The sequence below is a fragment of the Pantoea sp. SGAir0183 genome (genome assembly GCF_043545505.1).
Genome location: NZ_CP028053.1, coordinates 2,526,035 through 2,641,377 on the forward strand (window position 1 = coordinate 2,526,035; position 115,343 = coordinate 2,641,377).

General features: G+C 54.3%; 98 protein-coding genes and 5 pseudogenes (1 of these 103 cut by a window edge). 51 read left to right on the forward strand and 52 right to left on the reverse strand.

Features of this window, described 5'->3' with window-relative positions:
- Positions 1-147: the 5' end (the start) of a GolD/DthD family dehydrogenase gene (locus C1N59_RS11755; RefSeq protein WP_033741092.1), read on the reverse strand. It extends 651 nt beyond the left edge of the window; only the first 147 of its 798 coding nucleotides appear in the window; it begins with the start codon at positions 145-147; its stop codon lies off the left edge, out of view.
- Between the two features lie 343 nt (positions 148-490).
- On the opposite strand from C1N59_RS11755, the gene C1N59_RS11760 reads away from it, so the two are divergent.
- On the forward strand, positions 491-1,303 hold the full coding sequence (locus C1N59_RS11760) for a DeoR/GlpR family DNA-binding transcription regulator (protein ID WP_162285619.1): 813 nt from the start codon (positions 491-493) through the stop codon (positions 1,301-1,303).
- A 34-nt stretch (positions 1,304-1,337) separates the two neighbouring features.
- On the opposite strand, the gene cobA is transcribed toward C1N59_RS11760, so the two are convergent.
- The 8 genes from cobA to C1N59_RS11800 form a co-directional block, all read right to left on the reverse strand.
- Positions 1,338-2,168: a uroporphyrinogen-III C-methyltransferase gene (cobA, locus tag C1N59_RS11765; RefSeq protein ID WP_394549553.1), complete on the reverse strand. Its 831-nt coding sequence runs from the start codon at positions 2,166-2,168 to the stop codon at positions 1,338-1,340.
- The gene (locus tag C1N59_RS11770; protein WP_394549554.1) at positions 2,165-4,786 is read right to left on the reverse strand and encodes a nitrate reductase; all 2,622 of its coding nucleotides are present in this window, start codon (positions 4,784-4,786) and stop codon (positions 2,165-2,167) included. The genes cobA and C1N59_RS11770 overlap by 4 nt, the downstream gene beginning before the upstream one ends.
- Positions 4,783-8,856: a nitrite reductase large subunit NirB gene (gene nirB, locus C1N59_RS11775; RefSeq protein ID WP_394549556.1), complete on the reverse strand. Its 4,074-nt coding sequence runs from the start codon at positions 8,854-8,856 to the stop codon at positions 4,783-4,785. The genes C1N59_RS11770 and nirB overlap by 4 nt, the downstream gene beginning before the upstream one ends.
- A gap of 10 nt (positions 8,857-8,866) precedes the next feature.
- Positions 8,867-9,655 carry an ABC transporter ATP-binding protein gene (locus C1N59_RS11780; protein WP_033741085.1) on the reverse strand — a complete coding sequence of 263 codons (789 nt, stop codon included), beginning with the start codon at positions 9,653-9,655 and terminating at the stop codon, positions 8,867-8,869.
- A 10-nt stretch (positions 9,656-9,665) separates the two neighbouring features.
- Positions 9,666-10,538, reverse strand: coding sequence for a nitrate ABC transporter permease (ntrB, locus tag C1N59_RS11785; RefSeq protein ID WP_006118920.1), 873 nt, complete (start codon positions 10,536-10,538; stop codon positions 9,666-9,668).
- Complete coding sequence (locus C1N59_RS11790) at positions 10,538-11,800, reverse strand: CmpA/NrtA family ABC transporter substrate-binding protein (protein WP_033741083.1); 1,263 nt, start codon at positions 11,798-11,800, stop codon at positions 10,538-10,540. The genes ntrB and C1N59_RS11790 overlap by 1 nt, the downstream gene beginning before the upstream one ends.
- A 260-nt stretch (positions 11,801-12,060) precedes the next feature.
- Complete coding sequence (locus tag C1N59_RS11795) at positions 12,061-13,284, reverse strand: nitrate regulatory protein (RefSeq protein WP_039340692.1); 1,224 nt, start codon at positions 13,282-13,284, stop codon at positions 12,061-12,063.
- Positions 13,285-13,929: 645 nt separating this feature from the next.
- On the reverse strand, positions 13,930-14,127 hold the full coding sequence (locus C1N59_RS11800) for a hypothetical protein (protein WP_394549558.1): 198 nt from the start codon (positions 14,125-14,127) through the stop codon (positions 13,930-13,932).
- Positions 14,128-14,236: 109 nt separating this feature from the next.
- On the opposite strand from C1N59_RS11800, the gene icmH reads away from it, so the two are divergent.
- From icmH to C1N59_RS11835, 7 genes are read left to right on the forward strand one after another with little or no spacing between them, the layout of a single operon-like run.
- Positions 14,237-15,454 (forward strand): type IVB secretion system protein IcmH/DotU, encoded by a 1,218-nt coding sequence (icmH, locus tag C1N59_RS11805; protein WP_033741082.1) that lies wholly within the window; start codon positions 14,237-14,239, stop codon positions 15,452-15,454.
- Positions 15,454-17,562 carry a type VI secretion system membrane subunit TssM gene (gene tssM, locus C1N59_RS11810; protein WP_033741079.1) on the forward strand — a complete coding sequence of 703 codons (2,109 nt, stop codon included), beginning with the start codon at positions 15,454-15,456 and terminating at the stop codon, positions 17,560-17,562. Before icmH ends, tssM begins: the two co-directional genes overlap by 1 nt.
- A gap of 13 nt (positions 17,563-17,575) precedes the next feature.
- Positions 17,576-18,274, forward strand: a complete 699-nt coding sequence (gene tagF / locus C1N59_RS11815) for a type VI secretion system-associated protein TagF (protein ID WP_394549559.1) — start codon at positions 17,576-17,578, stop codon at positions 18,272-18,274.
- Positions 18,275-18,308: 34 nt separating this feature from the next.
- Positions 18,309-19,436, forward strand: a complete 1,128-nt coding sequence (gene tagH, locus C1N59_RS11820) for a type VI secretion system-associated FHA domain protein TagH (RefSeq protein ID WP_205951792.1) — start codon at positions 18,309-18,311, stop codon at positions 19,434-19,436.
- Complete coding sequence (locus tag C1N59_RS11825) at positions 19,433-20,212, forward strand: PP2C family protein-serine/threonine phosphatase (protein WP_058701706.1); 780 nt, start codon at positions 19,433-19,435, stop codon at positions 20,210-20,212. Before tagH ends, C1N59_RS11825 begins: the two co-directional genes overlap by 4 nt.
- Positions 20,213-20,222: 10 nt before the next feature.
- On the forward strand, positions 20,223-21,164 hold the full coding sequence (locus C1N59_RS11830) for a hypothetical protein (RefSeq protein ID WP_394549560.1): 942 nt from the start codon (positions 20,223-20,225) through the stop codon (positions 21,162-21,164).
- A gap of 44 nt (positions 21,165-21,208) precedes the next feature.
- Positions 21,209-22,615 (forward strand): serine/threonine protein kinase, encoded by a 1,407-nt coding sequence (locus C1N59_RS11835; protein WP_394549562.1) that lies wholly within the window; start codon positions 21,209-21,211, stop codon positions 22,613-22,615.
- A gap of 29 nt (positions 22,616-22,644) precedes the next feature.
- On the opposite strand, the gene C1N59_RS11840 is transcribed toward C1N59_RS11835, so the two are convergent.
- Both C1N59_RS11840 and chaB read right to left on the reverse strand, forming a co-directional pair.
- The gene (locus tag C1N59_RS11840) at positions 22,645-23,319 is read right to left on the reverse strand and encodes a gamma-glutamylcyclotransferase (protein ID WP_162835475.1); all 675 of its coding nucleotides are present in this window, start codon (positions 23,317-23,319) and stop codon (positions 22,645-22,647) included.
- A 427-nt stretch (positions 23,320-23,746) separates the two neighbouring features.
- Entirely contained in the window at positions 23,747-23,977 is a 231-nt protein-coding gene (chaB, locus tag C1N59_RS11845; protein ID WP_394549563.1) for a putative cation transport regulator ChaB, read from the reverse strand.
- A gap of 365 nt (positions 23,978-24,342) precedes the next feature.
- Here chaB and chaA point away from each other — a divergent pair, with 365 nt between their 5' ends.
- Positions 24,343-25,434 (forward strand): sodium-potassium/proton antiporter ChaA, encoded by a 1,092-nt coding sequence (gene chaA, locus C1N59_RS11850; RefSeq protein ID WP_054633925.1) that lies wholly within the window; start codon positions 24,343-24,345, stop codon positions 25,432-25,434.
- Positions 25,435-25,497: 63 nt separating this feature from the next.
- Here the strand turns inward: chaA and kdsA are convergent, their stop codons facing one another.
- The 6 genes from kdsA to hemA are packed head-to-tail and all read right to left on the reverse strand — an operon-like array spanning position 25,498 to position 30,836.
- The gene (kdsA, locus tag C1N59_RS11855) at positions 25,498-26,352 is read right to left on the reverse strand and encodes a 3-deoxy-8-phosphooctulonate synthase (RefSeq protein WP_006118907.1); all 855 of its coding nucleotides are present in this window, start codon (positions 26,350-26,352) and stop codon (positions 25,498-25,500) included.
- 25 nt (positions 26,353-26,377) lie between these two features.
- The gene (gene sirB1, locus C1N59_RS11860) at positions 26,378-27,187 is read right to left on the reverse strand and encodes an invasion regulator SirB1 (protein ID WP_033741062.1); all 810 of its coding nucleotides are present in this window, start codon (positions 27,185-27,187) and stop codon (positions 26,378-26,380) included.
- Positions 27,184-27,582: a SirB2 family protein gene (locus C1N59_RS11865; RefSeq protein ID WP_039340706.1), complete on the reverse strand. Its 399-nt coding sequence runs from the start codon at positions 27,580-27,582 to the stop codon at positions 27,184-27,186. The genes sirB1 and C1N59_RS11865 overlap by 4 nt, the downstream gene beginning before the upstream one ends.
- Before the next feature lie 30 nt (positions 27,583-27,612).
- Positions 27,613-28,455 carry a peptide chain release factor N(5)-glutamine methyltransferase gene (gene prmC / locus C1N59_RS11870; protein ID WP_006118904.1) on the reverse strand — a complete coding sequence of 281 codons (843 nt, stop codon included), beginning with the start codon at positions 28,453-28,455 and terminating at the stop codon, positions 27,613-27,615.
- Entirely contained in the window at positions 28,455-29,537 is a 1,083-nt protein-coding gene (gene prfA, locus C1N59_RS11875) for a peptide chain release factor 1 (RefSeq protein ID WP_006118903.1), read from the reverse strand. The genes prmC and prfA overlap by 1 nt, the downstream gene beginning before the upstream one ends.
- Before the next feature lie 42 nt (positions 29,538-29,579).
- Positions 29,580-30,836, reverse strand: coding sequence for a glutamyl-tRNA reductase (gene hemA, locus C1N59_RS11880; protein WP_033741057.1), 1,257 nt, complete (start codon positions 30,834-30,836; stop codon positions 29,580-29,582).
- A gap of 216 nt (positions 30,837-31,052) precedes the next feature.
- Between hemA and lolB the strand changes: the two genes are divergently transcribed.
- From lolB to C1N59_RS11900, 4 genes are all read left to right on the forward strand, one after another.
- The gene (gene lolB, locus C1N59_RS11885; protein WP_006118901.1) at positions 31,053-31,679 is read left to right on the forward strand and encodes a lipoprotein insertase outer membrane protein LolB; all 627 of its coding nucleotides are present in this window, start codon (positions 31,053-31,055) and stop codon (positions 31,677-31,679) included.
- Positions 31,676-32,533: a 4-(cytidine 5'-diphospho)-2-C-methyl-D-erythritol kinase gene (gene ispE / locus C1N59_RS11890; protein WP_324019882.1), complete on the forward strand. Its 858-nt coding sequence runs from the start codon at positions 31,676-31,678 to the stop codon at positions 32,531-32,533. Before lolB ends, ispE begins: the two co-directional genes overlap by 4 nt.
- A gap of 136 nt (positions 32,534-32,669) precedes the next feature.
- On the forward strand, positions 32,670-33,617 hold the full coding sequence (gene prs, locus C1N59_RS11895; RefSeq protein WP_006118899.1) for a ribose-phosphate diphosphokinase: 948 nt from the start codon (positions 32,670-32,672) through the stop codon (positions 33,615-33,617).
- A 220-nt stretch (positions 33,618-33,837) separates the two neighbouring features.
- Positions 33,838-34,986: a GGDEF domain-containing protein gene (locus C1N59_RS11900; protein WP_394549564.1), complete on the forward strand. Its 1,149-nt coding sequence runs from the start codon at positions 33,838-33,840 to the stop codon at positions 34,984-34,986.
- Here C1N59_RS11900 and ychH read toward each other — a convergent pair whose 3' ends face one another.
- Positions 34,987-35,262, reverse strand: a complete 276-nt coding sequence (ychH, locus tag C1N59_RS11905; protein ID WP_394549566.1) for a stress-induced protein YchH — start codon at positions 35,260-35,262, stop codon at positions 34,987-34,989.
- A gap of 258 nt (positions 35,263-35,520) precedes the next feature.
- Here ychH and pth point away from each other — a divergent pair, with 258 nt between their 5' ends.
- Complete coding sequence (gene pth, locus C1N59_RS11910) at positions 35,521-36,108, forward strand: aminoacyl-tRNA hydrolase (protein ID WP_033741051.1); 588 nt, start codon at positions 35,521-35,523, stop codon at positions 36,106-36,108.
- A 107-nt stretch (positions 36,109-36,215) separates the two neighbouring features.
- Positions 36,216-37,307: a redox-regulated ATPase YchF gene (gene ychF / locus C1N59_RS11915; protein ID WP_033741049.1), complete on the forward strand. Its 1,092-nt coding sequence runs from the start codon at positions 36,216-36,218 to the stop codon at positions 37,305-37,307.
- A 301-nt stretch (positions 37,308-37,608) separates the two neighbouring features.
- On the opposite strand, the gene C1N59_RS11920 is transcribed toward ychF, so the two are convergent.
- Positions 37,609-39,573 (reverse strand): methyl-accepting chemotaxis protein, encoded by a 1,965-nt coding sequence (locus tag C1N59_RS11920; RefSeq protein WP_394549568.1) that lies wholly within the window; start codon positions 39,571-39,573, stop codon positions 37,609-37,611.
- A 586-nt stretch (positions 39,574-40,159) separates the two neighbouring features.
- Here C1N59_RS11920 and C1N59_RS11925 point away from each other — a divergent pair.
- Positions 40,160-41,704, forward strand: coding sequence for a methyl-accepting chemotaxis protein (locus C1N59_RS11925; protein WP_039340722.1), 1,545 nt, complete (start codon positions 40,160-40,162; stop codon positions 41,702-41,704).
- Between the two features lie 308 nt (positions 41,705-42,012).
- On the opposite strand, the gene C1N59_RS11930 is transcribed toward C1N59_RS11925, so the two are convergent.
- Positions 42,013-42,327, reverse strand: a complete 315-nt coding sequence (locus tag C1N59_RS11930; RefSeq protein ID WP_006119667.1) for an ArsR/SmtB family transcription factor — start codon at positions 42,325-42,327, stop codon at positions 42,013-42,015.
- Positions 42,328-42,341: 14 nt separating this feature from the next.
- Positions 42,342-43,460, reverse strand: a complete 1,119-nt coding sequence (locus C1N59_RS11935) for an alkene reductase (RefSeq protein ID WP_283787080.1) — start codon at positions 43,458-43,460, stop codon at positions 42,342-42,344.
- Positions 43,461-44,144: 684 nt separating this feature from the next.
- On the opposite strand from C1N59_RS11935, the gene C1N59_RS11940 reads away from it, so the two are divergent.
- Both C1N59_RS11940 and C1N59_RS11945 read left to right on the forward strand, forming a co-directional pair.
- A complete protein-coding gene (locus C1N59_RS11940) occupies positions 44,145-44,696 on the forward strand; it encodes a GNAT family N-acetyltransferase (RefSeq protein WP_394549571.1) in 552 nt (183 codons plus the stop codon).
- A gap of 118 nt (positions 44,697-44,814) precedes the next feature.
- Positions 44,815-46,239 (forward strand): alpha,alpha-trehalose-phosphate synthase (UDP-forming), encoded by a 1,425-nt coding sequence (locus C1N59_RS11945; RefSeq protein ID WP_394550842.1) that lies wholly within the window; start codon positions 44,815-44,817, stop codon positions 46,237-46,239.
- A 103-nt stretch (positions 46,240-46,342) separates the two neighbouring features.
- Here C1N59_RS11945 and C1N59_RS11950 read toward each other — a convergent pair whose 3' ends face one another.
- Positions 46,343-46,840, reverse strand: coding sequence for a glutathione peroxidase (locus tag C1N59_RS11950; RefSeq protein ID WP_058701696.1), 498 nt, complete (start codon positions 46,838-46,840; stop codon positions 46,343-46,345).
- Positions 46,841-47,339: 499 nt separating this feature from the next.
- On the opposite strand from C1N59_RS11950, the gene ycgZ reads away from it, so the two are divergent.
- Together ycgZ and C1N59_RS11960 are read left to right on the forward strand one after the other, a co-directional pair.
- Positions 47,340-47,573 (forward strand): regulatory protein YcgZ, encoded by a 234-nt coding sequence (gene ycgZ / locus C1N59_RS11955; protein WP_006119672.1) that lies wholly within the window; start codon positions 47,340-47,342, stop codon positions 47,571-47,573.
- Positions 47,574-47,663: 90 nt separating this feature from the next.
- Positions 47,664-47,939 (forward strand): hypothetical protein, encoded by a 276-nt coding sequence (locus C1N59_RS11960; protein ID WP_033741039.1) that lies wholly within the window; start codon positions 47,664-47,666, stop codon positions 47,937-47,939.
- A 257-nt stretch (positions 47,940-48,196) separates the two neighbouring features.
- On the opposite strand, the gene C1N59_RS11965 is transcribed toward C1N59_RS11960, so the two are convergent.
- Positions 48,197-48,400: a hypothetical protein gene (locus C1N59_RS11965; RefSeq protein ID WP_080752806.1), complete on the reverse strand. Its 204-nt coding sequence runs from the start codon at positions 48,398-48,400 to the stop codon at positions 48,197-48,199.
- Positions 48,401-48,755: 355 nt separating this feature from the next.
- Here C1N59_RS11965 and C1N59_RS11970 point away from each other — a divergent pair, with 355 nt between their 5' ends.
- From C1N59_RS11970 to C1N59_RS11985, 4 genes are all read left to right on the forward strand, one after another.
- The gene (locus tag C1N59_RS11970; RefSeq protein ID WP_006119675.1) at positions 48,756-49,016 is read left to right on the forward strand and encodes a hypothetical protein; all 261 of its coding nucleotides are present in this window, start codon (positions 48,756-48,758) and stop codon (positions 49,014-49,016) included.
- Between the two features lie 641 nt (positions 49,017-49,657).
- Entirely contained in the window at positions 49,658-51,136 is a 1,479-nt protein-coding gene (locus C1N59_RS11975) for a SulP family inorganic anion transporter (protein WP_394549573.1), read from the forward strand.
- 160 nt (positions 51,137-51,296) lie between these two features.
- Complete coding sequence (locus C1N59_RS11980) at positions 51,297-51,989, forward strand: haloacid dehalogenase type II (protein WP_394549574.1); 693 nt, start codon at positions 51,297-51,299, stop codon at positions 51,987-51,989.
- A gap of 107 nt (positions 51,990-52,096) precedes the next feature.
- On the forward strand, positions 52,097-52,345 hold the full coding sequence (locus C1N59_RS11985) for a DUF2543 family protein (RefSeq protein WP_006119678.1): 249 nt from the start codon (positions 52,097-52,099) through the stop codon (positions 52,343-52,345).
- Positions 52,346-52,566: 221 nt separating this feature from the next.
- Here the strand turns inward: C1N59_RS11985 and C1N59_RS11990 are convergent.
- The 5 genes and pseudogenes from C1N59_RS11990 to C1N59_RS12010 all read right to left on the reverse strand — a co-directional run bounded on the left by C1N59_RS11990 (position 52,567) and on the right by C1N59_RS12010 (position 62,437).
- Positions 52,567-54,150 (reverse strand): annotated as a pseudogene (locus C1N59_RS11990) (APC family permease).
- Positions 54,151-54,962: 812 nt separating this feature from the next.
- Positions 54,963-55,445: a DUF1641 domain-containing protein gene (locus C1N59_RS11995; protein WP_039340755.1), complete on the reverse strand. Its 483-nt coding sequence runs from the start codon at positions 55,443-55,445 to the stop codon at positions 54,963-54,965.
- Positions 55,445-58,411 carry a formate dehydrogenase subunit alpha gene (fdhF, locus tag C1N59_RS12000; RefSeq protein ID WP_058708742.1) on the reverse strand — a complete coding sequence of 989 codons (2,967 nt, stop codon included), beginning with the start codon at positions 58,409-58,411 and terminating at the stop codon, positions 55,445-55,447. Before fdhF ends, C1N59_RS11995 begins: the two co-directional genes overlap by 1 nt.
- A 715-nt stretch (positions 58,412-59,126) precedes the next feature.
- A complete protein-coding gene (locus C1N59_RS12005) occupies positions 59,127-60,260 on the reverse strand; it encodes a glutathione-independent formaldehyde dehydrogenase (RefSeq protein WP_394549576.1) in 1,134 nt (377 codons plus the stop codon).
- Between the two features lie 932 nt (positions 60,261-61,192).
- Positions 61,193-62,437, reverse strand: a complete 1,245-nt coding sequence (locus tag C1N59_RS12010; protein WP_394549577.1) for a sensor domain-containing phosphodiesterase — start codon at positions 62,435-62,437, stop codon at positions 61,193-61,195.
- A gap of 659 nt (positions 62,438-63,096) precedes the next feature.
- Between C1N59_RS12010 and C1N59_RS12015 the strand changes: the two genes are divergently transcribed.
- A complete protein-coding gene (locus C1N59_RS12015) occupies positions 63,097-64,671 on the forward strand; it encodes a methyl-accepting chemotaxis protein (RefSeq protein WP_205950067.1) in 1,575 nt (524 codons plus the stop codon).
- A gap of 152 nt (positions 64,672-64,823) precedes the next feature.
- Here C1N59_RS12015 and C1N59_RS12020 read toward each other — a convergent pair whose 3' ends face one another.
- Positions 64,824-65,399, reverse strand: coding sequence for a histidine phosphatase family protein (locus tag C1N59_RS12020; protein ID WP_054633940.1), 576 nt, complete (start codon positions 65,397-65,399; stop codon positions 64,824-64,826).
- A 391-nt stretch (positions 65,400-65,790) separates the two neighbouring features.
- On the opposite strand from C1N59_RS12020, the gene C1N59_RS12025 reads away from it, so the two are divergent.
- Complete coding sequence (locus C1N59_RS12025; protein ID WP_394549578.1) at positions 65,791-66,957, forward strand: methyl-accepting chemotaxis protein; 1,167 nt, start codon at positions 65,791-65,793, stop codon at positions 66,955-66,957.
- A 319-nt stretch (positions 66,958-67,276) separates the two neighbouring features.
- Here C1N59_RS12025 and C1N59_RS12030 read toward each other — a convergent pair whose 3' ends face one another.
- Together C1N59_RS12030 and C1N59_RS12035 are read right to left on the reverse strand one after the other, a co-directional pair.
- Positions 67,277-68,206, reverse strand: a complete 930-nt coding sequence (locus C1N59_RS12030; protein ID WP_039340776.1) for a flagellin N-terminal helical domain-containing protein — start codon at positions 68,204-68,206, stop codon at positions 67,277-67,279.
- Between the two features lie 174 nt (positions 68,207-68,380).
- On the reverse strand, positions 68,381-69,031 hold the full coding sequence (locus tag C1N59_RS12035; RefSeq protein WP_394549579.1) for a substrate binding domain-containing protein: 651 nt from the start codon (positions 69,029-69,031) through the stop codon (positions 68,381-68,383).
- Between the two features lie 518 nt (positions 69,032-69,549).
- Here C1N59_RS12035 and C1N59_RS12040 point away from each other — a divergent pair.
- The 7 genes and pseudogenes from C1N59_RS12040 (at position 69,550) to C1N59_RS12070 (ending at position 76,162) form a co-directional block, all read left to right on the forward strand.
- Positions 69,550-70,047 (forward strand): PAAR domain-containing protein, encoded by a 498-nt coding sequence (locus tag C1N59_RS12040; RefSeq protein WP_394515094.1) that lies wholly within the window; start codon positions 69,550-69,552, stop codon positions 70,045-70,047.
- Positions 70,037-71,902 (forward strand): PAAR domain-containing protein, encoded by a 1,866-nt coding sequence (locus C1N59_RS12045; RefSeq protein WP_394549580.1) that lies wholly within the window; start codon positions 70,037-70,039, stop codon positions 71,900-71,902. The genes C1N59_RS12040 and C1N59_RS12045 overlap by 11 nt, the downstream gene beginning before the upstream one ends.
- The gene (locus C1N59_RS12050; RefSeq protein ID WP_185199864.1) at positions 71,899-72,573 is read left to right on the forward strand and encodes a DUF2931 family protein; all 675 of its coding nucleotides are present in this window, start codon (positions 71,899-71,901) and stop codon (positions 72,571-72,573) included. Before C1N59_RS12045 ends, C1N59_RS12050 begins: the two co-directional genes overlap by 4 nt.
- A gap of 77 nt (positions 72,574-72,650) precedes the next feature.
- On the forward strand, positions 72,651-73,700 hold the full coding sequence (locus C1N59_RS12055) for a tyrosine-type recombinase/integrase (protein ID WP_394549582.1): 1,050 nt from the start codon (positions 72,651-72,653) through the stop codon (positions 73,698-73,700).
- A 137-nt stretch (positions 73,701-73,837) separates the two neighbouring features.
- The gene (locus C1N59_RS12060) at positions 73,838-74,287 is read left to right on the forward strand and encodes a hypothetical protein (protein WP_185199862.1); all 450 of its coding nucleotides are present in this window, start codon (positions 73,838-73,840) and stop codon (positions 74,285-74,287) included.
- A 224-nt stretch (positions 74,288-74,511) separates the two neighbouring features.
- A pseudogene (locus tag C1N59_RS12065) lies at positions 74,512-75,003 on the forward strand (methyl-accepting chemotaxis protein); the annotation flags it as partial.
- Positions 75,004-75,754: 751 nt separating this feature from the next.
- Positions 75,755-76,162, forward strand: a complete 408-nt coding sequence (locus C1N59_RS12070; protein ID WP_033737925.1) for a hypothetical protein — start codon at positions 75,755-75,757, stop codon at positions 76,160-76,162.
- Between the two features lie 407 nt (positions 76,163-76,569).
- On the opposite strand, the gene C1N59_RS12075 is transcribed toward C1N59_RS12070, so the two are convergent.
- From C1N59_RS12075 to C1N59_RS12085, 3 genes are all read right to left on the reverse strand, one after another.
- A complete protein-coding gene (locus C1N59_RS12075; protein WP_052133161.1) occupies positions 76,570-76,905 on the reverse strand; it encodes a hypothetical protein in 336 nt (111 codons plus the stop codon).
- A 355-nt stretch (positions 76,906-77,260) separates the two neighbouring features.
- Positions 77,261-77,539, reverse strand: a complete 279-nt coding sequence (locus tag C1N59_RS12080) for a hypothetical protein (protein WP_394549583.1) — start codon at positions 77,537-77,539, stop codon at positions 77,261-77,263.
- Positions 77,540-78,094: 555 nt separating this feature from the next.
- On the reverse strand, positions 78,095-79,030 hold the full coding sequence (locus tag C1N59_RS12085) for a LysR substrate-binding domain-containing protein (RefSeq protein ID WP_394549584.1): 936 nt from the start codon (positions 79,028-79,030) through the stop codon (positions 78,095-78,097).
- A gap of 101 nt (positions 79,031-79,131) precedes the next feature.
- Here C1N59_RS12085 and C1N59_RS12090 point away from each other — a divergent pair, with 101 nt between their 5' ends.
- From C1N59_RS12090 to C1N59_RS12105, 4 genes are all read left to right on the forward strand, one after another.
- Positions 79,132-80,262, forward strand: a complete 1,131-nt coding sequence (locus C1N59_RS12090) for a trans-sulfuration enzyme family protein (RefSeq protein WP_394549586.1) — start codon at positions 79,132-79,134, stop codon at positions 80,260-80,262.
- 36 nt (positions 80,263-80,298) lie between these two features.
- Positions 80,299-81,585 carry an aromatic amino acid transport family protein gene (locus C1N59_RS12095; protein WP_394549587.1) on the forward strand — a complete coding sequence of 429 codons (1,287 nt, stop codon included), beginning with the start codon at positions 80,299-80,301 and terminating at the stop codon, positions 81,583-81,585.
- A gap of 859 nt (positions 81,586-82,444) precedes the next feature.
- A complete protein-coding gene (locus C1N59_RS12100; RefSeq protein WP_394549589.1) occupies positions 82,445-83,989 on the forward strand; it encodes a methyl-accepting chemotaxis protein in 1,545 nt (514 codons plus the stop codon).
- A 19-nt stretch (positions 83,990-84,008) separates the two neighbouring features.
- Complete coding sequence (locus C1N59_RS12105; protein WP_133745163.1) at positions 84,009-84,314, forward strand: hypothetical protein; 306 nt, start codon at positions 84,009-84,011, stop codon at positions 84,312-84,314.
- A 777-nt stretch (positions 84,315-85,091) separates the two neighbouring features.
- Here the strand turns inward: C1N59_RS12105 and C1N59_RS12110 are convergent.
- The 4 genes from C1N59_RS12110 to C1N59_RS12125 form a co-directional block, all read right to left on the reverse strand.
- Positions 85,092-85,658: a hypothetical protein gene (locus C1N59_RS12110; RefSeq protein WP_054633972.1), complete on the reverse strand. Its 567-nt coding sequence runs from the start codon at positions 85,656-85,658 to the stop codon at positions 85,092-85,094.
- 392 nt (positions 85,659-86,050) lie between these two features.
- Positions 86,051-86,506, reverse strand: coding sequence for a GNAT family N-acetyltransferase (locus tag C1N59_RS12115; protein WP_394549591.1), 456 nt, complete (start codon positions 86,504-86,506; stop codon positions 86,051-86,053).
- Between the two features lie 225 nt (positions 86,507-86,731).
- Positions 86,732-87,061, reverse strand: a complete 330-nt coding sequence (locus tag C1N59_RS12120) for a DHCW motif cupin fold protein (RefSeq protein WP_283787112.1) — start codon at positions 87,059-87,061, stop codon at positions 86,732-86,734.
- A 318-nt stretch (positions 87,062-87,379) separates the two neighbouring features.
- Complete coding sequence (locus C1N59_RS12125) at positions 87,380-88,348, reverse strand: D-2-hydroxyacid dehydrogenase family protein (protein ID WP_394549593.1); 969 nt, start codon at positions 88,346-88,348, stop codon at positions 87,380-87,382.
- A 220-nt stretch (positions 88,349-88,568) separates the two neighbouring features.
- Between C1N59_RS12125 and C1N59_RS12130 the strand changes: the two are divergent.
- From C1N59_RS12130 to C1N59_RS12145, 4 genes and pseudogenes are all read left to right on the forward strand, one after another.
- Positions 88,569-89,137, forward strand: a pseudogene (locus C1N59_RS12130) (cytochrome b); the annotation flags it as partial.
- 30 nt (positions 89,138-89,167) lie between these two features.
- Entirely contained in the window at positions 89,168-89,719 is a 552-nt protein-coding gene (locus C1N59_RS12135) for a tetratricopeptide repeat protein (RefSeq protein WP_054633976.1), read from the forward strand.
- Positions 89,700-90,257 carry a sigma-70 family RNA polymerase sigma factor gene (locus tag C1N59_RS12140; RefSeq protein WP_394550846.1) on the forward strand — a complete coding sequence of 186 codons (558 nt, stop codon included), beginning with the start codon at positions 89,700-89,702 and terminating at the stop codon, positions 90,255-90,257. The genes C1N59_RS12135 and C1N59_RS12140 overlap by 20 nt, the downstream gene beginning before the upstream one ends.
- Positions 90,254-91,060 (forward strand): anti-sigma factor family protein, encoded by an 807-nt coding sequence (locus C1N59_RS12145; protein WP_394549594.1) that lies wholly within the window; start codon positions 90,254-90,256, stop codon positions 91,058-91,060. Before C1N59_RS12140 ends, C1N59_RS12145 begins: the two co-directional genes overlap by 4 nt.
- Before the next feature lie 28 nt (positions 91,061-91,088).
- Here C1N59_RS12145 and C1N59_RS12150 read toward each other — a convergent pair whose 3' ends face one another.
- Positions 91,089-91,664, reverse strand: a complete 576-nt coding sequence (locus C1N59_RS12150) for a YceI family protein (RefSeq protein WP_054633978.1) — start codon at positions 91,662-91,664, stop codon at positions 91,089-91,091.
- Between the two features lie 309 nt (positions 91,665-91,973).
- Here C1N59_RS12150 and C1N59_RS12155 point away from each other — a divergent pair, with 309 nt between their 5' ends.
- Positions 91,974-92,525, forward strand: coding sequence for a GNAT family N-acetyltransferase (locus tag C1N59_RS12155; protein ID WP_033738408.1), 552 nt, complete (start codon positions 91,974-91,976; stop codon positions 92,523-92,525).
- A gap of 86 nt (positions 92,526-92,611) precedes the next feature.
- Here C1N59_RS12155 and C1N59_RS12160 read toward each other — a convergent pair whose 3' ends face one another.
- A complete protein-coding gene (locus C1N59_RS12160; RefSeq protein ID WP_394549595.1) occupies positions 92,612-93,532 on the reverse strand; it encodes an AraC family transcriptional regulator in 921 nt (306 codons plus the stop codon).
- 102 nt (positions 93,533-93,634) lie between these two features.
- On the opposite strand from C1N59_RS12160, the gene C1N59_RS12165 reads away from it, so the two are divergent.
- Positions 93,635-94,468: an oxidoreductase gene (locus C1N59_RS12165; protein ID WP_394549596.1), complete on the forward strand. Its 834-nt coding sequence runs from the start codon at positions 93,635-93,637 to the stop codon at positions 94,466-94,468.
- A gap of 193 nt (positions 94,469-94,661) precedes the next feature.
- On the opposite strand, the gene C1N59_RS12170 is transcribed toward C1N59_RS12165, so the two are convergent.
- A complete protein-coding gene (locus C1N59_RS12170; RefSeq protein ID WP_394549598.1) occupies positions 94,662-95,558 on the reverse strand; it encodes a DMT family transporter in 897 nt (298 codons plus the stop codon).
- A gap of 53 nt (positions 95,559-95,611) precedes the next feature.
- Here C1N59_RS12170 and C1N59_RS12175 point away from each other — a divergent pair, with 53 nt between their 5' ends.
- Positions 95,612-96,208 carry a TetR/AcrR family transcriptional regulator gene (locus tag C1N59_RS12175; RefSeq protein WP_394549599.1) on the forward strand — a complete coding sequence of 199 codons (597 nt, stop codon included), beginning with the start codon at positions 95,612-95,614 and terminating at the stop codon, positions 96,206-96,208.
- A 151-nt stretch (positions 96,209-96,359) separates the two neighbouring features.
- On the opposite strand, the gene C1N59_RS12180 is transcribed toward C1N59_RS12175, so the two are convergent.
- The 7 genes from C1N59_RS12180 to C1N59_RS12210 all read right to left on the reverse strand — a co-directional run bounded on the left by C1N59_RS12180 (position 96,360) and on the right by C1N59_RS12210 (position 104,032).
- Positions 96,360-97,256: a DMT family transporter gene (locus tag C1N59_RS12180; RefSeq protein WP_394549600.1), complete on the reverse strand. Its 897-nt coding sequence runs from the start codon at positions 97,254-97,256 to the stop codon at positions 96,360-96,362.
- A 37-nt stretch (positions 97,257-97,293) separates the two neighbouring features.
- Positions 97,294-97,764: a DUF1203 domain-containing protein gene (locus tag C1N59_RS12185; RefSeq protein WP_110267633.1), complete on the reverse strand. Its 471-nt coding sequence runs from the start codon at positions 97,762-97,764 to the stop codon at positions 97,294-97,296.
- 497 nt (positions 97,765-98,261) lie between these two features.
- Positions 98,262-98,534 carry a hypothetical protein gene (locus tag C1N59_RS12190; RefSeq protein WP_394549601.1) on the reverse strand — a complete coding sequence of 91 codons (273 nt, stop codon included), beginning with the start codon at positions 98,532-98,534 and terminating at the stop codon, positions 98,262-98,264.
- A gap of 867 nt (positions 98,535-99,401) precedes the next feature.
- Positions 99,402-100,925 carry a diguanylate cyclase gene (locus C1N59_RS12195; protein ID WP_394550848.1) on the reverse strand — a complete coding sequence of 508 codons (1,524 nt, stop codon included), beginning with the start codon at positions 100,923-100,925 and terminating at the stop codon, positions 99,402-99,404.
- 845 nt (positions 100,926-101,770) lie between these two features.
- Positions 101,771-101,998 carry a non-oxidative hydroxyarylic acid decarboxylases subunit D gene (locus C1N59_RS12200; RefSeq protein WP_375096212.1) on the reverse strand — a complete coding sequence of 76 codons (228 nt, stop codon included), beginning with the start codon at positions 101,996-101,998 and terminating at the stop codon, positions 101,771-101,773.
- Between the two features lie 9 nt (positions 101,999-102,007).
- Entirely contained in the window at positions 102,008-103,435 is a 1,428-nt protein-coding gene (locus C1N59_RS12205; RefSeq protein ID WP_058709221.1) for a non-oxidative hydroxyarylic acid decarboxylases subunit C, read from the reverse strand.
- Between the two features lie 33 nt (positions 103,436-103,468).
- On the reverse strand, positions 103,469-104,032 hold the full coding sequence (locus C1N59_RS12210; RefSeq protein ID WP_394549602.1) for a non-oxidative hydroxyarylic acid decarboxylases subunit B: 564 nt from the start codon (positions 104,030-104,032) through the stop codon (positions 103,469-103,471).
- 198 nt (positions 104,033-104,230) lie between these two features.
- On the opposite strand from C1N59_RS12210, the gene C1N59_RS12215 reads away from it, so the two are divergent.
- Positions 104,231-104,653, forward strand: a complete 423-nt coding sequence (locus C1N59_RS12215; RefSeq protein ID WP_394549603.1) for a MarR family winged helix-turn-helix transcriptional regulator — start codon at positions 104,231-104,233, stop codon at positions 104,651-104,653.
- 106 nt (positions 104,654-104,759) lie between these two features.
- Here C1N59_RS12215 and C1N59_RS12220 read toward each other — a convergent pair.
- Positions 104,760-105,380, reverse strand: a pseudogene (locus C1N59_RS12220) (GNAT family N-acetyltransferase); the annotation flags it as partial.
- Positions 105,381-105,398: 18 nt separating this feature from the next.
- Positions 105,399-106,289 carry a LysR family transcriptional regulator gene (locus tag C1N59_RS12225; RefSeq protein ID WP_394549605.1) on the reverse strand — a complete coding sequence of 297 codons (891 nt, stop codon included), beginning with the start codon at positions 106,287-106,289 and terminating at the stop codon, positions 105,399-105,401.
- 98 nt (positions 106,290-106,387) lie between these two features.
- Here C1N59_RS12225 and C1N59_RS12230 point away from each other — a divergent pair, with 98 nt between their 5' ends.
- The 4 genes from C1N59_RS12230 (at position 106,388) to C1N59_RS12245 (ending at position 111,614) form a co-directional block, all read left to right on the forward strand.
- Positions 106,388-107,446 carry an SDR family oxidoreductase gene (locus C1N59_RS12230; protein ID WP_394549606.1) on the forward strand — a complete coding sequence of 353 codons (1,059 nt, stop codon included), beginning with the start codon at positions 106,388-106,390 and terminating at the stop codon, positions 107,444-107,446.
- A gap of 327 nt (positions 107,447-107,773) precedes the next feature.
- Complete coding sequence (locus tag C1N59_RS12235; RefSeq protein ID WP_205954473.1) at positions 107,774-108,100, forward strand: four-helix bundle copper-binding protein; 327 nt, start codon at positions 107,774-107,776, stop codon at positions 108,098-108,100.
- A 1,211-nt stretch (positions 108,101-109,311) separates the two neighbouring features.
- Positions 109,312-110,673, forward strand: coding sequence for a cytochrome ubiquinol oxidase subunit I (locus tag C1N59_RS12240; RefSeq protein WP_394549608.1), 1,362 nt, complete (start codon positions 109,312-109,314; stop codon positions 110,671-110,673).
- Positions 110,670-111,614: a cytochrome d ubiquinol oxidase subunit II gene (locus C1N59_RS12245; RefSeq protein ID WP_394549609.1), complete on the forward strand. Its 945-nt coding sequence runs from the start codon at positions 110,670-110,672 to the stop codon at positions 111,612-111,614. Before C1N59_RS12240 ends, C1N59_RS12245 begins: the two co-directional genes overlap by 4 nt.
- Positions 111,615-111,621: 7 nt before the next feature.
- On the opposite strand, the pseudogene C1N59_RS12250 reads toward C1N59_RS12245, so the two are convergent.
- Positions 111,622-111,751, reverse strand: a pseudogene (locus C1N59_RS12250) (chorismate mutase); the annotation flags it as partial.
- 468 nt (positions 111,752-112,219) lie between these two features.
- Here C1N59_RS12250 and C1N59_RS12255 point away from each other — a divergent pair.
- On the forward strand, positions 112,220-113,290 hold the full coding sequence (locus C1N59_RS12255) for an amidohydrolase family protein (protein WP_394549610.1): 1,071 nt from the start codon (positions 112,220-112,222) through the stop codon (positions 113,288-113,290).
- A complete protein-coding gene (locus tag C1N59_RS12260; RefSeq protein ID WP_394549611.1) occupies positions 113,265-114,539 on the forward strand; it encodes an MFS transporter in 1,275 nt (424 codons plus the stop codon). The genes C1N59_RS12255 and C1N59_RS12260 overlap by 26 nt, the downstream gene beginning before the upstream one ends.
- Positions 114,540-114,732: 193 nt before the next feature.
- Here the strand turns inward: C1N59_RS12260 and C1N59_RS12265 are convergent, their stop codons facing one another.
- Positions 114,733-115,326 carry a DUF3916 domain-containing protein gene (locus C1N59_RS12265; RefSeq protein WP_394549613.1) on the reverse strand — a complete coding sequence of 198 codons (594 nt, stop codon included), beginning with the start codon at positions 115,324-115,326 and terminating at the stop codon, positions 114,733-114,735.
- Positions 115,327-115,343: the final 17 nt, after the last annotated feature.

Genomic DNA, 115,343 nt, shown 5'->3' on the forward strand with positions numbered 1-115,343 from the left:
CGCCAGGCGAGCCCCTTTCTTCAACAGCATCTCGTTACTGGCCATGGCAATGCCGCCCAGGCCGCCCGTCACCACGGCTACTTTGCCGCTGAGATCCATGTTGTTGTCTACGCCATAACGCAGGTTAACGTCATATTCACTGCTCATCCGACTGTCCTCTCAGGTTTTTAATTCCCTACAATCATTTTCGAACAAAAATATATGCTATCGAATTGATGGTTAATGTGGCTAAGATCAAATTTCGCGAAAATGCCCTTCAGGCAGCTACGGCCCGTTAAAATCCCGTGATCCAGATTACAGATCCAGTGAAACAGGCGGTGCAAACGGTGACAGGGTGAGAGACAGGAGGCGACAATAAATCATATTCATTTTCGTTCGAAAACACACAGAGAGTCGGGGCTCACTCGCCAACGCGAAACCGGCAAGGTAAACTCTTTCACAGCGCGTGAATGCACGAAGCCCGATGCAAGTAAAAGAGGGAGCATTTCGATTGAAAAGCAAAACTGAGCAGTTAGCTGAAATGCAGCAGCGGCGTGAAAAGATTTTAGAGATGATTCGGGAAGACGGCACGGTAACGGTTAAAGCGTTAACCCAAACCTTTGGGCTTACCGAGGCCACGCTGCGGACCGACCTGCGCATGCTGCAAAAACAGGGGTTTGTACAACGCTATCATGGTGGCGCAACGCTGGTGACCGGCAAGCAGAACACCGGCCTGTTGCAGCTTGAACGTCAGACGCATCTGGAAGAGAAAGACGCCATTGGTCGTTTGGCCGCGCAGCACATCGAAAATGGTGATACGGTGATTTTCGATTCCGGTACGACAACGACGGCGATTGCCGATGCCATCAGCCACATTCGCCGTCTGTCCGTGGTGACCACCGCCGTCAACATCGCCCTGAAACTGGGCGGTGAGCCGGGCATTAATGTGTTGCTGACAGGCGGCACCTTTAAGTTTCCGACGCTGTCAACGTCGGGCGATAAAGCGGCCAGCTTTTTTGAAAATGTGCTGGCGGAAAAGCTGTTTCTCGCCACCGCCTGTATTTCGCCGCGGCTGGGCCTGAGCTTTCCCAGTGAAACCGATATTAAAGTGAAAATGGCGATGATTAACTCCGCCAGTACCGTTTATGTTGTGGCGGACTCCAGCAAAATCGACAAGGTCTCGATGTTTGCCCTGCCCTGCGACTGGAGCCACATCCACTATCTGATCACCGACAGTGGGATCAGCCCGTCGCATATTGCGGCCTTTGAAGCGCTGGGCGTCAGGGTGCTGGTTGCGCCCACTCCGACCCGCCGGTCAGGATAGTCTGTCCCTTGTCTTTACCCCGACGCCGTTATCGTCAGTGCGGTGCCATCACGCTCATCGCCGTCTCGCGCGGTTGGGCAGCCATAAGATCGGCACGGTAATAGCGCACCACGTCGCCCACAATCAGTAACGACGGTGACACCGGTTTTTGCTGTTCGACCGTATCAGGCAACCCGGCCAGCGTGGTGATCAGCACCCGCTGGTCCCGGCGCGTACCGTTTTCAATGATTGCCACCGGCGTCGCCTCACTGCGGCCATATTCCCGTAACCGGGCGCTAATCACGCTGCTCCAGCTTAACCCCATGTAAAACACCAGCGTCTGATTGGTGGCGGTCAGCGCCGCCGCATCCAGCTGCGGTTCGCCGCTGCGCCCGTGCCCGGTGATAAAGCGCAATGACTGGGCGCAGTCACGGTGCGTCAGCGGAATGCCGCTGGCAGCCGCACAGCCCACGGCGGCGGTAATGCCGGGTACCACCTCGCAGACAATATTCGCCTGCTGCAGGCTGACCATCTCTTCGCCGCCACGGCCAAAGATAAAGGGATCGCCGCCTTTTAACCGCACGACATTGCGCCCGCTGGCGGCCAGATCCACCAGCAGTTGATTGATCTGTGCCTGCTTCAGGCCGTGATGACCCGGCTGTTTACCGACGTCGATACAGAGCGCGCTGCTGGCGACTTCCGCCATCACCGCTTCGCTGACCAGGCGATCATAAACCACGACGTCCGCGCGTTGCAGCAAACGCAGCGCCTTGACTGTCAGTAGCTCCACATCCCCCGGCCCAGCCCCGACCAGCCAGACCTTGCCCGGGCTGGACGCGTTTTCCGGCGCCAGCAGTTTATCTAAAGCGTTGATCGCGATCGTCATTCTTCCTCCGGTACAGCAACGGAAAGCAAAAGGTGTTTTAGCTCCGGCAGACAGGAGCCGCAGTTAGTACCACAGTTGAGTGCGTTACCCAGTGCCTGGGTGCTGTGACAGCCCTGTTTAATCGCCTGTAAGATCGTGTTTTCTCCGACGCCAAAGCAGCTACAGATCGTCCGGCCAGCCACGGCACGTTGTGCCGATTGTCCTGCCAGCAGAGCATGCCGTTCCGCCGCATTCGCCGGCGCCTGGCGAAAAGCCTGCGCAACCCAGTCATGATCGATCGCGGGTAACGACGCGCCGGCATAAAAAGCCAGCTGCAGCTCACCGTTGCGCCAGGCCAGCAGGCGGTAATGCGGTTCCGCCGCGTGGGCGGTTTGCCGTTGCAGCCCGTCCAGCGGGATCGTTGCCGTGAGCCACTGTTCTGGCGAACCGTCTCCGGCCAGGCTAAAACGTTGCGCGCCCTCATAGGGTGTACGCGCCCAGTAGCGCAGCCCGTCAGGCGGGCTTACGTCGCGCTGCCAGAGCCAGCCCTGCCAGCGGGTGTGGAGCGGCTGGATACGTACGGCGGTTTGTTTAAAGGCAGGCTGTGCCGAGACCGGACAGCGGGTTGAGGCCACCAGCCCACCGACCGTGCCCTGCAGGCTGAACTGTCGGTTCCAGTGCATAGGGACAAAGATCTCACCGCGTCGCAGACCGCTGTCCAGCGTCACGCGCACCGTCATCCAGCCCGCGTCGGACTGCACCCGTGCCAGTGCCCCCGCGCACAGGCCATAGCGTTGTGCGTCCTGCGGATGCAGTGCTGCAAACGGCTCATCACAATGCTGCATGAGCCGGGGAACCAGACCGGTGCGTGTCATGGTGTGCCACTGATCGCGGATCCGTCCGCTGTTCATCAATAACGGATACGCCGCCCTGCACGCGACGGGCTGCGGCGTGGCCGGTGGCAACAGGCGGGCTTTACCATCAGGATGGTAAAAGTGCCGGTCGCTAAACAGCCGCGCGCAACCCTGGGGATAGCGGGCGTTGACCGGCCACTGCACCGGCGTCAGCGCATCCCACTGTGCGTCGCTCATCCCGGCCAGACCGCTGATATCAAACGCGCGCTGGCCGTTGTTCTCAAATCCCGACAACGCCGCGTGTTCTCGGAAGATGGCTGCCGGATGCGTCCAGGCAAAACCTTCATGAAAGCCCAGACGCTGGGCGACCTGGGCGAGTAACCACCAGTCCGGTTTCGCTTCTCCGGCCGGGGGCATAAACGCGCGCTGGCGGGAAATCCGGCGTTCAGAATTGGTCACGGTGCCGTTCTTTTCCCCCCAGCCCTGCGCGGGTAGCAAAATATGCGCAAAGGCGGTGGTATCCGTTTGCGCCAGTACGTCTGACACTATCACCAGCGGACAGGCAGCCAGCGCCCGGGCAATGCGATTGCATTCTGGCATCGAAACCGCCGGATTGGTGCCCATAATCCATACGGCTTTGACCGCCCCGCGATCAATGGCGTCGAACAGATCGACCGCCGTCAGGCCGGGCTGACGCGCCATACGCGGACTGCGCCAGAAACGCTGTAAACGGTCGCAGTCTTCCGCAGTGAAACTCATATGAGCCGCCAGTTGGTTGGCCAGTCCGCCAACCTCCCGCCCGCCCATCGCATTCGGCTGTCCGGTCAGCGAAAACGGGCCGCAGCCGGGTCGGCCTATCTTGCCGCTGAGCAGATGCGCATTGAGAATGGCATTGTTGTTGTCACTGCCGCTTTGTGACTGGTTGATGCCCATACACCATAAGGTCAGTACGCGCTCATGCCGGGTAAACAACCGGTAGAACGCGGCGATCATGTCGTGGCTGATATCACAATGGGCTGCCACCGTCGCACAATCCCACTGCCGCGCGGCCTGTAAGGTTGTGTCTACACCGTCCAGATGCGGCAGCATCGTGGCGTCAATGCCGCCATGCTGTTCCAGCCAGTGCAACAGGCCCGAAAACAGGGCCGGATCGCTGCCCGGCCGGAGCGGTAAGTGCAGATCGGCGAATTCACAACTGGCCGTTCGGCGCGGATCGATCACCACAACCTGCATCTCAGGGCGCTGCGTTTTTGCCTGCTTCAGGCGCTGAAACAGCACCGGATGAGCCCAGGCGGCGTTCGAGCCGACCAGGATAACCACCTCGGCCTGATCCAGATCCTCGTAACAGCACGGCACGGCATCCGCGCCAAACGCCCGTTTATAGCCCGTCACCGCTGAGGCCATGCACAGGCGTGAATTGGTATCGATATTGGCGACGCCGAGAAAACCTTTCATCAGCTTGTTCGCCACATAGTAATCCTCGGTCAGTAACTGGCCGGAACCGTAAAAAGCCACCGCCTCCGGGCCGTACGTATCGATAATCCTGCGCAGTCCGTCAGCCGCGGCATCCAGCGCCGTCTCCATGCTGACGCGCTGGTGATGAAGCTGAGGATGCAGCAACCGTCCGGCCTGTGTCAGGGTTTCGCCCAGCGCCGCGCCCTTCACGCACAGCCGCCCGGCATTCGCCGGATGACTGGCATCGCCCCGGACCTGAGCCGACGCGCTCTGCGACTGCGTGACCTCGACGCCGCAGCCCACACCGCAATAAGCGCAGGTGGTTTTCATGATGCCTGCGCCATCAGGTTAAGCGGACGGTTGGCGACCCACACCTGGCCGTCCTCCAGTTTGACCGGCCAGCAGCGCAGTTGATGCTGAGGGTTATCCAGGCTCTGTCCGTCCCGCAGGCGCACCCGCTGTTTGTAAAGCGGAGAGATCACCACCGGCTCCCCGGCAACATCGCCAAGGATGCCGCGTGACAGCACGCTGGCTTCGCTGCCTGGCTCACGATCCTCCAGCGCATAACAGTCATCACCCAGACGGAATAAAGCAATACGGACGCTGCCAAGACGGGCCCCAATGCCGGCCTCTGGCGGGATGGCCTCCAGCGGACAGATTTCGCTCCAGGGTTCGGCGGGCAGATGCATCAGGGGAATACCGCTGGCCTTGTGGGGCTGGCGCTGTCCGCGCACGCGCGCATAGTGCAGCGTTTCATCCGGGTGATCGCTGTTCACTGTGGCGGTAAACAGCGCACGTCGCGAAGGATCGGCCAGCGTGGTCTGCCATTCACACTGCCAGGTGTCCACCACCTGTTGCATGTCCTGTTCCAGCGTGGCGGCGATCCCCAGGCTGTCATGAATCACCACCTCACGCAGGTAGTCCAGCCCGCCCTCCATGTTATCCATCCAGACGCTGGTACGCTGCAGGCGATCCGCCGTGCGCACGTAGAACATCAGAATCCGGTCGACGTACCGGATCAACGTGTCATCGTCCAGATCGCTGGCAAACAGTTCCGCATGGCGTGGCTTCATGCCGCCATTGCCGCAGACATACAGGTTCCAGCCGTTTTCCGTGGCGATGACCCCGATATCTTTACTTTGCGCTTCCGCACATTCGCGGGTACAGCCGGACACGGCCATCTTGATCTTATGTGGTGCGCGCAGGCCCTTATACCGGTTCTCCAGCGCGATGGCGAAGGCGGTAGAATCCTGCACGCCATAACGACACCAGGTCGAGCCAACGCAGGATTTCACTGTACGCAGGGATTTTCCGTAGGCATGACCGGTTTCAAAGCCGGCTTCCAGCAGGGTTTCCCAGATAGCAGGCAACTGGTCCAGTCGCGCACCGAACAGATCGATACGCTGGCCGCCGGTGATTTTGGTATAGAGATCGTAACGCGCGGCCACTTCGCCGATGGCGATCAGGCCCTGTGGCGTGATCTCGCCCCCTGGCACGCGCGGCACTACCGAATAGGTGCCATCTTTCTGGATATTGGCAAAGTAACGGTCGTTCGTGTCCTGTAAGGGTAAATGGGCCGGTTTCAGCAGGTAATCGTTCCAGCACGAGGCCAGCAGCGAACCCACCAGCGGTTTACATACCTCGCAACCACAGCCCCGTCCGTGGCTGGCCAGCAGCTCGTCAAAGGTTTTGATGCCATTGATACGGATCAGGTCATACAGCGCCTGGCGGGAATAGGCGAAGTGCTCACAGATGTCTTTTTTAACGGCGACGCCCTGGTTTTCCAGCTGAAACTCCATTACCTGTTTTACCAGCGCAGCGCAGCCGCCACAGCCGGTTGCCGCTTTGGTGCAGCTTTTAATACTGGCCATCTCGCCACAGCCGCTCTGCACCGCCTGGCAGATATCGCCTTTACTGACGTTATGACAGGAGCACACCTGGGCGCTGTCCGGCAGCGCAGCGACGCCCAACCCTTTGGCCGGCGCGCCATTTAATACAGGCAAAATCAGCGCTTCCGGTACTGCCGGCAGCGGCATGTCATTTAACATCGTTTGCAGGAGGGTGGCATAGTCGCTGCTGTCTCCCACCAGCACGCCGCCCAGCAGTCGTGTATTGTCGGCGCTCACGACGATCTTCTTGTAAATGCCTTTTGGTCCATTGGCCCAGTGGTAGCTCAGGCTGCCCGGCGTTTTGCCGTGCGCATCGCCAAAGGAGGCGACGTCTACGCCCAGCAGCTTCAGTTTGGTGCTCATGTCGGCACCAGTGAACTGCGCGGGTTCGGCCGCCAGATGCCCGGCCAGCACTCGCGCCATCTGGTAGCCCGGCGCTACCAGGCCAAAAATCTGCCCGTTCCACAGCGCGCATTCGCCGATGGCATAAATGTCGCTGTCACTGGTCTGGCAATGGTCATTGATGGTAATGCCGCCGCGCGGCCCCACGCTGATGTCGGCACTGCGGGCCAGCTCATCACGCGGACGGATACCGGCAGAGAACAGCACCAGGTCGGTGGCCAGCTCGCCGCCATCGGCAAAGTGCAGCACCAGACTGCCGTCAGGCTGGCTGGCAATTTGTTCGGTCTGCTTCGCGGTATGTACCGTCACGCCCAGCGCGTCGATCTTTTGCCGCAGCATCAGCGCCCCGCCTTCGTCCAGTTGCACGGCCATCAGGCGCGGCGCAAACTCAACCACGTGGGTCTCCAGCCCAAGCTGCTTCAGCGCGTTGGCGGCCTCCAGGCCCAGCAGCCCGCCGCCGATCACCACGCCGCGCTGACTCTGGCGGGCACAGGCTGCGATGGCATCCAGATCGTCCAGCGTACGGTAGACAAAGCAGCGCTCGCCGTCATGGCCGGGTACCGGGGGGACAAAGGCGCGCGAGCCGGTGGCCAGCACCAGCTTATCCCAGGCCAGCTCACGGCCCGCGCTGTCGCGCAGGCTGCGCTGCTGGCGATCGATCGCCTCTACCCGGCAACCGCTACGCAGTTCAATCGCGTTTTGGGCAAAAAATTCTTCGCTTACCAGCGACAACTGCGTGGCCGTTTTACCGGTGAAATACTCGGAAAGGTGAACCCGGTCGTAAGCCTGATAGCGCTCTTCGCCGTAAACCACCACGTGATAATGTTGATGCAGGTTACGATCGACCAGTTGCTCCAGAAAATGGTGGCTGACCATGCCGTGACCCACCACGGCTAATACAGGTTTCGTTTGGCTCATCACAGGGTTTCCTGCAGCCAGCGGCTGCGTTTCAGGTTCATCAAGGCCGAACAGCGTATTCACAGAAACCGGTCCGGCATTATGGAGTTGGTTCAGCAGCGCACCACTTTGCTGGCAGTCGCCATACAGCAGCACGCCGTTCAGCCGGCCGTCTTTGAGGAACAGGCGGCGATAGTGCCCGGCGATCGGGTCAAAACTAGTGACAGACGGGGCTTCGCGAACGTCACCGGCGCTAAACAGGGAAATGCCGCTGACTTTGAGACGGGTGCCCGTGGCCGCGCTGTAGAAATCCGCCTGAGGCCGATCGGCCAGTTGCGCCGCCAGAATCTTCGCCTGGGCCAGACAGGGCGCGACCAGACCGAAGGTCTCGCCGCTGATTTCACAACATTCGCCTACGGCATAAATTCCCGCGTGCGCACTGCGCAACTGGCGATCCACCAGAATGCCGCGCTGGCAGGGAATCCCGGCGGCCTGCGCCAGGGCGATTGCCGGCTGGACACCAATGGCCATCACCACCTGCTGCGCCGCCAGCACCCGGCCATCGTGGAGGATCACGCTATCCGTCCGGATCGCCGCAAGGCTGGTATTCAGTTCACAGCGAATGCCGCGCGCCCGGAGCTGGGCCAGCAGTAATTCCCCTGCCCTGGCGTCCAGCTGTCTGTCCAGCAAACACGACTGACGATGAATCAGCGTAACCTGACGCCCCTGCGCCTGAAGGCCGGCGGCCGCTTCAATACCCAGAAAGCCCCCGCCGACCACCACAACCGGACCCTGCCCCGCCAGCAAAGTGTCCACATCCTGCAGCGTGCGAAAGGTGCTGACATGCGGCAGGTCGCTGCCTGGGACAGACGGCCGGCAGGGCTGCGATCCGGTCGCCAGTACCAGGCGGTCCCAGTGCAGCAGGCGCTGGTCGGTGCGTAAGGTCCGCTCAGCGACATTCACCTGTTCCACCGTCTCTCCCGCCAGCAAGGTCATGCCGTGACGGTGATACCAGTCACGATCGTGGATCAGCGTTTGCGCAACGGTGGTTTCTCCGGCCAGCAGTGGCGACAACAGCACACGGTTATAGTTGCCGTGCGGCTCACTGCCAATCACGGTGATGTCGTAACGCGTCGGCGCCAGCTGCAACAGGGTTTCCACCATGTGCATGCCCGCCATCCCGTTACCCACAACCAGCAACCGTTGTCTCATGGTGTCGTCCTTATGCCGCCGAGGTTTGTTTTTCGTAGAGAAAATGCAGCACTTTCTGGCGCAGATGGTGATAACGCACGTCATCCGCCAGCGCCACGCGTGAACGCGGCCGGGCCAGGTCAATCGTCAGGATGTCGCCCACCTGCGCCGCCGGGCCATTGGTCATCATCAGCACCCGATCGGACAGCAACACGGCTTCATCCACATCATGGGTAATCAGGACGATGGTGGTGTTCAGCGCCTGCTGGATGCGCATGACGCTGTCCTGCAGATGCGCGCGCGTTAAGGCATCCAGCGCACCGAAGGGTTCGTCCAGCAGCAGCACGCGAGGTTTCATTGCCAGCGCGCGGGCGATGCCGACGCGCTGCTTCATGCCGCCGGAGATCTCGCCGGGGCGCTTATGCATGGCATGACTCATTTGCACCTGGTTGAGGTTGTGCTCGATCCAGTCACGCCTTTCGGCCTTGTTCATCTTGCCTTTGAACACCTGCTCGACCGCCAGCTCAACGTTTTGATACGCCGTCAGCCAGGGCAACAGCGAGTGGTTTTGAAACACAACGGCGCGCTCAGGGCCGGGGCCGGTAACTTCGCGGTTATCGCACAACAGGACACCGCTGGTAGGCCGGGTTAAACCGGCGATCAGGTTGAGCAGCGTGGATTTACCACAGCCAGAGTGACCGATCAGGCTCAGCGTTTCCCCCTGATGAAGATCAAAACTGACATTATCGAGCGCCAGAAAATCGCCGCCGGAGGTGGTAAAACGCTGGCTGACCTGCTGTACACGAATGATAGGTTGCATAGTGTTCCCCTTATTTATCCCAGCTAAAGCGACGCGCCAGCAGCATCAGTCCCTGCTCCAGTAGCAGGCCGACGACGCCAATCAGCAAAATGGCAATCAGGATGTTTTCAACATTGAGGTTGTTCCACTCGTTCCAGATCCAGAAGCCGATCCCCAGGCCGCCCGTCAGCATTTCGGCGGCCACGATCACCAGCCAGGCGATGCCAATCGACAGGCGGACCCCGGTCAGCACCGCTGGCAGAACGGCGGGAAAGAGGATGCGGCGCAGGATGGTCCATTCCGACAGTTGCAGCACGCGCGCCACGTTGAGGTAATCCTGGGGAATGCGCTGTACGCCTTCTGCGGTATTGATAATCATCGGCCAGATGGAACAGATAAAAATGGTCCAGCTGGAGGCCGGTTCGGCGCGCTGAAACAGCAGCAGGCCGATAGGCAGCCAGGCCAGCGGGCTGACCGGGCGCAGTAGCGCGATAACCGGATTGAACATGCGTGCCACAAAGGTAAAACGCCCCAGCAGAAAGCCTGCGGGAATCCCCACCAGCGCGGCCAGACCAAAGCCGACAGCCACGCGCTGCAGCGAGGCCAGCACATTCCAGCCGATGCCCTGATCGTTGGGACCGTTGTTATAGAACGGATCGGCGAACAGGACTTTCGCCGCCTCCCAGGTGGCGTACGGGCCGGGAAAGCCTTTGCTGGAAAGCGCCGCGATCTGCCAGATCAGGAGCAGAAGCAGCACACCGCACAGCGCGGGAATGGCACGCTGCAAAAACGGACGCAGGCGCGCAGGTGAACGCATCTTTTTTGGCGTCACCTGAAGGGGCACCACGGTGGCGTGGGTGGGCAGCGTCTCAGGCTGCGCCAGCGAGCGAGTCTGGGTTTTCATCACGACCTCTCTTTATGGTTAATGGCAAAGCTGGCGGCGTAAGCGGCAGGATTCGTGCCATCCCATACCTTGCCGTCCATCAGGGTGCTGCTGCGCATCTCACTGCCGGGCAACGTGACGTTGCCGACAGCGCTGGCAGCCTGTTTGTAGATATCGATCTGGTTGATCTGCTTTGCGACAGCCAGGTAGTCCGGATCCTGGGTCAGCATTCCCCAGCGCTTAAGCTGGGTAAGGAACCACATACCATCGGACAGATACGGGAAACTGACGCTGCCGTCATGGAAGAAGCGCATCGCATGCGGATCCTGCCATTTCTGTCCCAGCCCGTTTTCGTACTGGCCGAGCATGCGGCCTTGCAGAATCTCAGGTTTGGTGTTGATCCAGGCGCGCCCGGCCAGCACCTGCGCCGTTTCGCGGCGGTTATCATCGGAGGCATCGATCCAGCGTGCCGTCTCAAGGACAGCCGCCGTCAGCGCGCGCGCCGTATTGGGGTTCTCTTTCACCCACGCGGCGCGGGTGCCGAGAATTTTTTCGGGATGATCGGGCCAAATCTGCTGACTGGTGGCGACGGTAAAACCAATATCGTCGCTGATGGCGCGCTGGTTCCACGGCTCGCCCACACAGAAGCCGCTCATATTGCCAATCTTCATATTCATCACCATCTGCGGCGGCGGCACGACGACGGTGCGCACGTCATCAAACGGATTGATACCGGCATTCGCCAGCCAGTAGTACAGCCACATTGCGTGGGTGCTGGTCGGAAAGGTATGGGCAAAGGTGAGACTGCCTTTGGCCTGGCTGTCGATGGTCTTTTTCAGGCTGGCGGCATCGGTAACCTTCTGCGCTTTCAGCTGGTTCGACAGGGAGATCGCCTGGCCATTGTTATTAAGCGTCATCAGGTTCGCCATCGCATGCTGCGGGCCGGCAACGCCCAGTTGCAGGCCATAGATCAGGCTGTACAAAACGTGTGCCGCATCGAGCTCACCGGAGATCAGCTTGTCGCGGACGGCTGCCCAACTGGCTTCTTTACTGGGCTGTAGCGTCAGACCATATTTTTTGTCAAAGCCTTTCACCGAGGCCATGACGACCGGCGCACAGTCGGTCAGCGGAATAAATCCCACCCGCACGGTGGCTTTTTCTGGCGCATCGGAACCCGCCGCCCATACGGCGTTGCGCAATCCCGGCAACAGCCACAGCCCGCCAACGGCGGCGCTGGATAACAGCAGTTGACGACGAGACAGTGAAACTGGCGATTTGCTCATTTTTTGCCACCCTCAGGAAATAAAAAAAGGCGTCCTCTCCACTGCTTTCACAGGGAGATGGACGCCTTTATCCAAAGCACTCGCTTTACCGCCGTTGGCAAAGCAAATGCACACACTCAGTAAGGTAAAGCAAACCGCGTGCCAGCTTTGAAACGGTCCTGCGCGTGGCGCTTCAGGGTTTTCTCTGGTGAGTTTTTAACCGATTTTGCACATTGGTGACGCAGATCACGCACAAGCATTGTGCAGCTAACGCTTTCGAGTTACCTCTTCATCGTGGCGGCCACCGTGACGATCGCCTGAGCGATTTCCGGCAGCCGTTTGTTCTGATCCATCGCGCTTTTACGCAGCCGTTGCCAGGCGTGCTCTTCACTCAACCCATGCTGCTGCATCAGCCAGTTTTTAGCCTGGTCGAGCAGTTTGCGCTCTTCCAGCGTGGCGCGCAGAGTGGCCAGCTCATTGGCCTGATGCTGCAAACGCTGGGACTGCTCCGCGATCAACGACAGCAGCGAGCGACCGAGCTGGGGCGCCAGCCCGTCGCTGTTCAGCGCACCGGACTCGGCAGCCAGCCAGTCCGCCCCCGAGACATATAACGTAAAATTGCAGCCCGACTGTGCCACATGCAGGGGTTCAGCGGCCTGATGCTGTGCCAGTGCGATCGCCTCGCGGCAGCGCGACATCAGCGTGGCTGACAGCTGATCCTCCAGCAGTTTCATTTGATCGATACGCTGTGACAGCAGTGAAAACCAGTGCGGTGCGCCGCTGTCATCCCGCCGCCCGTCGGTACAGGCAATGCGCCGCAGTCGTTCAATCTCGCGACTGGCCTGCGCCAGCGGCTGCCAGTGGTGCAAAACCGCCTCATCGGCAAACTGCTGGAACGTCGAAAAACTTTGTTCCTGTGCTTCAATTAAGGCCACCATGGCGCTGCGCTGCTCTGCGCTGAACTGGCCGGCGGCAAAGCCGGCCGCTCCCAGAGCGCGTTCCTGTCCCGCCAGCTCTTTGCCCTGCATAAAGCTGAACAGCGCAATGAGCGCGCGGGTAATGTCAGGATGGCTGGCGGTGTCGGCGGCTTCAAAGACCAGGTTCAGTAAGCTACGGATAATTGTGTTGAATGCCGCAACGGCCTGCGCGTGCGCAATCTGTTGTTGCGTAATCTGCTGGCGCAACGCCGGTAACCCGGCCAGGGCCTGCAGCGCGGCGGCGATCAGGTTACAGAACCGGCTGTATCCCGGCTGGGCTTCGGCTTTGGGTAAGGCCTGGCAAAAATCCCGTTGGCAGCGCGTCACATCCTGCTCACTGGCGAGCCGCTGCTCACCGTAAAGCCGGCCTTCAGAACAAATCCACAGAGTGCTCGCCCCCCGCTCACGCTGAAGCTGATGCACCAGTTCGCTGACGGTGGTAATGAGTTTACCGGTCTGGCGAAGGCGTTGCAGGCTGGCAATATCGCTTTGCCGTGAGGCCTGCACCCAGCTCAGTGCGTCATCCATTGCTCATCCCCTTTTCGTACAAAAAAGGAGTCAAGCAAAAGCCGTGCCGTTTCCGCCCCGTCTTTTCTTAGCCTGACGGCTTGTGCCGCACGTTCCGCCCTTTCCGTTTCTCACTGCGGTGTAAAGTGGTTAACGCGGCTTATTCTTTTACCCAGGCCGCCGGGCCGTGGCAGGGATGGGATCACCCGCTTTTTTGAGGCGAAATGTCGCGAGTAATGCGCCCGATAATGCCCCGGAGGCGCCATCCCTGAAGCCCCTGCACAAGGAACGGGCTAAACGGCCATTACCATGCTATATCATTGGGTGCAATGGTTTGAATTCTCAAAAGTCTTAGGTAGACTGAGCGCTGTAAAGAGTGACCATGAGCGGCCTTGTCTCTGAACAGATCACCTGCCCGGCTGTGCGCCTCCCGATGAGGAGGCGCGATACGTGTGATAAACATCGTGCAGGCAGAGACACTGACGTGAGGAAAAGGGTGAAAAATCATTTAGCGTTTTGCCCGTTAGCTGCACATTTTTTGTCCGGCAGCAAAACGCCCCCCTCCTCGGTCAATGCCGATTCGCCGGTGACGTGCAGTGGAACGTGCGCGCCCTGTTCGGGACATGCCCACCGCCCTTGCCTGAGTCAGGCCGCGCGGGCAAAGGCTCAACACAGCCCCGGTCCACCCCGACGTTGCCGATACGGATATGCCATTGCGGTGATGTCCGCGGGCAGGCTCCCGGCGAGGTTGAGCTGACCACAGGTGTGAACCATCGTCCTGACGGTGACACGCGAGGCAGCACGCATTTGCATGGCCAGATAACTTAACCCCTGTGCGTTGACGTGGGTGGCGACAGCAGACACTGCGGTCCTGTCACGACGGCAACCTGGATCATGAACTGATGAAATTTAACCCCTGCCGTCCTGCGCATGCTGCCGGACGCGCAACGCAACGCGGGAAGTACACACAGCCATGAGCGTGGAATCTTCACCGCGTGAGGTGACGACCTCTGGTCGCGAAAATTTGTTACTTAAAGCGGCCGCGCCTCTGCTGAATGCGGTGGTGCAAATTCGTCAGGCTGCTACCCACGATGACCCGGCAGGTTTACGTCAGTCTCTGATTGATGAAATCCGCCTGTTTGAACAACGCTGCAAGCAGGCAGGCCTGCCGTTTGAGATGATCATCGGTGCACGGTACTGTGTGTGCAGTGCCCTGGATGAAGCCGCCGCGCAAACGCCATGGGGCACGCGCGGCGTCTGGTCCGGCAACGGCATGCTGGTGACCTTCCATAATGAAAGCTGGGGCGGCGAAAAGTTCTTCCAGCTGCTTTCACGCATTTCACAAAGCCCTCAGCAGCACCTTTGGCTGCTGGAAATTATTCATTACTGCCTGCTGCTGGGTTATGAAGGGCGTTACCGGGGCAGTGAAAAAGGCCGGGCGCAGTGCGACAGCCTGCGGGCAAGGTTAAAAGCGCTGATCGACGAAACCCGTGCGCAGCAAACCACGGAGTCCACGCCGCTGGTGCAGGTACATCCGCTGGTTAATACGCTGGCCCGTCCGATGGTGCCACTCTGGGCCTGTGCCATGCTGGTGGCCCTGATCGGCTGCCTGATTTACAGCGGACTCAACTGGCGGCTCGGCAACGCGGCTGAGCCTCTGCTGCGCAGTCTGTATAATATGCCGTTGCCACAAATCATGATGAATCGTCGCCCTTCGTCGCCACAGGCGCTGCTCGACTTACGTCAGCGGTTAAATGACGTGATCGCCGCCGGCCAGCTCGAAGTCAGCGACGGTGCGTTTGGCAGCAAAGTGATTATCCCGGCAGACAAGCTGTTTGCCGAACAGGGCACGGTGATTAATCCGGTGGGCCGGGCGCTTCTGGCGCGGGTCTCCGCAGCGATGAAAGACGTCAAAGGCACCATTCTGGTGTCGGTGTTTACCGACGATCAGCCTGTTGACGGCAGTCGGTTTGCCTCAAACTATGAATTCTCTTTCGCCCGTGCCCGGGCGATTAGCCAGTTACTGCAGGTGCAACTGGCCGATTCACACGTGCTGCGGTCAGAAGGCCGCGGCGACAGCGATCCGCTGCTGCCCAACGACAGCAGCGAGAACCGTACCCGTAATCGCCGTGTTGAAATTACGCTGTTTGCCGCACCTGAAACACTGAGTACTCACCAAGGAACACCCTGATGCGCGCTTCTTTCCGCTTATTCTTAACGCATCGGCTGCTGTGGAGCTTTATTGGCGTCACGGCACTGAGTTGCCTGCTGTGGATGCTGGGACCGCTTATCGCGTGGAATGAAACCCGCCCGCTTGAACCCGCGCTACACCGCAAGATTGTGGTCAGTCTGCTTTATCTTCTCTGGATTGGTTTCCAGCTAATTCCTGCGCTGTACCGTGCCTGGTTCAACAGTCGCCTGCTTGACCGGTTGCAGGTCGCAGAGAGCGACGATCCGGCGGAACGGCAGGCCACTGAGGCGCTGCTCAGCCAGCGCTTTAGTGAGGCGGCCATGCGCCTCAAGCGCACCCATTTTGGCCGACGCCAGGGCAGCCTGTGGGCACGGATTAACGCCAATTACCTCTATCAGCTTCCCTGGTATCTGATGATTGGTGCGCCGGGTGCCGGTAAAACCACCGCTCTGCTCAATGCCGGCCTGAAATTTCCCCTGACCGATACGTTCGGCAACGAGGCCGTTCGCGGCGTCGGCGGTACCCGGCACTGCGACTGGTGGTTCACCGACAGCGCCGTGCTGATCGATACTGCCGGGCGCTATGCGTTACAGGAAAGCCAGCGGGCACGCGATGCCAGCGAGTGGCAGAGTTTTATCAATCTGCTGAAGCGCTATCGGGCGCGGCAGCCGATCAACGGCGTCATCCTGACCATCAGCGTCGCGGATTTACTCAGCGATTCGGCTGAGGCGCGTTACGAACAGGCGAACGCCCTGCGCGAACGGCTGAACGAACTGCATCAGCACACCGGTATTCATTTTCCCGTCTATGTCATGGTGACCAAAACCGACCTGCTGAAAGGCTTTATGAGTTATTTCGGCAGCATGGAGAAGGCCCGCCGCGATGCTATCTGGGGCTTCACGTTTCCCTGGGAAGCCGGTAAGCCACACAAGCAGGACTGGCATCTTCACTTCGAGGGGCAGTTTACGCAGTTAGAACAGCAACTGCAGCAGCAACTGGCCGGGCAAATGACCCATGAGCGCGACCTCAATGAGCGGGCAGAATGTTTTCTGTTTCCGCAGGAGTTTGCTTCGCTGCGTCCCCTGCTCAGCGAATACCTGGACAGCATTTTTTCCCCGCGTTCTGAGACCGTGGCCTGGAATCCTCGTGGGCTGTTCTTTACCAGCGGTACACAGGAAGGTTTGCCTTTTGACCGCGTGATGGGCGAGCTGAGCCGCAAACTGCAACTGCGTCAGGCGGGGGCTCACTCGATTGCCGCCTGGGATCGGGTCAACCGCAACAGCCCTATTCCCGGCAATAAAGGCCAGAGCTTTTTTATTCGTGATTTGCTGAGCAATCTGGTGTTTAAAGAAAGTGGTCTGGCGGGCAGCAATCGCCGCTGGGAATACCGTAATCAGCTCCTGCACTGGATTGGCTATGGCATGCTGGCCGGGGCGCTGGTGATCATGAGCGGACTGTGGTTGATCAGCTACTATCAGAACCAGCATTATCTGCAGCAGGTTACCGCGCGCGTACCGGCAATTTCTGCACAAAGTCAGCAAGTGATACATCAGCCCGCTGATAATATTTTCGATCTGCTACCCTTTCTGAATAACCTGGTGAAGTTACCGGTGTCCGACCAGTTTTCTCTCGATAATCCGCCGCTTACTATGCGGGCAGGCTTATATCGTGGCAATCAGGTCAGCGATGCCGCCTGGGCGCTTTATCAAAATGCGCTTAAGTCTTTACTGCTGCCCCGGGTCGCTCAGCAGATCACCAACCTGCTGCGTAACGATCCCGGTGATGACAATGAATACAGTCGTAATGCGCTCCGCGCTTATCAGATGCTGTATCAGCCCAGAAACTACGATGGGGAATTTCTACGGGCCTGGCTACTGCAAAATCTGCAGCGTTCGTTACCTGAAAAGGTCAGCGCGCGGGATTTGCAGCAGCTTGACTGGCACTTAAGCCAGCTACTCGATCAGCAAATTCAGTCTTCACCTTATGCGCGTGACAATGCGCTGATGATGCGCAAGCTGGCTGATAATTTGAACAATGCGGGGCGCGGCGGCGCGGTACTGGCGATTGCCCCCGCGAAGGCACAGCGCCCGACAACGCATAATCCATAATGGCGAGGTGAACATGTCTGTATCTCTGGCCCCTGGCTGGTTTGGCAAACTGCCCTCAACAGGGGACTTTATACATCATCGGCTCACTGAACAGGTCATCACGCCGTGGAATCACTGGTTTCAGCAGGGCCTCATTCACTGGCATCAGCTGGACGCGGCCGTGAGCGCCGATTTTCTGCGCGCGCCGGTGTGGAATTTTGTCTTACCGATCACGCCAACGCGTCAGCAGGTACAGATGGGCTGCCTGTTACCGTCATGCGATCGTGTGGGGCGCGCCTGGCCGCTGCTGGCCTTGCTGAGCTTTCCGCTCAGTCAGTGGCATCCGGCACAGTTAACGATCTCGGGGGACTGGTATCAGGATTTGGGGGCCACGCTGCTGAATGCCGTGACTCACGGTCTGAGCCCGGACCAGCTCGATCAGCACATCCAGGCCCTGGCTCCGCTGATGGTCCCGGTCCAGCAGCCGTCAGATATTATGGATGTAATCGGTTTCGCGGATTTGCCTTGCACGCTGAGCTGGCAGGACGTCGCCGAACATTTCGACCCGCAGCAACACATAAGTTACTGGTGGAGCAACCGCAGTGACGGTTTCGTACATGCGACACACAAGCATAGCGGTACCCTCACGGCAGAACTGTTCTCATTACTGTTTAATCCGGCAGCAGGTGCACAGCCGGGACGCAACGGCCTCTATCCACCGATGTTCGAGTGAGACGTTGCCTTTGTCCTTCATAACGGGATAGCTCATGCAATTTACCATCGTTCAATGCACGTCTGATGTGCCGGTGAAAACCGTCACGTTTCATCCGCCGGGCGGCACGATCGGCCGCAGTCAGGATAACGATTTGGTGTTACCGGATGAAGCCCGTTCTATTTCTCGTCTGCAGGCGCTGGTGCACCTGTCCTGTAACGGAGAGTGCCGCCTGACTAATCAGGGCAGCGTGACACCGGTCGAACACAACGGTGTGCCGCTCAGCCGGGGGATGCAGGTGAGCCTGAAACACGGGGATGCTCTGCGCATCGGCGACTATGCCATCGACGTACGTGACCCTGCGGTACAGGGCATCAACAGCGATCCGTTGGCGTTTTTTAGCCATACGGGCCCGCAGACGAATCCGCTGGATATCCCCGAATTTACTGAAGTCGAAGAGGTCGCTCAGGAACCTGTCGCCAGACGCCACGACCACCGGGGCGATGCCAGGCTGGCCATCGATCCCCAGGCCGGTGAGTCCCGATATGCGCCCTCGCCCGCCGCACACGATCACGACAACCTGGTCGCGGCGCTGCTTGACGGTATGGGACTAAGCAACGGCCACAATACGGTGATTAACGAAGAACAGATGCGGACCACTGGCCGCATGTTAAGTCTGTTTTCGCAGGGCACGGTGGCATTGCTGTCGTCGCGCTCTATCCTTAAACGGGGCGTCAAAGCGGAAATGACGATGATCCTGAACGAAGCAAATAACCCGTTCAAGATTCTGCCCTCGGGCAAAACCGTATTGATGCAGATGTACCAGAGCCAGATGCCGGGCTTTATGCAGCCTGAACAGGCGGTACGGGATGCGCTGGTGGATCTGCAGGCACATCAGTTGGGCATGATCGCCGGGATCCGCGCCATCATCGCCGCCATGTTGCAGTCGTTTAATCCGCAGGGGCTGGAGGAGCAGGCGAAGTCAGACGGTGCCGTGTCAAAAGTCCCGTTTACGCCTTATCAAAAAGCCGCACTGTGGGACTATTTCACTCGCCGCTATCAGCGCACTGCGGGTGAAATCGAAGACGATTTCCATACGCTGTTTGGTGAAGCTTTCCTTCATGCTTACGACATGGAGGTGAATCAGTACAAAGATTCCCAGACGCGTACGGATGATGCATGAATATCGCGTTTGCCCAGCGAAGTCAGCAAGGTCAGCGTGATGAACATGCGGATCGCACCGGTGTGGTACTGAATGCCCATCAGGCCAGCTTCGTGGTATGCGACGGCGTAGCGGGACTGCCCGGTGGGGAACAGGCGGCACAACTGGTATGCGACAGCCTGCTGACTCAGTTGCACACCTGTCCGCACCTTACCCTCGCCTTCACACAGCAGGCGATAGAAACGTGCCGCTCTGTGCTTGAAATCGCACAGGGTAATAATCCGAATTTTGCCACGATGTGCACCACGCTGGCGGGCCTGTTTATCGACCGCACCCGACAGCGCGCATGGTGGGCGCACGCGGGCGACAGCCGGGTTTACCACTTTCGGCATGGCGTGCTCAATGCGGTCACCCGCGACCACAGTCTTGTGCAAAAACTGAGCGAGGCAGGCTATGAAAATACCGGAATTAACAGTAATTTACTTTATAATGCGCTCGGCACAGAACCTGCCCATCCTGTGAGCTTTTCTGACGAAATACTGCTGGAAGACGGCGATGCGTTTTTAGTCTGTAGCGACGGGTTTTGGCTCAATCTGACCACCCGGGAAATGGAGCAGACCTTGCGCATGGTGAATGCCTGTGAAGAGTGGCTGACGTTGATGGAACATGCCGTGAGCCGTGAAGTAAAGAAAGATAATCTGAGTGCGCTGGCCGTGTGGATCGGCGAACCGCAGGAGGCCACGCTGCTTTATTCGCTGGCTGACTCAACCCGTTTTCTGCCCTCTCGTGATGGATGAAAGAAACGCTATGAAAGTGTGGTTGCCCGCTCTGGCTACCTTGTTGATGGCCTTTACTGCGCAGGCGGAAAATTATCGCGTGGTGTACTCACCCAGCCTCGAACTGGAAGTGTATATCGACAACGTTGAAGGCAAAACGCCCGACGACTGGTGCCAGGAGACACTGCCACTGCGTATTGTCTCGGGTAAGAGCCAGAATGCAGAGATCCTTAAATCGTTCCTGCCGCGCGTCGGGACACTGTTAGCGAATCAGTGCAATGAACTAGACGTTCTGCCCTGGCAAATGACCAACAGCCAGGGTAGCGTGCTGGCTTCCGGCAGCGCCAGTAAATTGCAGAACTGGCGTCTGATTGTGAACGCCGATGCCGCCACAAGCAGTAACGTTCCGGTTGTCGCGTCGCGGCCAGCAGACAGCACCCCGTTACAGCATTTTGCGTTACCTGATGGCTGCCGCTTTCGCACCGCATGGGACGAAAACGGATTGTCGATCTTTGTCCCGCAAGGCGGTCGGTTGCGCTGCTCGTCGGAAGGCTGGCTCGAAGGCAACAGTGATATTACCGTCAGTGGACACGGCCAACCGCAGACGCTTGCCGTCACGTTTTACCAGGGTTACCCGATCGCCAGTCTGGCCATTGCCGGTAACGCCCTGCAAATCGTTAGCGTCAATAAACAGCGCATGATTGTGACCCGTGCTGATGCGCCTGACAGCTGGCTGGTGCTGCCTTTCGACGATACGCAACATCTGTGGCGCTTTGAGGGCACCCTTCTGGTCAGAGCGGATAAAGCCACTGCGCAGCAGAATGCCAGCGCCCTGTCTGCACGGCTCGGCACGCTGCGTAGCCGGTGGGCAGGCAGTTTACCGTCACAACAGAAAGTGAATGTGTTACTTGTGGACACCTTGCGCGCGGATCAGGTTGATCCCGGCGCAGGTGCCTGGCGTAACATCCATTAATTATCGCGTTGCCTGGCAAGCAGGCCCAGTTCAGAGAGTCCACTATGTCGGCTAATGACAATCAGAAAGCAGTACCGAATGCCTTGCCTGACGGATATCGCTTTAACGAGTTCGAAATCAAAGAAGTGATTGGCGGCGGCGGTTTCGGCATTGTCTATCGCGCATGGGACCATCAACTTGAACGCACCATTGCCATTAAAGAATACATGCCTGTTTCGCTGGCGTTCAGGACGGCGGATATGTCGCTGGAATTGCGCGGTGAACGTTTTCAGAAGCTGTTTAATGCCGGTCTGAACAGCTTTATTCAGGAAGCCCGACTGCTGGCACGCTTCAATCATCCGGGCCTGTTGCATGTCCTGCGCTTCTGGGAACAAAACGGCACCGCCTATATGGGCACACTTTACTACAACGGCATGACGTTGAAAGAGTGGCAGTTAACCAGCCATGAGTCTATCACCGAAGACTGGATTCGCCGCTTACTGCCGCCCTTGCTGGGGGCTATCAATACCATTCATCAGGCTGGCTATCTGCATCGTGATATTTCGCTGGATAATATTCAGATTCAGGAAAATCAACTGCCGGTGCTGCTCGACTTTGGCTCTGCCCGCAAAGAGATAGGCAATCTCTCTGATGAAACCGAAATCATGCTGAAACCGGGTTTTGCCCCCATTGAGCAGTACAGCGAAGAAGGCGAAGGTGAACAAGGCCCGTGGACAGATATCTATGCGCTGGGCGCGGTACTGCACACGCTGATTACCGGCTCCCCGCCGCCGGTCAGCGTGGTGCGCTGCATTGAAGACAACTATCAACCGCTGGTAGTGCGTAAGCCTTCAGGCTATTCGCTGCCGCTGCTGCATGCCATTGACTGTGCGCTATTGATGAAACCGCACGATCGTCCGCAGAGCATCGACGTGTTTGCTGCCCTCATTGCCTTACCGGTCAGCGATGTGGAGGCGGTCGTTAACAGTCTGCAACAGCGCAATGACGCGCAAAACCAACTGGACGCAGCCGCGGCCGACACGGTCCCACCGGTGGTCCTGGCGATGAATCACGGGGCGACGATGGCGGAACCGCTGACCGGACGCACAGTGCGTCGTCTGTCACCGGGGCTTCTGGCGCTGGCCGCCGTTGCCGTTATTGCCGTCGGCGCGGTGGTGTGGGTTGAAAACTCGCAAACCGCTTCGGTGCCACAGGTGGCGAAACGCAGTGCTGCACCAGCGACCGGCACGGTGCCCGCGGGCCTGGCGATGGTTTACCTGAAACTGGCCGGTGATGAACAGGTGGTCCTGAACGGTCAGCCCGTGGCCTTGCACGCCAGCAGCAACGGTTTTGCCGTGCTGAACCTGGCGGCAGGCCAGTACCGCATTGATGTGCATGCCGGGAATACGACGCGCAGTCAGTCCGTGGTGATTGACAGACCGGGCACCTGGCTGATTAACCCAACTCAGTGACCGGATGCTGCTGGCCTGGCGGGCGCGGATTACGCCTGTCTTGGCCAGTGCTGCTGCAGTTCACGCACCTGGTGCGCCAGGCGGATCAAATCGTCCTCCTGCATCCCGCGCTTAGTCAGTTCTTCTTCCAGCGAAAACAGGTACTGGGCGTTCGAGCCTAACGGTCCACTGGCCGCTGCGATCAGGGGCGCAACCGCCTGAGGACAGGTATCCGGTTCATAAAGCGGATGACGCGGATCCATAATAAAAACCAGCGCCGTCACGCGGCGTTGATCGTCCAGCACCAGCTCACACCAGGTCGGCAAATAGCAGCCGGTGATCATTTCACGCTTCCACAGTAATGCCAGTTCGTCGTGCAGCCGTGATTCCGGCAGGCGAAATGCCAGTCCCTGCGTGATGCCGCCCTCTTTCAGCGCCAGCATGCGCCCCGGATGGGAAGCCGTGCCGCGCCCGGCTGTGAGGCGCAAGCAAAAGGCACGGTGCCAGCCGTGCAGCGAGGCCGATGCCACTTCATCGGCTTCAAATACCGGGTTCCACATCAGAGAACCGTAGCCGAAGATCCATACCGGGCTGTGATCGGGCCGACATGCCAGGGTTGCCGCCAGCGACGCCGCGCGCTGTTCACAACTCCACAGTAATGTCTCCTCAATATCACCAAATGATGTTTTACAATCCGCTTTTAATAAAAATTCCCGGGTAAGCAATGCGACCTCCTCGACTTTCACCACGTCCTGTGTAAGACACTCCTCGGTTCTGTTGCGTGAACATTCACAAATTTACGCTGTATTCATTAAACTGACATTAATTATTAACAAAATCAGTTTCAAGTAAGAGTGGGAATATCCGCTAAAAAATAGCCTTTATTTAACTATTAAAAGCGGCAGCTATAACACCGCAAAAAGGTGTTTTACAGCGCGTAAAACGGTAAGGGCTGATGAGTTTCTTCACGGCATCCTGGCGTTCAGGATAACCCCTGCTCGCGCAACGTGAAGTAAACATGCGTAACGTGGGCGCGAAAAGAAGCCTGAAACGTGGGCGATCAGAGGGAAGAAATGCGCGTGAGAACGGACATGATGCTGGCGGGACGGGACATATAAACGGGCCTGCTGTTCAGGCCCACAACGCAACACACTATTTTTTGTGATGCCATTTATCGTCATCCCCTTTTTCATAGTCATGTTTCACCGCTGACCAGGCCACTTTGTGGGCCACTTCCTCGCGTGATTCATTGCCTCGCCGGTCATCGGGATCCTTATATTGTGACCAGGCATTGTTAAAGGCCTGTTGATAGATATCCTGGGCATGCGCTGGCAGGACGTGCTTAACGCTTTCTGGCAGGTCGCTTCGCTTAGCATAAGGCATCGTTTATCCTCCTCTAACATGATGGTTTATAAGTCTGGCGCAGATAAGCCAAAATGCAAACTGTGGTTTCTGCGCCTCTCCGCTTGTTATTTCTCTGTTCCGGCATTAACGATCACCTTATTGGGATGTATTTTGCAATAATGCGGAAGATTATCGCGAAAGAGGATTTGCTTTATGACTGATTTATCGGACAAAAGCGGGAATAAATTTTTATAAACCCCTTTTCAGGCTGAATGTGTGTGAAAGTAAAAAGCGGTAAATTTTCACCTGCTGTTCGATTGAAAAGTTACACTGCCTGACTTATATATTTCCCTGTCAGGGTGGGTAAATGAATTGCCCCTTTTATTCAGCAGCGAGGAGAGTGAATGCCTTTACATGAAAAAACACGTCACAAAGAGTTTTCACTGATACTTCCCCTTATTGCCCTGGGTGTACTCTATTTTTTTGGTGCACAAACCTCACTCCCGCTCGTCGTCGGCATTAATTTACTGGCGCTGGTTGCTATTCTCAGCAGCGCGTTCAGCGTGGTGCGTCATGCGGATGTGCTGGCTCACCGCCTGGGCGAACCCTATGGTTCCCTGATCCTCAGCCTGTCTGTCGTGATTCTGGAAGTCAGCCTGATTTCGGCACTGATGGCCACCGGCGATGCGGCACCTGCGCTGATGCGCGATACGCTCTACTCGATCATTATGATCGTGACCGGCGGGCTGGTGGGCTTTGCCTTACTGCTGGGCGGCAGAAAGTTTGCGACGCAATACGTGAATCTGGCCGGGGTAAAGCAATACCTGATCGCTATTTTTCCGTTAGCCATCCTGGTGCTGGTGTTTCCGAATGCCTTGCCGGACGGAAATTTCACCGCTGCGCAAAGTTTACTGATTGCCGCTATTTCTGCCGCGATGTATGGCGTTTTCCTGTTGATTCAGACCAAAACGCACCAGAGCCTGTTTGTCTATGAGCACGAAGATGACAGTGATGATGGCGATCCTCACCACGGTAAACCTTCTGCGCACAGTAGCCTCTGGCACGCCATCTGGCTGATCGTGCATCTTATTGCGGTGATTGCCGTCACCAAGATGAATGCTAACCCGCTGGAGCATCTGCTGACCGACCTCAACGCACCGAAGCAGTTCACCGGCTTCCTGGTGGCGTTACTGATCCTCTCACCGGAAGGTCTGGGTGCCATCCGGGCCGTCCTGATGAACCAGGTACAGCGCGCGATGAACCTGTTCTTTGGCTCAGTGCTGGCCACGATTTCGCTGACCGTACCGGCGGTCTCTATTATTGCGACGCTGACAGGCCAGGAATTGATATTCGGCCTGGAACCGCCGCAGATGGTCATTATGATTGCCTCTCTGATCCTGTGTCAGATTAGCTTCTCAACCGGCAGAACGAATGTGCTGAATGGTGCCGCGCACCTGGCCTTATTTGTCGGCTATCTGATGACCATCATGCTGTAATCTCACAAACCTGAGACGAAAAAAAAGAGCGAGAATTCGCTCTTTTTTCGTCTGCACTGCGGCTTATTTGCTGGTGTCCAGTGCCGGGAAGCTTTTCACCAGATCGTCAATCGCCTTCATCTGCACCAGGAACGGTTCCAGTTTATCCAGCGGTAACGCCGACGGACCGTCGCATTTGGCGTTGTCCGGCTCCGGATGGGCTTCAATAAACAGGCCCGCAATGCCCACCGCCATACCGGCACGCGCCAGTTCGGCCACCTGAGCACGGCGTCCGCCTGAGGCTGCACCGAACGGATCGCGGGTTTGCAGCGCGTGCGTCACGTCGAAAATCACCGGCGAGTTATTCGTCACCTTTTTCATGACGTTGAAACCCAGCATATCCACTACCAGGTTGTCGTAGCCAAAGTTACTGCCGCGGTCGCAAAGAATAACCTTGTCGTTTCCGCCTTCGGCAAACTTGTCCACGATGTTGCCCATCTGACCGGGGCTGACAAACTGGGGCTTCTTGACGTTAATCACCGCGCCCGTTTTCGCCATCGCCTCAACCAGATCGGTCTGACGCGCCAGGAAGGCCGGCAGCTGAATCACGTCAACAACATCCGCCACAGGCTGAGCCTGCGCCGCTTCGTGCACATCGGTGATGATTTTCACGCCAAAGGCCTGCTTCAGCGCCTGGAAAATCTTCATGCCCTCTTCCAGGCCGGGGCCACGGTAAGAGTGGATGGAGGAGCGGTTGGCTTTGTCAAAAGACGCTTTGAAAACGTAAGGAATGCCGAGTTTGTCGGTCACGTTTACATAGTGCTCGCAGATGCGCATCGCGAGGTCGTAGGATTCCAGCACGTTCATGCCGCCAAAGAGAACAAATGGCAGATCGTTTGCGACCCTGATATCACCAATACTGACAACTTTCTGTGTCATGCCCTTTCCTTATCTGGGGTGACGCTTAATGCAGCGTCACGCGTTTTTGTTCGATTGCGTGAATCTGGACTTTAATCATTTCGCTGACCGGATCCTCAGGACACTGTTCAACGAAGTAGGTTAAGTCCGTTAACGCGATATGATCGCACTCAAGCTGTGCATAGATTAATCCCCGATCGCGAATTTCATAGGGATCGTCCGGGTCAATGCGCAACAACACCTGGCTGACGTTCAGGGCCAGCTCCATCTGCTTCTCTTCCATCAGCGCCGCTTTCAGCGTATCCAGCATTTTGCGCATTACGCTGACGGTTTTGGCTTCGTCGAGATCGTCATCATACAGACGCGCCAGCGGGCTGATATTGCCTTTCAGCCATACTTCGAGCGTGTGCGTATCCAGGGTTTCCCCGTTGAACGGATTAATCAGCCACTTGTCGCCATCCAGCCAGTCGGCGCGCAGAATCAACTGCGTCGGGAAAATCACCGGCATCAGGGGCAGTTCCAGTTCCGCCGCAATATGCAGCAGAATCACGCCCAGTGACACGGCGGTTCCCTGACGGGTTTTCAGCACTTTATCCAGCCAGAGTGCATCAGACAGATTATACACGCCGCTGGCACCGCCAAATTTCCACTGCTTGTAAAACAGCTCCAGCAGCTTTTCGAGCTTTAAATCCGCATCCTGTTGGTCGCTGACGTAATCCCGGGCTTCAGCCACTAACGCCGCTAACTGTTGTTCGACCGACAGGGTCGGAAAATCGGTGCGAATGGCTTTGGTTGCACCCATCACCGCCTCACAGAGCGGTGTTTCACTGTAATCAAGTTGTTCGGTGGAGCTCATACTATCCCCAATAACGGCATTTTACTCAGTGCCAGCTTAATGATCGTCACCAGCGCGATTAAGGCGACCACAAAGGCCATCCAGCGGGTGCGATCAGAACGAGGGCGGCGGCTCAGCGCCACGGACCCAAGGGCAATATAGATAATAACGCCTAACAGCTTCTCCGTCAGCCAGCTTCCCTGAGGTGAAAACGGATAGAAGTGGGTCAGCATTACCAGCGCTGCGCCGCTCAGCAGCAGCAACGTGTCGTTGACATGTGGAAGGATGCGGACCCAGCGGCGTTGCAGTATGGCTGCGCCAACGCGCTGCCAGTAGAAGCGCAGCAGAAACAGCGAAACCGTGATCGCCACGGTCAGCAGATGCAGATTTTTTAGCAGTGGGTAATAAGTAAACATCATTCATCCCTGTGATTTTACGTTGCGGCACTATACCGGTATCGGCGCGGTCTGCCCAAATGTGACCCGGGGATTGCCACCGTAATCCTTCACCGTGTCCACCGCCTGATAGTGGTGCTGGCACATCAGTTGACGCACCGCCTCATCCTGCTGCCAGCCATGTTCCAGTAGCAGCCAGCCACCCGGCTGTAACCAGGCGGGTGACTGTGCGATCAGCCACCGGAGATCGGCCATGCCCGCCTCATCTGCCACCAGTGCGCTGCGCGGTTCAAAACGCACATCGCCCTCCTCCAGATGGTGATCGCTGGCATCAATGTAAGGCGGATTACTCACGATAAGATCAAATCGGGTCGGGGTGAGCTGTGCAAACCAGTGGCTGTGCACAAACGTCGCGTTAGCTATCGCCAGATGCGCAGCGTTATCCTGCGCCAGCGCAACGGCAGCAGGGACACGATCAACGCCGATCACGGTGCAATCGGGCCGTTCGCTGGCAATCGCCAGGGCAATGGCGCCGGTGCCCGTGCCGAGATCCAGCACGCGCGCAGGTGCGGCAGGCAATCGGGCCAGCGCCTGTTCAACCAGGATCTCGGTATCCGGCCGCGGGATAAGTGTGGCGTCGCTAACCCTCAGCGGGAGCGACCAGAATTCGCGCTCGCCAACTAAATGGGCAATCGGTTCTCCCCGTGCGCGCCGTGCCAGCAACGCCGTCAACTGTTGTAACTGCGCGTCACTGAGCAGGGTTTCATCAAAAGCCACCAGCCAGCTGCGGGGTTTGCCTGTGACATAACCCAGCAGGATTTCCGCATCACGCTTCGGGCTGTCGCCCCCACACAGCGTGGCAACCGCCTGTTTGAGCCAGTGGCGAATATCCATTAATCCTGACCGGCCAGCGCCGCCAGTTGGTCAGCCTGGTATTCCTGAACGATGGGTTCGATCAGGCTGTCCAGTTTACCTTCCATGGTTTCATCCAGACGATAAAGCGTCAGGTTGATGCGATGGTCGGTCACACGGCCCTGCGGGAAGTTATAGGTGCGGATACGATCGGAACGGTCACCGCTGCCCAGCAGGTTACGGCGGGTGCTGGCTTCAGCTTCGTGACGTTTTGCCATTTCGGCCGCATGGATACGCGCGCCCAACACCGATAAGGCTTTTGCCTTGTTCTTGTGCTGAGAGCGTTCATCCTGACATTCCACCACAATACCGGTCGGCAAGTGGGTAATACGGATCGCGGAGTCGGTGGTGTTAACGTGCTGCCCACCGGCACCGGAGGAGCGGAAAGTATCGATTTTTAAATCTGACGGGTTGATCTCGGGCAGCTCCGCTTCCGGCAGTTCAGGCATCACCGCCACCGTACAGGCAGAGGTATGAATACGGCCCTGGGATTCCGTCTCGGGTACGCGTTGTACGCGATGGCCGCCGGATTCAAATTTCAGTCGGCCATAGGCACCGTCACCCATAATACGGGCAATCACCTCTTTATAGCCACCGTGCTCACCGTCGTTAGCGCTGACGATTTCCACCCGCCAGCGACGTGACTCGGCGTAACGGCTGTACATACGGAACAGGTCACCCGCAAAAATGGCCGCTTCGTCGCCGCCGGTACCGGCACGGACTTCGACAAAACAGTCGCGCTCATCGTCCGGATCTTTCGGCAGCAGTAACAGCTGCAACTGTTGCTCCAGCGCGTCGGTTTTCTCACGCGCCGCCTGCAGCTCTTCCTGCGCCATATCGCGCATTTCAGGATCGTCGAGTAACATTTTAGCCGTCTCGATATCATCCTGGTTCTGCTGCCAGTCGCGGAAGCAGCGCGTGACATCGGTCAACTGAGCATATTCACGCGACAAAGCACGAAAGCGTTCCTGATCGGCAATGACGCCTGCATCGCCCAGCATCGCTTCCACTTCTTCGTGGCGCTCCTGCAGCGCTTCCAGTTTCGCAACAATAGAGGTTTTCATTTAACTGTGGGATTCCCGTAACAGAAGACGACAGCAGTGTGCCTAATCGAGACCCAGGCTGTCGCGTAAAATCTGCAGGCGTTCGCTGTCGCCGTCGCGCGCGGCCTGCTGAAGAGATTTGGTCGGTGCATGAATCAAACGGTTGGTCAGCTTGTGGGCCAGTTCCTGCATCACTTTTTGCGGATCGGCACCCTGCTGCAGCGCCTGCAGCGCACGGCCTTCCAGTTCAGCGCGGATATCATCCGCCTGAGCACGGTATTCACGAATAGAGTTGACCGCGCCCTGGGAACGCAGCCAGGCCATGAAATCGCTGCATTCCTGCACCACGATACTTTCGGCCTGCACCGCAGCGGCTTTGCGCTGGGCAAGGTTCTGCTCAATGATGGCCTGCAGGTCGTCAACGCTGTAGAGATAGGCATTCGCTAACTTGCCCACTTCCGGCTCTACGTCGCGCGGCACCGCAATATCCACCAGCAGCATTGGCTGGTTACGGCGCGCTTTGAGCGCCCGTTCCATCATGCCTTTACCAATGATGGGCAAGGGACTGGAGGTGGAAGTAATGACGATGTCGGCATCGGCCAGGCGCGCGTCGATGTCCGCAAGGCCAATCACTTCCGCGCCCACTTCTTTCGCCAGCGCGTCCGCGCGTTCGCGGGTACGGTTGGCAATAATCAGTTTTTTGACCTGATGTTCACTCAGATGACGCGCCACCAGCTCGATGGTTTCCCCCGCGCCAACCAGTAACACGTTGACGGTAGAAAGGGACTCAAAGATCTGCCGCGCCAGCGTACAGGCGGCAAAGGCAACGGAAACGGCGTTCGCGCCGATCTCCGTTTCCGTGCGCACGCGCTTGGCAACCGAGAAGGTTTTCTGAAACATACGTTCCAGTTCACTGCTCAGTGCATGACCGCGCTGCGAATCGGCAAAGGCTTTTTTCACCTGCCCTAAAATCTGCGGCTCGCCCAGCACCAGCGAATCCAGCCCGCTGGCGACGCGCATAAGATGACTGACCGCCTCATTGTCCTGATGCCAGTAGAGGCTGTTACGTACATCCTCTTCATCAAGCTGGTGATAGTCACACAGCCAGCGCACAAGACGTTCCTGCAGATCGACCTGTTGCTCTACACTCAGGTAGAGTTCGGTTCGGTTACAGGTGGAGAGCACGACGCCACTCTGCACCATGGGCTGGGATAACAGGCTGTCTAAGGCCTGTTCCAGCGACTCCGGCCCGAACGCAACGCGTTCGCGCAGAGCAATGGGTGCAGTTTTGTGATTGATTCCGAGAGCGAGCAGCGTCATGGCGATTTAGGTTGGGTTGTCCCAATAATGTCAGGGTTTTGTGAAGCGCATTCTACAAGATGCAGCAGATCAAGAAAAGCCATACAAAGGCTATGACTGTAATAAGATTAAGCCGATCATAGCGATTTTGCCGTATAACAGCATTGACGGTTAAAATGCGGATGGTTAGCGTTACCTGTTACCAATGAAAAATGAGTCCGAGGAGATGACCACTTGATGCTTACTTCCCCACGCAATCTGTTGCGCCTTTTACCCCTGGCCGGTGCTGTTCTGCTGGCTGCCTGTAGCATCAATAAACCACAAGGTCCCGGCCCGAGCGCCACTGCACCCCAATGGCAACATCATCAGCAAGCGGTCAGTAAAGTGACGCAGTACCAGACGCGCGGCGCGTTCGCCTATCTGTCGGACAAACAAAAAGTCTATGCCCGCTTCAACTGGCAGCAGACCGCACCTGACCGTTATCGTCTGCTGTTAACCAACCCGTTAGGCAGCACAGAACTGCAGCTTGATGCGCAGGGTTCTGTGGTGCAGATCGTGGATAGCCAGGGCAAACGCTATGTCAGCAACGATGCGCAGAAGATGATCTCGCAGCTGACCGGCATGGATATTCCGCTGACCAACCTGCGCCAGTGGATGATGGGCCTGCCGGGCGATGCGACCGACTACCAGCTTAACGATCAGTATCAGTTGCGCAGCCTGAACTATCAGCATGATGGCCAGACCTGGCAGGTGACCATCGCCGGCTACGACAGCAACGTCACCCCTGCGCTGCCCGCCAGCCTGGAGCTGAAAGAAGGCGATCAGCGCATCAAGTTACGTATGGATAGCTGGACGCTGAAATGATCACCACCTGGCCTGCTCCGGCAAAACTGAACCTTTTTTTGTACATCACCGGGCGCCGGGCGGACGGTTACCATAACCTGCAAACCCTGTTTCAGTTTCTGGATTATGGCGACAGTCTGGAGATTGTTCCCGATCAGAGCGATGCCATTACCCTTCTCACGCCCGTGTCCGGCGTGCCGGATGCTGAAAACCTGATCGTGCGTGCCGCCGACATGCTTAAGGCGGCTGCCCGCGAGAAGGGAACGCTGCCGGCGCAGGCGGGTGCGCGGATCGCCATTGAAAAGCGTTTGCCAATGGGCGGTGGACTGGGTGGCGGTTCTTCTGACGCCGCTACGGTTCTGGTGGCGCTTAATCATCTCTGGAAAACCGGTTTTTCGCCGACGGAACTGGCACAGATGGGCGTGAAACTGGGTGCGGATGTCCCGGTGTTCGTTAAAGGGCACGCCGCCTTCGCCGAAGGGGTCGGCGAGGTGCTTTCTCCCGCATCGCCTGCCGAAAAATGGTATCTTGTTGCCCATCCCGGCGTCAGCGTGGCCACGCCGGTGGTCTTTAACGATCCGGCACTCCCCCGTGACACGCCCGTGCGCACTTTATCAGCACTTTTACAGGCCCCCTTTCTTAACGATTGCGAATCAGTAGTAAGAAAACGTTTTCGTGAGGTTGATGAGCTTGTTTCATGGCTGCTAGAATACGCGCCGTCGCGCCTGACAGGGACAGGTGCTTGTGTGTTTGCTGAATTTGACACCGAGTACGCTGCTCGCCAGGTGCTGGAACTTGCCCCGTCATGGGTGCGCGGTTTTGTAGCCCGAGGCGTTAACGTCTCGCCGTTACAGCGCACTCTGCAAGGCGATTAGCGATAGCGTGACTGTGTCACCCTGTTCCAGATACAGCACGTTTCGCACTCACATACCCGTGTGAACGATCACGACAGTATTCGCCGGTTACTGTCATGACGTTCATTCTCTGGACGCAAAGCCTGAGGTTCTTCTCGTGCCTGATATGAAGCTTTTTGCTGGTAACGCCACCCCGGAACTAGCACAACGTATTGCCAACCGCCTTTACACCAGCCTGGGCGACGCCGCTGTCGGTCGTTTCAGTGATGGCGAAGTAAGCGTACAAATTAATGAAAATGTACGCGGTGGTGATATTTTCATCATCCAGTCCACCTGTGCTCCCACCAATGATAATTTGATGGAACTGGTCGTGATGGTCGACGCGCTGCGTCGTGCTTCAGCTGGTCGTATTACCGCTGTTATCCCCTACTTTGGTTATGCCCGTCAGGACCGCCGCGTGCGTTCTGCGCGTGTGCCTATTACCGCCAAAGTCGTGGCTGACTTTCTTTCCAGCGTCGGCGTTGACCGTGTTTTAACGGTTGACCTGCACGCTGAGCAGATCCAGGGCTTCTTCGACGTCCCGGTTGATAACGTCTTCGGCAGTCCCATTCTGCTGGAGGATATGTTACAGATTGGCCTGGAAAACCCGATTGTTGTTTCGCCTGACATTGGCGGCGTGGTTCGTGCCCGTGCTATTGCGAAACTGCTGAACGACACCGATATGGCCATCATCGACAAACGTCGCCCGCGTGCGAACGTTTCTCAGGTTATGCATATCATTGGTGACGTTGCGGGCCGTGACTGTGTGCTGGTCGATGACATGATCGACACCGGCGGCACACTGTGCAAAGCCGCGGAAGCGCTGAAAGAGCGCGGTGCCAAGCGCGTGTTCGCGTACGCGACGCACCCTATCTTCTCCGGTAACGCGGTGGAAAACTTACGTAAATCTGTCATCGATCAGGTTATCGTGTGTGACACCATTCCGTTATCCGAAGAGATGAAGTCGCTGCCAAACGTCCGTACCCTGACGCTGTCAGGCATGCTGGCCGAAGCCATTCGCCGCATCAGTAACGAAGAGTCCATTTCGGCAATGTTCGAACACTAATCTTCGCAGGCCGGACACGCTGTCCGGCCTTTTCTTTTGTCTGTGCCGTTCCCCTTCCGACAAAGCTGCTTGATTCACAGAAATTTTCGTTATGAGTCACCGCCGTTATTGTCACGCTTACTACGAAAAACTCTTTCGCTGAAATTATCTTATCTGCTCTTTTGCCATTCTGCGTTGAGTGGTACTTTGCCCGCACTTTTTATTGCGATCGTTTTCCACTATGAACCTCGACGTCTATACGTTATTTATTTGCGAACTCTACGTACTGGGGTTTATGAGTCTGATCCTGGCATTTGCCTGGGTCGGTTCGCATTACGATCGCACGCTGGGCTATGTTTGCGTGGCCATTTTACTGACGCTGGTCGCCTTTATTCTCAGTAGCCTGCGCAGCCAGGGCTATCAGTTTTTACCGGTGGCCATGAGCAACGTGTTGCTTATGCTGGCTTACGGGGGATTGTTCAGCGCGTTTCGCACCTTTTGCGGTAAGCAGCCGGGGATGAGTGGTCTGGTCGGGGCGCTGATCTGGTCACTGCTCTGCCTGATTCCGGGATTTTATTACAGCTTATCGCTGCGCGTACTGGTGCTCTGCCTGCTCTGCATCGGGTATACCGGAGCGCTTATCTATTTTCTCTGGCTGGCGCGGCGCAATATGGATGCAACGTTCTGGCCTGCCCAGCTCCTGCTCTGGATTCACCTGATATTCCATGTGGCTCGCATATTTCTGGATAATTCCCGCCCGGTCGGCGTTCAGGGCGCGATAAGCGGATCGAATTTCTCCGTCTATGTGATTATGGAATCCATGCTGTTTGTCATTGGGTTTACCGTGACGATTCTGGCGATGGTCAATGAGCGGACGCGCAATGCGCTGAAAGCGGCTTCACTGCACGATCCTCTGACCAATATCTGGAACCGTCGTGCGCTGTTTACCGGGGCCGAGGTGATGATTGAAGCCTGTCAGAAGCAGAATAAAGCGCTGACGGTGGTGTTATTCGATCTGGACCATTTTAAAGGTATTAATGACCGCTACGGGCATCATCAGGGCGACCAGGTTCTGATTGATTTCAGTCACCGTGTGTCCGGCATGCTGCCTGAAGGGGCGCGCTTTGCGCGACTGGGCGGCGAAGAATTTGCCGCCCTTCTGCCGATGATGTCAGCGCAGGCTAACGTCTGGTGCGAGCAGGTGCGCCAGGCGATCCACCTTTCCCGACCGGGACAGATTCCCTATTCCGTCAGCATTGGCTTCTCTACCGCCGACAATCGCCACATTGATTTTAGCGAACTGATGGCGCTGGCTGACAAAGCGCTCTATCAGGCAAAAGCCAAAGGCAGAAACCGAACCCAACCCTGCCTGACGTTGCCGGGAACGTGATTATGACGAGTGATGGCTGCGGCGGCAGCGTTTATCGCCATAATGCCGCTCCCAGTAATAGCGATCTTCGACTTTTTCACGACCGCTAATGCAGGCACCGGCCAGCCATAACAGTGCGCCAAAGAAAATCCCAAACATCGCGCCCTGCGCCAGTATCTGCGGCAGATTTAAAGAGGGAAGTTGGTTAATAATCGAAAAACCAACGCCGAGTACCATGGTCACTAAGCCCAGTGCCATTAAGGCATTTCCTGCCATACTTGAGTGATGACGTTTCATCTTTCACCTCCTGACGGTGCGGTCCGATGAGCGCACACAATGTTAACCTGTCAGTAGTTTAGGCAATGACAGCAGGCTAATTTGTGCACTTCGTCACACTCAGAACAGGATAAGTGTGACCAAAGCATAATTACAGCTTATTGATTTAGATGAAAAACAATTAATCACCGACACTAATAATTCGTGGCTCACACTTTGTGATCCGCAGCCTGGCACAGTAAACTACTGCCCTTTGGTGATAACAGCAGGATATTCCTTGTGAGCAGCATTAAACTGATTGTCGGCCTGGCGAATCCCGGTGCGGAATATGCCGCCACGCGCCATAACGCGGGGGCGTGGTATCTGGATTTGCTGGCTGAGCGGCACAATCAGTCGTTAAAAGAAGAAGCCAAATTTTTCGGTTATACGGCGCGACTGGCGCTGGCGGGCGAAGATGTCCGACTGCTGGTGCCCACCACCTTTATGAACCTCAGCGGCAAAGCGGTCGCGGCGATGGCGACCTTCTACCGTATTGCGCCCGAAGAAATTTTAGTGGCGCACGATGAACTCGATCTGCCACCGGGCATTGCGAAATTCAAACAAGGCGGCGGTCACGGCGGTCATAACGGCCTGAAAGACATCATCAGCAAGCTGGGCAATAATAATAACTTTCATCGCCTGCGCATCGGTATCGGCCATCCCGGTGACCGCAACAAAGTGACCGGATTTGTGTTAGGCAAACCGCCCGCCAGTGAGCAAAAGCTGATCGATGACGCCATTGATGAAGCAGCGCGCTGCACCGAACTGTGGCTGAAGGAAGATCGCATTAAGGCAATGAACCGCCTGCATGCCTTTAAGCCTGTCTAATCGCCCCGATTGTCGCGAATCTGTGTATAATGCGCGAAAATTATCTTACGTTTCCGGCGGCGCCTGCGTCCAGGCGTTGCCCATCCAGCTATAAAGGGTATTAAACCATGGGATTCAAATGCGGTATCGTGGGCCTGCCAAATGTCGGTAAATCCACTCTGTTTAACGCGCTGACAAAAGCGGGTATTGAAGCGGCGAACTTCCCCTTCTGCACCATTGAACCCAACACGGGCGTTGTACCTATGCCTGACCTGCGTCTGGATCAGCTGTCCGAGATCGTCAAGCCACAGCGCGTGGTTCCGACTACCATGGAATTCGTCGATATCGCCGGTCTGGTAAAAGGTGCATCGAAAGGTGAGGGCCTGGGCAACCAGTTCCTGACCAATATCCGTGAAACCGAAGCGATCGGCCACGTGGTTCGCTGCTTTGAAAACGACAATATTATCCACGTGAATAATAAAGTCGATCCGGCTGATGATATCGAAACCATCAACACCGAGCTGGCGCTGGCGGATCTGGACACCTGTGAACGTGCACTGCAGCGCGTGCAGAAAAAAGCCAAAGGTGGCGATAAAGACGCGAAAGCGGAACAGGCGGCGCTGGAGAAATGTCTGCCTCATCTGGAAAACGCGGGCATGCTGCGCGCGCTGGATCTGACCGATGAGGACAAAGCCGCTCTGCGCTATCTGAGCTTCCTGACGCTCAAGCCCACGATGTACATTGCTAACGTCAACGAAGATGGCTTTGAAAACAACCCGTACCTGGATAAAGTGCGCGAAATCGCCGCCAAAGAAGGTTCTGTCGTTGTGCCAGTCTGTGCCTCTGTCGAATCTGATATCGCCGAACTGGAAGACGAAGATCGTGACGAGTTTATGGCCGAGCTGGGCATCGAAGAGCCAGGCCTGAACCGCGTGATTCGTGCCGGTTACGCACTGCTGAATCTGCAGACCTATTTCACCGCCGGCGTCAAAGAAGTACGCGCATGGACTATCCCTGTTGGCGCCACCGCCCCACAGGCCGCCGGTAAAATCCACACCGACTTCGAGAAAGGCTTTATTCGCGCACAAACGATCGCGTTTGAAGACTTTATTACCTATAAGGGTGAGCAAGGCGCGAAAGAAGCGGGCAAGATGCGTTCAGAAGGCAAAGAGTACATCGTTAAAGATGGCGATGTGATGAATTTCTTGTTTAACGTCTAATCCCTGTAGTTAAAACAAACTGCACGTGAGTGAACAAGGTTGTGAAAGCCACGCGAATGCGTGGCTTTTTCGTTTTAAAGCTTCACAGAACAGGTTTGAAAAAAGCCACTAAGACATTGAGGATCAAACGCAACGTAGGCTGAATTTTCCGTCTTGAAAATAAGGCGGCTAATAAGCAACCTGACGAGGTGTGATAAATAACAACAAGAAAGCCCGGGTTCACTTTGCCATCACCTCAGTTGTTATCCCTGCTTAACAGAGACTGGCGCAGGGCCTTCCTGGTCGCGGCGCCAGCAGTGACTTATCGTGACGAGGAAAGTGTCTGCAGCACTCTCAGCTCGGCGACCGCTTCCTGCATCGCATCCATACCTGCCGTTAAGGTGCGCAGATTATCCAGCTGTTTCGCCATCCCTGCCCGTTCATGGCGGCTTCGATCGCTCATGGCGGCAATCGCATCGGCAGCCTGGATACTGCGGTCTGCCATGTCCGTCGCGGTTTGTACCGTGTTTGTCGCGACATCGCGGATACGCGAGATCGTGTCGACCGCATCATTAATGTTGCTAGCGGTCGCTTCAGCCTGCTCTTTCGAGGATTGCGCCAGACGGCGAACTTCCCCTGCCACAACGGCAAATCCTCTGCCAGCTTCCCCCGCGCGTGCAGCCTCGACAGCGGCATTGAGCGCCAGAATATTGGTCTGGAAAGCGATATTGCTGATGCCGTGCGTAATAACGTTGATGCCGTTAGATATCGCTTCCAGATCGTCCAGCCCGCCCCCCAGGCGCCCTTGTGCCTGCTGGCTTTCTTTGGCGAGAGTGCTGATAGCGCGAATGCTGCTTTCGGCCATCGACAACGCTTCGCTCTGGCTCTGGGTTGCCGCCTCAAGTACCGGCAGCGCCTGAACGATAGGTGCCAACTCCTGCTGATAGTTCACCACGCGAGCCAGCACGCCCGACTGGACGCGGTTTAGCGCTTCCCAGCGACGTAACGCGCGCTGCGCATAGTGCGCGGCATAGCTGGCATATTCCACCGGAAATTGCGCCATGGCGTTTACGTTATGATTGAAGAATACCAGTGCAGACAAGGTCTGATTGATCGGTACGCCCAGAATTTCACCAAAGCTGGAGAACCCGGCCGCCGGGATGCCTTTAAAGAAATGCGCATCGTGCAGCTTATCGGGATTGCCCTGTCGGCGCAGTATGCAGTCATTCATCAGGACCGCCGCCGGTTTGCCGTGACGTTGCGTAAAGGCCTGCCAGTCCCGCAGCGTAGCCTGTTTAAAATCGGTTTCACGCATTAAGTAAAGCCGATCGCCAAACTCCAGATCGCAAAAAAACTGTACACTGTGGCTGTCCATCTTCGCTACAGAACGAATGAAATACGCGTCACCTACCTTCACCGCAAACGTTAAACCTTTCAGACGCTCCGTCAGCTGCTGTTCATTGCAGCCCAGATGTTCAGCCAGTGCCTGGGTGAAGGGCTGTTGCTGCCCCTGTGGGTTGAACACGGAAGTCAGGGTACGCTTAACCGGATCCGCCTCGGCAATCAGCCAGCTCTTGTTCAGTGGCTCGAAGTTCTGACTCTTAAAGGGTGAAAAGGACTTACCCGCCGCCATTTTGCAGAAAACAATAACGGCTTTCCCCTGCAGTACACGCCCGCCAGCGCCAATCCATGTCCCGTCAAAGGTGACGCGTCCACCGGCGGATCCGCCGATTGCCAGGCAGGGAAAGCGGCCCGTATTATACCAGGCCTGCATTAAAAACCCTTCCGATGCAGACAGCCCGTCACAGTAAATCATGGCAAAGGTACGGTCAGCAGAGAGCGGCATGCTCAGCCTCAACGCAGCCAGCTCATCCTGGATGGCACGAATGCGATCCGTCGCCGTGTGGGTATCGTGAAGGTGCAGATCGACCACATGTGTTTCATGCTCTGCAATCAGGTTACGGGGTAACCAGAGCCAGCTGCCTTCCTGCCCGTCGCCTTTGCAGTACGTTGTTTGCTTGCCGCTGGCGCTGAGCGCTCCGTTAGAGGAGAGCGTAATGACGGTCAAATCTGTTGATGTAAAGCGTTGCCATGCCTGACTGACCTTATGAAAATCGGCCTCTGGCGGCACAAACGTCAGCAAAATACCCGCAGCACGACTGCTGAGGCCTGCTGCAGAGAGCGAAGTGGGTAAGCTTTCACAGTTAAAGATCCCGTTGGCGGGCTGAGATCCCCCCGCAAAACGTGAACCGGTTAAGCTTCTGGTCATTGTCTTGATGACAGACATATTGTTGTTTCCACTGTAATTAAAAGGAATGCACGTACTGGTGTCGTAAAAAAGCACACAAATGACTGAGTAATAATCAGCTTTGACGCTTCAGGCTCAGCCCCAACATTGAGCTGAGCATGCGTTATCGACACAGGAGGCAATTGCTTCAACGATTACTGCGATTATTGTTATTGATGGGTCAGTGCTGGACAGGGCGACGGTTGCGACAGGCTGGTTCTCTGCATTTTCATTGGGATGCCTGCCCGCAGTTAAGATGCGCACAGAACCGCCGCGCCCTTTCCGCCCGGACGCCTTCATGGCCAGCGCAGTGATCTGCCCTTCTGTTTAGTCATGCTAAAACCCGTCACGCCGTAAGACAGAGGGGAAGACATGACTTTTTTACTGCGATTTACCGATGCTTTTATGACGGAAGGGATATAAGAAAAACCTATGAATAATGCGTCTTAACTCATTGACAAAATTTAATTTTTACAGAAATTACCATGACGTGTTTTCTTACATTTAATTGTCCTGGTTTCGATAAAGGTTGGTCTGTCTGTGCCGAAAGATCACCTTCCCCCTCTCCCTTTATCAGGATAGATTTATGAAGATTGCAACACGGCTCGGTTTGGGTTTTGGCACGTTAATCATTTTTTTCTCCCTGTGCATAGTGGTAGCCATTCATTCTTTATACCAGTCTAAAAACACCCTTGAAGCCATTGTTCAGGGTGATATGAAGAAAACAAAATTAATCACAGACCTGACACTTATTCAGCGTGATATGGCAATCACGGTAAGGAATCTGTCCTTATTTACAGATGAAAAAGGTCTTGAAGAGCAATCCGCTCGTCTTGAAAAATTAAAAGCCCGGTTTGTTGACAGTAGTTCTCAACTGGGCCAGATGATTGACCAGTCGGGCAGTAACGAGGAAAAAAAAGCGTTTGAGGCAATAGAAAAGAGTCAAAAAAATGCCCTGGACTCCTTCAGTAATACTGTTCCTCTGGCATTGGGGAAAAATAACGCAGCAACAGTGAAATTTCTTCTTGATACCGTCAGACCAGCCCAGAACCCCCTGATTGACGGACTCACCTCAATGGGCGAAGTGCTCACTCAGCGCTCTGATAATGCCGTCAGTCAGAACAGTAAGACAACGGAGCAGGCCTATATTATTTTGCTGGTTCTGCTGGGCATTGCGGTCATTTTGGGCTTGCTGACGGGAAGTTACCTGATTCGCAAGATTATGCGTGAACTCGGCGGTGAGCCGGTTACAGCGCAACGGCTCGCTTACGCTATTTCACAAGGGAATCTGACCTCAACGGTTCAACTGCGAAAAAATGATGACCGCAGCCTCATGGCGTCTCTCGACGCGATGCAAGCCAGACTGCGCGGGATCGTGTTGCAGATTAAAGACGCCTCCGCGTCCGTTGCGCTGGCGGCCGATGAAATCGACCGGGGAAATACAGAACTCTCATCACGAACCGAGCAGCAGGCTGCCGCGCTGCAGCAGACCGCCGCCAGCATGGAGCAGCTCACCAGCACGGTGAAGAGCAACACAGCCGGTGCGCAGCAGACCGCTGAATCTGCCCGGGCAACAGCACAGACCGTTAACGCCGACAAGTCCAAGGTCAGCCACATGACCGATACCATGCACAACATCCATGAGAGCGCAGTCAAGGTCCGTGATATTACGTCCGTGATTGAAAGCATCGCTTTTCAGACCAACATCCTGGCGTTGAATGCCGCCGTGGAAGCCGCGCGTGCAGGTGAAGATGGTCGCGGATTCGCCGTCGTGGCTGGTGAGGTGCGGACACTTGCCCAGCGTAGTGCCACGGCCGCGAAAGACATCAAGCGTCTGATTGAACAGGCCGTCGCACACGTTGACAGCGGCGTAGAAATTGCCGCGCTAACCGGGCAGAGCGTCCTGAAGGTCATGAGTATGGTCAGCGACCTGGCTGAAGGGATGGACTCGATTGCCCGGGCCTCTTCTGAACAGCTGCAGGGAATTTCAGAAGTCAGCGTGGCAGTGAATCAGATGGACGGCGTCACACAGAATAACGCGGCGCTGGTCCAGGAATCGTCAATGGCCTCCCGTTCGCTGTCTGAACAGGCCCAAACATTACGACAGATTGTTGGATCGTTTAGCGTCTGAACATTCAGAAAACGCTGGCGTTCCAGGCTTCATCAGGAAGGTACAGGGGCAATCACATCCGCCTGGCGCAGGTTCACAGGCTGTGGTATCTGCGACAAATTCCGGCGCGTGTTGCGAAGGGATGGCGCTTTGTATCGTGACTTATTCAGGCTGCCCTAAACGTCGCAACGGTAAAAGAGAGTGGCGCTCATGCGCCCTCTCTTCCTCGCCAGCGAAATGCGTGAGCCTGGCGCTGATTTTCATGCATGTCCTGATGTGCCACAACGCAGCGTTACCGGACGTCCGTATGATTGTCGTTGACAAGCCGCCTACAGATCCTGCAGGGCCTGGATAATTGACGTATTCATCTCGTGAACCGCCTCTTCACGCCGGCGATAGTATGTCCATTTACCGACCTTGCTTGCCTCAAGCAGGCCGGCATCATGCAGCGCTTTCAGACATAACGAGGTGGCGGGCTGTGAGAGGCCCGCTTTGTCCTGAATAAGACTGGCACAGACACCGTACTGATCGAAGGGATACAGCTGAGAATAGTCAGCAAAGGCTTCGTCAGGGCGTTTAAGCCATTTGAGCACCGCAACCCGTGTCGGGTTAGCCAGTAATTTAATGGCATTTTCAGGTGTCATGCCGTCTCAGAACCTCAAGCAGAATAGAAAGGGTAGTCAGTATAGCCTTTCTCACTTCCACCATACAGTGAGGCAGGATCCGCGTTGTTCAGCGGGTAGCCCATTTTGAAACGCGCCGGTAAATCCGGGTTAGCGATAAACGTGCGCCCGAAGCCAAACAGATCGCCCCATCCCTTTTCCAGCATACGTTCGGCCTTTTCCCTGGTATAACGTCCGGAATACATGATGGGGGAACGGAAGGTTTCACGCAGCGCAATACGGAAGCTTTCGGGCATCTCCGGACTGTTGTCCCAGTCCGCTTCGGCGATAGACAGATAGCCAGTTTCAAGCTCGTTTAGCATCTGCGCAGCACGAATGTAGGTAGCATGCGGATTGCGTTCAACCAGCCCCAGATAAACGCGTTCTTCCTCTGTGCTTGAGAACAATGGCGCGAAACGTACGCCGACACGGTGACTGCCAAATACCGCACTCACCGCTTCGGTGACTTCACGCAGAAAGCGCAGGCGGTTATCAAGGGAGCCGCCATATTCATCGGTACGGAAATTGGTGTGTTCAGAAATAAACTGATTGATCAGATAACCGTTGGCGGCATGCAGCTCGACACCGTCAAAACCGGCTTTTTTCGCGTTCTCTGCTGCCGTGCGGTACATCGCCACAATCGCTTTGACTTCCGATGTGGTCAGTTCGCGCGGCATGCTGGGTTCCGTCAGCATACCGGCACCAGGTCCGGTTTCAATAAAGACCCTTACGCCGCTGGCGGCAACGGCGGAAGGAGCAACAGGCGGCTGTTTACCGGGCTGCAACGCATTGTGCGATACGCGGCCCACGTGCCAGAGCTGGCAAAAGAGCGTTCCGCCCTCTGCATGCACAGCGTCGGTGACGTTTCGCCATCCCGCAATTTGTGCGTCGCTGTGAATGCCAGGCGTCCAGGCATAGCCCTGCCCGCGCGGTTCAATTTGCGTACCTTCGGTGATCATGAAGCCCGCGCTGGCACGCTGGCGATAGTACTCCACCATCATCCTGCCGGGAATGTTGCCCGGCTGCTCGCTACGGCAACGGGTCAGGGGTGGAAGCGCAATGCGGTTACGCAACGTGAGATCACCCAGCGTCAGGGGCGTGAAAAGAGACGGCATAATTAACATCCTTAAAAAGAAACAGGGCTGGCATTATATTTACACATTTAAATTTGTAAATATGTGATGTGTGCGGTTATCTCCCGTTGTCATGATGACTTTGCCAGATTGCCTTCACCGCGCCCTTCACCTAAGCGGCACCGTTATCCTCACGGCAGAACGACCGTGCTGATGGTGGCTGTTTCGGCTTTTTTGCGGCAAAAATCGGCATCACCCCGCCGGTCGGGAAATCTCCCCCTGTCCTTTATCAGCGCAGTCTGAACGGATGCAGCCTCGATGATGAACGCAGCAAAACAATGGCTGCTCGGCGCATAAAGCAGAAGATAGCCGCTTTATACCCTGTTATATCGTCAGAACCGGTCACCTGAAACGCGACCTGCGGTACAGCTCGGGCAGAGACGATGGCGAGTCGCTTTCACATAACATTGCTTCTCTGTCCCGTCCTCAGCGTATGCATGCCGCCCTTTTCAGGAGAGAGGACAGGGATATATCAGGTTGGGGATACGACGGCACGTAATCTTTGCGCCACGGGGGCCTCTTCACTGGCACAGGCCCCCATGCCTTCGCCCTTTCCTTTGCACCCTTTTTACACCGCGCCCGATCTTTTTTACGCCACTTTTACACGCCGGGCGCTTAAATCAACGGCACCGGGCGCTGAGGCGTCCATGTAAAAGGAAACCGTTGATGAAATGTGTGAATGCGGCCTCTTTCCTGCCGGTTTGTGGTGATGCCGTGATTGCGGATCTTGCCGAGCAACAGCGGCTGCGCCTGCTGTCTCCCCGTAAATGGTTCAGAGAGACGATGGAGGTCAACACCGATCCGGCCATGCTCAACCCGCGGCTGATTGCCCAGTGGCTGGGTTCGGCTATTCCCGATGCACGTCTGCTGACGCTGGCGCTGAACAGCAGTCTTTGCTTTGGCCTCTATCGTCATACCCGGCAGATTGGTTTTGCGCGGGTCGTTACCGATATGGCCGAAACCTGGGTTATACAGGACCTGTTTATCTCGCCAGAGTATCGCTATATCGGGCTGGGATCCTGGCTGCTCCACTGCTGTCTGACCCACCCTGGCGCCAGTGGCTGTCATCGCATTATTGCGCTGAGCGACAGTAACCAGGACTTTCTTGAACGCAACGGATTCATTTGCCATGCCTCGCTGCCGGGTCTTTATCTCAGGGCGGTTGCGCCTTACGGCCTGAGCGATTGCTTGAGCGCTGACCGCGCCCACCACCATTAAGCGGACAGGACGCTTTGCCATGTGTGGCCTGCTGCAGTTTTTCATCCGACCTCAACCCGATAACGGCTGGACACCGGGCACGGCAACTGATGCCCTGCCCGCCCATAAGGAAAACACCATGTCAGGTTTTATCCTGGTATCACATAATCATTCACAACGTTCCACACTGTCTGCAATTTATGAAGGCCTGCTTTCCCGCCATGGCGGACTCTGGATAAGCTGGGATGGTGAGACGACGGTGCTGCCTTCTGATGCACCAAGACCGCTGAGCATTCAGCAGAAAGGCCCTTATGAAACGCTGACCTTTCCTCTGTCTTCCGCCGAAGTGAAAGAGGGTTATCACCACTATGTTCATCAGGGATTGTGGCCGGTTTTCCACCAGCGTCCGGATTTGGCCCGCTTTTCTGCTGACGGCTATCGGGAATACAAAAAGATTAACGAAGCCTATGCGCGGGTCATCTGTGATAACGCTATGCCCGAAGACACCATCTGGATACAGGATTACCATCTGCTGGGCTGCGCCCATTACCTTCGTGAGGCCGGACTGACTAATCCTGTGGGCTTTTTCCTGCACCAGCCCTTTCCCTCAGGCACGATGTTTGAGGCGATTCCCGACTGGCGCTGGCTCACACAGTCGCTGCTGTGCTGTGATCTGCTTGGCTTTCAGACCGTTCAGGACCTGAACAACTTTATCGTCTGGCTGGAAAGCGAATTCCGCACCGAGCGCCTGAGCGTAGACAGCGTTCGCGTGCAGGGGCGGATTGTAAAGCTCGGCGTCTTTCCTGTCGGGATCGATCTGGACGATGTGCGCTGCCTGCGTGACAGCAACAGCTGTGCGTTTATGGAAATGCAGTGTCGTGAAAGCTTACCGGAAAACACCGTTCTGAGCGGCGGTCATCTTGATGAGAGCGCCGGGCTGCCTTACCGCATCAGTGCGGTAGAAGTGTTACTGCGCAAACATGCCGTCTATCAAAAAAATATTACCCTGCTGCAACTGGCCCCGTCTGCTGCGGGCTACGCGGACCGGGCAGCGGCTGTCACGCACACGTTAGAAACTCTGTGCAGAGAATGTAATGGCGTGCATGGCATGATGAACTGGTATCCCGTGAATTGCCTGACGCATGCCTACAGCCGTGAGGAGCAGGCGGGTATTTATCGTGCCTCACGCGTCGCGCTGGTCACGCCCCTGATGTCAGGCATGAGTCTGATGGCGAAGATGTATGTGGCCCTGCAGGATCCGGAAAACCCGGGTGTGTTGATCCTGTCACAGTTTGCGGGCGCGGCGGAGCAGATGGACGGCGCGCTTATCGTCAATCCCTACGATCCGGATGCCATGGCCGATGCCATTCACAGTGCCCTGCTGATGCCGCTGCGTGAACGGCGACACCTGCACGCGCGCCTGATGAAGGGGTTACATCTGCATGACAGCCATCACTGGGCAGAGGCATTTCTGTCTGTGCTGGGTGGCATGCCGGTCATTCCGGGCCCGGTTATGGCAGCCGCGCCCGCGTTGCGTCTGAGCAGCAGCCGGGTGCGCTACTGAGGTGACAGGCAAACGCTGCGCCAGTCAGCCTCCTGGCGCCGGTTGCGGCACGGCAGACAACCTGACAGGGTCGCTGTCCTTTGCTGGCACTCAGATCAACGCTTCACATCACAGCCGCTGTGCTTTCCAGCGCGGCAACAATCGCAGCTTCCATTTTTTCAGGAGAAGTGATGGGGGCAAATCGTCTGAGCGGTTTACCATCACGCGCGATCAGAAACTTAGTGAAATTCCACTTAATCCGCCCACCCAGCACACCAGGCAATGCCTGTTTCAGGAAACGAAACACCGGGTGCGCTGCGGCGCCGTTGACCTCGACTTTCTCGAACATCGGGAAGCTCACGCCATAGTTGATATGGCAGGTCTGTGCGATATCGTCGGCATTACCGGGTTCCTGCCTGCCGAACTGGTTGCAGGGAAAGCCCAGTACCACCAGCCCCTGATCGGCATACTTTTTGTAAAGCGCTTCCAGGCCTGCATATTGGGGCGTGAAGCCACAATGACTGGCGGTATTCACCACCAACACCACCTTGCCTGCATAGTCGGCCATCGTAATGCGCTCGCCATGTAAACGGGTGGCACTGAGTTGATAAAAGGCCGTCATAGTGTAATCCTCAGAGAAAAAAAATTTACCGCCAGGACTGGCGCGCCGTACATAACAATGCAGGGGCCCGGCAAGCCGACTTTTGATCGGCGGCGAAGGCGCTGGCAACAGGATGTGACCCGGCCCACCCATTCTATGGCACACCCTCTTCGCGCTTAGTCAGGGATAACACTGGCCAGGGTATTTAAAAAGACGTGGCCAAAGCATAACAGAGAAATACGCCTTTCATTAAACCAGCGGTGTACAGCGGAACGATGTCGCGTTAAGAAGAAAAAAGGCCCGGCCCCCATGTTTACAGGCGTTTGTTGCCTGTCCCGTCAGAGCGGCTATCTGGCTCATCCTGTCTCTTTCTCCCAACGTCATTGGGCGATCAGTTGCTTTGAAACCTGATGATTTGGCCTCTAAAAATCAGAACCTAAAATAAACCTGTACAATGACTGATTTGTTGTATAACTTAGATCTATACACTCAGCATAATAACTGTACAATGGAGAAACTTATGCAACACAGACTGCCCGTAACTGGCGTAAGTAAAGATGTTTCATCCTTCTTCAGCCGCGCATCACTGCCCTCTCAGCAGGAAACGCTGGGCGTTGTTGTGGTTGAAATACTCAGAGCAGGTCGTACGCTGAACCGCAAAGCGCTTTGCAAGTCGCTCATTGAACGTATGAGCCATGTTTCTTCTCCTCAGGAAGAAGAACACCTGCAGGAACTGTTGCGCCTTCTGTTCTGATACTGGCTGGAACCTTCTGAAAGGGAGTTTGCGGCACAGTGGCTGATATACACGACAGCCGGGCAGGCAAAACTTATTCAGAGAGTAATAATGACATACAGTAAAGATGAAAAACTCCGTGACACACTCATTGGAGAGGCTGCCCTGGCATCCCTTGAGGAGCAGGGCAGCGTCACATTCAAGAGCGTGCTGGAAAATCTTGATGCCATCATGCGTTCTTCTGACAGCGAAGAGAAAAGCCGCGCAGTAAGCATGGCCATCAGTGAAATTAAAGCCGATATGGCCGCTCGTCGCTCTCCTGATGACAGGGACGATGACCATGCCGCCCATCTGTCACAAGATGCCGATGAAACCTCACGGAACTGATCGTGTCTCAGCGTTATACACGTCTGTCAAAGCAAGTCATTTACGATTAACGACACAAGCAGGCTGTCTGTTTGGGGATGAAAACAGCGTTGAAGCGCTATCCCTGCCAGGCAAGGCTTTCTGGAAGACAAAACGTTTCGTATTACCGTGACCGGAACGACACCAGAGAGAGTAAGGCCCGATATTCTGCGCACGTAGCTTACGGCGACTGGCCCGACTGCGACGCAGATAAGAAGATGCCTGACGTGAAGCGGATATTAATGCATCTTTTTCATAAGCCGGATAATGAGTTCACCGCAGTCCGCGCGCGTTTTTGCCTCTACGGTATGTTCACTCATCGTCTGCAAGGCCCTCGTCAGGTCTTCAGGCATGACAGTGCCCTCCCGTCTCAGGAGCTGGCTGACGGTTCTGCCTACCAGAGCAAGCACCTCTTGTGAAATATCGTGCTCATTGTTTTTCAATCGTCCTCCCGGCAGGTGTATAAACATACAGTTTATCACTTTTCACCCCACCACCCAACCTCGGCTCTTTCTTGCGCTTTCAGGTTAAGACAGTGCAAATGAAACTGAACACCCGAAGAGATTACGCTAACGGTAATAACTTTAAATGAAAAAGATTTTCTCCCTTCCGGTCACAGTGCCATTATGTTCCCTTTAACGCACGAATAACAGACCCGGCTTGGGTTACGCGTACCTGTTTCTGAGCGCATCAGGACAGAACAGGGTAAGTGCTGAATATTTTAAGCAGGCATTATCTGCGGGGACGACTACAGTCAGTGGTGAGGTTGTCATAAATCGTACTTATGGAGGATTGACCGTGTTACTTCAAGACGACGAGAAAGGCCACGTCATTATTGGCGAAGCAGCATTGCACCTGGCGCTGGCTGACAGGGAAATAAACATTACTTCTCTGATGAATGAACTGAGACGCATGGCAACAGACAATTGCAGCGACGATCGCCTGAGTAAAATCCTGGAAGCCAGAACATGGCTAAGAGCATTTTTAACGCCCGGTCTCGTAAAGCAGCCAGTGCCCTACCTGCAGACACTTGCAGGCCTGAACGAAGAAAAGAAATAACGCCAATGGACGTAGTCCGGCCCCGGCCGGAAGACGACGATACGAGATAACCTCATCGGTCTCGCGCGAGCGTGTACCGGCCGGAGATACTGTCAGGGACGACACTTCACGGCATGTTGCGAATAACCACGGTGTTGTCTTTTGCTCCTCGTGCGGTCAAAACACGTTCTGTAAACGAAACGATCGCGTCAAACACGCGGATACAGCTGGCTCACGACGCGTGGCGCTTTCTTTCAAGTACGGCCGCCCCCCTTCCTCACTGTGTTCCCCTGACACTCACTTTCGGGTTGACTTTGCAGCCTGTCAGAAATATGCAGGACGATTTAACGTTGACCTGCGTGTCGTTTTGTTTATAGTGAGTCGCTGTTCTGCTCAGGAAAGCACCATTTCGTCACCTGACAGGCATCGCCGTCTGCCCCGGACATCGCGTCCGGGCAGGAATGTCCTTCCTGAAAGCCCCTTATGGCCGTAAAGGAGAATTACCATCATGCGTCTTACGCCACCCTGAGTTTTCCCCCCTTCCCTGGCGCACCGGCTTAACCGATCGCGCACGCAATAACATCCCGACTGCGGATGTGCTTTTGCATCACTAAATTTTGCCCGCATGGGCTTACTTTCATCTAAAAAGCTGAGAAATCAACATGTTGCTGTCCTCGACGCGTAAGGACTGGCTGGGTAACGTCCGGGGTGACGTCCTTGCCGGTATTGTGGTCGCGCTCGCCCTTATTCCAGAAGCGATCGCCTTTTCGATTATTGCTGGCGTAGATCCCCAGGTCGGACTCTACTCCGCGTTCTGTATTCCCTTCGTTATGGCCTTTCTTGGTGGCCGACCGGCGATGATTTCGTCGGCCACCGGCGCGATGGCGCTGCTGATGGTCACGCTGGTTAAAGAGCACGGCTTGCAGTATCTGCTGGCGACCTCCGTGCTGACCGGCCTTCTGCAGTTGCTGGCAGGCTATCTCAGGTTAGGCAGTCTGATGCGCTACGTCTCCCGCTCGGTGGTGACCGGCTTCGTCAACGCGCTGGCCATCCTGATATTTATGGCCCAGTTGCCGGAACTGACTCATGTGAGCTGGCAGGTTTATGCCCTGACCGCTGCCGGGCTCGGCATCATTTATCTTTTCCCCCGGATCACCAAAGCCATCCCTTCCCCCCTGGTCTGCATTATTGTTCTGACTGCAATCTCTGTATGGCTCCATCTGGATGTGCGCACCGTCGGCGATATGGGCAGGCTGCCCGACAGCCTGCCCGTGTTTCTGATCCCGGACATTCCGCTGAATCTGCACACCCTGCTGATCATCCTGCCTTACGCCGCAGGCCTGGCTGTGGTGGGATTGCTGGAGTCGATGATGACCGCCACCATCGTGGATGACATGACCGATACAGGCAGCGATAAAAACCGCGAGTGCAAAGCGCAAGGGATCGCCAACATCTGTACCGCCTTTATTGGCGGTATGGCGGGCTGCGCCATGATTGGTCAGTCGGTGATTAACGTGAAGTCAGGCGGCCAGGGACGGTTGTCCACCCTGACGGCGGGCGTGGTGTTACTGCTGATGGTGGTCTTTCTGCGCCAGTGGGTGTCTCAGATCCCGATGGCAGCCCTGGTCGCCGTGATGATTATGGTATCTGTAAGAACCTTCTCCTGGCAGTCGATTGCCAACCTGCGCACCCATCCCATGTCCACCAGCGTGGTGATGCTGGCCACCGTCGTCGTTGTGGTCGCCACTCACAACCTGGCGCTGGGTGTGCTGATCGGCGTACTGATTGCCTCGCTGAACTTTGCCACTAAAGTGGCGCGCTTTATGGCGGTGTCCTCTGAGCGGCAAGGTAACACACGTATTTATACCGTGACGGGCCAGGTCTTTTTTGCCTCGTCCGATCGCTTCACCCGCCATTTTGACGTCAGCGAGGAGGTGGAACGCGTCATTATTGATGTCACCCATGCACATTTCTGGGACATCACGTCAGTGAGCGCGCTGGACCGCATCGTGATCAAGTTCCGGCGGGAAGGCACGGAGGTCGGGCTGCGGGGAATGAATGCGGCAACGCAAACTTTGGTTGACCGCTTCGGCGTGCATGACAAACCTGACGAGGTCGAAAGACTGATGAACGGTCACTGAGAAACAGGGCTGGGGCTGTGGGTCCCAGCCACTGAAGGCGTGGCCAGACGCGCCACGCTTTCCCGCAGTTGAGTGTTTCGGATGGGCCTTCTACGCTTAAGCCTGACCAGATGGGCGTTACTGTACCGTCTGTTTATATTCAACGGTTAACGGAGGTCAAATGACAGACATGACTGTCACCCGTAAAGATACCCACACGCTTTTTTTTGATGTCAATGAAACCCTCCTGGATACCGCGCCGTTAAAAGCCTGTGTGGTGCGTCGCCTGGGCAATAAACCCGAACGCGCAGAAGCCTGGTTCACTTCGCTGCTGCATTACTCGCTGGTGGAATCCGTCACAGGCAGCTGGCACAGCTTTGGTGATATCGCAGAAGCCGTGCTGCAGATGACCGCCGAACGCTATGGGATCACGCCTTTACCTGACGCTACTTCGCTGGCTGACGCCTTATCGGCCATGCCGGCTTTTCCTGACGTTGCTGAGGGTTTATCCGCATTAAAATCGCACGGCCTGACGCTGGTGGCGTTGACGAACTCGTCACAGGCACTGGCTGAAAAACAACTCAGTCAGGCGGGGCTAAGCTCTTTTTTCAGCCGGGTGCTCAGCGTCGAGTCATTACAGGTCTATAAGCCGGATTTGCGCGTTTATCGCTGGGCAATGGATGAAATGAAACAGCCAGCCACATCATGCATGATGGTAGCCGCGCACGGCTGGGATGTCGGCGGTGCGAAGCGCGCGGGGATGAAAACCGCCTTTATCGCGCGGCCGGGACAAACGCCTTTCCTGTTGGCGCCTGAACCCGATGTGATCGTCAGGGATATTGGCGCGCTTGCCGCTGTGTTCACTCACCGGTGAAACAGAACCTGCCCCGCGGTAACGACAGCCCGCAGGGCAGAAAAACCCACGCAACCCTGCTATGATCGCCGCCTGTGAGCAGTAAGCACTTTCCCTGAGGACCTGATATGACCCCTGATGTTCCACTCAAGTATTATGACATTGCTGAAGAATACGCGGCAGAAACAGCAACGCCGGTCAGCGAGTCAGAACATGATGCGCTGGCGCACTACTTCCAGTTACTGATTACCCGGCTGATGAATAACGAAGCGATCAGCGAAGACGCGCAGCAGGAGATGGCCGCCGAGGCAGGCATTGATGCGGCGCGTATTGACGAGATCGCCACCTTTCTGAATCAATGGGGCAATGAGGACTAATGTCGATAATTGATGCACGTCCGTGCATCAGTTTTATGGGCTGCCTGTCCGCTTTCTGTTTCTTTTAATATATGGGCTCAAAAAAAAGGATTTTTCACACTCAGCAGGAGCAAGAGGAACGGCACAATGCCTGATGTGGGCGGTCAAAAAAGTGAATGTCACAACGGAGCGCCGTCATGAGAAACTGCACCTGTGCCGGGCACAGGCGCAGACGATAAACGCTAGGACGCGTGTTTGCCGAAGGATACCGACTCCTCCTCCTCATTGGTAATATTAGGTTTCGCCAGGCTGGCGCTCACGCCCCAAAAGTAGCAGACCAGGGATGCGACAATGATAAGAATCATGTCGAATGGCGTGCTAATCACGCCGCTCCCGCCGTAGGTACCGAGCATGGAAATCACCATCACCACAATGTAGTAAGCCAGCAGCCACCAGGCGCAACGCAGATCCTGACTGAATTCGCTGTTCTTCTTACCAAAGACGGCGTAAGCGACCCAGGCAATAATCAGGATCGGGATAAGAATCTCATTGACCGACCAGCCGCTCCAGTAAATCAGGAGCGTACTGGCTACAAACGCCAGCGGACTGAGCAGCCCGGCTATCGGCAGGCGAAACGGGCGCTGCATGTCCGGCAGGTGACGACGAAATGCGCCCAGCGTGATCGGGCCCGGCATATAGGTAAAGACGGTGGCCGAGGTGACCGCACCGATTAATCCGCCCCAGACCTGAAACTCAGAAGGCAGCGTCCAGGCGATGGCCAGCAGCAGCGATAACCACAATGCGCCGCGTGGTACGCCCGATTTTGCATCCACTTCACCAAACACTTTAAACAGATGACCGTTACGCGCCCAGGCAAACAGCACGCGCGCAGCCCCCGCCAGATAGATGTTGCCGGTTCCGGCCGGAGAAATCACGGCGTCGATAAGAATCAGGTTAATCAGCCAGGTCAGTCCCAGGCTGCGCGCTAAATCGGCATAGGGCGACTGGAACACCTGCTTCAGCCCGGCCCAGCCATGTTGTGACAGTAAATCGGCCGGCACCGCGCCCATAAAGGCATACTGCAGGGCCAGGTAAATCACGAAGCTGACGGCAATGGCAATACCAATCGCCAGCGGTACGTTGCGCTGTGGGTTTTTGGCTTCACTCGCAAAATCCACGGCCTGGCGAAAACCAAGATAGGCAAAGACAATCCCTGCCCCCGTCAGCGAGCTAAAAACACCATGCGCCCCGCCCGGCGGTGCTGGCGGAACGTCAAGATTCGGCGCATGAAAGTAAAGCAGGAGCGTAATGATGGTCAGTACCGGCACGATAAATTTGAAGGTGGTAACAATGGTATTCACACGACCAAAAAAACTCACGCTCCAGTAGTTAAGCAGGAAAAATACCACCAGCAGCCCAATCTGCACCACAAACCCTAATCCCGTTGGGCTGCCGTCCGTATGCCCCAGGGCAGGCCACCAGTAAATCGCGTACTGACGAACGGCCTCCACTTCCACTCCGGCGGTGCTGGTATACGCCAGCAGAGAACTGACACCAATGACAAAGCCGACGATATTGCCGTGCGAATAGTTAGGATAGCGCACAAAACCGCCTGCGCGCGGCAACGCCGAGGAGAGCTCGGCGTAAACCAGGCCAATCATCAGCACAATCACCGCACCCAGCACTCAGGCCCAGCCGGTATGGCTGCCTGCATAACCGGAGCTGTTAAGGGCGGCATACAGCCAGCCCGACCCGATCATGGAGCCGATGCCCAGTAACGACAGATCGACCAATCCTAATTTCTTTTTAAGTCCCGTGGACGCCATAATATGCCCCTGTATGATTTTGATTTTTAGATGTTGTGCGTGGGAATAAAGCATATTGTGTGCCAGCACTATTTTACTGTCGTGATGGTTTATGTAAGAAACATTCTGGTTCACATAAGCAGGCGATAAAGGGTTTCAGGCGATGCTTTCTACGGAAATAAACAGATCTGTCGACAATCAGGGCAAAATTAAGCAGGAGATCACGGTGCAAGGCGCACTGCAATGATCCGAAAAATATATTGTGAAGGTAATTGAAACATTCCGTCACCGGTAAAAAAGTCATGACACAGTTTTGGACGCCTCTGAGTCTGAAAGCCGGTGAAACAGCCCCCTGAGAAACTGACGCGCCTACCTTCTGCCCTGCCTTAGTCAGGCCTTGTACGCCCGCCGTTCGCATTTTGCCGGGCCATCCGATGCGGGAACGCCGGACGCAAAAACAGGCTTTCCTCATCCTCATTAATACGATCAATAAGAGCGGGCAGTCACAGACGGCATTTTTGCACCAGGCCGACACGTAAAGATGTGTTCTGGCCTGCCGGAAATAAAAACAGATTGGTCAGGCGGCACAGAACTTTTTTATCTGGCCCGCTGATGGTGTGTTAATACCCTGTCCGCAACATGCAGGGAAAATAAGTGAGAAAATGACGCAGTGCGGTGCCCTTATTTAAACAGCGGATGTCAGTGAATCATCTTTATTAAACGGCCACATTTTGCGCCTGTTGCCAGCGTCCTGAACGGATCCGGTAATCCAGCCCGGACGGGCTGAATTGCCGGCACAACAGGCTCCCGGGAAAGCCACCGTTACCCGATACTCAACTTTGGGTAGGCTTCCCACTATACCGGCTGATCGGTTTTTCAGACGGCTGTTTCATCTCACGTCCAAACGCGCGGACGCCTGCCAGAGCCGGTTTAATCCCTCGCCATAACTCTTCATCTTTCAGTAATCGGATGATGCCGCGGATGCCGGGTGCGCTTTTGTCTTCCCCGGCCAGTCCGGCCCCCCGCATCGCTTTTGCGGCATTAACGATCCCCAACAGCACAGGATTGAACTCTTCGGGGGGAATCGTTGCCAGCGCCTTAAAGACCAGGGACAGATTCTGCATGGCATTAAGCGCTCCAGGCTGGTTCAGGCCGTCAACCAGCACTCCGGCAATCTGGGTATTGGCATTGACGATATCTGTAGCCAGACGCAGGAAGCCATGTTGATGAAGGCTTTCCAGCAGCGTGGCAAGGGCTTCGTTTGCTGTGGGCTCGGTGCGCGTGGGCGGCACGTCATACTTTAGCGGTTCAGCCATTAAAACTTCTCCGGATGGGCGGTGTGTTCAGGCGGCAGCGTATAACCTGGCTGACGCCATTTATCCTCAACGGGCAGATGATCGCGCGGCGTGCGGTGCCCATGGCGAAAATTGTGCGACGGCAGCGGTGAAGCGTGAGGAGGACGCGCCAGCTTCTCCAGGCGAATGGCAATTTCTTTATAGGCTGGCGTCTGCACGTCTGGATCGTGATGATCCCCCGTGAGTCCGTTTACGCCCGGCTTACCATGGTGTATCGGGATAAAAAGGATATTACCTGCCACGCGTTCAGTAATGATCACCGGCACCTCAAGCGCACCGCGCCGTGACGTCAGTCTGACCCAGTCGCCTTCCTGCAAGTGACGCTCCTGCGCCAGTGCGGGGCTGATTTCAACGTACCAGTGAGGCGACAGCGAGGTGATTCGTCCCCCCGCCCCCGTCTGGTTGGTGGCCTGAAAATGCTCCAGCATGCGGCCGTTGTTAAGCAGCAGATCATAATGGGCATCGCTCTCCTCGGCAGGCGCTTCCCACTGCAACGGATAAAGCCGCGCTTTGCCATCGGGGAAGTGAAAACCGTCGGTATAGAGCAACGGCGTGCTACTGCCGTCGGCGCTGACAGGCCAGAGCTGTGACTGCCAGCCCGCCAGCCGGTCATAGCTGACGCCGGCAAAGATACCGGCGATGCGCGCCGCTTCCGCCATAATGTCGGCGGGATGCTGATAATACCAGGGATGGCCCAGACGGCTGGCGAGTTCGGTCAGTATCCGCCAGTCGGGACGACTGTCGCCTAAGGGCGGTAGCACCTCGTAAAAGCGCTGAATACGCCGTTCGGTGTTCACAAACGTCCCCTCTTTTTCGACGCTCGGGCAGGCAGGCAACACGACATCCGCAAATTCTGCCGTCCGGCTCATAAAGATATCCTGCACCACCATAAAATCGAGCCGACTGAACGCCTCATGGACTTTTGTGGAATGCGCATCCGCAAATGCCGTTTCTTCACCAATGATGTACATCGCTTTCAGCGTGCCCTGATGCGCCTGCTCGATCATCCGGTAATTATCTGCGCCCTCTTCCGCCGAAAGCGCTTCCGGATCGACGCCCCAGGCCGCCGCCCATTTTTGCCGCACGGCCGGATCCGTAACGCTTTCATAGCCGGGATAGACATTACTCAGGCAGCCAAAATCACTGGCCCCCTGCACATTATTGTGGCCGCGCATGGGATACCCGCCGGTGCCTGGCTTACCATAGTTGCCGGTCACCAGCAGCAGATTCGAGAGTGCGGTGCTGGTATCCGAACCGTGACTGTGCTGCGTAATGCCCATCGCCCACAACAGACAGGCGCTTTTGGCCTGGCCTATCATTTCTGCCGCGTTCGTCAGTTCCTGCACGCTCAGACCGGTTAACTGACTGGCATAGTCGAGCGTGAAAGGCGCCAGCGACGCCCGAAACTCGGCGACGTTATTGACCTTTTCGGCAAGAAAGGCCTCATCGGCATAACCGTGATCGAACATGTAACGCGCCATCGCCGATGCCCATACCATGTCATAACCCGGCTTAATCCGCAGGTACAGATCCGCGCGCTCAGCCATTTCATGGCGACGGGGATCCACAACGAGAAGCTGCTGCCCGTGATGTTTATGGGACTGTTTGATATGGGAGGCAATGACCGGGTGATTTTCTGCAATGTTGCTGCCGACGATAATGATCAGCGACGCCTGCTGCATATCCTTGATGGTTCCCGCGTCGCCCCCATGCCCGACGGTCCGGAACAATCCCTGGGTGGCAGGGTTTTGACAATAACGGGAGGAGTTATCGACATTGTTGGTGCCAAAGATTAAACGGGCGATTTTTTGTGTCAGATAGGCTTCTTCATTACTGGCTTTACTGGAACCGATAAAACCAATGCTGTTGCCGCCCGACTGTCGATGAATCTGCGTCAGGCGCTGGACGATAACCGCCAGCGCTTCATCCCAGCTGGCGGGACGAAAGCGCCCCTGCTCACGGATAAGCGGGGTAGTCAGGCGGTGCGGATCATTCACAAAATCCCAGCCAAACTTGCCTTTTACACAGGTTGAAATGCCGTTTGCGGGTGCATCTGCAACCGGCTGCACTTTTAAGATGTGGCGATCACGCGTCCACATTTCAAAACTGCAGCCTACGCCACAATAAGTGCAGACCGTTTTCGTTTTTTTAATTTCAGACTGGCGCATCGCCATATCGATCAGTGAAACACCGGTAACGGGTCCCGCGCCGATGCTGTTTTCCAGTTTTTTAACCACGTCAATCAGCGGACGTTTAACGGTTTCCGGCATATTGGTGAAGGGACCGGCATTGGGCTGCATCGTTTTTTCCAGCAGCGCATTGCAGGGGCAAACGGTAACGCAATGGCCGCAGCTCACACAGCTTGATCCGGCTATGCGCTCGCCACCGTCCCACAATACGCGGGGATGGTCGGCGGTGTAATCGATAGACAGCGTTTCGTTTACCTCGACGTTCTGGCACGCCTCTACACAGCGACCACAGAGGATACACTGGTCAGGATCGTAAGTATAAAAGGGGTTGGTATGGTCTTTTTCCGCAGGTTTACGCTCATAGGGATAATACTGAATCGGTATCGCCATATCGCTGACCGCGTTGTGTAAGGTGCAGTCGCCGGTATTGTGTTCGCATACCGTACAGTAAAGTTCATGGCGCGCTAAAACGCGGTCCATGCCCTCTTCCTGCGCCGCCTGCGCCTGCGGATCTACACTGCTCACCACCATGTCGTGTGCGGTTTCTAACGTACATCCCCGCACCAGTTTGCCCGCATGCTCTACCCAACAGACATCACAGGTTTCCAGTGGCTTCAGAGCGGGGTGATAACAGACATGCGGCAGTTTTTTGCCGTGCAGTTCGAGAAAATCAATCAGGGGCAAACCTGCCTGACCTGACAGCCGTTCCCCGTTGTAGACAATGGTGCATGTTTCCATGATTTTACCTTTTTTCTTTTCGCGGATGGGATAAGCGGTCATCGGCTTTCTGCCTGTATAAAGGCCAGGTAATTTTTATTTCCTGTTAAAACTAGTTGTGCTCAGTCGATAAATCAGGCGAGACGGCAGGAGAATTTGAGGGAAAAGGGGTAACAAAGTGTAAGCGCAATATCGGAAACAGGATTCTTATACCAACGGAATATGAAACAGGCAGGCAGCCACCAGGAAAACTCTTAAATTCTTTTTTTTGCTCCCTTCCTGATAGTTTTTGGTTGCCGCTTACGCTTGCGAAAAAATATTTTGTGAAATTAACTTAGCGACAGGTTTCCCCCAAACCGAATTTCACTGTTTCACTTAACCGCCGCGCCGGCGGTTTTTTTTCGCTAAAATAAAGCCAGTAAAATGACGTAGCGTTCTCATATAACAGACCCGCGTTTTTTCGGTGCACACTTTCGGATGCCAAACGATTATATTCACGTTTCTCTCGTGTTATAAACGCCGCCCTGTACCAGACCTTTCCACAGCAGGTATGGGCTGTGACTTACGCTGGCACGGTGAAGGCGAGGCGGCCTCGTACTTTGCCACCCATGCTGTTGAGATAAAACGTCATCGGTCAGTCAGCTAACCACAGGGGCCGTCTTTAACCGCCAACAGTTCGGTCCCCGGTACTCAGACGAGATCCCAGACTGCGGCGGCCCGGTTAACTGCGAATTATTCAGGGTTTTAAAATCACTTTTGTCCACCCGCTGTCGCGGTTGTCAAAATGTTTATAGCCCTCTGCGGCTTCTGTCAGCTGCAGCCGGTGGGAAATGATTTGTCCCGGCTTCGCTTTGTCCAGCGCGATCAGACGCGCCAGCTGGCGGTTATAGGCTTTGACGTTTGCCTGACCAGTGCGGACAGACTGGCCTTTAAACCAGAAGCTGCCGAAGTCGAAAGGCATTTTACCTTCTTTCGCCAGATCGGTGGCAGCACCGGGATCCTGTGGCACAAATACGCCCACCACACCAATGCCGCCCGTCGCTTTGGTGGAGGCCACCAGGCTGTTCATGGTGTCGGCGTTATCTTCAACCCCATGTTTGTTACAGCACTGATATCCCACACATTCGCAGCCACAATCGGTGCCCCGGCCATCCGTCAGGTCGAGAATTTTATTTACCGCATCGGCCCCGGTGGCATTAATGGCAATGGCACCGACTTTTTCAGCCAGCGCCAGCCTGTCGGCATGCGTGTCCACAACGTACACTTCGGAGGCACCCTTGATAATCGCCGAATGCGCCGCCATCAGTCCTACCGGCCCAGCGCCATAGATAGCCACACTTTCACCAGGTTTGAGCCCCGCCAGTTCAGTGGCATGCCAGCCGGTGGGAAAAATATCAGACAGCATGACGTAATCGTCTTCCTTTTCAACCGCATCGGGTGGCAGCACCAGGCAGTTAAAATCGGCAAAGGGTACGCGCAATAATTCTGCCTGCCCACCAGACCAGGGCCCCATTTCGGCAAAGCCGTACGCCGCCCCTGCCGTGCCTGGATTGGTCGTCAGGCAGAAGCCTGTCAGCCCTTTTTCACAGTTTTCGCAGAATCCGCAGCCGACGTTGAAAGGCAGGCAGACATAATCTCCGACTTTCACGCGCTCCACACCGCTGCCGATCTCTACCACCTGCCCCAGATTTTCATGGCCCAGGATACGGCCCTGTTCGAAGCTGGTACGCCCTTCGTACATATGAAGATCAGATCCGCAAATATTGGTGGTGGTGATACGAACCAGAACATCCGTGGGACGCTCAATTTTGGCATCGGGCACGTCTTTTACTGACACATCGTATGGTCCGTTATAAACGACTGCTTTCATATTTTTCCCCTCGGGTCATTGATGATTTGGCGCCCACCGGCCCTGACCGGGACGGCGAGCGGCATCGGATTTTCTGGGCTGGTTAATCAGCCTGACGCTAATCGTGCGTTCGCTGTGGAAAGAGGCCGTTCGCTTAAAATACGCGTGACTAAAAAGCGTGATTGCCTGCCCTGTTTTTAAAATAATTAGGGTTGCGCAATATTTTCGGATATTTCCGACAAATTTAACTACAGCGGAATAATGACAGATTCCCTCTGGAATGACCTGCGATACATTTCTCCTTCGTGGTTAAGATTTGCCTTCATGTTCTTTTTAAATCAGTCTTAAAAGCGTAACTGAGATAAATAAAATTGCTGCTCATCGTGAAAATTAATTCAAATAAAAATAACTTAGACTTTTTTTACAATGACTTATCTGAGAAGGTGATTATGTGAACGGAAGTTACAAAGGAGAAAAGCGAAGCCGCCTGCTGATTTAATGCACAGCAATGCCGTAAACCTGAACAGATTAATTACAGACGGTATCCGAAAACATGCATTCCTTATGCCTGACAGAAAATCGTGTTTATTTTTCACAGGTTGCGCATTATGCCCGGCAGGGGATTATCACGGCCTGGCTTATATTACCTTTCTGCGTGTTAATTTATCATGGCAGTATTCGCGCTTGTGGCCCGTTCCCGCCGGGCTTTAATTACAGACTGCCGATGCTTACTCTGTCAATACAGATTCAGGCAATACACTGATCCTGCCTGTGTGCTAACGGTTTTTTCCTTCGGTGCTGAGCCGGTCTGGCGGGTCAGACCGGTGTGCAGACATAAACGTGCACAACGCTATCAGGCAGAGAGATGACAGCAGGTAAGTGATCTCCGGCCTGCCCCATCCGATGAGGTGCCTGCGGGGGCGCAGGTTTTTACGATGCGGCAGCGTGCCCATTCAGCCTGGTTTTGAACGTCCCGGTAATATCTTACTTTCCGCGCCCTGCTGTTTAGCGGAAAAATCCTGTTCCACAGGGTGTTCTGTGCCCATCCGGCTACTGATGTCGATACCGAATACACAGAAGCCCAGCAAGTCTTTGGCTTCATCCTCCACCCGGGTAATGATAACCAGATCAATTCGACCGCCCGGCAGCGTCACTTCATAAGGCGGATAAGGCAGCCCTTTTTCGCGGAAATCCTGAAGCCATAACAGTTTATCCGCCTCCGAAGGGATGACTTCATAGATATAACGGTCGATGAGATCGTCCAGTTCCCAGCAGACGCGTTCGGCGAAGGTCTCACTGGCATCCACGATCCGGAGATCCGTGTTGAGGAAACAGATGGAGGTCCCAGGCGCAGCGTACATGGACGAGATCTGATGCGCGCGCTGATCGAGAGACATGCGTTGTACCCTGCGATGAAATTTTTTACCCGGTCGGGTGAGTAGCAACGCGTGCGTCTCATCTGCGGTCAGCGGCTTGCCGAATAAATAGCCCTGCGCATAGGTGCAGCCTATTTTCCGCAGCATTTCCGCCTCTTCCTCTGTTTCAACCCCTTCGGCGATCACGTCCATATCCAGACTGCGTCCCAGGCCGACAACGCTGGAAACAATCTTGCGACTGTCCTTTTGGTGCAGCATTGAGCGAATGAAACTGCTGTCGATTTTGATTGTGGTGGCAGGAAGCTGAATGAGCCAGGCCAGGCTTGAGAAGCCGGTGCCAAAGTCATCCATTGCTATCATGCAGCCCATCTCTGAAAGGTAATCAATCTGCGCACGCGCAGAATCCACATCATCTATCAGGGCCGTTTCGGTGATTTCTATCTTGAGCCTGGGCAAACTGAAGGCGTACTGATTTGCCACGTGCTTGATGATGTCAGGCAGATGACAACCCTTCAGTTGGGAAGGCGAAACATTAACCGATAAAAACTGCTGTTCGGGCCAGGTGCCTGCGGTCAGGATGCCCTGAGTTAACAGGACGGCGGTCAGTTCATTCAGCAGGCCCTGACGTTCCATTTCGGGAATGAATTGATCGGGCGGGATAATAAGCCCGTCCGGTAAAACGCGGCGGGCCAGCATTTCAAAGCCGACTACCCGCTCATCCTCGAGCGACACAATCGGCTGAAAATAAGGCGTAAATTCACCGGCCTGAAGCCGTTTCTTAAAGCAGGTATGCAATGTCGCATTTTTTCTTTTCGTGTTCATTCAGGTGCCTGCAACCTGCCGCGTGTTTTCATCCGGCCGTTATGGGTGATCGGTTAGTCGTTAAGTCCTCATAAAATGACGAGGTTTCATATCTGAAAAAGGCGCGCTGGCGGAATGTCTGCCGTCACCCTCTCTTTCAGTCAGTCATGAAAGGTTGAGCCGCCGTGAGATGGCCGCATCATATTGCTGCACGTCGGGAAACGCCGGGCGTTTTGCCTTTCATTCTTCTGCCAGCACTTGCGCTGTGATCGTGTTATCGGCATTAAACAAGCGAACCGTAGTGATTTATGCTTTTCAGTTGCGAATCACCTCGCATGATCCCCGCTAAGCCCCTGCCCTGCCTTGCTGACAGGCTGCTGAAGAGCCGCAGCCAGGCGGCGCATTGACCGTGATGATCGGGCTGGGGCGAAATTTTTTCGTCCTGCGTGGCGCGTCACTGACAAACGCCCCGGGAAGACGAGGGGCACCGTCACGGCAGACTGGCTTGTCTCCGCAGCAAAAACGCGGTGCTACCGCTGCCTTGCTTCATCCTGAACAAGCCGCCACGCGGGTAGGTTTTGTAAAGACAGAGACTGAATATGTAAATTATTCCTTGTCTGGCCGGGCCTGCCGATAACCTTTTTGCAGCATTAGCGGAAACAATTCGTATGGAGAACCTTATGTTCAGACCAGGAAAAATGTCACTCAACATGATGCTCAACGCGGCTTTCCTGACCGTCATCATGCTCGGCGTGTGTATTACCCTTTTTGCCGGTATCAAGCTCAGTACGGTCAGAGATCAGCAGAAGCTGACGGTGGCCCGACTGAATGATTTACGCACCTTACAGACCATTAAGGACAATGTTGCACAGCAAACTACGCTGCTTCTGGCGGCATCCTCGGGTGACAGGCACGCATCCATACAGGATATCGCTGCAAAATTTGCGGCATTACAACAAAACAGTGATGACACCACTGCCCACTTCCGCACGCTGATTAACGGAGCGCGTACCATTCCGGGTATTAACCTCAGCGAAGTGGATGAAGCCTCTGACTTTTTGAAAAAAATCGAAACGTCATCGCCGCCTTTCAAGGCCAGTGCGACGCGCGCCCTGCAACAGGACGCCAATGCCGTCCGTGAACATATCGACAACGCGCTACTGACGGACCTGGCGAACTACCGCTCAGCCGTCAGCGATATGGTGGCTTATCAGGATCGTGTGACCGGCGGTACGGCAGTGAAGACCGAAACGGGGCTGGCAGGCGTGTTCCTGTCGCTGAGCGTACTCACCGTGGTGTTTATCGCTCTGGGCTTTGTCATGAGCTGGCTGATTACGCGCCGTATCAAGAAACAATTGGGCGCAGAACCCGCCCAGGCACAGGCGCTGGCCGCCGCCATTGCCGCCGGCGATCTGAGTACGCCGGTTAAACTTCGCCGCGATGATGCTTTCAGCCTGATGGCCTCACTGGCAGGCATGCAGGACAACCTGCGTGACCTGGTATCGCAGATTAAAGCCTCATCCGCTTCCGTCTCGCTGGCGGCCGATGAAATCTCACGAGGCAATACCGAGCTGTCTTCCCGAACCGAACAGCAGGCCGCCGCGTTACAGGAAACGGCCGCCAGTATGGAGGAGCTGACGACAACGGTGAAAAACAATGCCGCCAGTGCGCAGAAGACCGCCGAGTCTGCCCGTGAGACCGCATTGCTGGCACGTAAGGGGGAAACTGACGTGCAGAAAATGTCGGATACCATGCACACGATTTCGGCCAGTGCGCTTAAAGTTCGCGACATCATCGCCGTGATTGAAAGCATCGCCTTCCAGACTAATATTCTGGCGCTCAATGCCGCCGTAGAAGCCGCGCGCGCCGGTGAAGATGGCCGGGGTTTTGCGGTCGTTGCGGGGGAGGTCAGAACACTGGCGCAGCGCAGTGCGACGGCAGCCCGTGACATCAAGCAGCTCATTGAGCAGGCGGTTACGCAGGTGGAAAGCGGCGTGGGCGTCGCACAGGGAACGGGGGAAAGTATTCTGAAGATTGTCGGTATGGTCGGCTCACTGGCGTCCGCCATGGATGAGATTTCACTGGCATCGACTGAGCAGATGCAGGGTATTTCGCAGGTCAGCATCGCTGTCAGTCAGATGGATGGCGTCACGCAAAATAACGCGGCCCTGGTTGAGGAATCTTCCACCGCGTCTCACGGTTTGTCTGATCAGGCGCATGCGCTCCAGGCGATTGTGGAAACGTTCAGGGTCTGACCCCGACAGAGGCCAGATGCAGATGCTGGCCTCTTTCATGCTCAACGCGCCGCTCTCAGCTCTCCCCTTTCCCGTTTCTCAGCCATCAGGCATCGCTGTCTTTTAGCGGCTTCGTTACAGGCTTTCATGACAAACCATCTGCGCATTCATTTCTACCGGTCAGGACAGTCAGATGAAACGCCATTCAGTCCCTCGGCATCCTGTTTAAAGGATTTAAAATGCTGATTGTCGTCAATTTTCACCACATAGATAGAATCGAAATCGGTTGCTGGCCAGTCCGGCACCTGCCCGGCATCCCCACCCGTTTTTTCAACCAGCCTGCGCGCAGCGGTCACCAGATTTTTGTGTTCCCAGGAGATAAACGTCAGAGGCACCGCTTTTTCTGCCAGCAGATCCGCGACCAGCTTATTGGGCTTGTCGGCGTGAAAGCGCAGTATGACGGGTTGAGAAACCTGTACCGCCAGAGGAATAAGGGTTGAAAGCGGGCGCAGTGAACTGCCGGTTTTATCCTCTTTTGGTGCCGAGGCATAAAGCGCATCGGGATTACCGTAGCGGCTGAGCAATACCCTCGGCAGTTTCAGGGCGCGATTCAGCCCTTTGCAGGTCAGTTGCCCGCTGGCATTGTCGGGCTTTTCGCCATGACGGAAAAACACAAATGTACTGTCAGCCGAAGCCTTCAACGGGATAAGTGTTGCAAGACCAAACAACAGCGCGAAAACGTTTTTCATCCGGATTTCCTGTTGGCGATGATGGCGGAGTGGATAACCTACTTCACGTGGGCCTGTAATAACCAGGGGTAAATGATGGGTAAGACGGCAAAAGCAAAAGACTGGCAAAGATATCGCGGTTGCTGTGGTCAGATTTATCGGCTGTATTGCGTCTGCCAGGCGCGAATATTTTTTGGCGGCGGTCTGTGATTATAAGGCCTGCCCCGTTTCCCTTCTCTGCGTTGTAAGAGACCGGCCCGCGAAAAAAGCCCCATTCGGGCATTACCCTACATGATCTGCAGACAACGCTGCCCGGCTAAACAGTAGAAAATTTAATCACTTAGCTGACTTATGCATCCTGCAACATGGCCGATAACCTGTCTGTAGTTAATTTTAATCACAGGGAGCAATTATGTTAGGCAAATTATTCAGGAAATCCCCGCCCGCGCCAGAAGTCATTTTACCGCCACGCCAGGAGGTGCCCGTCGAAGAAGTGCCGCCATGCGGGACGTTATCCGATCGTCTGGACAGTTTTTTGACTCTGCTGCCAGAGTTCTTGTGGGTCTGTGAGGGGAAAGACATCACCGACAGCACTCCGCTCTGGATTTCATCTGCCGCGCCGTTTAATTTTCCGCAAGGGGGCAACAATATCCTGACTCTCTCGGCGCTTTGCTCGCTTGTTCATGATGAAGACAAAAGTCATTTCAGACAGCTTTTACGAACCGTTAAACCCTCTGCCGCTTCCGGTGTGACCCATAAATGCCGTTTTATGACGGCAGGCGGCAGCTACGAATGGTTTCAGGTAGCCGTTAAACGTGAGCGCGGCGCTGACGGCCATAATCAGAGGCTGACAGGTACGTTGCTGAACATCAGTGAGGACGTGGCGCACGAAAGCGAATATGACATTGTCATGACCCGCTTCAACCTGTCGCGTGAAATGCTGAATGACGGGCTCTGGGACCTGCAGATCATCAATGGTGACCCTTTACATCCGAATAACGTTTTCTGGTGGTCCCCACAGTTCAGAAAACTGCTTGGATTCGAAACCGTTGAAGAGTTTCCTGATGTGATTGACAGCTGGGCTTCCCGCCTCCATCCCGACGACAGTCAGCACACGCTGGATGCCTTTATCAAACACCTTAACGACCATTCGGGCGCAACAGGTTATGACGTTGAATACCGCGTTAAACTCAAAAACGGCAATTACCGGTGGTTCCGTGCACGTGGGCAGACCCGACGGGACAAAGAGGGTATACCTTTGCGGGCGGTCGGGGCGCTGATCGATATACAGACGCTGAAAGACCAGGAAGTTCAGGCTGAACATGAACGCCAGCGAAGAGATGAGGCATCAGCCTCTGTCAGTGAGATCGCTGATTTGGTCTCTGAAAATGCCAATATTGCCGCTCAGATCAAACTCATCTCACTGAATGCCAGCATTGAGGCCGCCAGAGCCGGCGTGCAGGGACGAGGGTTTTCTGTTATTGCCAGCGAAATCCGCGAACTGGCTGACAGAGCCGCGGAGATAACCGAAAACATAAGCCGTCTGCAGATCCGGCTGGATGCCTCTTCGCGCCTGTAAAATTACCACTGCACCCTTCAGTTTTATCGCACACTTTCTGGTTGGCTTCCGGGGAGTGTGCCCACTACTCAACACAACATCCCATTTTGCCGGGCTCGGACTAAATTGCGCATCCTACCCTTTACTGCCTCTACTACGGGTCCAAAACCGGGCCTGGTCATCGGTGAATATGCGTTAAAGCGCGAAGCGACAAAATATGGATTGGATTTTGCTTGTTTTATGGACTGTATCAAAGGGTGTGCAGGCAGGAAGAGCGCTTACGCTTCACGGCGCTGAATGCTGATGAGCTGCATTACGGAATGCAGCTCACCGGCGTCTGTTAGCGAAGCAGTGACAGCATGGTCTGCGGCACTTGGTTAGCCTGTGCCAATACAGAGGACCCCGCCTGCTGCAGGATCTGCGCACGCGACATGTTTGACACTTCCGTCGCGTAGTCCGCATCCTGAATACGGCTGCGGGCAGCGGTCAGGTTGGTCACGGTGTTGTTCAGGTTGCTGATGGTGGACTCAAAACGGTTCTGAGACGCACCCAGCAGGCTGCGCTGGTTGTCGACCGCCTTAATCGCTTTATCAATGTCGGCCAGCGGCGTATTGCTGGACGCCGTCCCGCCAGTGCCGCCGGTGACCGCGCCCTTCAGAACGTCGAAGCCGATAGCAGAGGTGCTGCGGGCATTGCCGTTTACGGTCTGGCCCGTGGTTGTCTCGGTATTCTGGGTGGTGCCAGACTGCCCCGCTGCCGCCAGGTCGAAGCCGTCACTTGCGCTCAGCGTAATGCCGATTGTCTGACCGTCTTTTGCGCCTACCTGGAAGTTGTAGGTGGTGCTGCCGGAACCGGTGTTCAGGACTTTAATGCCGTTGAAGTCGGTCTGTTTGGTGACGCGGTCGATTTCCTGCATACGCTGGTTAACTTCCGCCTGGATTGAGTCGATGTCAGACGCTGAGTTAGAGCTGTTCTGCGCCTGAACGGTCAGGTCGCGTACGCGTTGCAGGTTATTGTTGATTTCGGTCAGTGCGCCTTCAGCCGTCTGCGACAGAGAGATACCGTCGTTGGCGTTACGGGCTGCAACGGTCATACCGTTGATGTTAGAGGTAAAGCGGTTAGCGATGGCTTCGCCGGCTGCGTCGTCTTTAGCGCTGTTGATGCGCAGACCGGAAGAGAGACGCTCAATTGCCGTGCCCAGAGCAGACTGTGATTTGGTCAGGTTATTCTGCGTAACCAGTGAAAGCGTATTGGTGTTAATGACGGCCATGTTAAGTCCTTGTAGTTAAAGCGTGTATATCACGCTATACCGTTATCGCCACGATAGTTACTTTCTTTAACTGTGTCGTAGAGAAATCATCTAACTGTCATAGACTGCTGCTTTTTTAACCAGGCCTCGTTGCTTATAATGCCCGCGTTGAGCGAGAAATGGAGATATATATTCTCAACGAGAGATCTTTCTTTTTTTATGGTTACTCAGAAAGTTTTTTAGGCCATCAATAAAAATGCGCACCCTCAGGGAGAGATGTAAGCGAGTGGGGTAAATAGCATGGATAGCAACCTCCTCGCCTCGTGTATCAGCCAATACCTGTACCAGGTGCCCTGCTAAAATATCCTTTTCAATCATGAATGAAGGTAAATAACCGATACCCAATCCGGCTATGGCAGCTAAGCGTATGGCATCGCCGCTGTCGAACCTGACATGGTTCCTGCCGTTCAGCGTTATTTGCCCATGCTCCTCGTCAAAGAGTGTCCATGCGCCTGAAGCCGCTCCTAAACCATAAACAAGACGACGATGTTCTTTGAGGTCAGCAGGTGATTCCGGTTTACCCCATTGCTTAAGATAGTCCGGTGATACGAATAGCTGTGACCTTGCTCTGTCGATCACCTGCGTGATGTATTGATGGCTTGTGGCTGCACTGCCTACCCGAACGGCAAGGTCAAATCCTTCTTCCACCAGATCGACAACCCGATCGCTAAGGCTGACTTCAATGTTTATATTTGGTGAGTTCTGTAAAAACGTCTGGAGAAAAGGAAGGATAACCATTTTGCCATAACCCTCTGACACGGTCAGTCTCAGAATGCCTTTTGGCACTGGTGAATTATGCCGGATACTGGCTTCGGCTTCTTCTATGTCTTCCAGTAATCTGCAGCAGCGGTGATGGAATTCATGCCCCTCTGGGGTCAGAGATAACCGCCGCGTGGTGCGTTGAAAAAGCCTTGTCTGCAGGTGCTCTTCTAACCGGGTTATCGCTTTACCCGGTTAGAAGAGCGCGTTAACCCCATCGCCTTGCCGCCAGCAACAAAACTCCCTGCCTCTGCAACAGCGACAAAGATCCGCATTGCCCTGATGTCCAGAGCGGAGCCTGTAGACATTGTCGAAGCGATTTTCCTGCCCGTCATTAGGGGACCTTTTTCGTCAATAATTACTTTAAAGTGAAATTGTAGAATTTCACTTATATTGTTTAAGTAGCCAGCGTTTCATGTTGCATTGATCATGCCCAATTATTATCCCTTCTTCCTGTGTAAATCTGCAGTCTCTCATCATGGGATATGTCTGCCATCGAATAACTTTTGCTGGCGCTTTTATCGCAGGAATAAGAAGGAATTGATATGGAACAGCAATATACCAACGAACTAACCCCGGATGTTCTGGCCTGTCAGGATGTTTCGCCTTTCAGTCCTGAGCAACTGGCTGAGATGAGCGATGAAGCGCGTGCGCTGATTGAAGAGCAGAAAGTCTTCTGCCGTTCACACCCGGTGAATGCCATCTTCCGTATTGCGACTGACGGCAGCCTGACCCGTGACGGTGGCATCGTCCGGGCGGCGGATACGGGACATCAGCTTATGCTGGACGACGGAAGCTACGCGAATGTAGCGCGTGCCGGGGATGAAGTGGCCTACCCGGACGGGCGGACGGCGAAAGTCGTGACCGGTGCGGGAGAGGCCAGCGCGATTGACGGTACCGGCGTGGCACTGGTTGGCAGTCAGCTGGATAACGGTGATGAAATAATCAGTACGCCACAGGGCATTCGTGGCTGGTTCGCCGTGAGGGTGTTCCAATGTGTCAGTCGTTTCTGGCGGAAGAGGCCTGAATACGATGCGGGTTAACAGAGGCTGTACTGTTCACGATAAAAACGTTGGACTTGACGGGGACGAAACGTCCACAGGTGCATTTTGTATTGCCGCCCGCCCCGGCATGTCGGTTATGGGGAAGCTGAAACTCTATATCGGTGACAAAACGTCACCCTGCCCCAAATGTGGCGAGGTCGGGGTGATTGTCAGTGGTGATCATCGTCACTCAAACAGTGTTGCTGTCGCCGTGGATGGCTCAGTCATTCGCTGTGGGTGCCCGGCCGGGACCCATTATCTGATTGCGCCGGGCGTGGTGTCCGTGCCAGATAACCCCAGGATGGTACCTTTGGTTTCCGGGGCAGAGTCAGAACCGGAACAGCACGCGCAGGCGGCGAAGAAAAAGAAGCGGGAAATAACGCTGACAATAGGCGTGTTTTTCGACGGTACGGGCAACAATGCTGTTAACACGCAGAACATGCTGAAGGCGTATACCGCAGAACATTACAACCTGGATGACCCGGAAGCCGGGTCCATTCTGGCAAAATGCGCCCGGGAAAATCTTGGCGTGTCGGGCAGCGGTGCAATCAGTTATACCGGGTACTACACCAATATACACTGGCTGAGTACGCTATATAAGAAATCCCTGTCCGGTAACGATTCAGATGTTCAGACGGGCATTTACATTGATGGCATTGGTACGGAAGCAGGTAAACCTGACAGCAAACTGGGACAGGGGTTTGGTATCTCTGATACCGGTGTCGTTGCCAAAACGAATAAAGCGGTTTCCATGCTGGCTGACAGCATTCAGGATGTGCTGGAGGTTGTTGGTAAAAAACAGGCTGACGGCAAGCTTATCGTCAGAGCCCTGCAGTTCGATATTTTTGGCTTCAGCCGGGGTGCAGCGGCGGCACGCCATTTTGCCAACCGCATCCAGTCCGAAGACCCGGCCATTATCAGCGCCATCCGGCAGGCCATGACGGATACGACCTTCAAGGGTTCTCCTGCCGGTAAAACCCGCTTCATCGGCATTTTCGATACCGTTGCCGCCATTGGCACCCCGGTTAACGGCCTGAACCCGCACAGCGCGGATACCGGTGACGTGAAGCTCACCCTGCGTCCCGGTGTGGCAGAGAAGGTGTTTCATATCACCGCCGCGAACGAGTGTCGGTTCAACTTTGCGCTGAACAGCGTGAAACCGGCCTGGCCGGAACTGGCGCTGCCCGGCGCACATTCCGATATCGGCGGCGGATACCTGCCGGTCACTAAAGAACATCTTTTTCTGACGCGTCCGGTAACGGAGACGGTCCCGTACAGTCAGCCCGGTGAAAAGACGCAGGCCTACCGGCAGGCCGTGGCGCAGCTGCAGACGCTGGATAAATCGCCCTGCCTTGCCCCTCTGCTGCGGACAAATGACATTTCGGCAGAAACCTGGCATGACGACAGGCTTCCTCCGGACCGCTACGGCCAGGTGCAGAAGCGCAGCTTTGCGGCGCTGACCCTGCGGGAGCGGACCGTCAGAAACGACTGGTCCCGCGTGGCGCTTAGGGTGATGCTTGAGGCCGCAAAGGAAGCCGGAGTGGTATTTGAGCCCATTCTGAGTAAAGACAAAGAACTCGTCATTCCGGATGAGCTCACCCCCCTCCGGGATAAGGCGCTGGCGATGGGGAAAGCTGTCCGCAGCGGCCAGACGGCACAGGCGTTCAGTCAGGATGAGCTGGACGTGATTGCTGAGAAGTATATTCACTGTTCGGCCAACTGGAATGCCATCGTGGTCAATACGGACGGCTTCATCCACGGGGGCGCATCGCCCTCAGCGCTGATTGGCTTTATCAACCGTCCGGATGAGCAGTGGAAACGCTCGGTCTACAGCATGGACGGGAAAAAGGTATGAAGCTGAAAGCCCTTTTTCCCCTGCTGATGCTGGTCATGATCGGCGGCTGTCGGGCAGGCGAAGCGCAGACGCCGGAAGACACCGGTGAAATGCCCTATGGGGAGGTTGGTTTTGCGTTTTTCACCCCCAGGGCATTACCGGCGGTGGTGACGAAAGCGCTGATTATCGACAACGAAAAGGTGGTCTCCACCTTCCGTACGCTGGACAGTACGCAGAGTGATCCCGATGTGGTAGGTTCCTGGAATAACACAACCTATGGTGTGGGGATCCAGTTCAACAAAGTCCGTCACCCGCCAGCGCTGATGCTGTTCTGCTGGGATTCGGTCATCGATAAAAAGACCTACGAGACGCGCATCACCTTCTCACCGGCCCTGCGGGAAAAAATGTCGGTACCAACCGGCACAGATCGGAGAGGAAATACCGCCTGGTATAAAACATTATTGTTTGGTCTGGCACCTGAAGGCAAAGTGCGCATCTGGCTCCAGAACAGCGGCCCGGCCGCTAATATGCCGGTTGAGCCGGTAAAAATCACCACGCTGTCCGGGGATAAACTGGATGCCTGTAAAGACGTCCCTTCGCGGATTGATTTCAACTACAGCATTCCCGATGGGTATGACCAGGACATAAAAGATTTTATCAAAGGGAAAACCTATCCCTATGGCAGCTGGTAACACCGCCAGATGAAATCTGCCGGATAATATGCGCCGGTGCGGTGGTATCTGTTTTTCCTGTCTGGAGGGCGATCATCATGCTGGTTTTCACCGACCTGAGCCGTACACCGGAGCTGGCGGGCGTGGCAGAGCGGCTGGGTATTATTGACGGCCAGCCCTTTCTCATCGGGGAGGATGGGGTATTTGACCGTGAAGTGAATGCCTTTTTACGGTCCCTGGTTGATCCATCAAGCCCGGGGCGTAATACCTGGCGTACCTATGCCTATCATCTTACCCGGTTTCTGGGCTGGCTCGATCAACAACAAATAGCCTGGCGTGCGGTCGATCGCAGTGTTCTGCGGCATTACTACACGCAGAGGCGGTTCAGCCAGAAACGCCCCGTCTCGGCCCGGACGTGGAACAATATTGCTGCGGCGCTGACGCGGTTTTATGAATGGGCCGCCATGACCGGGGAAATAGCCAAAAGCCCCGTTACGTATCGCGATATCAGGGCGGGTCGCATGACCGCCGCCCCGGGCACGCAGCGGGTCAGGTCAGCGATTATGGAGTCAGTCCCGGCCAGCCCGGTTCGCTACCTTCCCCTGAGGGTTTATCTTGCTCAGTTCAGGCCCGCCTTTGGCGGTACGCGAACAGCGGAGCGGGATCGCGCCTTCGCCAATTTGCTGATTTCAACGGGGATGCGTATTAATGAGGCAAACAGCCTGCTTCTGGGGGATCTGCCCGATCCCGATGCCGTGGAATGGCGGGGGAAAAAGACGGTTCCCCTGACGTTACACCGGGGAACAAAGGGCCGGAAGGTTCGCGTCATCCGTATTCCCGTGCACGTGCTTCGCACGGTGTTCCGGTATATCGCAGAAGATCGTGAAAATGCCGTTGCCATGCTCAGCGCCCGTGAACGCCCGGCAGAACTGTGGCTGTCAGAGTCCGGCAGGCCGATGAAAACGGCGCGGTGGCACGCCGTTTTCCGGCGGGCGTCACAACGGTCAGGCGTTTCCTGTACCCCCCACATGCTGCGTCACGCGTTTGCCATTCACCAGCTGACGGCAATGATCCAGCGTTTACTCGCCGACCCGGCATGGGCGACATCCGGACCGGTGCGCCAATTCCTGCATCTCCGCGAAGCATAAGCCCGCCTGGGAGACTGCCATCGCTGATGCGGAGGCCATGCGGCGGGTACCTAAACTGAGTCCGCTGCAGCGGGTTGCGCTGGACCAGGAAATCGAACGTATGCGTAAAGCGATTATCCATCTGCAGGAGGTTCACCATGGCTCGTAATCCCCGACAGGAAGTGGCGCTGCGGCGCAGATATGCTATCAGCAGGGATGAAACCCGGATGGCCTTTGAGCAGGCGCTTGCTGCCATTGCCGCCAATCCTTCCGCGCCGGTAACAGAAAAAGCATTGTATGAGGCCGCCGGGCGCTCCCGGGCCACGCTGAACCGTTATCCGGATATGAAAGAAAAACTGGCAGAGATTCGTGCTGGCCGGGACACCGTGAGTACGGAGAAAAGTAAAGAGGAACCAGAGCAGGCAGGGGCTAATCATCGATTACGGTCTCTCCAGCAGGCCAGCGCAACGCTGGCGCAGCGGGTGGCGATCCTGTCAGTGGCCGTTCAGGATTTTGAGCGCAGAAATTCGTCGCTGGTGAGGCTTCTGCGTCAACATAAAGTCGCCATACCGGTTGAGCTGGTCGTGGATAACACCGGGGAAAAATGATACAGGTACTCAATATGAAACAGTATCATATTGAAAAGGTTGTTGAACCTCAGTAAATCCGCATTACTGACAATAAAATACCGCCATTAAATAAAATATAATTACACTCATTAAGGTCATAATAATGTTGTCGAAAAAAACCCTGATTAGCCGGCCAGACGTTTAGGGCCGGTTAATGTTTTATCAAAAAAGACTGTCAGTGAATACGATTACCGACTTCTGTTGCGGTCGTGGCTGGCGAAGTCAGAAATCTTGCACAGCGATCCTCCGCCTCGGCGCGTGAAATCGAAGAGCTGATTGAATCATCCATCGCGTTTGTAGAGGCCGGAGCGTCTCAGGCCAGTGACGTTGGTGAGAACATGGCGCGAATGGATGATGCAGTCCGTCAGGTCACCGATCTGATTGAAGAAATTTCGGTTGCAGCGCAGGAGCAGTCACTGGGAATAAGCCAGGTGCATCAGGCGGTGAATCAGATGGACGACGTGACGCAGCAGAACGCCGCATTGGTTGAAGAAGCGTCCTCCGCTGCCCGCTCTCTGACCGAACAGGCAGAAGCGCTGAACGGCCTGGTCGCCGCGTTTACGCCTGGTGCAGACGGGAACTTCAGAAAGCCCGATATCAAGCCACATCCGGGCAGATCTGACGCGCAACCAGTAACATTAAAGCCGCTGGCGGGAACATACCAGAGTAGCGAGAATAACTGGACGCAGTTCTGACATACAGGTTATACCGCCGGCCAGCCCCGGCGGTATATCCGCCATCTCAGGGCTATCGGCTCACCGAAGGCAAATCAGAATGCACAGCAATATATTGCAGGCAATAAAACAGCTGTATTAAGCGCGTTATTGAGGATGCGAACAGCACGTTGATTAACTATGTTGACGCAGGCCTGGATTACATCAGCATCCAGGTCCTGGCGGATACCATTTCGCATTATGATTTGTCTGTCACCCGGCGCTTTATACATTCTATAAAGAACTGGTCCATTATGGTTTGACAACGCAAATCATCAGCGAAATATACTATTACTTGAGATATTCGGACTAATATATAAATTATATTTCAACATAATCAAAAACTTGCAATTTACATTTACTTTGCCGATTATCATTAAGCGAACCGGCTAACCGGTGAGTAACACTCTATAAACGATAGCAAGTTAATGCAGTCATTTGGGGCTCACGTCCGGGCCCCTTTTTTCTGTGGTTTTAAAGCATGAATACGCGTCTGACGTCAACCCGCATAAGGACGAAAGCGAAAAGCATTACACTTAATATTCGTCTTGTGATCGCGACCAGGGATTGGCTTTTAGCGCTGAGCAGAGGCGTTGAATACTTCATATTTCAGCGTTTAATACCCGACGGGCAAAGATTGCACCTTTCCCCTTTCACTTTATCCCGATGACGTCGTGTTCTCACTTTATGGCAGACCGCGTTTCTGTAACAGGGGTTTTACACTAGGGTAGTTATGAAACGATTAATTTATTTTTTCTTATTGATGACAGGCAATGCTCTCGCGGCTCAGACGCCAGACCTTAAAACAGTACAGGAATACTGCCACATCACGTCCATTCCGTTAATTCAGGCCGCCTCTGATGCCGTCATCTTTGACGCGTTTGGACACCCTGAAAAAATGAAAGCGCTGTCTGATACCGTTTTTTCAAGCCAGATTTTTAAAGCTGCGCCTGACGATGTCCGGAAAGCGATGAAAGACACGCTTGAAGAGGTGATACTGTCCAAAGACAAGAAAGATAAACTGTTAAAAGCCTATTCAGGTGACAGTCAGCATGACCTGAATGTCCTGTCGTCAGTCTGGGCATATTATTCAGTCGAACCTTACCTGATCAGGTGTGCATATATGAAATTTGCGGGCTAAATCCCCCAATCTTTTCTGCCTGCGCCTGGACAAATGACGGAGCGACGTCACCGACCATCAGCGTCAGCTCCTTACTCCTGTTCTCCGCCTGGTTGGCCATACGCAACCTGTTAGCAGCGGTTCGGCATGTTTTGCGCGGCCTTACCTTCGCCGTACGTTTACAGCATGCGCAAGTCGCACACGGCGGGGCTCAGGTGTATCTGATGCCAGCCAGGACGTTTAATAAATGCGCCGTGCGTACAGAGGATAAACGTCAGCGATACGCAGCCATTCTGCGCACGACACCTTACACTTTTTTGCTGGTAAGCTGGTTTTCCGCAGCAGAAAAGCAATGTGCCCGGGATGCACGCCGAAAGTCGCTTACCGCAGCCCCCGCCCGGCCAACGGAACTTACCGCAGAAGGAACGTTACCCCGTCCTGAAGGTATCCAGACAGGCATTGCACATGGTGATGAGCTGTCGGATCACCCTGTCCGCGTTTGACGGCGTAAGGTCCTGCTCAAACACATTACGCACGGTGCCAAATATGACGGTGATAAGCGTCAGGTTGACGCTACTGACGTCAGGAAACGTCATGTTGCTGGCGCTCGTAAGCATCGCTGTTGTCGCGCTGTTTACCCGCTTGCTAAACGTATCAATCAGCGGCTGGTTATCCAGCTCTGCCACCGAGCGGTAAAGTGCCTTTGTCACGTCGATACGTGCTGTTTTGGCCTGCCAGTAGGTCATGATCAATGACGCACTCATGTCGCTGACGGTCGCACCACTCTGGTTGCGGCAGGTGACTTCAATCCTGTCGGCCAGCGCTGCTAAATAGCGTTACATTTACCGGTTCTGGTCTTTTCCCACAGCCGGAACATTTGGCGTTTTTTCCTCACAGGCTGAGAAACGCGTTGAGGCGGTTCCTGCCATCACCAGGGTGAACGCGCTTACCCTGTCTGCCCCGTATGGCGGTCTGCTGTCCTGTTATTGGGCCGGAAGACGTTCAGGCGCAGGATAAAAGCTCAGATACCCTGCGGGCAGAAAGCTGACTGGCCCGTAGCCGGTCAGTTCAGGAAACACAGACACCGCACCTGTGAACGGTGTCTGTCGATTTTACTCGTTATGCGTTGCCATCGTTCGGGCAACTCGGACCCACACCCAGCGAAGGATCATCACAGGCCTGGTTAATCTCCAGATGGTGATGCCACGCGGCCAGTTTAACTGCACGTTCATTAATAGAAACATCAGGCTTTTTAGGAGAAACATTGCCGGTTGCCACTGCACCGAAAGTCATTTGAGAAGGCAGATCCTTTGCAAACGAAGACACCTGCAGGCCAGCCAGTACGACAGTGGCCAAAGCTGTGGTTTTAACTGCATTTTTAATGACAGACAGAGACATGATGAATCCTCTCAGCTTAAGTAAGTTAATCGCTGTTTGCCCGGACAGCACTCAGCGAAATGAGAAACATGTTCACAAAAGCGGGCGCGGTGTTAAGACGCGCCTCAGGTATTCAAAAATTTTTCTGTGACAGTTTGATGATACCGGCTGCTAAAGAGAGTAATGAAATATTGCCTGTGTAACGCGGGGAAACAGTTGCAGGAAATGGCGTCCAGACCCTGCCAGGCACCTTCATCATGAGGTCTGATTTCTCAGCCTCTTTCAGATCACCATGGTAAATAACCGGTTTGTTTACTCACCCGAAGCGGGGAATGGTAAAGCTCCCGTCTCACCAAACCGAGGCACAGAGAGGCAAGGGAACAGGCGTGTTTTTTTAATACTTACCCGCTTTGCGATAGGTGCCTGTTTGCATTCAGCCAGCCATCCATCAGGTATTTTTACTGTGACAACTTAAGTAAAAACGCAGGTCGCTTGTCTACTGAACTGACAGGCGGAGTTGAGGTAAATCAGACGGCCATCTGAAAGTTAAATACGCAGAATGGAAAGATTAAACCGTCAAATATTGAATTGCTTTACCTTGATATCGACATGATGGACTTTTGACACTTCTCTTAATTCTCTTGCCGTCTGAATTCTGAGATTTTTTATCAAGTCTTTTGCGCTGGCTTTCAACACCTTGTCTTTTCTGAAAATCAAATTGCTCCCGAAAGTAATATTTTCACGAAGCGTAAATACATCTACTGCTTCAGCGTTAATCCCCGCCAGGGTCAGAGGATGCACAATACCCACACCGGCCCCAGACGTCACCATTTCTAACACCGTATGACAATATGGCGTTTCAACGAGCATGTTTAAGCTTAATTTCTTTAACCGACACTCTTTTTCCAGCGCTATTCTCGTCGTATCCTCAGAGTTAAGGGCGATAAAGTTTTGATCGGCTATCTCTGTAAGGCTGACCGATTTTACTGAGGCGCTGAGCATGTTTTTTGGCGTAATGAATACACCTTGCACCGTGCAGAAACTGTAAAAAACGCAGCTGTTGCCATATATTTCGTTTGCTACCAGACCAAAATCCAGTTCTCCCGAATCTACGGTTTCATAAATATCACGAGAACTGTTAATAGAAAATTTGACTTTCGTCACAGAGGCTTTGACAAAGTCAGCAATCACTTTCGGAATCACTTTTTGCCCGAACACCGGGTGAGCCGCAAGATGGATGGTTGTATCAATGCGATTTTTGAGAGATTTCACTTTGTGTTCAATCAGTTCTATACCGCGAAAATGTTTTTCAACCTCTTTCATAAGCAGGTGAGCATTTTCCGTGGCTTCTAACCTGCCCCTTTCTCGCCTGAACAACACAAGCCCGCATTCGTTTTCAAAAATTTTTAATTTCTGGCTGACGGCAGACTGAGAAACACCAATCATTTCAGCTGCTTTTGTTGCGCTTCCTGTAAGCATAACTGCTCTGAAGGTTTCAATTTCTCTGTACACTTCCCATTACCTGTACTTATGAAGTCATTAGCTTCCAGTATAGAATTACGCTTTTTTAAGCGCAATAGTGGGGGCAGCGTATAAACACAAGAGGAAAAGCCGTGAAAACGAACAATGATAAACATTCATTTAAATCTCTGGCGACGCCGGTTTACAGAGGTTCAACAATTGTTTTCGAGGATTTTCAAAGTTTCGAAGAAAGAAAGAAAAGGCAGCCGGATGGATTCAGTTACGGCATTACGGGCTCACCCACCCACCGCGAAGTGGAAAAGTTAATTTCCGGTCTGGAAGGCAGCCGAAATACCGTTGTACTTCCTTCAGGCCAGGCCGCTCTGGTGCTGGTATTAATGTCAACATTGAAGGGCGGAGACCATATTATTGCGCCTGATTCCTGCTACGGGCCGTTACGTGACTTTCTAACAGATTATTTAGCACAGCTAAACGTTGAAGTAACATTCTGCCCACCGCGAGATACTGCTTTTATACAGAATGCACTATGTGACAACACCCGGCTGATCTTAATTGAGTCACCCTGTTCACTGACAATGGAAATACAGGATATTGAACAAATTGCCATGCTAGCGCGTCGACATAATATTCTCACGGTTGTCGATAATTCGTGGGGAGGTCCGCTGCTGTCCAGACCCTTCAGGTTTAGCGTGGATTATGTCGTCGAGGCGGTGTCGAAAATGATGAATGGCCATTCTGACATTCTGCTGGGCAGCATCAGCACTGTTGATAATGAACACCATGCCCGTCTCAGAAAGTTGCAGGATATTATGGGCATGTATGTCAGCCCCGACGACTGTTTCCTGGCGATAAGAGGGCTTGAAACGTATTCATTACGCCAGGAGAAACAGTCCTCTTCGGCTGAGATTATTTCTCACTGGCTTGAGAAGCATCCTGCCGTGGCCGCTGTGTTTCATCCCGGACTGGCATCTTCCGAAGACAATCGTCTCTATAAGAAATACTTTGATGGATATGGAACTGTTTTTTCTTTAACGTTAAAAGATGAACGTCGCCTCGAACGCTTCTTTGACAGCCTGACCCGGTTCAGAATTGGAGCCAGCTATGGTGGCACTAAAAGCCTGATTGCCTATTACTCGCCTGAAAGTCTGTCTTCCCGGCGTTATCACGACAGCACCGCCTCTATTATCAGGCTGTCTGTAGGCCTGGAAGACTGTCAGTTACTTATTAACGATCTTGATTCCGCATTGAATAAAATAATTTAAATAAACATAACATCCCCTCGTGAAATGGAGATTACCATGTCTTCCAGTACCCTTACGCCAAAAATAACCGGGAACACCGTTAAAACAGATATAATGTGGATTTTAGCCATTTATGGATGTGCCGTCGGAAGCGGATCGCTTTTCTGGCCTGTGAGTCTGGGCAGCGCCGGCTTATGGTCAATGATGATACTTATTGCTCTGGCTTTTCCGGTTACTTATTTTACGTACCGCGTGCTTTCACTGTATATCTCGGCAGGAACGGTGACGAGAACGTCAAAAAGCAATCTTATCGACACAACCAACGAATTACTGGGAGGGAAAGCGGTAAAATTACTTACCGTGGCATACTTTCTCATTATGGTCCCATCATTGGCCGTTTATGCCATAACAATGAGCAACACATTTTTGGATTTTTTCAAAACGCAGATGGGATTTCCTTCCTTAAACAGGGGCGCTACCGTTTTCGGAATAATCTTTTTGATGTCGCTTATTTCTTTAGGGAAAACAGAGACGATATTAAAAGTTGTCGGGGTAATCGTTTTCCCATTCATCCTGTCTTTGATTTTTTTTGGCATTATGTCAGTTCCACACTGGAATACTTCTTTCCTTACCGCGGAGGCGAATACAACGTCAATACCGGAGATTGCAAAATCCCTCTTCAATAACCTTCCGGTATTAATTTTTGCTTTCAGCTTCACGCCCATCGTTTCCAGCCTGGTTGCTCATTATAAACAGACCCACGGTGAACAGGCTTTCGAAAAAATAAATCAGATCCTCGTTCTTTCACTGATAATCATCATATCAACCGTGGTCTTTTTCTCGCTCGGGTGTATCTTTTCCTTAACGCCGTCAGACATTAAGGAAGCGCGCCTCGAGAATCTGACATCGCTGTCAATACTGGCAAGAAAGTTTGACGCCCCCTGGCTTGCCATCTGTTCTCAGATAATTATATTTTTTGCGGCGATGAAAGCCTTCCAGGGTAAGTTTGTTGCCACGCGTGAAAGCCTGACTGGAATGGCGCTTAATAATTTCGGATGCAACGACGCCTTTTCAAACGGAACGGGAATGCGCCTTGTATCTGTCGTGGTCGTCTTTTTTATTACCATCATACCCACCATAGCCAATCTGGATGTTATTAACATCATCAAGTATTTTATGGTCCCCGTCAGCGTATTCATTGTTTTCTTTCTGCCTCAATATGCATTTTACCGAATCCCGGCATTGCATCATCTTCGCGGTGGATTCATTAACTGGTTTGTCATCCTGACCGGAATATGTGCTCTGTTTGCAGGCGTTTTAACTATTATCAGGCACGTTTTCTGATAAAGTTTAACGCCTGAAATCAGGATGCTAGTGTCGCTTCTTATTTTGCTGATCACTACAATACGATCATTGTCTGTGTGATGATTGATCACCTGCTCTGCGCCCGTTAGCAGGGCAGGTTTAATGATAATGAAACTCGGCTATCGGACGTAAAGTGGCCTGGGTTGCGTCGTTTTAAACCGCCTTTTACTCTGTAAACCCGCCTTCCGGGTCAGATTCATAAACGACCGCGTTTGCATCAGCCAATCACACGGATCAATGCTCCGCGAATACACATCATCACTCCCTTATAACGGTGACTACCCCACACTGCCGCGTTTTGCGCAGACATAGGTGGCGAAAGTTTGCAGTCTGCTGAGCGTCAGCAAAGATGTTAATCAGGCGACGCGCCTGCTGATAGCATTGCCAGCCGCTTCTGCCGAATTTATGCACTGCGCCCTCCTCTCGTCTGTCCATGAACTCCAGCCAGGCTGCCGCCCGCTTCGGACGCACGCTTAACCTTCCGGTGTCCGGCCAGACAGCCTGTCAGATGCTGGCGGGGAGCAGGACAGCGCTCAGCCTACAGTGCGCCAACATTTTCGACGCGCCAAATGTGGCACAGGCATTAACGTACAGAGAGGGTTCATTCCCCGGAAAACGAACGCAGAAGGGTTAAAGAGCACAGTATCAGGCGAAGGCGTGATCCGCTAAAGCACGCCGCCCAGCGACGTCCGCTCAGTCCTGTGTCGGACGGCTGCGGATGGAAAGTGAAATATTAATTTAACAAAACTAGTGTGGAGCAAGCGGAGCGGTGTGCCGATAGTAAATTGTGGTTAGTAACTAAAAACACAGCAAAATAACAACTTAAAAGAGAGAGCGCATGAAAATTTCCACCCGCCTTGCCGCCGGTTTCGGCCTTCTTATCCTCCTGTCTGCCATATGTACTGGCACTGCGCTTCATGCCCTGATTAAAGCGCGTGAAAGCCTGGATGATGTTGTTCGTTACAAAATGAAAAAAAGCCAGCTTGCCACCCTCATGCTCAGTGAACTGAAAGACATGGCCATCTCGGTGAGGACACTCGGCCTGCTCAGCGCTCCTGAAGACATGAAACCTGCTGATGTACTTATGCAGAAGAGTAAAGCCGACTTTCTGACCAGCCTTGCAGAAATGCATCAGATCATGGAAGCAGACTCAACGCCAGCGGGTCAGGAAGCGCTGAAAAGACTGAACGACGCTCAGAACGCTTTTTTTACCGTTTTTGAAAATGCCAGACAGCTCGGACTCGCCAATCAGGACAAGGCCTTTATTGCCTATCTTGCAAAAGAGGTCAATCCGGTTCAGGACAGGATGCTCAGCGCCCTTACTGACCTGGTAAAAATACAGAAGAAGGTTAGCGTCACATCCGGAGAACAAAACAGTGCCGCCATCGCACATGCCTCACTCATCCTGATGTTGCTCGCTGTCGCATCCGTGCTTGTTGCGGCAGGCACCGGTGTTTTCATTACCCGGCTGCTGATGCGTCAGCTGGGCGGTGAACCCGCACAGGCGCAGACGCTGGCTGCCAGCATCGCCGCAGGTGACCTGACCACCCCCGTCGTCCTTCGCCGCAACGACACAACCAGCCTGCTGGCCTCGCTGGACAGCATGCAGGCCAACCTGCGCGGCTTGGTGTCGCAGATCAAGGATGCCGCCGCCTCCGTGGCCCTGGCCGCCGACGAAATTGCTCAGGGGAACACCGAACTCTCTTCCCGCACCGAAGAACAGGCCGCCGCGCTGCAGGAAACCGCCGCCAGCATGGAGCAGCTGACCGCCACGGTGAAGAGCAACACTGCCGGTGCGCAGCAGACTGCGGAGTCCGCCCGCGAAACCGCGCGCACGGTCGACGCCGACAAGGCAAAGGTCACTGACATGACGGAGACGATGCATAACATTCAGGCAAGTGCGCTGAAAGTCCGGGATATTACATCGGTGATTGAGAGCATCGCGTTCCAGACCAATATCCTGGCGCTGAACGCCGCCGTTGAAGCGGCGCGCGCCGGGGAGGAAGGTCGCGGCTTCGCCGTGGTGGCCGGTGAGGTCCGTACGCTGGCGCAGCGCAGCGCCACGGCAGCGAAGGACATCAAGGCCCTGATTGAACAGGCCGTGAGCCAGGTGGACAGCGGCGTGGAGGTTGCCACTGGCACCGGGCAGAGCATCCTGAAAATCGTAGATATGGTCGGTGAACTGGCCGAATCCATGGACACGATTGCGCTGGCCTCGTCGGAGCAGATGCAGGGGATTTCGCAGGTCAGCGTGGCGGTGAGCCAGATGGACGGCGTAACGCAGAACAACGCGGCGCTGGTCGAGGAGTCATCGTCGGCATCCCGCTCCCTCTCTGAGCAGGCGCACGCCCTGCGCGGCATGGTGGAGGCATTCCGTGTCTGAAAAGGATGACATCGAGTACATGACTCTCGTCCTGAGACTAAAAGCAGATGTTGATGTACTTTTTACGCAACTGAAAAGCGGTGACTACAGCAGCCCGGATACCTTTGCCAACAATCTCCATCATCTGCTGCGAATGGTTAAGGACATTGAGCCCTTTCTGGCACAGTCCGGTCTTATTGATCGCCTGGCGCGTACTGATTTGCTGCTCACGGCAGATCTGCTGGGTATCGTCAGTTCAGTCGCCATACTGGGAAACTTTATTCACTGTCTTTCCCGTCAGGCCGCAAAAGAAACAACGGAGAAGCCGAAACCTGACGCGGGCTGAAATATGCCTGTCATGAAGTGCGAGTTAACTCTGATGTGATGTGGTTGTTGTCAGAAAGATACTTATCGCCTTCGGGCTGGCCCGTCGCGTTTATGCCGACGGGCTTTTTTTTACAGGCATAATGTCTGCCAGACAGCCCCCGCACCTGACTTTCCCTGCCCTTCCCTGCCTCCGGCCTGTCCGATCCTGTAGCGTGTTTCTTCACGGTCAGAAGACGCCCTGGACCGGACTGAATAAACAGACATTACCGGCTCACCGGGCGGACTATTCTTATCATTTGCGTTAGTCGCCATTTCCGGACCGGCAGCATTCGCTGACAGTCGGGTACACCGAAGCCTGCCGTGGCTGACGATGACACGGCATTGTCTCTGCTTGCGCCAGGCGCCTGCCCCCGCTGTACAGCACCAGCATGTGAATCCCTCCCTGTGGGCGCATTACGCTTCCAGATTTGACTACATCAAGACTCCGTGCGGCATCGTCATCAATAACGGTATGAGCACCTTGACTCCCGTGCTGGCCGGGCATTTTTCAAACACAAAGCGCGCGCATTGCTGCTCATCTTCCTTACATTGTGTCTTCCCACTCTTGTCTGCACCCCACACGAACCTCAGTGAAATCCTCCCTGAAGCGCAACGAAACACGTCAGCGTCATAACGGTTGCGCCACGCTTATCGGCACCTCGGATACCGACAAGGCAGGATTAAACAAATGACGGCTTTAAGCGTCTGAGCGGACGCCGCTTAGGGCATCAGGACGACTGATGTATCAGATGGCAGGTCAGATGTTTCGTGTGCGCTGTTTTGCTTTTTTGCCGCGCCAGTACTCTTCAAGGTAAGGCAGCAATTCAAGCACCACTATTCCTGTAAGTACAGCCACGATATAGTGGCCTGGCAACGGGTCTGCTCTGAGTTTAAGTTCAAATCGTGCAGATTCTTCACCGAAACCAAACAGTGCCAAAAACTGCGGCCAGTGACGGGAAACCACCAGCAGAAGCGCCACTAAAGGTAGCATTTCCAAAAAACTGTGCACATGCTGCTCAACCGGTGAGACCCGCCTGGCGGTCACAGCATAAGTCACATCCCACAGCGCTGTCGCCTCATGGCAGAAAAACAGCACTATCATAAACGCAATGACTAACGCGTTTACCTCTAAAAAGAGGGCCGCGAGTAAGGGCAGGCCCATCTCCAGAAACATCAGAATATGAATATAGGTTTCTTTCAGACCGGTGGTGGTTTCGATATCAGTGGCTCTGTGACAAAGCCAGTCCGCAAACCCAGCAATAAGCCAGACAGGCAAAATAAAGTAGAGCAGCAGCAACATCTGAGGATCGGAAGAAGGAAGCATTTTACTTTACCTGTAAAGCTTAAATGAAAAAGCATAGACGCAGAGCGAGGGTGAGCAAGGCAACCGGGACAGGATGAGCAGGACTGCGCGCCCCAAACAACTACATAAGCAGGTCAGAAACGTCCGCTTCTGCCACCGCGCAAACATTCATGCGTCAGACAAGCGACACCTTCCTCGCGAACCTTGTATTAGAAACAGTGCCAGAGCAGCAGACGTTACCCTGGCAGAGGGAAACGACCGCCTTTACAGGCAAACATGACGGGGTTACAAACCGGTTACTGCACCGTCTTTCCTGAATTATTTACCCTCAGTTGCAACGCAGCTCCCTCGACAAACGCTCAAGATGTCACCGCGCGTTATAAAAGCGGAGAGATGAAGTGTAAGCCGTACTTCTACAGGTCCTTGCACATATACACGCTTAAAGGATCGCTGATATAGGGAGGGAAAGCCTCACAAAGCCTGTAGCCGCAGCGACGATACAGCGCTATAGCGGGCTGTTGATGAATGCCGGTTTCAAGGCGTAGCTGATAACAGCTGTTCTCTGACGCGAATTTTTCAAGTGAGGCCAGAATTTGCTCGCCGAGTTGGCGTCCCCGATATTCTGGACGAATGTAAACCCGTTTAATTTCGCCTACGTTGCCGTCCTGAAGAAGTAAAGTGCCACAACCAGCGGGCAGCCCATTAGCATCCCGCGCAATGACGCAGCGCAGTTTCTTATTACTGATGGTGCAAAGGTCCAGGCAATGATGACTTTCTGCAGGATAAAGCGCGCGTTGAAACGCATCAAGTTCACTTATCAGGCAGGCTAACGCAGCGTCATCTTTATTTATTTCTGAAAGGTAGAACATGATAGTCCTTTTCATTTTCGTCTGATGAAATCATCACGATATTTCAGACCTGTTTATATTGTTTGTCTGACTCAGCACATGAACAGGCCTTATTTAATGACGCAGGGCATCACCTGTCGTGCTCCATGCCGGATTCTGGCGCATTATTACAACAACCGGTCTCACGTTTAAAAAACGCGCTTCCCCCTTTACTGGCGTACAACAAGAAAGTCACCCTACCTCCCTTCAATCAACGATAAACAGCGTTGCGCCCTGCGTTGTCGTCGAGCGATGCGCTTCGGCATTGTCCGCCACCTGATAGCTCACGCCAGGCGTCAGGACAAACACTCGTCCATCGTCCAGTTCCGTGGTCATTTCGCCTTTCAGGCACAGAAGAATGTGACCTTTTAAACACCAGTGATCGGCGACATAACCCGGAGAGTACTCAACCATTCTGACCCGGATAGCGCCAAACTTTGCCACACGCCAGAGCGCGAAGCCGCATTCACCTTCATGGCGTTCTTCCTCGATCTGTGACCAGTCGGTTATGCCAAAAGGGATATTTTCCATCTTCATTTTTTTATGCCTTATTCGCGAGGGTGAGTGACGTCACCTGGGGTATTTAAAGCGGAGCAGGCAGATAACGGCTGGCTCAGTAAACGCGACGCTTCAGCTTCAGGCCATTAAACCATTTCCTACCCTCTGCGCTCGGGTATGTGAGCCGTGAATACGAGTGGACTCGATGACAAACCTGGCGATAGTTAAACGGATCAGCGGATGGCTTTATCATTTTCCGGCTTTCTGTTTAGCTTTCTTAAACGTGTTATCTTTTCCCTGAACACCCGTACGTATTGACACTGCGTCCACGTAACGGTTTAGCGCAGCAAATTGCGTTTAATCCAGCGCCTCAGGGTTGATCACGTGGCTTGTGTCACCCTGGAAAAAACGCACCACATTGTCAAACGCGGTGCTGAAATAAAGCGTGTAACTGTCCTTTTCAACATAGCCGATGTGGGGCGTGCAAAGTACGTTGGGCATCGATAACACTGGATGCGCCGGATCGTAAAGGGGCTCTGCCTCAAAGACATCCAGCGCGGCAAATCCTGGACGGCCCTGCCGGAGCGCGCTCAGCAGGGCGCCCTCTGCCACCAGCTCTGCCCGGCTGGTGTTCACAAACAACGCATCGGGCTTCATCTGCACCAGGTCGCTCAGCGTGATGTTGCCCTCGGTGGCGGCCACCAGGCGCTGATGAACAGTTATCACATCGCTGGTGGCAAAAAACGCCTCACGGCTGGCTGGCACGATTAAGCCTTCTTGCTGCGCTTCCTGTCGGGCGCGATCGCTGCCCCAAATCTGCACCTGCATGCCAAACGCGCGGGCGTAAGCCGCAATGCGCTTGCCGATTTTGCCATAGCCCAGAATCCCTAACGTCTGTTTGTGTACACCCTGCCCCAGTTCTGCCTGCCAGTGTCCGGCACGCATGGCGTTAACGGCCTGTACGAACTTCCTGCGGGCCGCCATGATTAACAGCCATGTCAGCTCTGCCGGCGCAACGGGCGAACCCACGCCTTCCACCACCGCCACGCCAGCCCGGGAACAGGCTGCAAGATCGATATTGCGGGCGATCTTGCCGGTCTGGCTGATCAGCTTCAGTTGGGGCGTACGCTGTAAAAACGCCTCGTCAATGGTGGTGCGCTCGCGAATCAGGATCAGGGCCTGAGCACTTGCCAGCGCTTCAGCGGCGGCGGGATCGCAATGGATATCCCCAACGGCGGTACAGTGAAAGGCCGGATGGCGTTTCAGGCAGTCCAGTCCTGCCGTAGCCAGTTGATAATCGTCGGGAATACATACCGGTATCGTCATCGTTACGCGCGCCTCAAGAGTCGGATTCGCTTTTCACTGCCGCCTGTAAGCAGTCTTACATCATTAAAACACCAACAGGGTTTCGTCAATCGACTTCGCCGCATTCTGTCCATGCTTTTGAGCAAGGCGGATCCTGCCAATGGGTTGCGAAAAAAAGAGTGAATAGAAATCGCAGGACGCACGTTTACTCAGCAGAAATCTGAACGAGAGAACCCACGTCATGATTCATGCTCAACCCGTAAAACCCCGACAGCACGATGACCGGCTGACTCTGGCGCTGCACTGGATCACCGCCGCCAGCCTCCTCTTTTTATTCGCCAGCGCCCACATCTGGCAATGGCTGGAGCGCGACACACCGCTCAGGAAAGGCTTACAGTCAGTGCACATTTCCTGCGGTATTTTGCTGGCGCTGGTGATGGTGGTTCGTCCGGTCTGGCGGGTGATGAGTCAATGCTCGCCGCGTTATGCCCTGCCTGCTGCGTCGATATCCCGTCCGGCATCCATTCTGTCTCACTGCGTGCACGGCGCGCGCTGCCTGTTGCTGTTCACGCAGGTTGTATTGGGTTTTCTGTTCCGCTGGGCACAGCAGGAGCCGTTTCACTTTTTCGGCCTCTTTGAGCTAAGCCGGCGGGTCCATGTCGATGCCCTGTTTAAACATTCATTGAGGGAATGGCATAACACCATCGCCTGGACGCTGATCGTTCTGGCCGCGTTTCATGCCCTGCCGACCTGCTTCATCACTTTGTTTTCCGCGATAACGTGCTGCGTCGCATGCTGCCCGTTCGCCCGTTCGCCCGTTCCGCTAACTGGAGCTCTGCTATGAAAAACATTGCATCGATACTGCATAATACAGGCCGTAAACTATGGGTTCCGGCGCTGCTGCTGGTTATCCACACCGCACCCGCGCTGGCCGCAGGGGATGACAGCACCAACAGTACGATCCCGGACTGTCCGCATGGGCAGGTTTATGACAGCAAGCGTAAACAGTGCGTCCCCGATAAATCGGCGCGTCTGACTGACGAAGACAAAACCCGTTATGCCTATCATCTGGCGAAAAAAGGCGAGTACCAGGCCGCGCTGACGCTGCTGGACAAGCTGAAACAGCCTGACACCGCCGAGGCCTGGAATTACCGCGGCTATGCCACCCGAAAACTCGGGCGAACCGATGAAGGTATCGGGTATTATCAGCGTTCGCTGGCGCTCAATCCACGCTATGCCAAAGTACGCGAATATCTCGGTGAAGCGTGGCTGATTAAAGGTCGTCCCGACCTGGCGAAAGCGCAGTTAAATACTCTCGCCCGCCTGTGCGGAACGGGCTGCGAGGAGTATCGTGATTTGCAGGCCGCCATTGCTGGCCATCCGGAATCCTGATACGCAATGCGAGGACAGTGATATTACGACCAGCGAAGTTCGTCAGCAGCTTGCTGCCCATCTGACGCGCCTGTGGCGCTACGGCTTGGTGCTGTCCCGAAACCACGACGTTGCCGAAGAGCTGGTACAGTCGACCTGCGTTCGCGCGCTCGAAAAGAGCGCGCAGTATACGCCCGGCACGCGCATCGATCGCTGGCTGTTCACGATCCTTCACTCCATCTGGATTTCTGATCTGCGCGCCCGCCGCGTGCGGCTGGGACAGGGCTTTGTTGACAGTGACGAACTGCTGGCCCCGGACGCGCAGGAACGTGATGAAAAACGCCTGCATTTTCAGAAAATCATGCAGCGCGTCAGTGCGCTACCGGAAGCCCAGCGTAATACCGTGTTTCTGGTTTATGTAGAAGGCTTTACCTATCAGGAAGCCGCAGAGACGCTGGCCGTGCCTGTCGGCACCATCATGAGCAGGCTGGCCACCGCGCGTTCGGCGCTGGCCAAGTCGTTTGATGATAGGGATGCCGCAAAGGAGAAACGCTCATGAACACGTCGCAATTTACGCCTCCGTACAGCGACGAAGCCCTGGTCGCCTGGCTGGATGGCGAGATGGATCCGGCTGACGCGCGCAGGCTCGAAGCGCTGCTGGAGACGGATTCTGATCTGGCTGATCGCATTGATGAACTGATGAAAAGCCAGCTCGACTTTGAGGCGGCCTTTGCGCCGTTACTGGACAAAGCCCCGGAAGCCAACATGCGGCGCCAGCTGGATGCACTCTCAGCTCCCCCCGCGCCTGAACCCAAAATGACGTCCACTACGGGCGTCAGTCGTCGTTCACTGATCGCCGCCTCGCTGAGTTTTCTGCTGATCGGCTCGGGGCTGGGTTATCTGGCGCGCCCCGGCAAAACCGCGCTGAGTGAGAGTGAGAAGATTCGCGATCTTGAAGCGCAGTACATGTCGCTCTACAGCGCAGAAACCCTGCTGGATGCCGATAACTCCCCTGCCGCCTTGCAGCATGGCCTGGCCCGCACGGCACAGGATATCGGTCTGCATCTGCATACGCAGCAGCTCACGCTGCCCGACGCAGAGTTAAAAATGGTGCGCATGCTACGCTATGACAGTACGTCAATTGCGCAGATTGCCTGGATCCATGCGGAATATGGCCCGATGGCGCTGTGCATTTCCCCCGATGCGCATCCGACTTCAACCGGGCTTGAGCGCGAACAGCGCCATGATATGCGCCTGGTGTGGTGGCATCACCGCGGCTACCAGTTTGTTCTGATTGGCCGCAATCCGGCCGGGGAATTATCCGCCAGCGCCAGTGCCCTGAAAACCGCGCTTAACGCCTGACCACCACGCGGCAGTTAGCCAGGCGCGTTCAGGGGACATGGCTGGCCTCTGCCTGAATATCGATAGTAATGGTTACCCTGTCATCCACCAGCGAGGTAAAGCGATCCATATGGTAGGCCGAGCGCGAGATCGTGGTCATCGCATGCAGCGAGATCCTGTCGCCAGTCTCTGCGGTGCGATCATGCTCTTCCATCGTCGCGTCAAGGATCACCGGTCGCTGGACGTCCTTCACCGCTAACGCACCAAAAAGCCGGTATTTACCGTTGCCGCGCGCCACGATGCGGGTGCTGGTGAAGACGATATTGGGATAGCGCGGCGCATCAAAAAACATGCTGCTTTTAAGCTGATAGGTCAGCAGATTGTTTGAGGCGATTAGCGTGGAAACCGGAATGGTGACCCGGACATGATTATCCAGCTCATTCGCCGGGTTCAGCGTCACCTCGCCGGTCACACCCGTCAGTTTCGCATGCGACATCCCGCCAAAGGCACGCCATGACAGCCCTATTGCCGTGTCAGGCGTGGAAATCGTGTAGTAAAGCGGGGCCGCATGGGCGAACGGACTCAGCAGCACTCCAGCAACCAAAAAAGAAACAGCGCGCGTCATAGCAGGCTTCTCCAGTAAACAGATAACGCGTTAACGCGCCAGGTGACAACGTTATTCGATTGATACTTACAGTTATATAACATTCGTGAGGCCGGAGATCGCATTTGGATGGGGAAGCGGCACGGTTATATGAGGTGGATGCAGGATAGTGCGGTGGTTTTTGGCGATGCGCGAGCGTCTTTCCGCTGGGAGCGGAGTTGTTGGCGCGGTGTCCGGCGTGGAGGTTGCCCAACCTGTTATCTGAAGCGGATGCAGATCTTCATCGCTTGTGATAAGAAAGAAAATTAATCTGAGTTCAGGAGATGAGTTATGTACCTGGATGATATTCCCCTTAATTTTCGGCAGCATGAAACCTTTTATCTGATCGCCCCGGACATGAGTCGTACGGAAGAAATGCAGCAAAAACTGAATGCATTTAGTTCCCTTCATCATGAATTCCTGCTCTGGTCTCCCGGTTTTCACTCTCTGAATGCTGTTGAGAAAAATATGGCGGAGGCGGCCGGGAATTTCCTGAATGACAACGTTGAATATAAGTTTTTAATCATTGATCGTCAGTCAGATGACCTCTCAGGCTGTATTAGCTTATTTATCAGGAATCGCGCGATTCCTTATTATGAAATCGGCTACTGGCTCGCCACTGATATGTGGGGTAAAGGCATTATGTCTGAAGCTTGTAAGCTGGTCACAAACATGGCCGCCGATTTTTTTCAGGCAAAGCGAATCGAAATTCGTACGGCAGGACGTAACGTACGCAGTCAGTCTGTTGCGTTAAAGTGCGGTTTCAAACCCGAAGCCAGACTGGTTAACGAACGCCTCGATAGTCTGGGGCGGATTGATGATACGGTTATCTACCGGTATTAGCACGGCTTAAATATGAGTGATAAATCAGAAAAAGAGCGGTTTTCTACCTGCTCATTTTGCATCTCGTCAGCGATGCCATCACAGCTTCAGTGCGATGACACAAATGCAGAGTTTTGCTGCAAAGGCGGAAAGGCGAAATTACGTTGCATACGCTTTATCTCTTCTGCCGGTGGCAGGCCAAACAGCCGTTTGAACTCACGATTAAATTGCGACGGGCTCTCGTAGCCAACGGCGTAGCTCGCGGCGGCGGCAGTGAGCTGCTGACGGACCATCAGCATTCGCGCCTGATGCAGGCGAACTGATTTTACATACTGCATCGGCGGCAGCTGGGTTATGGCTTTAAAGTGGTGATGAAAGGTCGGCACGCTCATACCGCTTTCCGCCGCCAGTTGCGTAAGCGTTAAAGGATCAGCATAAGTGGCATGGATACGCCGTAAGGCTTTGCCGATTTTGCCGAACTGACCTTGTAAAGCCAGCGCCGCGCGCATTGCGTTGCCCTGCGCGCCGGTTAATACACGAAAATAGAGTTCGCGCATCCTCCCGTGCCCCAGAATGGCGGCTTCTGCGGGATTCTCCAGCACGTCAAGCACACGTAACACAGCCGTTTTTATCGTGTCATCCATCGGGCTCGACATCATGCTCTCAGGCGCGGCGGAAAGTTGCGGTGCACCATGCTGCTCAATCTGCAGCATCAGTTCCGCAGCAAGCTGAAAATCCAGATGAATATATATAGCCAGTAGCGGATGGTCTGCCGATGCGTCAGTTTCCATGGTAAAGGGCACGGGGACTGAGACGGCAAGATAGTGCTGTTCATCGTACAGATAGGTCTTTTGACCGAAATAACCGCGTTTACGGCCCTGGCAGACAATGACAAGGCCGGGATCATAGAGCACAGGGGTTCTGGCAAGCGGGCGGTTGGCGCGCAAAATTCTCACATCGGGCAGCGCAGTAAGGTTGTACCCTTCCTGAACGGCCAGTGTTTTTACCCGTGTAATCATGTCGGACATTATCGCACCCTCATAAAATCAGGCAATAAAACCAGAAGATATGGCCTGAAAATCCATTGGTGCAGAGAATATCATGCAGCTTTTACTGCATGGGAATAAATTATGACATCTGCAAAAACGATTTTTATCACCGGTGTGAGTAGTGGCTTTGGTCATGCCCTGGCGAAGGAAGCCCTGCTTGCGGGCCATCGGGTTATTGGAACCGTGCGCAACCCTGACGCATTACAGGCATTTGAAGCGCTTGATGCGCAGCGGGCATTTGGTCGCCTGCTTGACGTGACAGACGTTGAGCGAATTGCTGAGACCGTTAAGGAGATAGTCGCTACCGTTGGTCCTGTTGATGTTCTGGTGAACAATGCGGGTTATGGTCATGAAGGCATTCTGGAAGAATCTTCGCTGGAAGAAATGCGCCGCCAGTTTGACGTAAATGTGCTTGGCGCAGTGGCGATGATAAAAGCCGTCCTGCCAGAGATGCGTCAGCGACGCTGCGGCCACATCATCAATATCACGTCAATGGGCGGTTTTATCACCCTGCCCGGTATCAGCTATTACTGCGGCAGCAAATTTGCGCTGGAAGGCATATCAGAAACCTTAGGTAAGGAACTGGCCCCGTTTAATGTAAAAGTCACCGCGGTCGCACCCGGCTCGTTTCGCACCGACTGGGCCGGTCGCTCAATGTCACGCAGTGCCCGCACCCTTCCGGACTACGACGCGTTATTTGACCCCATTCGCCAGGCGCGCCAGGAAAAAAGCGGAAACCAGCCCGGCGATCCCGTAAAAGCAGCGCAGGCCATCCTGACGTTGATTGAAAGCCAGAGCCCACCCACGCACTTGTTGTTAGGCAGTGATGCATTAACGTTGGTGCGGCAAAAGCTCGCCGCTTTGCATCATGAAATCGAACAATGGGAATCCCTGACACTTTCAACAGATGGCTAATTCGTTGCTGAAATACATCCCTGTGATGGCTGTTGAAACGGTCAGCCATCACAGATGGATGGTGCGTATGATAAAGGGGTTACCCGGGAGTGAAGGTAATTTCCATTATTCCCGGGCGTTGATATTGTTCTGTAGCTTTGTGCCAGAATCAGACCTGGAATCCAAAATGAGGCGCTGTTAAATACGAAAACGATTAGTTTTTCGAAGCTGCTCTTGTCTTCAGGTAATACTCACCTGCAAGGTAACCCGTTACCGCAATGAAGGTTATTGCCCCGCCCAGTAATGTATTGCCGGGCGGTAATTCACTGAAGAAGATCCAGACCCATAAAGGCCCCAACACAATATCAGTTTGCGCAATAAGGCTGGCTTCAGCGGGGTTAATATACCGACTACCTGCCATGAAAAGGAGATAACTCAGACTCTGCGTGGCCAGCGCAAAAGCACATAACCATACCATGTCATGTAAACCGGGAAGTGGAAGGCCCTGCGGCATCATTATAAAACAGAATGCACCGCAGAGTGCGCACGCCAGTGCCGTAACTGCCGGCAGATTCATATCCGGCCATGTCCCGGACATCACGATGCTGGCGGCAAAACCGGCCGTCATCATGAGTGCCAGTGCGTTACCCGCCATATCGCCCGTACCTGAGGCAGAGGTCGCCATAACAATGACCCCCACGAGACTCAGTGCCGCCGAGATAAGCGCGCGCTTTGTTATTTTTTTCTTCTGTATCAGCCAGCCCAGCCCCATGGCAAAAAAGGGAATGGTGGCATAAACCGTCATCACACCAGCAACACTGGTGAGTTTCAATGCCGCTACGTAACAAAACATAGAAACCGCCATGACGGCAGCCGCGATCAGACCTTTTATACCCATATCATGACGAAATGCAAAACGGCGCAAATACCCACCCAGCGCCAGCAGAAGAACCAGTGACAGAAAAGCAAACAGTGACCGCCATGCGACCATTGCCCACGTGTTCATATCGAGCATTCTCACGAAGAAACCTGCTGAACTCCACATGACGGCTGAAAGGCACACCATGCTTATCCCCAGACTGTGCCTGCTGGCGGTTTTAAACAGTGGCATCGCTTATCCTTGTTCGCTATAGTTTTAAAAAAAAGTAGAACGGTCTAATTATTATGACAAAGAGTGATACGCGCAAACGTCTTTTAAATGCCGGTGTAAGGGTTTTCATGAGGGAAGGATATGAAGGTAGTGGTATTACCACTATTCTTGGTGAAGCAGGAATGCCTAAAGGATCATTTTATAATCTCTTCTCCAGCAAAGAAGAATTTGCCTGTGCCGCCCTTGACGTCTATATCAAGACGTTTGACGCACTCCGGGAAAATACACTGCTGAATACAGCGCTTGTTCCCCGCCAGCGTCTGATAAACTGGCTGAGCGGACACAGGGAATATATTGAGCGTGAACCCGAAGCAGGCGGCTGTCTGGCAGGAATTATAGGGCAGACGGGCGCTGTACACAGTGAAAAAATGCGTCAGAAGCTGCTGGCAATTTTTAGCGCCTGGGAGCGCGATCTGATTAACATCTTTACTGACGCTCAGCAGTCTCAGACATTATCGCCACGCATGTCTCCGGAAAGCGCGGCAAGGCTGGTTATTCACAGTTATGAAGGCGTAATGATCCGTATTCGCATAGAACGTAGCCTTTCTCCTTATGCTTTCTTGATGCAAACGCTACCAGACCTTCTTTTTGCTGAACCTGACGCTGTTTAAAGCATTACAGTCCGTCAAAACGGCTGACGGGATAGTATGGCTAACCGCATCGCCGGGCCTGATACAGGACGGACTCTCACAAAAGGCACCTTGCGGTAAAAGCCGGTTTACGCCGCCAGGCACTTTGTACGGCATTGCAGAAATATTCCCGTTATGAGGTCTGCCTCTTTCTGCCCGAATACGCCACCATCCAGACCGCAATGCCGATGAGGCAGGCGCCTGCAATAAATTTCTCTCCAATTTTCTCGTCAAGCGCAAGATAGCCCCACAAGCAGGCAAAGGGAGGGATAATAAATGTGACCGTAAGAGATTTCAGAGGCCCCGTATCTGCAATAAGCCTGAAATACAAAATGTACGCCAGCGCAGTACAGATTAAGCCCAGCGCGACTACGCTGCTCCATACCCAGGGCTGAAACCCGTTAACGGTACCTGCTGAAAACAGGTTCCAGCCAAAAAAGGGGAACAGAAAAACGGATGCCCCAGCCTGACTTCCAGGTGCGACCAGAAGCGGATCGAGCCCTCCCCGCTCGGTAATCCATCGTCTGGTAAGATAACCCGTAAGTCCGTAACAGGTTGTCGCCACCAGACAGGCCAGCGCGCCTGCTATAAACATTCCGCCTAAACCAGAGAAAGCAGGACTGCTTATAAGCATTATTCCCGCCAGACCCGTTAATATTCCGATCAATTTTCTTACGGTGATGACTTCCCCAAAAAAGCAGTAGCCGATAAGTGCTCCCATCATCGGCGCTGTCGCGTTAAACAGTGCGGAGTAGCCCGTCGGGAGCCATCTCGCCGCAATACAGTACATCAGAAAAGGAAGGCCGGAATTGATGATGCCGAGCACCAGCTTTGCCCTCAGTTTCCCATTGAATGTCTGTAATTGCCTGTTGAACAGGACGACGGCGGCAAGACCCGTAAATCCTAATAGTACGCGTAAAAAAGCCACGTTAATGGATCCAAAGGCGGGCACGGCTATTCTCATAAACAGAAAACTTGAACCCCACACCGCGGCCAGTAAAATAAGCCTGACAACATCAGAAATCTTCATCTGGTTTTTCCTGACCGATCCCAAACGGCATGCTCATTTACAGAACACGTTCGGCAAGACAGGCGAAACATCCCCGTTTTGCGTAGTGGAAATGAATATAACTTACGGCAGGATCGTCGAAAAAATGATTCAGCCATTGTTCCGCTGCATTGCCCTGACAGATTTCAGCTTTTACCATGAGATGGTTTTCACTATAGGCTCTGAGGGAAAGAAGTCTGTGGATCATCACTTCCGGTATGTTATTGAGATATATGCCCTGCTCCGTACATCCCTCCCACAGATAGATGGCATGAGAGCCATGGTAAGGTGTATTTGCGGGCTGATAGGTATGGTTGATCAGAATCGCTGTTTCACCGGCAGGAATATCGCGCAGCGAGATTCTGTCGGGATACCCCGGGCAACTCTCGACCTTGACTCTTACAGCACCGTGGAAAGTTAAATAGTGTTCGTCCTGGCCAAAAAGATGGACGAACTGTCCCGCATCAAGCCCCGAAATTTTGTAGTTCATTTTCGCCTCCCGTGTTGGTCAGAATGACAGTACCTTTTTATTGACGGGAACTGCTCGCTGTTTTCGGACAGGGAAATACTGCATACAGGATTGAGAAAGGGTTACGTTAAAGCCGTGGTAAAAGGCGAAGAAATCAGAGGGAATGCTGGCATTCAAACGCATGTGTCTGCTACAAGCCACTCACAGGTCGGCTCGGTCAGCCGGTCGGTAACCTGACGCATCACAAACGACATCATCAAGTGCAGGCAGCCGCTTTGCAGGCTCACAGTGATTGCTACTGTCCGCCAGGTCGAAAGCGTGGTAATCCCCCTGGAGTATGAAAACGCATTGTCGGTACGGTCAGCTGACATCCTGAATTTGTTTGAACACGCAAAAATCCTCCATGAACTGACAAAGGCGCAGTTGATGCGATGAGATGAACGCAGGGTAAAGCAGGCTGAATTTTTTTAAAGGGTGCAGACACCACAATGGTAAAGGGTGCCTGCAGATTTTATGCGTTATGCGTTGTCATCGTCAGTACAACCCAGACCTGAAGAAGGATCATTACAACCTGGGTTAATTTCCAGATGGTGATGCCACGCAGCCAGTTTAACCGCGCTTTCACTGGTCGAGACATCGGTTTTTTGAGCAGACGTATCTTTGACTGAATCGAGCCCAGGCATCGCGCGGGAAGGCAGCTCTTTTGCAAACGTAGCGCCCTGCAGGCCAGCCAGTAAGACTGCGGCTAACGCTGCGGTTTTAACGGCAGATTTCATGACAGATACAGGCATAACGATTCCTCTCAGCTAAAGTAAACAGAATGCTGATGGCTCTGACAGCGCTCAGCGAATCCAGAAACATCATCATAAAACCTTCAGAAACACAGTAGGCACGCTCTCAGCGTCAGGCTCCGATGCGCCTCTGTTATTCAAGAATGCTTATATGTCAGTTTGATAATACGGGTTATTAAAGACAGTAAGAATATGTTGCTAACGGGTAGCAATCAAATGGTGATAGTGATCAGGCACATCAACTCAGGGCCAGGATTAAAAGCGCTCTCATAAAGGCTTTGTGCTTTCGATAAGGTGAGTTCTTCTCTTTAAGATGAGCATCACTATCCCCTTTGAACCGGGTTTAATTCAGATAAGTCCTGCCCTTTGTGCATTCACCTGTGTGAGTCCGCACGACGTCAGAAGCGAACGTTTAAAATATATTTTGCTTCGCCGGGCAACAACCCCGTATCAGATCTGAATCCTGTTCTCCCAGTTACTCCTTAAAAAAGGAAAGGATTATGTCTCTATTGCAGAATCACCGTGACCTGCTCCCTGTAAATGAATACGCGGCTTCATTAGCAAACTCTCTACTGTCGGCTAACTTCGCGCGTCCGCTTTTCGCTCAAAACGGACCCTCATCTCAGTCAGCCTGTCCGCTTTGTGTCAGAAGCAGACGTTGTCACGCCAGGAATTAATGGATGTGCACCGGACTTTCTGGAAAACGAAAGATTTTCATACTTTCTTTAGCGAAGTCTGGGCTGCGCTGTGTGGAAACAGGTTTGTAACCCAGTGGATTTCTGGTCGCTGCCGGATTGAAATAACCCGTATATGTCTTTGCGTGGCTCAGGCAGACGATCGACGCTGAACAACTTAAACCCCATACTCTCAGGACTGACTGTTTCCACTGACGGCGCGGTTTCTTCCGTTTCGCTTGGCTTGATAAAGCGCGTTATCAGCCTGCTCTTTTAGTCTTTCTGCCTCACTGGCGTCTCCCCTGGCGGTTATCGTCCCGCACCCGGCGCTGACAGTTACGGTCCCGCCCTCTACAGCGGTTGCTTTATGCACCAGTCCGGCATCGGACACGGCCTGCACCGCCCGTTGCGCCACTTTCAGTGCATCAGCCTGACCGGTATTTGGCAGGATGACAGCAAACTCCTCTCCACCGTAACGGGCCACGATATCGTCACTGCGATGGATAACGCTCTTAAGGGCAACACCTACTTTTTTCAGACACTCATCGCCCGTCACGTGCCCGTACGTATCGTTGTAGCGCTTGAAGTAGTCAATATCCACCATAATCAGCGACAGCGGTTCACCTGACTCAGCCGAGCGTTTCAGATTCCTTTCCAGCAGCACATCAAACTGCCTGCGGTTAGCCAGTCCCGTCAGGCCATCCACCAGTGCCAGTGACTGAAGCGTATGGTTAATGCCGGTAAGTTCATCCCTGACCAGCGTCAACTCCAGCTGGTTTTTTACGTTGACTCTGACCTGTCTCAGCATAAATAACCCCATCCCGGTGATGACAAACAGCAGCACGACATTGAGTGCTAAATCGATCAGGTTTTCAGATATCCATTCAGCCCGGGCTTCGTCCCGGTCATATCCTGCCGTTACAATCAGTGGATACCGTTCCAGCCGGGCATAACCAAATATCCGCTCCACACCGTCAAGCGCAGAGCGCCATGACGCACTGCCGCTGTCAGAATTTTTAAGCACGCTCCTGAACAGCGGGCTTGAGGAAAGGCTGCGGTTGATATAGGAATCGGGTAAAGGACGAATGTAAAGCACGGACGTGTCGGCAAGGATAAGCGCCAGCATATCCCGCTTGCCCAGGCTGTAGTAACTGTAGAACTGCCGAAAATAGTCCACCTTCACGGTCGCCAGCGCAACCCCTGCAAAATTGCCGGCGGCATCATTCAGCCGGACCGATACCGGTATGACCAAATCGCCCGTTGAGCGGCTTCGGATTACGTGACTGATATGAATCCCTGTATCAGCATGCGTGCGGTGCCAGATAAAATAGTCCCGGTCAGCATTAGTTGCCTTTACCGGCACGAAGCTGCCTGACGTCGCGACCCAGTTGCCCTGTCTGTCATAGATGAACAAACCGTGCAGTTGGGGAAGCTTTCCCTGCTGCTCGTGGATTTGCGATTTAAATGCTGACGTGGAAGCATACTCCGGTCCGTTCAGCGTAAATTGCCTCACTGCGTCGCTAAGAGTGATGTCCACCTGAAGAAACGCGTCTTCGGCCTGCCTGGCAAGTGAGACGGAAAGATTACGCGCGCCTTCCTCCCGCTCACAAAGTTTGAGGCGCCAGTCATTCCAGAGAGACCACGCGTTAATACCGACAACCGACAGGGCCGTAACGAGTAAAAATACAGCCAGGCTACGGCCAAGCGATGTCCGCATCAGCGGGGAAGATACGTTATCGGGTAACTGATTCAAGAAGGCATGACTCCGGAAGGCATTAGAAACACTTAAGGATATAGCAGGTGGACGATTTTAAAAGCTTTCTGAGGTTTGACCAGACCTCCCTGGGCGGGCGAACATCTCAACTGCCTTTGCAAGGTTTTTATCATTTGAGTCTCCCCTGTATTGCCCGCCGGGCTGAAGAGAGTCCAGGCTGTTTGTCAAAAAGCCAGAAACGCAGATGAGTCACGAAAAGGGATGCTTAACCGTGGACTGATTGCCAGCGGGGAAAGCCAGCGCGATGTGCTGACAGACACAGGGCTCGTTGGTTAGAACAACAGGGAACAGAAATTCCGGAACAATGGGAAGGGAATTATTGTATGTGCCTCGACCGGACCGAGCGTCAGCATCACCTTTCAGGTCCACTCGGTTCCGCTCTTCTGGAGGCTTTTATCTCATGGAAAAGGCTGAGCTGTCTGGGTAAATCCCGAGCGCTGAAGATAACCCCCTCAGGCTGGAAAGCCTCCGGGCACCCTTTTGGCCTTCGTCAGCTACAGGGTAACCCCGCAGCAGAATAGTCCTTTTTTAATTTAGTCATGTGAACCAGGCGCTTTATATTGCTGTGACAGCTACTGACGAGTGAAGCTAACACCAGCTCTGGATGCGAATACTGTTAATGTGCCCTGAATCTACTGCTTTCGTCCGTCGATTATTAATTTCACCCACTTAATCTCACCGCAGTACAAAGTCATGTCATCAAATAATTTTTTGATTCAGTAACAGAAATGAAGCAGGTTTAACGTGGCAAATCATTCATAGCGGGCCTGGGCCCGCCATAAAGGAAATTACCGGGTTAACAGAGGAGGTACAGACGGGACTTCCGGCGCCGTATCAATATCATGTTGGGTCATGCGGAAAGCGTCAGGATAATGTTCCCGCGCCGTTCTTCTGGCCGGCTCTGTGCTGCGCCATGTGTACAGGCAATGCTGACACTGCTGTACCGTCCATACACCCTCAACAGGCGATGTTGCCATCATTTCAATGTGCTCATCAGCACAACGTGGACAAATCATACTCTCTCCTTAACCGCGATTTGATAACAGGGCCGTTAACTTCTCAACCCAGAGTGAGGTTTCTGGCAGGTCTTTTACCGGCTGACTGTAGTGGCCGCGTATATCGGGTGCGACCGGTGTCGTCGCATCGATCACAAGCTTATCTGTTATCCCTGCGGGACTAGAGCCCGGGTCCAGTTCCAGTACGGACATGTTTGGCAACTGAACGAGATCGCCTTGTGGATTGACCTTGGAAGACAGGGCCCACATAACCTGAGGCAGGTTAAAGGGATCGACATCTTCATCGACCATGATCACCATCTTGACATAGCCCAGACCATGCGGCGTCGTCATCGCACGTAGCCCTACCGCACGGGCAAACCCACCATAGCGTTTCTTAGTAGAAATAATGGCCAGTAAACCGTGCGTGTACATGGCGTTTACAGCCTGCACCTCGGGGAAATCCGCTTTCAATTGTTGATACAGAGGGACGCAAGTTGCCGGGCCTATCAGATAGTCAATTTCGGTCCAGGGCATGCCCAGATACAAGGATTCGAATATGGGCTTAGTGCGGTAGGAGACTTTATCAATCCGCACAACCGTCATCTTGCGACCGCCGGAATAGTGACCGGTAAATTCGCCAAACGGTCCTTCAATCTCACGTTTGCGGCCCTCAATCACGCCTTCAAGAATGACTTCCGATCCCCATGGCACATCAAAGCCTGTCAAAGGGGCCGTCGCGATGGGGTACGGGCTTTCACGAAGTGCACCTGCCATTTCATATTCTGACTGATCGTATTTCAGCGGCGTGGCTCCCATCAGCGTGATAACGGGGTCATTGCCCAGCGAGATAGCCACGGGCAAATCTTCGCCACGTTCTTCTGCCTTGTGAAGATGAAGTGCAATATCGTGCATCGGCACGGGCTGCAGCCCGAGTTTGCGTTTACCTTTCACCTCCATCCGGTAAATGCCAACGTTTTGCTTCCCGAAATGTTCCGGGTCAAGTGGGTCACGTGAAACTACGCAGGCCTTATCAAGATAGAAACCGCCATCGCCATCGTTTAAGCGAAACAGTGGAAGGATGTCGAAGAGGTTGATCTCTTCACCCTCAACGGTATTTTCTGACCAGGGCGCATTGGCGCGCCTTTCAGGAGCCACAGGAAACGTTTCCCAGCGGCGAATGAATTCGTCTATCTGCTGTTTCACTGGTGTATTCAGTGGGAGGCCCAGCGAAATGGCATGGTTTTGCCAGGAACCGATGGTGTTCATCACGACATGAGCATGATGGTAACCCTTAATTTTTTTAAACGAGAGGGCCGGTGCGCCTTCACCCATTCGCCCTGTCGCATTTGCCGCGGCGGCGATATCCGGTTCGGGCAACACCTCTTCATCAATTTCAAGAAGCTGGCCCTGTTCGTCCAGCGCCTTCAGGAAACTACGTAGGTCATCAAACGCCATTATTCACTCTCCATACTCAGAAATTTCTAAAGACTAGTTGAGGCCTTTCCAGCGATTTGCCTTTGGCGAGGCAATTCCAAACTGGTCGAGAACGCGGGCGACGACATGATCGATCACATCATCAATAGTTTTGGGGTGGTTATAAAAAGCGGGCATTGGCGGAACCATAGCGACGCCAAGACGAGAGAGGGCCAGCATATTTTCAAGATGAAGAGGACTGAGAGGCGTCTCTCTGGGAACCAGGACAAGTTTTCTGCCTTCTTTAATGATGACGTCAGCAGCCTGTCCAATGAGCCCTTCCGCGTATCCGATGCGAATGCCAGCTAACGTTTTCAAACTGCAGGGAATAATCACCATCCCATCGGTGTGAAAAGAGCCTGACGAGAGGGTAGCGGCCTGGTCGGCAGGACCGTGCACAACATCAGCCATATTCATCACCTCACGCGATGAAAAAGGCGTTTCGAGTTCAATTGTGGTTTTAGCCCACTTGCTCAAAATCAGATGCGTTTCAACCTCGCTGATTTCCTGTAAAACCCTGAGCAGCGCAACCCCTAAAGGCGCGCCTGTGGCTCCCGTCATACCGATGACAATTCTCATCTGACTGCCTCATTAAAATAATGTTCGTGTACGAATGAAATTGACGGTACGTCAGGCACGCCCTGAAAGTCAATTGATTTCTATGGTTACTATTATCAGCGTTATCTTTTATGTCTGCCGACAAAGAGTGTTGAACGGAGGGAATAATGATTTAACATTAGCAGGACACTGCGGGTAAAAAATCAGGAATAAACCTTAATGCACAAAGACTTGAGCAACCTTTTCTTTCATCTGACGCGGAAACTTCTTCAGGAACATACCGCCTTATGGCAGGAAAAGATGCCCTTTCTGACAAAGCAACAGTTCGCTGTTCTGTCAGCCGTTCATGCTCAACCGGGAATCGAACAACTGGACTTAATGGAGGCGGCGTTGAGTTCAAAGGCTACGCTGGCAGAACTGCTTGTACGAATGGAAGGTAAAGGACTGATCAATCGTGCAGAGGGAAAAAAAGACAAACGTCGTAGATTTATTACGCTGACGGTTCAGGGCGAAGAGATGCTTAAAACTGCGGCACCGATAGCTGAACGCGTTGATTCCCATTTTCTGAACAGGTTAGAAAAAAATGAACAAAACGAAATCATTAGTCTCCTGAAGATCATGTTAAAAAAACCTGTTTCCTGAAAGCATCCTTACCTTTTAGAAACAGGTTTAACCGCCGGGGCGTACCCGCAGCGGAATGACAAACCACCAGGGCCATCTTCGCCGCCTGGGAATATTCACGGCGCGGTTAGCGGATTTTGCGGGTAAATTGCTGTTCCGTAATCGTGCTGCCCCATTGATCCCCTTCCCACTCATTCGATAATTCAAACCCGAATGACTCGTATAAGCGCCTTGCCGCCGTTAGCTTATTAAAGGTCCATAGCTGCACCGCAGAGAACTTCTGCTCATCGCAAAACGCCATCGCCATTGCCATCAGTTTTCGACCGACACCGCTGCCCCGGCAGTCATCGTCAAGAATGAACCAGCGCAGATGCGCCTCATTGTTCCCGAGATCTTCACCATCAATGGCCACAGAGCCAACGATACGATCGTTCATGACTGCCAGCCAGATCTGGTTGCCTTCATTACCGAGACGTCCCGTAAAATCGGCAAGGCCCGCTGCGACCTTTGCTTCGAAAAAGGCACCGAAATTGTGCTCTCTGGCATAGTAACGGCCATGCATCTCCGTAATGCGGCCTGCCATGCCCGGCTGGTAGCCAGTGACGATGCTCACATGGCTGTGTTCATCAAGCTCTGTGTTTTCACGACAGGCTTTGAGTGCGCGGGCGTAGGATGACAGCCCCAGTGAGAAAGTGTGCTGTCGCGCAGGGTCAAGCTTTCTCAGCGCAGCGGCGACCCGCTCAGTGCCCGTCTGAACGGACCAGGCTTAACCGTGAATACCCACCAGTTGAGGAAGTAACTGCGCGATCACATCCACAACGCCCCTGACGCTCGGGGGAATAAAACGGGCATCAGGAAAAATCGCATAAAGAAACCTATCCGGGAGTCGCCATGTCGGCAGGACAGGAACCAGTAACCCCGACGCCAGCCCTTCCGTTGCCAGCGGATGCTGAATGCCCCCGATCCCGATACCTGCCTGAATAGCAGCGATGAGCCCTTCGCTGGTGTTGGCCCGAAAAACGGTGTTCACCTCTAATTCGATTGCCTCCTCTCCTGAAACTAACTGCAGAGGCCTGTCCAGCACGAGACCGCTGAACCGGATATGAGGCAACTGCGTCAGCTCATCAACTGAATGAATTTGTTTAAATCCCGGCGCCGCATAAAGCCCGGATGTCACGCGGCCCAGCATGCGTACCGCATGTAAGTCTGGCGATTTGCCCGCCAGCCGCACCGCAACATCTACCCCTTCACTGACCAGGTCGGCAATACGATCATCAAGTGAAAGCTCAAGATGTAATCCGGCGTGCGATTTCTGGAGCGCCAGAAGATGGGGAAGAAAAAGACGCCCTAAGCCGCTGGGCAACTGCACGCGCACCGTGCCCTGCCACTGCTGATCCCCGGGATTGAGCGCCCTCTCGGCTTCCCGTATGGCATCCAGCAAAGGTTTGATGTCGCGTCTGTACCTCTCTCCCTGCTCGGTGAGCATCATAACGCGCGTTGTCCGGCGAAATAACACCACACCCAGCTCTGCTTCCAGTGCGGCAATCTGCTGACTCACGGCAGACTGTTTCATGCCGATCAGGCGTGCAGCGGCGGAAAAGGAGCCTGCCTCAGCGACCCGCAGGAACGTCGCCATCGCGTTAAGCTTGTTGTTCATTTAATGATTTCACTTATAAGTGCCATCAGTTAAGGGGGATATGCGCAAAAAAATGAATATATCACACTCTCTCCCGTCACCTTATCTGGAGAAAATGCATGAATACGCTGCAAACGAAAAACGTCGCGCTGGTCGCGGGAGCCAGTGGCATTGTCGGGCGCCAGCTCGTTAACACGCTGCTGCAAAATGACTGGGAGGTGATTGGCCTGAGCCGTAACCCATCGCCGCATCTCCAAAACCTACCCGTTGTCACCGTAGATTTACGGGATGCCGGGCAGGCCGCACGTGCGCTGCAGCCGTTAACGCATGTCACGCATATTTTTTACAGTGCCTGGCTTAACGCGGCCAACTGGGCCGAAATGGTGGAACCCAACGTCACCATGCTGCGTAATCTGGTGTCCAACATTGATACCGTGGCATCGTTAAAAACGGTAAGCCTGATGCAGGGTTATAAAGTGTATGGCGCACATCTTGGTCCCTTTAAAACGCCTGCGCGTGAAAGCGATCCTGGCGTTGCTGGCGCTGAATTCAATGCGGCTCAACTGACGTGGCTCAGCGATTATCAACGTGGACGGTTATGGCGATGGAATGCTGTCAGGCCGGGCGTAGTAGGCAGTAACGTGCCCGGTAATACCATGAATCTTGCACTGAGCATCGCGCTGTATGCTTCACTTTGTCAGTCGCTGAATCTCCCGCTCCGTTTTCCTGGATCACCGCAGACCTGGGGCAGCATCGTTGATTTTACAGATGCAGGTTTACTCGCTGATGCAACGCTCTGGGCAGCCACCTCACCCGCGGCCTCAAACCAGGCGTTCAACGTCAACAACGGCGATGTCTGGCGCTGGGCTGAACTCTGGCCGTTGATTGCGCGTTGGTTTGAGATTGAATGCGCACCGCCCGTGAGAGTGTCGTTTGAGCGTATGTTCACAGATTACCGCTCAGTCTGGCGTGAACTTGCGCTGAGCAAGCGTCTGGCAGAATCTGACATTCTGAAGCTGAACGACGGGCAGTTCGCAGACTTTGTTTTTAGCTGGGATTATGACATGTTCGGCGATGGCAGTAAGCTGCGCCGTGCAGGATTTCGGGGCATGCAGGCAACAGATGAGATGTTCTTCCGTCTGTTCAGACAGTTCAGAACTGCCCGCATAATTCCTTAATCGCTGACCGCCGCGGGTTCCGGCCGGCGTAAACAAAAGTGGGCAGTCGGGACGCCCTTGCGCGGGAACAGATCCGTCGTATAAAAAATGCGGGCTTAGCAAACCGCTGATGATGCCTGTGCGTTGATTATGACGCACGGGCGTCATCCCCTCTGTGACGTTACTCGTCGTTTTATGTCCGTCGCGGCATAACTGAATTAAGCACCCATGAATAATTCACCGGAAGTCAACCATGTAGCCTGTATAACCGGTTATTGCGTCATTTCAGCCTTGAATAAACAGCCATCTTCTGCATGCTTATTAATCCACCTTCACTAAGGAAATATTATGCGTGATGAATACAAAAGCTGTATTGAGGCTTGTTATTTGTGTGCAGCCGCATGCGACCATTGTGCCGCCTCATGCCTTGAAGAAGAAAATGTCGATATGATGCGCACGTGCATAAAACTGGATATGCAATGTGCCAATATATGTCGTCTTGCCGCGCAGTTTATGGCGCTTAATAGCGAATTTGCGTCAGCGCTTTGTCAGCTCTGCGCGGAGGTCTGTCAGCGGTGCAGCGATGAATGCGGTCAGCACAGACATGACCATTGCCAGGATTGCGCCAGAGCCTGTCACCAGTGTGCTGAACATTGCAGGAAGATGGCCGCATGAGGCAGATTACCAGGCCCGCTTTGGCGGGTTTTTAATAAAGGTAAAGGACAGAGTGAATATTCAGCCTGAAGCTGATGTCACCTCGATCCAGTCGCGCCAATGCTATCCTGCGTGACTCGCCGACTCAGTTTACCGGTTGGCAGGCCCTGTCTGATACGTTCTGCACGGTGACAGGTTTAATGCGTGCATAAAATCATTTTAAAAGGACTGGCACAGGATACAGGAGTTGTAAGCTGTAGCGTTGAAATTCTGTCATTACCTGACTTTCTACAGCACATGTATTCTTTTATGAATCAAAATCCATTCGGAATAACCATTCAGAGCGCAGCGGCAAACGAATAGATCAGCGTCTGCGCTTCGTTTATTGCAGCCTGTTATTTCAGGGGTAAGCGGTAACATGATCATCCCACTCATGGCTAAAATTAAGATTATTCCCGAGCGTCTATCCAGCTGCGCTAACTGACTGTTTAAAGTTATTAAAATTTTCTGACTGTTATCTTTGACGGCGGCTTTTCATTTATTCAGTCTGCCGGTTCGCCTGCTTTATTCCCGTCTGACAGCTAATTTAAAACAACGTTGAGTAAATTACCCGGTCCGTTTATGCGCAACAGCGAGTCACCCTTTCAGCGCACGGGCCTGCTGGTCAGAAAGGCGAATACGATGGAAACATACTCCTCTGTCTGCGATGCGGAACAGCCGTCGGGCGTCAGCCGTGTTACCCCCTGCCCCCTGAACAGGCGGCCTGTCCAGCGACATTCTTATCGCCGAACCGCCAGACCTGGCGCGCAATTTGTCCGCACCGGGCATACGGCAAGCAGATGCTCTGTCTGGTTGCGGGAAAGCAGACATCGACAGGGTTTCCTGCGTCCTGTCACGGACAAGGCCGATAGCCACACATCGATTTATGCGCAGCCAGTCAACGACCCGCATCCGCCTGGTGTGCGCAATGCCGTGCAGAAGCGGTTACGGCGCTTTGAGCCGCAGGTAACGATTCCGTCCGGGGCGTTTAATCCGGTGGCGTTAGTCATCGTTCATGCTGCAAAAACGACGCAGATGGCAGGACGGGCTGATGAGCACATCATCAGGTTAACGAAAGACGATACGTTACGGCGGGAGATAAAACCGGCCCGGCAAGACATGTGCGCGTCGGGCCGGGAGAGCCGACAATCGTCTGGAAACGGTGTCAGCCGTTACCGTGGTCAGCCATGCTGATGCCTGAATCCGAAATCGTACTCTTGCTGTCGCGCGCGCAGTTTGCGTTGACGATAGGCATGCACATTGTGCTGGCGGCGTTTACCCTGGGGCTTGGCCTGATCATTGTTTTGCTGGAAGGAGCCTGGTTACGCTACCGCCGTTCACACCACTGGCAGGCGCTTCAGTTCTGGATGCGAGTCTTTTCGCTCACGGTTGCAGTGGGTGCCGTCTCGGGTGTGGTCATGGAATTCCAGTTTGGTACCAACTGGAGCCCCTTTGCTCATAAAGTGGGTGGCGTCATGGGCCCCCTGATGTTTTATGAAATCCTGGTGGCGTTTTTCCTGGAGTCAGGCCTGACCGGCGTGATGTTATTTGGTATGGGTAAAATAAACCCAAAACTGCACTTCGTTGTAACCTGCCTGGTGGCGTTAGGGGCTTTCCTCAGCGCATTCTGGATCCTTGCCGCCAACTCCTGGATGCAAACGCCTGTTGGCTATCTCCGCGATGAGCATGGCATTTTCCATGCCAGGAGCTGGATAAGCATCGTCTTCTCTCCCTCGTTTCCACTGCGGTTTACGCATATGGTGCTGGCCTCTCTTATTGCGAGTTTTTGCGTGACTGCCGGGGCCAGTGCATGGCGGTTACTTAAGCAACCCGCCGACCTTGCCGCGAAATGTGTGATGTCATGGTCCCTCTGGCTGCTGCTGATTGCTATGCCGCTGCAAATCGTAACGGGCGATCTGCAGGGCGAAAAAACCCATGACTACCAGCCTGCTAAACTGGCTGCAATTGAAGGCAGCTGGCGCAGGCCGCCTCAGGGTGAGGGGGAGCCTTTACGCCTTTTCGCCCTGCCCGATCAAAAAGCGCAGGTTAACCACGCAGAAGTGGCGATCCCGACAGTGGCCTCACTTTATTTGCGCCATAACCTCACCGGGCACATTAAAAGTCTGAGCGAATTCCAGCCTGATCAACAGCCGCCGGTCTGGCCGGTCTTTTTTGCCTTCCGCGTGATGGTAGGTATGGGGCTCATAATTTTTGTGACCAGCCTGACCGCGCTCTGGCTGCGTTACCGGCGCGCGCTGTGGCCGCGCCGGTTGATGAAGGGGGTTGTGGGCCTGACGCCCGCTGGCTTTATTGCCCTGCTCGCAGGCTGGATCGTGACTGAGGTGGGCCGTCAGCCCTGGACGATCTACGGGTTATTACGTACCGACCAAAGTATTGCTCCCCTTTCTTTATCGACCGTCATCTTCTCTTTCACCGGCATCATCGGGGTGTATTCTCTGGTCTTTGGCCTGGGAATCTATTATTTCTTACGCCTCGTTAATTCGTTCGACAGTCATGCGCTCAGCGACGAAATCAGCACGGAGGCCTCTTCATGAGTCTCGATGATCTGTCCGCCGCCACGGTAGCCTTTTCGTTACTCATCTACCTCTTGCTGGACGGAACCGATCTGGGCGTCGGTTCCGTTATTCTTTTTTTTGATAATGAGCAGGATCGCCGCCGCCTGGTCCAGTCCATCCTGCCTGTGTGGGATGCTAATGAAACCTGGCTTGTCCTGACCGCGGGTGCGCTTTTAGCACTATTTCCCGCGGCCTACAGTCGGATCTTTAATGCTATCTATGTTCCGCTGTTTCTGATGTTTTTCTCCCTCTTTGGCCGTGCGCTGGCGCTGGAATACCGCGGGCAGGCTTCATCTCGCGTTAAGCGCTGGCTTGATTTCGTCCTTTTTATCGCATCGTTTGCGGCCGGTTTCTTGCAGGGCTATATGGCCGGCTTACTGGTGAGCGGTTTACCGGGTCAAACCGAATTTAGCTGGCTGTCGGGATATGCATTAATCAGTGGCCTGGGCATGGTATGGATTAACAGCCTGCTGGCCTGTTGCTGGATACGCTGGCGCGTGGGCGATCAGGCAAACATACGTGCGAGGCAACTGAGTGGGTGGTTACTGGGGCTGACTTTCCTGTTTTTCATTTTTAACATAGCGTATTTACCTGCCCCCTGGCAGAAAGCCCTCTCAACGCTTCCCGGAAAAATAAGCCTCGCGCTTGTCGCACTCTGTTGGGCAGGGCTGATCGTGAAGTTGAAAAGTAACGCCGCTTTATCGCCGTTAATTTTTGCGCTGCTGATGGTGACGTTCACGTTTATCACCCTGATGACCGGCATGTATCCATGGCTGATTACTGGTACGTTAACGCTGTCTGACGCCTCTTCAGGTGCCTCTGGTCAGTATTTCTTGTTGGCGGGCATCGCCATCATTATGCCCCTGACACTGGTCTACAATAGCTGGGCTTTCTGGGTTTTTCGGGGACGGGTCAAATGATCCCACAGATAACCTGACAGACACGATCTGGCGCACGAACTGAACGCTGCGGCAGCCTTAACACATTCGCTGCGTTGCGCGATGAGGTTAACCGGTGCACTATCGATTTCATCGATTCGCTTTCTTACCGTTTCCATTAACGAAGAACATCCATCTATCTCGTCTTACCCGTTTATAAGTATGCGGCATGACATAACCCTCCGGTTAAATACAGTATTCCAGCCAGACGCGTGTAGCTATCAGCATCGTAATGACCCCGGAAGTGTCGGTTCTCCCTTTATGCCCGGTGCAGGCGCTCCTTCGCGATGTTCTGCCTAAAACCTGCAGCTGACAGGGTTATCACGTGTACTGATTGACCCGTACACATTGCGCGGTAACAACGCGCTAAAAACGCGGCTTTGACGTTAAGACCGGCTATTTGTGATTAACATCTTATTTACACAATTAACATCCTCTTTTTGCTGGCTTGCCGCTGGGCGATGACTCTATAGTCAATTTATTCTGTAAAACACAGTTTTACTCTGTAAACCCCGCATTGCGTGCAGACTGGCTCCCGAGTCCTGTCAGCAACGTCAGATTGGGTTCGAAAAGCATAAGGGGAAGCGATGGAGACAGTTAACGCACCGCATTTGCCTGTCAGAGAAACCTGGCTGGCACGGCATCACGAAAACGCGTTGATGCCCGATCTAACGATAGTGGATGCTCATCACCACTTATGGGATCGCCAGTCAGGACGTTATCTGGTTCCTGAGTTCAGCCACGATATTGAGCAGTCCGGACACCGGGTTCTGTCGACGGTTTATGTGCAGTGCCGTTCCATGCTGCGCTGTAACGGACCTGAAGCTTTCAGGCCCGTGGGTGAGGTTGAGTTCGCGAGCGGCGCTGCCGCTATGTTTGACAGTGGCCATTATGGTAAGGCAGCAGGCTGCGAAGCGATTGTAGGTGGTGCCAGTCTGCTGGCAGGAGATGACCTGCAACCCGTCATTGAACTCATGATGGCGCGCTCAGGTGGACGTTTACGAGGAATGCGTAATCCGCTTGCCTGGCACAGTGATCCCCGCGTCGTATCAAGCCCTGTCACACCGCCTGCTGGCCTTGCCACCACTACCGCATTTCGCAAAGGCGCAGCCTGCCTTGTCCGGAACGGACTCTCGCTGGATGTCTGGGTTTACCACACCCAGCTTGATGACATTATTGCGCTGGCAGATGCGCTACCCGATCTTCATATCATTGTGGACCACTGCGGCGGGCCGATCGGCACGGGGCCTTATGCTGGCAAAAGGGATACCGCCTTTCAGGCGTGGCAAAACGCCATTACCGCTCTGGCTGAACGACCAAACGTCAGCATGAAGATCAGCGGCTTTGGCATGACTGTCATGGGCTTTCCCTTCGCACAAAACGCCACACCACCGGACTCGCTGACGCTCTCTCTCGCCTGGCGGCCACTGTTTGAAACGCTGGTCGAAACGTTCGGCGTCACACGCTGTATGTTTGCCAGCAATTTCCCGGTCGACAAAGGCATGTTCAGCTATGGCGTGTTCTGGAACGCCTGCAAACGGCTGGCTGAACACGTGTCTGCCGACGAAAAAGCACACCTTTTCTGGCGCACCGCAGCGTTGAGCTATCGCTTATCTTCCCTGGAGAATGCTGATGAATATCAAATCAAGACCGCATGAGGCTCATTCACTGGAACAGAATGAAGCAAGCCTGACGCTCTCTCAAACATCGGCAGAAAAACGAACGCTCGCGCTGGGTGGGCTCGGGTGGGCTTTTGAAAGCTATGACTCATTTTTGCTCTCGCTTTTATTGCCTGTGCTTGGCGTGGTATTTGCTGTCAGCAAAACTGAACTGGGTCTGTTTATCAGCACCACGGCTGGCGGACAAATCATTGGCGGCATTCTGTTCGGGATGGTCGCCGACAAAATCGGACGAGTCAGAACCGCTTTCATTTGTATTACGATCTATTCGCTTTTCTCAGGACTGCTGGCCTTTTCCCATCATCAACAAACCTTTGCTTTGCTGCGATTTTGCGGGGCACTGGGAATGGGTGGGATGTGGACCTCAGGGGCAGCGCTCATCGCCGAAACGTGGCGCCCTGAACGCCGTGCCCGGGGTGGTGCACTGATGCAAATGGGTTTGCCGGTGGGGGCCATTTTAGCGATTGGGCTGACGGCACTGGTCACGGCGCTGACAGGCAAACTGGAAAACGGCGGATGGCGATACCTTTTCATGATTGGCGCCTTGCCGGTTTTTATCATGATGGTCATTGCCTATATCACGCCTGAATCGCCAGTGTGGCTGGCACGCCAGCGGGAACGGGCTCACAGACCGACCCAGACGGCGCGGTCGGGCAAAACGAATCTAAAAGGACTGTTGCTGGCCTTTACCTTTATTTTTTTCATTCAGTACCTGTTCTGGGGTGTTTTTACCTGGACGCCCACCTATCTACGTGAAGTGAAGCACCTTGATTTCCTGCACAGCCTGAAATTTGTGCTGGCCTTGCAAACAGGTGCGATTGCCGGCTTCCTTGTGTTTTCACTCCTGGCAGATAAATGGGGGCGCAGGCCCATGTTTTTGCTCTACCTGTTTATCGGCGCTGTGGCAGTCGGCCTGTATCTGGCGACAAGCCAGCCACTGGTTCTGATGGCAGCCATCTTTATGGCGGGGTTTGGTGTAAACGGTATTTTTGCCGGCTCCGGGCCCTTCCTTGCCGAGATTATTGGCGACACACAGTCACGCGGCTTTTTAATGGGCCTGGCTTATAACGGTGGTCGCTTAGGTGGGTTTATTGCGCCGCTACTTATTGGCTATGTTGCCAGCATAGGGGGATTTACCGCAGGGCTGGCGACCACAGTTCTGGCCTTTATCGCCGCGATGGTTGTGGTGTGGATGGCACCCGAAACGAAAGGCATTAAGCTGCAATAGCTCTTTTCCTGTAGCCTGATAAGGCACGACTGTTTTGGCCGTGCTTTTTTAGTGGCGCGGAGAGACAACCGATGGTTAGTGCAATGCTAACCATCCTTCCGGGCTCACCGCTTTTGATCAATTTATTACCCCAATGACGTGTCACTCTTGCTGCCAAAAGCGGATGTTCAATTAAACATAGAAGACAGCACTATCACATGACCTGACCATAATACCAACGCTCTCCGGTGAACCATTCATCACGATTCTCACTCCCGTAGTATTCGAGTGTTATACCCAGCTCCTGCACATTAGCTGGAAGCATGAGCCCCCACCCAGCAGCCAGGCTGTGTTCCTGAATCAAAGCGGAGGCACCCTTTTCTGAATAGTTTTCAGTAATAAAGCTTTGGTAATAGTCCTCTGACCGATACAGACAGATTTCGCTTGTAAACATATCTGGAAGGCATATAACAGCAGTAATCCGTGGGAGATAATTCTTGTCTGCAGTTACCGTAATGAGATTTGAACAAGCGTTGATCATGGCTTGCGCACAGGCTGCCTCATATCTAAGCGTGCTGTACTTTCCCTGAACAAGATTGATTTCCACAGAGATTTTGAAATTGCAGTATTGCTCATTTTCAGAAAACAGGGCTCGCTCAAGGCAGTTGAAAGTATCAGCCCAACGGTTAAGAGCTTTCAGGCGGCGTGGAATGTTTCTGAATTTGGTTCGATGATTTCTGTTAAGTCCTCTGCTTATGATTATTTTATATTTTAAACTGGTGAAATAATGTAGGCGATAGTGCAACACAGAATCATGTTGTGCTC

Bases quoted from the DNA above. Each gene is read 5' to 3' on its own strand.
- C1N59_RS11930 (WP_006119667.1), bottom strand. From the start codon at position 42,327: ATGACACCTGAAAATGCCATTAAATTACTGGCTAACCCGACACGGGTT.
- C1N59_RS11825 (WP_058701706.1), top strand. From the start codon at position 19,433: ATGAATATCGCGTTTGCCCAGCGAAGTCAGCAAGGTCAGCGTGATGAA.
- C1N59_RS12025 (WP_394549578.1), top strand. From the start codon at position 65,791: ATGTTAGGCAAATTATTCAGGAAATCCCCGCCCGCGCCAGAAGTCATT.
- C1N59_RS11830 (WP_394549560.1), top strand. From the start codon at position 20,223: ATGAAAGTGTGGTTGCCCGCTCTGGCTACCTTGTTGATGGCCTTTACT.
- C1N59_RS11835 (WP_394549562.1), top strand. From the start codon at position 21,209: ATGTCGGCTAATGACAATCAGAAAGCAGTACCGAATGCCTTGCCTGAC.
- kdsA (WP_006118907.1), bottom strand. From the start codon at position 26,352: ATGACACAGAAAGTTGTCAGTATTGGTGATATCAGGGTCGCAAACGAT.
- C1N59_RS12150 (WP_054633978.1), bottom strand. From the start codon at position 91,664: ATGACGCGCGCTGTTTCTTTTTTGGTTGCTGGAGTGCTGCTGAGTCCG.
- C1N59_RS12030 (WP_039340776.1), bottom strand. From the start codon at position 68,206: ATGGCCGTCATTAACACCAATACGCTTTCACTGGTTACGCAGAATAAC.
- C1N59_RS11995 (WP_039340755.1), bottom strand. From the start codon at position 55,445: ATGGCTGAACCGCTAAAGTATGACGTGCCGCCCACGCGCACCGAGCCC.
- prmC (WP_006118904.1), bottom strand. From the start codon at position 28,455: ATGGATATTCGCCACTGGCTCAAACAGGCGGTTGCCACGCTGTGTGGG.
- C1N59_RS11935 (WP_283787080.1), bottom strand. From the start codon at position 43,460: ATGCCGTCTCTTTTCACGCCCCTGACGCTGGGTGATCTCACGTTGCGT.
- C1N59_RS11975 (WP_394549573.1), top strand. From the start codon at position 49,658: ATGTTGCTGTCCTCGACGCGTAAGGACTGGCTGGGTAACGTCCGGGGT.
- C1N59_RS12120 (WP_283787112.1), bottom strand. From the start codon at position 87,061: ATGAAGATGGAAAATATCCCTTTTGGCATAACCGACTGGTCACAGATC.
- C1N59_RS12160 (WP_394549595.1), bottom strand. From the start codon at position 93,532: ATGTCCGACATGATTACACGGGTAAAAACACTGGCCGTTCAGGAAGGG.
- C1N59_RS11960 (WP_033741039.1), top strand. From the start codon at position 47,664: ATGACATACAGTAAAGATGAAAAACTCCGTGACACACTCATTGGAGAG.
- hemA (WP_033741057.1), bottom strand. From the start codon at position 30,836: ATGACGCTGCTCGCTCTCGGAATCAATCACAAAACTGCACCCATTGCT.
- C1N59_RS11925 (WP_039340722.1), top strand. From the start codon at position 40,160: ATGAAGATTGCAACACGGCTCGGTTTGGGTTTTGGCACGTTAATCATT.
- tagH (WP_205951792.1), top strand. From the start codon at position 18,309: ATGCAATTTACCATCGTTCAATGCACGTCTGATGTGCCGGTGAAAACC.
- icmH (WP_033741082.1), top strand. From the start codon at position 14,237: ATGAGCGTGGAATCTTCACCGCGTGAGGTGACGACCTCTGGTCGCGAA.
- C1N59_RS12145 (WP_394549594.1), top strand. From the start codon at position 90,254: ATGAACACGTCGCAATTTACGCCTCCGTACAGCGACGAAGCCCTGGTC.
- C1N59_RS11865 (WP_039340706.1), bottom strand. From the start codon at position 27,582: ATGTTTACTTATTACCCACTGCTAAAAAATCTGCATCTGCTGACCGTG.
- chaB (WP_394549563.1), bottom strand. From the start codon at position 23,977: ATGCCTTATGCTAAGCGAAGCGACCTGCCAGAAAGCGTTAAGCACGTC.
- ychF (WP_033741049.1), top strand. From the start codon at position 36,216: ATGGGATTCAAATGCGGTATCGTGGGCCTGCCAAATGTCGGTAAATCC.
- C1N59_RS12205 (WP_058709221.1), bottom strand. From the start codon at position 103,435: ATGGCGTTTGATGACCTACGTAGTTTCCTGAAGGCGCTGGACGAACAG.
- C1N59_RS12240 (WP_394549608.1), top strand. From the start codon at position 109,312: ATGCCTGAATCCGAAATCGTACTCTTGCTGTCGCGCGCGCAGTTTGCG.
- C1N59_RS11770 (WP_394549554.1), bottom strand. From the start codon at position 4,786: ATGAAAACCACCTGCGCTTATTGCGGTGTGGGCTGCGGCGTCGAGGTC.
- C1N59_RS12040 (WP_394515094.1), top strand. From the start codon at position 69,550: ATGGAACAGCAATATACCAACGAACTAACCCCGGATGTTCTGGCCTGT.
- C1N59_RS12165 (WP_394549596.1), top strand. From the start codon at position 93,635: ATGACATCTGCAAAAACGATTTTTATCACCGGTGTGAGTAGTGGCTTT.
- C1N59_RS12230 (WP_394549606.1), top strand. From the start codon at position 106,388: ATGAATACGCTGCAAACGAAAAACGTCGCGCTGGTCGCGGGAGCCAGT.
- C1N59_RS12155 (WP_033738408.1), top strand. From the start codon at position 91,974: ATGTACCTGGATGATATTCCCCTTAATTTTCGGCAGCATGAAACCTTT.
- C1N59_RS12125 (WP_394549593.1), bottom strand. From the start codon at position 88,348: ATGACGATACCGGTATGTATTCCCGACGATTATCAACTGGCTACGGCA.
- C1N59_RS12070 (WP_033737925.1), top strand. From the start codon at position 75,755: ATGAAACGATTAATTTATTTTTTCTTATTGATGACAGGCAATGCTCTC.
- C1N59_RS12080 (WP_394549583.1), bottom strand. From the start codon at position 77,539: ATGTCTCTGTCTGTCATTAAAAATGCAGTTAAAACCACAGCTTTGGCC.
- C1N59_RS11985 (WP_006119678.1), top strand. From the start codon at position 52,097: ATGACCCCTGATGTTCCACTCAAGTATTATGACATTGCTGAAGAATAC.
- C1N59_RS12055 (WP_394549582.1), top strand. From the start codon at position 72,651: ATGCTGGTTTTCACCGACCTGAGCCGTACACCGGAGCTGGCGGGCGTG.
- C1N59_RS12100 (WP_394549589.1), top strand. From the start codon at position 82,445: ATGAAAATTTCCACCCGCCTTGCCGCCGGTTTCGGCCTTCTTATCCTC.
- C1N59_RS11780 (WP_033741085.1), bottom strand. From the start codon at position 9,655: ATGCAACCTATCATTCGTGTACAGCAGGTCAGCCAGCGTTTTACCACC.
- C1N59_RS12010 (WP_394549577.1), bottom strand. From the start codon at position 62,437: ATGAACACGAAAAGAAAAAATGCGACATTGCATACCTGCTTTAAGAAA.
- C1N59_RS12235 (WP_205954473.1), top strand. From the start codon at position 107,774: ATGCGTGATGAATACAAAAGCTGTATTGAGGCTTGTTATTTGTGTGCA.
- C1N59_RS12135 (WP_054633976.1), top strand. From the start codon at position 89,168: ATGAAAAACATTGCATCGATACTGCATAATACAGGCCGTAAACTATGG.
- C1N59_RS11900 (WP_394549564.1), top strand. From the start codon at position 33,838: ATGAACCTCGACGTCTATACGTTATTTATTTGCGAACTCTACGTACTG.
- C1N59_RS12255 (WP_394549610.1), top strand. From the start codon at position 112,220: ATGGAGACAGTTAACGCACCGCATTTGCCTGTCAGAGAAACCTGGCTG.
- ispE (WP_324019882.1), top strand. From the start codon at position 31,676: ATGATCACCACCTGGCCTGCTCCGGCAAAACTGAACCTTTTTTTGTAC.
- C1N59_RS12215 (WP_394549603.1), top strand. From the start codon at position 104,231: ATGCACAAAGACTTGAGCAACCTTTTCTTTCATCTGACGCGGAAACTT.
- C1N59_RS12210 (WP_394549602.1), bottom strand. From the start codon at position 104,032: ATGAGAATTGTCATCGGTATGACGGGAGCCACAGGCGCGCCTTTAGGG.
- C1N59_RS12095 (WP_394549587.1), top strand. From the start codon at position 80,299: ATGTCTTCCAGTACCCTTACGCCAAAAATAACCGGGAACACCGTTAAA.
- C1N59_RS12075 (WP_052133161.1), bottom strand. From the start codon at position 76,905: ATGAGTGCGTCATTGATCATGACCTACTGGCAGGCCAAAACAGCACGT.
- C1N59_RS12225 (WP_394549605.1), bottom strand. From the start codon at position 106,289: ATGAACAACAAGCTTAACGCGATGGCGACGTTCCTGCGGGTCGCTGAG.
- C1N59_RS12245 (WP_394549609.1), top strand. From the start codon at position 110,670: ATGAGTCTCGATGATCTGTCCGCCGCCACGGTAGCCTTTTCGTTACTC.
- C1N59_RS12200 (WP_375096212.1), bottom strand. From the start codon at position 101,998: ATGATTTGTCCACGTTGTGCTGATGAGCACATTGAAATGATGGCAACA.
- C1N59_RS12110 (WP_054633972.1), bottom strand. From the start codon at position 85,658: ATGCTTCCTTCTTCCGATCCTCAGATGTTGCTGCTGCTCTACTTTATT.
- fdhF (WP_058708742.1), bottom strand. From the start codon at position 58,411: ATGGAAACATGCACCATTGTCTACAACGGGGAACGGCTGTCAGGTCAG.
- C1N59_RS12105 (WP_133745163.1), top strand. From the start codon at position 84,009: ATGACTCTCGTCCTGAGACTAAAAGCAGATGTTGATGTACTTTTTACG.
- C1N59_RS12170 (WP_394549598.1), bottom strand. From the start codon at position 95,558: ATGCCACTGTTTAAAACCGCCAGCAGGCACAGTCTGGGGATAAGCATG.
- cobA (WP_394549553.1), bottom strand. From the start codon at position 2,168: ATGACGATCGCGATCAACGCTTTAGATAAACTGCTGGCGCCGGAAAAC.
- ycgZ (WP_006119672.1), top strand. From the start codon at position 47,340: ATGCAACACAGACTGCCCGTAACTGGCGTAAGTAAAGATGTTTCATCC.
- C1N59_RS12060 (WP_185199862.1), top strand. From the start codon at position 73,838: ATGGCTCGTAATCCCCGACAGGAAGTGGCGCTGCGGCGCAGATATGCT.
- C1N59_RS11920 (WP_394549568.1), bottom strand. From the start codon at position 39,573: ATGTCTGTCATCAAGACAATGACCAGAAGCTTAACCGGTTCACGTTTT.
- ychH (WP_394549566.1), bottom strand. From the start codon at position 35,262: ATGAAACGTCATCACTCAAGTATGGCAGGAAATGCCTTAATGGCACTG.
- C1N59_RS12175 (WP_394549599.1), top strand. From the start codon at position 95,612: ATGACAAAGAGTGATACGCGCAAACGTCTTTTAAATGCCGGTGTAAGG.
- C1N59_RS11950 (WP_058701696.1), bottom strand. From the start codon at position 46,840: ATGACGGCCTTTTATCAACTCAGTGCCACCCGTTTACATGGCGAGCGC.
- C1N59_RS11940 (WP_394549571.1), top strand. From the start codon at position 44,145: ATGAAATGTGTGAATGCGGCCTCTTTCCTGCCGGTTTGTGGTGATGCC.
- C1N59_RS12115 (WP_394549591.1), bottom strand. From the start codon at position 86,506: ATGTTCTACCTTTCAGAAATAAATAAAGATGACGCTGCGTTAGCCTGC.
- C1N59_RS12185 (WP_110267633.1), bottom strand. From the start codon at position 97,764: ATGAACTACAAAATTTCGGGGCTTGATGCGGGACAGTTCGTCCATCTT.
- lolB (WP_006118901.1), top strand. From the start codon at position 31,053: ATGCTTACTTCCCCACGCAATCTGTTGCGCCTTTTACCCCTGGCCGGT.
- C1N59_RS12015 (WP_205950067.1), top strand. From the start codon at position 63,097: ATGTTCAGACCAGGAAAAATGTCACTCAACATGATGCTCAACGCGGCT.
- ntrB (WP_006118920.1), bottom strand. From the start codon at position 10,538: ATGAAAACCCAGACTCGCTCGCTGGCGCAGCCTGAGACGCTGCCCACC.
- C1N59_RS12260 (WP_394549611.1), top strand. From the start codon at position 113,265: ATGAATATCAAATCAAGACCGCATGAGGCTCATTCACTGGAACAGAAT.
- C1N59_RS11790 (WP_033741083.1), bottom strand. From the start codon at position 11,800: ATGAGCAAATCGCCAGTTTCACTGTCTCGTCGTCAACTGCTGTTATCC.
- C1N59_RS12045 (WP_394549580.1), top strand. From the start codon at position 70,037: ATGCGGGTTAACAGAGGCTGTACTGTTCACGATAAAAACGTTGGACTT.
- C1N59_RS12005 (WP_394549576.1), bottom strand. From the start codon at position 60,260: ATGAAAGCAGTCGTTTATAACGGACCATACGATGTGTCAGTAAAAGAC.
- C1N59_RS12050 (WP_185199864.1), top strand. From the start codon at position 71,899: ATGAAGCTGAAAGCCCTTTTTCCCCTGCTGATGCTGGTCATGATCGGC.
- C1N59_RS11945 (WP_394550842.1), top strand. From the start codon at position 44,815: ATGTCAGGTTTTATCCTGGTATCACATAATCATTCACAACGTTCCACA.
- C1N59_RS12180 (WP_394549600.1), bottom strand. From the start codon at position 97,256: ATGAAGATTTCTGATGTTGTCAGGCTTATTTTACTGGCCGCGGTGTGG.
- C1N59_RS12190 (WP_394549601.1), bottom strand. From the start codon at position 98,534: ATGCCTGTATCTGTCATGAAATCTGCCGTTAAAACCGCAGCGTTAGCC.
- C1N59_RS12195 (WP_394550848.1), bottom strand. From the start codon at position 100,925: ATGCGGACATCGCTTGGCCGTAGCCTGGCTGTATTTTTACTCGTTACG.
- prfA (WP_006118903.1), bottom strand. From the start codon at position 29,537: ATGAAAACCTCTATTGTTGCGAAACTGGAAGCGCTGCAGGAGCGCCAC.
- chaA (WP_054633925.1), top strand. From the start codon at position 24,343: ATGCCTTTACATGAAAAAACACGTCACAAAGAGTTTTCACTGATACTT.
- tssM (WP_033741079.1), top strand. From the start codon at position 15,454: ATGCGCGCTTCTTTCCGCTTATTCTTAACGCATCGGCTGCTGTGGAGC.
- C1N59_RS12020 (WP_054633940.1), bottom strand. From the start codon at position 65,399: ATGAAAAACGTTTTCGCGCTGTTGTTTGGTCTTGCAACACTTATCCCG.
- tagF (WP_394549559.1), top strand. From the start codon at position 17,576: ATGTCTGTATCTCTGGCCCCTGGCTGGTTTGGCAAACTGCCCTCAACA.
- sirB1 (WP_033741062.1), bottom strand. From the start codon at position 27,187: ATGAGCTCCACCGAACAACTTGATTACAGTGAAACACCGCTCTGTGAG.
- C1N59_RS11980 (WP_394549574.1), top strand. From the start codon at position 51,297: ATGACAGACATGACTGTCACCCGTAAAGATACCCACACGCTTTTTTTT.
- C1N59_RS11795 (WP_039340692.1), bottom strand. From the start codon at position 13,284: ATGGATGACGCACTGAGCTGGGTGCAGGCCTCACGGCAAAGCGATATT.
- nirB (WP_394549556.1), bottom strand. From the start codon at position 8,856: ATGAGACAACGGTTGCTGGTTGTGGGTAACGGGATGGCGGGCATGCAC.